This is a genomic window from Microbacterium sp. C-MGS6, from assembly GCF_058140415.1.
The window spans coordinates 2964354-3077173 of sequence record NZ_CM176934.1; the positions used below are offsets into that span (position 1 = coordinate 2964354).

Below are 112820 nucleotides of genomic sequence, written 5' to 3' on the forward strand. Positions count from 1 at the left end.
TCGCGACCGTCATCGGATTCCTGCTCATCGGCGCCTGCTCCGCGGTCGAGGTCGGCGTGGTCGCGACGTTCGAGCACGGCAGCCTCGCGGCGGGTCTCGTCCTCGCGGTCTTCTCCGCCGGCAGCCTGGCCGGCGGCCTCGCCTTCGGCCACATCCCGATCGGCCCCTGGGCGATGGCGCGCCGCCTGCTCATCGTCACGGTGGGCCTCGCCCTCACGATGGTCATGCTCAACGTCTACTGGCTGGGCGGCACGCTCATCCTCGCCGGCATCGGCATCGCCCCCGCCCTCGCGGTGCTGTTCGCCATCACCACGGCCAGCGTGAAGTTCAGCGAGACCGCCGAGGCCTTCGGCTGGGCGGGCACCGGGCAGCTCATCGGCGCCGCGGCCGGATCGGCGGTCGCCGGCTTCCTCGTCGACGTCGGCGACTGGCGCGGTGCGTACCTGGCCGCCACCATCTTCGCGGCGGTCGGACTGCTCGTCTCCATCGTGTTCGTGCGGTCCTTCCCCGATCTGCGTCACCGCGACGCCAGCCCCCATCCCGACACCGAGCCCCTGGCGGTCACCCCCTCATGAGCCCCTCCGTCCCGTCCTCCTCCCCCGCGATCGTGTGCGTCGGCGAGTCGATGGCCCTGATCACGCCGACCGGCGCCGACCTCACGACCGCCGACACCGCGTCGATCACCCACGCGGGTGCGGAGGCGAACGTCGCCGTCGGCGTCGCGGCCGCGGGCCATCGGGCTGTCTGGGCCTCTCGTCTCGGCGACGATCCTCTCGGCCGCCGCCTCTCCGCAGAGCTGGAGCAGCGTCGCGTCGAACTCTGGACCGAGGTCGACCCGGAGGCGCCGACCGGAGTGATGTTCAAGGATCCCGGCGTGGAGTCCTCGGCGGTCTACTACTATCGCCGCGGCTCGGCCGCCTCGCGCATGGCACCCGGGTTCCTGTCCCCCGCGCAGCTCGCCGGCGTCCGTATCGTGCACACCACGGGCATCACCCCGGCGCTGTCCGCGACCTGCGTGGCGATGGTCGACCAGCTCTTCGCGGACGCGCGCACCGCCGGAGCCGTCGTCTCCTTCGATGTGAACGACCGCCGGGCGCTGTGGAGCCCCGAGGAGGCGGCCGCGACCCTCGCGCGCCTGGCCGACGCCGCCGACATCGCCTTCGTCGGCCGCGACGAGGCCGAGCGCATCTGGGGCACCGCGACGGCCGCGGAGATCCGCGCGCACCTTCCGCACTGCGGTCTGCTCGTCGTCAAGGACGGCGACGTCGGCGCCACGGCCTTCGCCGGTGACGCGGACCCGGTCTTCGTGCCCGCGCCGACCGTGGACGTGGTGGAGCCCGTCGGTGCGGGGGACGCCTTCGCCTCCGGGTTCCTGGCCGCGACGCTCGACGGCGCCGACCTCGAGACCCGCCTGGCCGCAGGACACGAGGCCGCAGCGCGAGTGCTCCGCATCGCGGCCGACCTGCCGCCGCTGGAGCCGGCGCGCTGACTCCGCCCGCCGCGTCCTGGCGCGGTCGTAGGCTGGTGCCATGCCCGCTCCCGTCACCCTTCCCCGCCTGAGCTGGGGCGATCCCGCGGCGGGGCGACGCGCCCTTCTCGTGCACGGTCTCGGCTCGTCCGGCGCACTCATGTGGCGGCTCGGCGATGCTCTCGCGGCGGCCGGTTGGCACGCGACGGCGGTGGACCTGCGCGGCCACGGTGACGCCCCGCGGGCCCTCGACTACTCCGTCGCGGCGTATGCCGCGGATCTCGTCGCAACGCGGCCTGCCGGGTCGAGCGCCTGGGACGCCGTCGTCGGGCACTCGCTCGGCGGGGCGGCCGGTACGGTGGCCGCCGCCGACGACACGGGCTGGACGCACCGCCTGGTCCTCATCGACCCCGCGATCCACATCGTCCAGCGGGATGCGGCCATCGTCCGCCACAGCCAGGAACGCGCCTTCGCCGACAACCGCCTCGACGCCGTGCGGCAGGAGCATCCGCACTGGCACCCGCAGGACCAGGAGCTCAAGGTCGACGCCGTCCGGCGGGCGAGTGCGTGGGCGGTCGAGCAGACCAGCGCCCAGAATCAGCCGTGGGACGTCCGCGGACACGCGGCCCGCCTGACCGTGCCCACGCACGTGATCGGCGGCGACCCCGCCGTCTACAGCATCTTCGCCGGAGCTCTCGCCGACGAGGTGCTCGCGAGCAACCCCCGCATCTCCCTGTCGGTCGTGGCCGGCGCCGGCCACTCGGTGCATCGCGACCGCCCGGAGGAATCGATCCGACAGCTCCTGGAGGCTCTGGCATGAACGACTTCGACCCGTCGGCGTATCTCCCCGACGACCTGCTCGACCGCATCCGCGAACGCGCGCCGATCCACGACCGGGAGAACACCTTCCCCCAGGCCGACCTCGACGAGCTCCGCGCAGCCGGCTACCTGTCCATCCTCGTGCCCCGGGAGCGCGGCGGCGCGGGACTCGGCGTGGAGCAGGCGGCCGTCCTCCAGCAGCGGCTCGCCGGCGCCGCGCCCGCAACGGCCCTGGCGATCAACATGCACCTGGTCTGGACCGGCGTGGCCAAGGTCTTCTCGGATCGCGGGGTCCCCGGTCTCGAGTTCGTGCAGGACGGCGCCGTGGCCGGAGAGGTCTTCGCGTTCGGCATCAGCGAGGGCGGCAACGACCTCGTGCTGTTCGGGAGCGACACGGCGGCGGCCCCGGACGGCGACGGCGGTTACGCCTTCACCGGCACCAAGATCTTCACCTCGCTCGCCCCCGTGTGGACGAAGCTCGGGCTGCACGGCCTCGACACCACGAGCCCGGACGCGCCGAAGCTCGTGTTCGCCTTCGTCGACCGCACCTCCGCGGTCTCCACTGCGGATGACTGGGACACCCTCGGCATGCGCGGCACACAGAGCCGGACCACGCGGCTCGACGGCGCCGTCGCGGATGCGGCGCACGTGGTGCGGCGCATCGACCCGGGACCCAGCCCGGACCCGATCGTCTTCGGCATCTTCTCCGTCTTCGAGATCCTCCTCGCCTCCGTCTACACCGGCATAGCGCGCCGGGCCCTCGAGCTGGCCGTGGCGACGGCGCACCGACGTCGCTCCAAGAAGAGCGGCACCGCGTACAGCCAGGATCCGGACATCCGCTGGCGTATCGCCGACATGGCCCTCGCCTACGACGCGCTCCCGCCGCAGATCGCCGCCCTCGCCCGCGACGTGGATGAGCGCGCGGACCGCGGCGCCGGCTGGTTCCCCGCGCTCTCGGGAGTCAAGCACCGGGCGGTGACGATGGCCAAGCAGGTGGTCGACGAGGCGATGCTGGTGGCCGGTGGCGGCTCGTACTTCTCCGGCAACGAGCTCTCCCGGCTGTACCGCGACGTCCTCGCCGGGGCGTTCCACCCCTCCGACCCCGAGTCGGCGCACGCCACAGCGGCGAGCGCCTGGCTCGGCCCGATCGAGGCCTGATCGGCGCACGCGGACCCCGTTGTCCGCGATCGTCCGCAGTGCCAGGATCGCACCATGGCACCGTCGAAGAAGGACCACACCCTCGACGCGATCTCCAAGACCATCGTCGAGATGCTGCAGGAGGACGGCCGCCGCTCGTACTCCGAGATCGGCCGCATCGTGGGGCTGAGCGAGGCCGCCGTCCGCCAGCGGGTGCAGCGCCTCACGGAGTCGGGCATCATGCAGATCGTCGCGGTGACGGATCCGATGCAGCTCGGCTTCCACCGGCAGGCGATGGTGGGCGTCAAGGTCGCCGGCGACGCGCGGGGCGTGGCCGAGGCGATCGCCGACATCGACGAGGTCGACTACGTCGTGATCACGGTCGGATCGTTCGATGTGCTCGTCGAGGCGGTGTGCGAGGACGACGATCATCTGCTGGCGCTCGTCAACGACCGCATCCGTCCGATCCAGGGCGTGGTGTCGACGGAGACCTTCATCTACGCGAAGCTCCAGAAGCAGCAGTTCGCCTGGGGCACACGCTGACCGTCCCGCTCAGAGCGGCGGCGCCGTATCACGACGGCGGGCGAGCAGGGCGAGGTGCAGGGCGGCGAGGGTCTCCCCGTCGTCCAGATCCGCGCCCAGCAGGTCGCCGATGAGCGCGAGGCGCTGATAGAACACCGAGCGGGAGAGGTGGCTCGCGGCCGCCGCGGCGGAGCGGTTGCCCGGGTGCGCCACGAGAGCGGCGAGCACGGCGAGCAGATCGCCTCGGCGATCCCTGTCGTGACGCACGAGCGGATCCAGCATCTGCTCGCTGTGCGCCTGGAGTCGCCGATCGTCGCGCAGGGCGGACACGAGGCGCTCGAGCGGCCGGTCGGCGACGCGGCGGACCGCCGGCACGTCACCCCCGGACGGCCGCGCGGCGAGGTCGAGCGCGGCACGGGTCGAGGCCAGGAGTCCGAGCACGCCTTCGGCGCTCGGACCGAGGATCGCGGGCGCACCGCCGGAGAGGTGGCGGACGGCCGCATCGGACAGGGCGCCGACGCCGGTCGCGACGAGCAGCACCACGTCGGCGCCGCGCCGCGAGCCCACCGCAGCCAGACCGGCCGCACGCGCACGGGCGACCAGCCGGTCCGATACCTCGTCGGTGCGGAACACGAGCCCGGTGCCGGTGGTGCCCGCGAGATCGAGCCCGAGCCGCCGGAGCCGGACCTCGACATCCTCCTCACGGGCGAAGCGCGCGCCGAGGAGATCCTCGATGAGGCTGCGGTGCGCGAGCACGGTCCACGCGCCTTCCCCGTCGGCGAGGCAACCGAAGGCGAGGGCGGTCGCCCCCAGCTCCAAGACGGTGGCGCGACCGGCGGGATGCGGTGGACCGTCCGCCGCGATGAGCCAGCCCCAGCGCACACCGCGCGCCTGCACCGGCACACGGTCACCGCCATCCGGGCCGGGCGGACGGAGAGCCTGGCCGACCGGAACGCGGAGAGCTTCGACGGCGACGACCTCTCCTGCCAGGTTCTCGAGGTGGACGGGGACGTCGAGCGCACGGGCGACCTCCGACACGATGAGGTCGGCCGGTGCGCCACGGAGGCTGAGGGCGGTGAAGAGATCATGCAGACGTTGCCGTTTGCGGAGCGCCGCGGTCTGCGCTTCGATCAGCGCCCGGTGCACGGCCTCGGTCACGGCGACGAACTTCACCTCCACCGCGAGCGCGACGAGGGCGAGACCGGCGGCGGCGCAGGCCTCGATGACCGCGTCCGGGACGCGGGACATCCGCGGGCCGAGTTCGATCACGATGCCCGAGACCCCGATCGCCGCCAGCTCCGCCACGAGCACGCGCAGTGCTGCGGTGCCGGTCGGCCAGGCGGCGCCGGTCGTGAGCAGCAGCTCGCCGCCGTCGAGCAGGCGGGCGACGTCGGCGCTGTCCGAGACGTGGACCCACCGCACCCCGGCCTCGAGTGCCGGGCCGCCGACGAGGACGGTCGGCGCTCCCTCCTGGACCGCGGGAAGAGCGAGGACGTCCCCGACGCGCAGCGCCGACGAGCGCCGATCCGGACGGTCTGTCCGACCGAAGAAGAACTCCTGACGCTCTGCCACTCTGCGCGGGCTCCGTTCTCTGTGAGCATGGGCCGAGCCCCAGCGTAGCGACCCTCGGTCAGAGTGTGCGATACGCGACCCACTGCGAAGGAGCACCTGTGGACACCGTCCGTCATCTCATCAACGGCACCGAGACGGCCGCTGCGGCGCGCCGCGGCCCCGTCTTCGACCCGGCCACAGGAGCCGTCACGAAGGAGGTCGCCTTCGCCTCGGCCGCCGAGGTCGACGCCGCCGTCGCCGCCGCGGCTGCGGCACTCCCGGCGTGGCGGGAGACGAGCCTCATCAAACGCGCCGACGTGTTCTTCCGGCTCCGCCAGCTCCTCACGGAGCGCACGGACGAGCTGGCGGCGATCGTCACGTCCGAGCACGGCAAGGTCCTGTCCGACGCGGCCGGCGAGGTGTCCCGGGGCATCGAGAACGTCGAGTTCGCGGCCGGCCTCGTACATCTGCTCAAGGGCGAGCGCAGCGAGCAGGTCGCCCGCGGGGTCGACGTGCACTCCGTCAAGCAGCCGGTCGGGGTGGTCGCCGCCATCACCCCGTTCAACTTCCCGGTCATGGTGCCGCTGTGGATGGTCGCCTCGGCCATCGCCTGCGGCAACACCGTCGTCCTCAAGCCCAGTGAGAAGGATCCGTCCGCCGCGGTGTGGCTCGCACGGCTGTTCCACGAGGCGGGCCTGCCGGACGGCGTCCTCAACGTCGTGCACGGCGACCGGGAGGCCGTCGACGCGCTTCTCGACTCCCCGCGGGTGCACGCGGTGAGCTTCGTCGGATCGACGCCCATCGCCCGGGCGATCTACCAGCGGGCGTCTGCCGCCGGGAAGCGCGTCCAAGCGCTCGGTGGCGCGAAGAACCACATGGTCGTGATGCCCGACGCCGACATCGACGCGGCCGCCGACGCCGCCGTCTCCGCGGCCTACGGCTCCGCGGGCGAACGCTGCATGGCGGTGTCCGTGCTCGTGGCCGTGGGCGACATCGCCGACGACCTCGTCGCCGCGATCGCCCGCCGCATCGACGGCCTCTCGATCGGCCCCGGCACGGACCCGGCGAGCGCGATGGGCCCGCTCATCACCGCGGAGCACCGTGATCGCGTCGCGTCCTATGTCGCGGGAGCCCCCGGAGAGGGCGCCAGGGTCGTCGTCGACGGCACGAGCGCGGAGTTCGACGGCGACGGCTTCTTCCTCGGCGTGAGCCTGATCGACGGGGTCACCCCTGGCATGCGCGTCTATGACGACGAGATCTTCGGCCCGGTCCTGTCCGTGGTGCGCGTGGCCACCTATGCGGAGGCGGTCGCGCTGGTCAACGCGAACGCCTACGGCAACGGCACGGCGATCTTCACGCGCGACGGTGGGACGGCACGGCAGTACGAGTTCGACATCGAGGTCGGCATGGTCGGCGTCAACGTCCCGATCCCGGTGCCCGTCGGCGCGTACTCCTTCGGAGGGTGGAAGGACTCCCTCTTCGGCGACGCGCACATCTACGGCCCGGAGTCCGTGCACTTCTACACGCGGTCGAAGGTCGTGACGACGCGGTGGCCCGACCACACCCCGTCGCAGATCGACCTCGGCTTCCCGAGCAACCACTGACGAGGAGCGATCACGATGACGACCTTCACCGACCGCCACGGAGTCTCCTCTCCGCTCCCCGCCCCCGACGCCGAAGCGCAGGTGCGCGCCGACGACCGCGCCCACGTCTTCCACTCCTGGAGCGCCCAGGCGCTGATCGACCCGTTGCCGGTCGCCGCCGGCCAGGGCTCGACGTTCTGGGACTACGAGGGCACCGCCTACCTCGACTTCTCCAGCCAGCTCGTGAACCTCAACCTCGGCCATCAGCACCCGGACCTCGTCGCCGCGATCCAGCGGCAGGCCGGGCGGCTCGCGACCATCCAGCCGTCGATGGCCAATGATGTGCGGGGTGAGCTCGCGCGCCTCATCGCCGAGGTCGCCCCGGACGGCTTCGAGAAGGTGTTCTTCACGAACGGCGGCGCGGAGGCGAACGAGTACGCGGTGCGCATGGCCCGGCAGGCCACCGGTCGCCGGAAGGTGCTGTCGATGTACCGCAGCTACCACGGCTCCACCGCCACCGCGATCTCCCTCACCGGCGACCCCCGTCGCTGGGCGAACGACGTCACGGACACCGGCGCCGTGCGGTTCTTCGGCCCGTACCTGTACCGCTCCCCGTTCCACAGCGAGACGCAGGAGCAGGAGACGGAGCGCGCCCTCGCGCATCTGGAGCAGACCATCCAGCTCGAGGGCCCGCAGACGATCGCCGCGATCATCGTCGAGACGGTGGTCGGCACCAACGGCGTGCTGCTTCCGCCGCCCGGCTATCTGCCCGGGGTGCGCGCGCTGTGCGACCGCTACGGGATCGTCTTCATCGCCGACGAGGTGATGGTGGGGTTCGGCCGGCTCGGCGATTGGTTCGGCATCGACGCCTTCGAGGGGCGCCCCGATCTGATCACCTTCGCGAAGGGGGTGAACTCGGGCTACGTCCCGCTCGGCGGCGTCGTGATCTCGGACCGCATCGCCGCAGCCTTCGACACCGTTCCGTTCGCGGGCGGGCTCACGTACTCCGGGCACCCTCTCGCCTGCGCGGCCGGTGTCGCCACATTCGAGGTGTTCCGCCGCGACGGCATCCTGGAACGGGTACGCGCCCTCGGCGAGCGGATCGTCGGCCCGACGCTGCGCGCGTGGGCATCGTCGCATCCGAGCGTGGGCGAGGTGCGCGGCCGCGGCCTGTTCTGGGCGGTGGAGCTCGTGCGGGACCAGCAGACCAGGGAGCCGCTGGTGCCGTTCAACGCGACCGGTACCGATGCCGCGCCGATGACCGCGTTCGCAGCCGCCGCGAAGCGGGCAGGAATCTGGCCCTTCACGCACTTCCACCGCGTGCACATCGCCCCGCCGCTGGTGATCGAGGAGGCGGAGCTGGTGCGGGGACTGGCCGGGATCGAGGAGGCGCTGACGGTCGCCGACGGGTACGCGGTCGGCTGAGAGGCGCCCCCCGCCGGACGCTACTTGCGGTCGAAGTCGAACGCCTTGAGGAGCTCGCCGACGGCCTTGTCGCGCTCCTCGCCGCCGTCCTCGAACATGTGGGTGACGTGCGTGCGCAGGTGGTTCTCCAACAGCAGACGGTTGAGCGACTCGAGGGAGCGCTGGATCGCGCGGGACTGCGTGATGATGTCCATGCAGTACTCCTCGTTCTCGATCATCCGCGCGACACCGCGCATCTGACCCTCAAGGATGCTGGTGCGGTGCAGAGCGCGCTTCTTGATGTCTTCGATCACGTATCGAGGCTACTCGCCCCGTGAAAGGATGACGTCATGCCGCGAACACCCACGACGCTGCTCTCCGTCGCCGACCAGGAGCGTCGGCGCGCGCTGCGGCGGATGAAGGCCGTCGCGCTCGGCGCCCTCATCTTCATGGCCCTCGCCTTCATCGTCGCGTTCGCGTTCCAGGAGCGGGTCGGTGGGCTCGCCTACGTGCGAGCCGCGGCGGAGGGCGGGATGGTCGGCGCGCTGGCGGACTGGTTCGCGGTCACGGCGCTGTTCCGCCGTCCGCTCGGCCTGCCCATCCCGCACACCGCGATCATCCCGAACCGCAAGGACGAGATCGGCCGCACGCTGGGCGAGTTCGTGGAGACGAACTTCCTCGCTGCCGACGTCGTGCGCACCAAGCTGACCAGCACCGCGATCGCCCTCCGCGCCGGCGAGTGGCTCCGCGAGACCCCGCATGCCGAGCGGGTCGCTGCCGAGGGCGCGACGGTCGCGACGGCGGTGCTGAACGCGCTGAGCGACGACGACGTGCGCGACCTCCTCGCCGACCTCGCCCGCGAGCACCTCGTCGCACCGGAGTGGGGGCCGCCCGCCGGAGCGTGGCTGGAGAAGATCGTCGACGCGGAAGCGCACCACGGCGCTGTCGACCTCGCGGTGGACAGCATCGGGCGGTGGCTCGACGCGAACGCCGCGTCCTTCGCCGGACTCGTCTCCCGACGACTCCCCGGGTGGATGCCGAAGATCGCGCACCGCCTGATCGACGACACTGTGTACAACGAGGCGGTCAAGTTCGTCCGCGCCGTGCAGGCCGATCCGCGGCATCCGGCCCGCCTCGCGATCGACGGGTACCTGTCCCGCCTCGCTGACGCTCTGCAGAACGACCCCGCGACGCGCGAGAAACTGGAGAACGCCAAGGCTGCTCTCTTCGACAGCCCGCGCGTCGGCGCCCTGGCGGCGGAGGCCTGGAACACCGCCAAGAACGGACTCCTCACCTCCCTCGCCGACCCGGAGAGCGGGCTGCGGCGTCGCGCCGTGCAAGCCCTGCAGGAGGTCGGCGAGCGGCTCACGACCGACGCCGCCCTGCAGCGCCGGGTCGACACGTGGGTCTCGGACGCGGCCGTCTTCCTCGTCGACCGGTACCGGCACGACATCGCCTCGATCATCACCGACACCGTGGAGCGCTGGGATCCCGCCGAGACCACCGAGAAGATCGAGCTCATGGTCGGCCGCGACCTGCAGTACATCCGTCTGAACGGCACCGTCGTCGGCGCCCTCGCCGGCCTTGCGATCTTCACCGTCGCCCACGCCCTGATCCCGGGAGTCTGACATGGCGCTGTCCCACGATCCGTCCTGGCCGCGCGCCGGGGCCTGGCCCGCGTTCGAGGACACGGCCGATGCGGTGCTCCTCGGCGTCCCGATCTGGCGCACCTCGCTGTCCCCGACCGGAGCCCACGCGACGCCGGCCGCGATCCGCGAGGCGCTCCCCCGCTACGGCACGACGGTCCTCGGCCCGCCGACGATCGACCTGGACGAGGTGCTCCGCATCGCGGATGCCGGGGACGTGCCGGAGCCGGACGGCGACACCGGAGAGGCACGGACGATCGAGCGGGTCCGGGAGCTGGCGCGAGCGTCCGACCTCGTCATCGCTCTCGGCGGCGACAACTCCCTCACCTACCCGGTCGCCCTCGGTGCGGAGGCCACGGGCCTGATCACGTTCGACGCCCACTTCGACCTGCGCGACGGCGTCTCCAACGGCACGCCGATGCGACGACTCGTCGAAGACGCCCCGGCGGCGTCCGGCCTCCCCACCGCCCGCATCGACCCCACCCGGATCGTGCAGATCGGCCTCGCCGATTTCGCGAACTCCGCCGCCTACGCGCGCCGGGCGGCGGACTGGGGCATCCGGGTCGTCACGCTCGACGACGTGCGCCGTCGCGGGATCGCCGACGTCGTGGCCGAGGCGGTCGAGATCGCGGGGGCGGGCGACCGGCCCCGCGTGCACCTCGACATCGACGTGGACGTGTGCGACCGCGCGGTCGCCCCGGGATGCCCGGCCAGCGTCCCCGGAGGCCTGGCGGCGTGGGAGCTGCGCGCCCTCACGCGCGGTGTCGCCGCCGACCCGCGGGTCCGGAGCGCCGACATCGCCGAGGTCGATGCGACAGCGGATGCCGAGGACGGTCGCACCGTGCGACTCGCGGCCCTCTGCGTGCTCGAGCTGCTCGCCGGCCTCGCCGCGCGCTGAGCAGAGGAGCGGCCTGGGCGACGCGCCGGATCAGCGCACGACGAGCTCGGGCGTGATGAGCGCGTGCGCCGAGCCGGACTCGACCCGACGCGGCGCGACGACGTCCCCCGTCGGCCCCATCAATAGATGGAGGATCGCCTCCGCCACATCCTCCGGTCGCTGCTCGACGCTGGAGAATCCCAAGGCTTCGGCGGTGGGCGTGTTGTCGAACCCGATGACCGGGACGGTCTTCCCGGCGTCGGCGAGGCCGAGCAGGGCCCCCACGGCGAGCGAGTCGCTGGCGCAGACGATGGCGTCCGCCCGGATGCCGTCTTCCAGCGCCCGGGTGATCGCCCGACGCGCCTCGGGAACCGAGTCCTCGGCGACGACCCTGGCGCCGTGCGCCCCCGCCTCCCCGACGGCCTCGCGCCACCCGCGTTCTCGATCGTCCCCCGTGCCTGACCCCGACGGCCAGCCCAGGAAGGTCACCGCGCTCCCGTGCTCGAGCGCATACGTCGTCGCCGCCCTGGTGCCCGCCGCGCCGTCCACGTCGACCCAGAGATGCATCGGATCGGAGATGTCGTCATCCCCCCACGGCCGTCCGAAGGAGATGAACGGCAGACCGAGCGCGTCCAGCCGCGTGACGCGGGGATCGTCGCGCACGGTGCCGGTGAGGATCGCCGCATCGATCTCGGATCCGTCCCACAGTTCGGCGAGCCGGCCGAGTTCCTCCTCCGGGGTCCGTGCCGCGTACACGAGCATGCGCATGCCGCGATCACTCGACCGCTCCGTGATGGCGTGCACGAACCGATCCAGCACCACCCCCGAGATCCCGCCCAGGTACGGGTCGAGCCGGATGCCGATCGTCGAGCTCCGACGCAGGCGCAGCCGGCGGGCCGCCGCGTGCCGACGGTAGCCGAGCTCGTCGATGGAGGCGAGCACGCGCTCCCGGGTGGCCGGCCGGACGATGTCCGGGGTGTTCAGGACGTTCGACACCGTTTGGCGGGAGACGCCGGCGTGTGCCGCCACATCCTCCACCGTGGGGGCCTTGGCCATCGCACTCCTCGATCCCGGCGGCTTGACACGTCCGCACTGCCGCACCTAGCGTATTCCATGCAGAGTTTGATCGTTCAAATTCCTGCCCGCCGGCCCTCATCAAAGGAGAGAGAGACATGACACGGCAGACCACACGCGCCTGGCTCGGCGCCGGAGCGGTCCTGATCACCACCACCCTCGTGCTCACCGGGTGCGGCTCCGGGTTCTCAGGCGAGGAGCAGAGCGAGGGCGACACGGACCTCACCTCCTCCGACGACGGCCTCACGATCCTCATCGGCTCGTCGGGCGACGCCGAGACCGCCGCAGTGCAGTCGGCGCTCGACGCCTGGTCCGAGGAGTCCGGCACCGAGGTCGACCTCCAGGTGGCGAGCGACCTGGCGCAGGAGCTCTCCCAGGGCTTCGCCGCCGGGAACCCCGCCGACCTCTTCTACCTCGCACCGGAGCAGATGGCCGGGTACGCCTCGAACGGCTCCCTCCAGGCGTACGGCGACGAGCTCTCGAACAAGGACGACTTCTACCCCTCCCTCGTCGAGAACTTCACCCTCGACGGCACGTTCTACTGTGCGCCCAAGGACTTCTCCACGCTCGCGCTCGTGATCAACACACGCATGTGGGCGGAGGCGGGACTCACCGATGCCGACCTCCCGAAGAGCTGGGACGACCTCGCGGCCGTCGCGCAGAAGCTCACCACCGCCGACCACGTGGGTCTGGCCTTCGGAGCCGAGTACCAGCGCGTCGGCACGTTCATGGCGCAGGCCGGCGGCGGGCTCGTGAAGGACGGCACGGCGATCGCGGACGACCCCGCGAACGTCGAGGCGCTGGAGTACGTGCAGACCCACCTCGTCGACGGCACCTTCGCCTACGCGAAGGACGTCGGGGCCGGCTGGGGCGGCGAGGCACTCGGGAAGGAGCTGGCCGCGATGGTGATCGAAGGCAACTGGATCACCGGTGCGATGGCGAACGACTTCGGCTCCGTGGACTACACCGTCGCCGAGCTTCCCGAAGGACCGGGCGGCCAGGGCACCCTGCAGTTCACGAACTGCTGGGGCATGGCTGCCGACAGCCCCAACCAGCAGGCGGCCCTCGACCTCGTCGAGTACCTCACCAGTGCTGACAGCCAGCTCGCCTTCTCGAAGGCGTTCGGCCCGATGCCGTCGATCACCTCCGCCGCCGACCAGTGGACCGCGGACAACCCGGACCTCGCGCCCTTCCTCGCGGGAGCGGACTACGCGCAGTTCCCGCCCAACCAGGACGGCGCTGCGGACGTGATCGCCGACTTCAACGCGCAGCTCGAGTCGCTGAAGACGGGAGACCCCGCACAGATCCTCGACACCGTGCAGTCGAACCTCGAAGCGATCGTCGAGTAGCGATGGCGGGACACGCCCTGTCTCGCCGCGGGGGAGCCTCCGGACTCCGCCGCGGCGAGGCCGCAGCCGGGTGGCTCTTCACGGCGCCGGTCATCCTCATCCTCGGGGTCTTCTTGCTGGTCCCCGTGCTCATGGCGCTCTGGGTCAGCATGTCGGACTGGGCGGGGCGCGGCAGCCCCCTCTCGCCGTCGGTCTCGTTCGTGGGCACCGAGAACTACTCGGCCGTGCTGGCCGACGGCGGCCTCGCGACCAAGGACTTCGGGACCGCGCTGCGCAACAACTCCTGGTACGTGCTGCTCGTCGTGCCCCTGCAGACGGCCATCGCCCTGTTCCTCGCCGTCCTGGTGAACAGAGCGGTGCTGCGCGGCCGCGGGTTCTTCCGGACCGCGTACTACTTCCCCTCCGTCACGAGCTCGGTGGCGATCACGGTGCTCTGGCTCTTCCTGTTCTCCGCGAGCGGAGCGGTCAACAGCGTGCTCGCCTGGTTCGGCCTGAACGGTCCGAACTGGTTCAACGACCCCCGCGGCATCCTGCATCTCGCGCTCAGCGGCATCGGCATCGACACCGGACCCGCCGCGCTCACCGGCGGCGGGATGCTGGGCATCTCCTGGTGGGAGTGGCTCGCCGGTCCGTCGATCGCCATGAGCGCCTACATCCTGATGGCCATCTTCACGACCTCCGGCACCTTCATGCTGCTCTTCCTCGCCGGTCTGCAGAATCTCGGCGCGGACGTCGACGAGGCGGCCATGATGGACGGGGCGAATGGGTGGCAGCGGTTCTGGCGGGTGACCCTGCCGCAGCTGCGGCCGACGCTGTTCACGGTGCTCACCCTCGGGCTCATCGGCTGCTGGCAGGTGTTCGATCAGATCTATACCGGCACCCGTGGCGCCCCCAGCAAGACGACCCTCACCCCGGCGTACCTGTCGTACAAGACGGCGTTCACGGACCAGGAGTGGGGTCAGGGCGCGGCGATCGCCTTCATCCTCTTCGTCATCATCGTGATCTTCACGCTGCTGCAGCGCTGGGTGCTGCGCGACCGGCCGGTATCGCGGCGCCGCATCCGCGCGTACGAGGTCGCGCGCGAGGGAGGGACGTCATGAGGCTCTCGCGCACGCAGCTGACCTGGCAGATCGTGCTGTACACCGTGCTGATCGTGCTCGCCGTCATCTACATCTACCCGTTCCTGATCCAGGTGTTCACGAGTTTCAAGACGGACGAGGACGCCGCGAGCTCCGGCGTGAACCTGCTCCCGGAGTCGTGGACGTTCGCCGCCTATGAACGGCTCTTCGCCAACTCCGACTTCCCCTCGTGGTTCGTCAACAGCGCCATCGTGACGATCTTCGTCACCGCGGGGCGGGTGTTCTTCAACTCCCTCGCCGGATACGCGCTCGCGCGTCTGCGCTTCCGCGGTCGAGGAGTCGTGTTCGCGGCCCTCGTCGCCGTGATGTCGGTGCCGACCGTCGTCCTGCTCATCCCGAAGTTCCTCGTCATCAACCAGCTCGGCATATTCAACTCCTACGCCGGCATGATCCTGCCTCTGCTGGTCGACGCCGCCGGCGTCTTCATCATGAAGAACTTCTTCGAGTCGATCCCCGTCTCGGTCGAGGAGCAGGCGCGGATCGACGGAGCCGGTGCGTTCCGGACCTTCTGGTCGGTCGTGCTCCCGATGGCGACGCCCGCGCTCATCACGATCGTCATCCTGTCGTTCCAGGGGTCGTGGAACGAGCTCAGCCACTTCATCGTGTCCACGAACGACCCCGCGCTGACGACCCTCACGAAGGGTGTCGCCTCGCTCGCCAGCGGGCAGCTCAGCCAGGGCACCCAGTACCCGCTCAAGCTCGCCGCGGCGCTCATCATGACGATCCCCGTCGCCGTGATGTTCTTCATCTTCCAGCGCCGCATCATGAATTCCACCGAAGGAGCCGTCAAGGAATGACCGACCGCCACCACCTCCAGCCGCTGCTCGACGACGCCGTGGTGGTGCTCGACGCCCCCACCCAGGTCTGGTCCGACCGCGACGGCGACGTGGGCGGCGCCCCGATCCACGGGGTCTACCACGGCGACGTCCGTCACATCGCCGCGATCGGACTCGAGGTGCGGGACACCGCCCTGGAAGCCATCGCCTGCTCGGCGCCGGTCCCGCAGCGTGCGCTGTTCACCGGCCTGCTGCGCGGACTCGACGATGCCGCCGCCGATCCGAAGGTGCGCCTCGACCGGGATCGCACCGTCGAGGCGGGAAGACTGACCGAGACCCTGCGGGTGTCCTCGCACCTCATGCACGAGGTGACGGCCGAGCTCACGGTGCGCATCCGCCCGGACTTCACCCCCATGCAGCTCGTCAAGGCGGGGGTGGCCGGGGGCGAGGAGTGGTCGTGGGACGGCGAGCGCTGCCGCGCAGGGCAGGCGTCGTTCACGCTGCACGCTGTGGACGCCGCCGTGTCGATCGACGGTCGGGAGATGCTGCTCGCCTGGCGGGTGACCGTCCCTCCGCGCGGGGAGGTCGAGGTGACGTGGTCGGTCGACCTCGACGATCCGACCCTGGTCGTGACGTCGTCGCCACGGACAGCCGGCGTCCGGCCCGTCCCCACCGGAGCGGACCCTCGCGCCGCGCGCTGGCTGGAGCGCGCCTGCGCCGACCTCGATGCCCTGCGACTGGCCCTGCCGGATCAGCCGGACGAGGCGTTCTACGCCGCGGGCGCCCCCTGGTTCTTCACCCTGTTCGGACGGGACTCGATCTGGGCGGCCCGTCTCGCCCTCGCCGCCGACCGCGACATCGCCGCCTCCACCCTGCGGGTGCTCGCGCGTCTCCAGGGCACGGTGCACGACCCCGGCACCGCGGAGGCCCCGGGCAAGATCGCGCACGAGCTCCGCAGCGCGGAGCTCTCCCTCCCCGGCGAGGGCGTGCTGCTGCCTCCGCTCTACTACGGCACGGTCGACGCGACACCGCTGTGGATCTGCCTCCTCGCCGACGCGCGCGCGGCCGGCCTGACGATCACGGAGCTGAAGGACCTGGAGCCCGCGTTGCGCGCCGCAGTGACGTGGATGATCGAGCACGGCGACGCCTCCGGCAGCGGCTTCATCGACTATGCGGATGAGTCGGGCCACGGCTTGGCGAATCAGGGCTGGAAGGACTCCGGCGACTCGATCCAGTGGCGCGACGGCCGTCTCGCGGAAGGTCCGATCGCGCTCAGCGAGGTGCAGGGATACGCCTACGAGGCCGCAGTGCGCGGAGCAGCGCTCCTCGACGAGCTGGGCGCAGCCGGCGGTGACGACCTGCGTTCGTGGGCGGCGGACCTGCGGCGACGCTTCCGGGAGGCCTACTGGGTCACCACGCCGGAGGGGCGGTACCCCGCCATCGCCCTCGACGCCCACGGCGCCGCGGTCGACACGCTCACCAGCAACATCGGCCATCTCATCGGCACCGGGCTGCTCGATCCGGACGAGGAGCACGCCTGCGCGGAACTGCTCGTCGGCGAGACGATGTCGAGCGGGTACGGCGTCCGCACGATGTCCACGGAGGCCTCGGGATACTGGCCGCTGAGCTACCACGGCGGCAGCGTGTGGACCCACGACACCGCGATCGCCGTGCACGGGATGCTCCGCGCCGGCCTCACCGATCATGCCGGACGCATCGCCGCCCAGCTGCTCGATCTCGCCGAGGGCTTCGACTACCGCGTGCCGGAGCTGCACTCGGGCGAGCCTCGCGTCGACGGCGGCCGACCGGTCCCCTACCCGGCCGCCTGCCGTCCGCAGGCATGGTCCGCCGCTGCCGCCGTGGTCTGCGCCGAAGCCCTGCGATGAGGGGCGGGACGGTCAGACGACGGCCGTCCCGTCCTTCCAGACGCGCTGCACCAGCGGCACCCCCGGCCGGTACGCGAGGTGCACGCGAGAGGGGGCGTCGAGCAGCACGAGGTCGGCGCGCGCACCGGGGGCGATCCGGCCGATGTCGCCGCGCCGGAGCGCGCGCGCCCCGCCGGCCGTGGCGGCCCAGACCGCCTCCGCCGTGGTCATACCCATGTCGCGCACGGCGATGGCGATGCAGAAGGCCATCGACGACGTGAAGCTCGACCCCGGGTTCGTGTCGCACGCGAGCGCCACGGTCACCCCCGCGTCCAGCAGCCCGCGGGCGTCCGGATAGGGCTGACGCGTGGAGAACTCCACACCGGGGAGCAGCGTGAGCACCGTGCCCGACGCGGCGAGCGCGGCGACGTCCGCGTCGGTGAGGTAGGTACCGTGATCCACGGAGGCGGCCCCGAGCTCGACCGCCATCCGCACGCCATCGCCCGGGCCGAGCTGGCTCGCATGCACGCGAGGAGCGAGACCCCGGGCGATGCCCGCCTCCAGGATCCGCCGCGACTGCGTCACCGTGAAGGCGCCGGTCTCGCAGAACACGTCGATCCACCGGGAGTGCGGGGCGCAGGCGTCGAGCATCGGCCCCACGACGAGGTCGACGTAGGCATCGGGATCGTCAGCGTACTCGACCGGCACCACGTGCGCCCCGAGGAAGGTGACCTCCGGCGTCACCTCGGCGGCGAGGCGCACGAGGCGCTCCTCCTCCGCGACGGCGAGACCGTAGCCGCTCTTGATCTCGACCGTGGTGGTGCCCTGCGTCCGCAGCTCCTCGATGAAGCCACGCAGCCGGCTCCGCAGCTCGTCGTCGCTCGCCGCCCGGGTCGCCTGCACCGTCGAGCGGATGCCGCCCGCCGCGTACCGCTGCCCCGCCATGCGCGCCTCGAACTCCGCCGCGCGATCGCCTCCGAAGACGAGGTGACTGTGGCTGTCGACGAATCCGGGGATCACGGCCCTCCCCCGGGCGTCGACGACCTCGTCGGCGGCGGGGGCTCCCGCGGATGGGCCGACCCACGCGATCCGCTCGCCGTCGATCAGCACGGCGGCGTCTCTGAGCGTGCCGCTCGGATCGCCCTCGGCGGCGACGCTGGTCGTCAGTTCCCCGATCCCGGTGATGAGGGTGGTCGTCACAGCATCGGCACCTTCAGTCCGCGGTCGCGCGCGACCTCCCTGGCGTGGTCGTACCCGGCGTCCGCATGCCGCATCACGCCGGTTCCCGGGTCGTTGGTCAGCACGCGCGCGAGCTTCTCCGCGGCGAGGGCCGAACCGTCCGCCACCGTCACCTGCCCGGCATGGATCGAGCGGCCGATCCCCACCCCGCCGCCGTGGTGCAGCGACACCCATGAGGCCCCGGAGGCGGTGTTGAGGAGAGCGTTGAGCAGCGGCCAGTCGGCGATCGCGTCGGAGCCGTCCTTCATGGCCTCGGTCTCCCGGTACGGGGACGCGACGGACCCGGAGTCCAGATGATCGCGGCCGATGACGATCGGTGCGGAGAGCTCTCCCGACGCGACCATCTCGTTGAACTTCAGCCCGGCGAGGTGCCGCTCCTGGTAGCCGAGCCAGCAGATGCGCGCCGGCAGCCCCTCGAAGTGGACGGCCGACCCCGCCTTGTCGAGCCAGCGGTGCAGCGCGGCGTCCTCGGGGAAGAGCTCGGCGATCGCACGGTCCGTCTTGAAGATGTCCTCCGGGTCTCCGGAGAGCGCCACCCAGCGGAACGGTCCTCGCCCCTCCTCGAACTGCGGACGGATGTAGGCGGGGACGAAGCCCGGGAACGCGAACGCCCGGTCGAAGCCCCCGAGCTGCGCCTCCGCGCGGATCGAGTTGCCGTAGTCGAAGACCGCCGCCCCCGCGTCCTGGAAGCCGACCATCGCGGCGACGTGGGCGGCCATGGACTCCCTCGACCGCCGGGTGAACTCCTCCGGATCGCGCGCGGCCTCCGCCTTCCAGCGGGACACGTCGATGCCGATCGGCAGGTAGGCGAGCGGGTCATGGGCGCTGGTCTGGTCGGTCACGACGTCGATCGGCACGCCCCGGCGCAGGAGCTCGGGGAAGATCTCCGCGGCATTGCCCACGACGCCGACCGAGAGGGCGTGACCGGCGTCCTTCGCCGCCACGACCCGGGCCACCGCCGCGTCGAGGTCGGTGGTGTACTCGTCGAGGTACCGGTGCTCGACGCGGCGGGCCAGCCGCGTCTCGTCGACGTCCACGATCAGGACCGCGCCCTCGTTGAGGGTCACCGCGAGAGGCTGCGCCCCGCCCATACCGCCGGCGCCGGCGGTCAACGTGAGCGTGCCCCGCAGGGAATCCCGGCCCAGCGAGCGGGCCACAGCGGCGAACGTCTCGTACGTCCCCTGCAGGATGCCCTGCGTGCCGATGTAGATCCAGGAGCCGGCCGTCATCTGGCCGTACATCGTCAGCCCGAGCTCCTCCAGGCGGCGGAACTCCGGCCAGGTCGCCCAGTCACCGACGAGGTTCGAGTTGGCGATGAGCACGCGCGGTGCCCACTCATGGGTGCGGAACACCCCCACCGGCTTCCCGGACTGGACGAGGAGCGTCTCATCCGACTCCAACTCGTCGAGCGTGCGGACGATCGCCTCGTACGCCGCCCAGTTGCGCGCCGCCTTGCCCGTCCCACCGTAGACGACGAGGTCCTCCGGGTGCTCGGCGACCTCGGGATCGAGGTTGTTCATGAGCATGCGCTTGGCCGCTTCCGCGCCCCAGCTCTTCGCGGTGCGCTCGGCACCTCGGGCTGCGCGTACCGTACGCGCTGCGGTGTCCTCAGTCATGCATGTGCTCCTTTGCGACACGGGCGACGGCGCCCGACTGGACGAGGGCGGTCACGGCCTCCATCTCGGGCGAGAGGTGGCGGTCAGGTCCGGGGCCTGCGGCGACGGTGCGGACGAGGTCGCGCACGGCTCCGGTCGCCGGGCCCGCCTGCAGCGGCGCGCGCAGGTCGAGCGCACGGGCCGCGGTGAGGATCTCGATCGCGAGGACCCGCGAGAGGCCGTCGACCGCGCGCCGCAGCTTCCGCGCCGCGGCCCAGCCCATCGAGACGTGGTCCTCCTGCATCGCCGAGGACGGGATGGAGTCCACCGAGGCCGGAACCGCGAGGCGCTTGAGCTCCGAGACGATGCCGGCCGCCGCATACTGCGCGATCATCAGACCGGAGTCGACGCCGACCTCCGCCGCCAGGAACGGCGGGAGCCCGTGGCTGCGGGCCGGGTCCAGCGCCCGGTCGGTGCGGCGCTCGGACACGGAGGCGACGTCGGCGATGGAGATCGCCAGGAAGTCGAGGACAGCGGCGACCGGGGCCCCGTGGAAGTTGCCGTTGGACTCGATGCGGCCGTCGAGGGTGATGATGGGGTTGTCGATCACGCTGGAGAGCTCGCGCTCCGCGATCATCGCGGCGTGCCCGAGCGTGTCACGTGCGGCGCCGTGCACCTGCGGCGAGCAGCGCAGCGAATATGCGTCCTGGACGCGGCCGTCCTCCGGGCCCTTGTGGCTGGCGACCATGGGGGACCCGGTGAGCAGTGCACGGAGGTGGCCGGCGGAGACCGCCTGGCCCGCCTGCGGACGCAGCGCCATGAGGTCGGCGGCGAACACGGCATCGGTGCCGAGCTGCGACTCGACCGACATCGCCGCCGCCACGTCCGCCGTGAGCAGCAGCGTCTCGAGGTCGTGGAGCGCGAGCACCAGAGTGCCGAGCATGCCGTCCGTGCCGTTGATGAGGGCCAGCCCCTCCTTCTCGACGAGGGTGAGCGGAGCGATGCCGGCCGCGGCGAGGGCGTCGGCCGCGTCGACGAGACGCCCGGCGGCGTCGCGCACTTCGCCCTCCCCCATCGCCGCGAGGGCGATGTGGGCGAGCGGGGCGAGATCTCCGGAGCACCCCAGTGACCCGTACTCGCGGACCACGGGGACGATGCCCGCGTTGAGCAACGCGGCGTAGGTCTCGACCACGACAGGACGCACGCCCGTGCGCCCCGAGGCGAGCGTCTGGAGGCGCAGCAGCTGGAGCCCGCGGACCACCTCCCGCTCGACCTCGGCGCCGGTCCCCGCGGCATGGGAGCGGATGAGGCTCGCCTGCAACTGCAGTCGCCGCTCAGGAGCGATGAAAGTCGTCGCCAGCGCGCCGAAGCCGGTGGACACCCCGTAGTGCGGGTGCGGGTCCGCGGCGAGGCCGTCGATCACACGGCGGCTCTCGGCGACCCTCGCCAGCGCGGCGGGATCCACCCGGACGGGCACGTCATGCCGGACCACGCGGACGACCTCCGCCGGGGAGAGAGGGGCGGCGCCGACGATGACAGGGGCAGGATCGCTCATGTCTCGATTCCACACCCGCCGGGTCGACGCGCACGCGGCTTCGTGGCAACCTGTGTCTGTGATCCCAGACATCCCCGAGACCGATGAAGCCCAGGTGCCTGCCGCGGCGCAGACCCTGCGCATCCTCAGCTACCTGGCGGGTCGGCCGGCACCGGTCGCGGCGTCCGCGATCGCCCGCGAGCTGATGCTTCCGCGATCGACGGTCTATCACCTGCTGCGCACGCTCGCCGCCCATGGCTTCGTCCTGCACCTCCGTGAGGAGCGTCGATGGGGACTCGGCACGTCGGCCTTCGAGCTGGCAGGGGGCTATGCGCGGCAGCAACCGTTGGCACGGCTCGGCCGTCCGCTCATCGCCGCACTCTCCGACCATCTCGGGGAAAGCGCACACCTCGCGGTGATGAGCGGCGGCGATGTGCTCTACATCGTCGAGGAACGGGCGCCGCGACGCCCGGCACTGGTGACCGACGTGGGCGTGCGCCTCCCGGCGCATCTGACCGCAACGGGACGCGCGATGCTCGCCGCGCTCCCCCGCGAACAGGTGCGGGCGCTGTATCCGGATGCTTCCGCATTCTCCGACCGCACAGGGCGCGGTCCTCGCAGGCCCGGCGAACTGCGCGAACTCCTCCGCGAAGTCCGCGTCCGCGAGTATGCGACCGAGGACGGTGAGGTCGCGGACGGACTGCGCTCCGTGGGCGCAGTGGTGCGGGACGCTGCGGGATGGCCGGTCGCCGCCGTGGCGGTCACCTGGGCCGACGACGACGGCAGGGAATCTGCGCTGGCGAAAGCGGTACGCGAGACCGCGGCGACGCTCGAGGCACGCCTGGCGCGCTGAGTCCGTCCTGCGGGCCGCGGAGCGATCGCGTTAACGCAAGAAGGCCACCCAGCATTGGGTGGCCTTCTTGTCTAAAAGGAGTCCGGCGGTGTCCTACTCTCCCACAGGGTCCCCCCTGCAGTACCATCGGCGCTGTGAGGCTTAGCTTCCGGGTTCGGAATGTGACCGGGCGTTTCCCTCACGCTATGGCCGCCGAAACACTATTGATGTTTCAATCAAACCTAAAGCAATGATGAATCATTGTTGAAGGTAGTTCTCGACCGTACATCGAGAACCACTCAGTGGACGCAAGCACCAACAAACGGTGTGTTATCAAGTCATCGGCTTATTAGTACCAGTCAGCTGCACACGTTACCGTGCTTCCACATCTGGCCTATCAACCCAGTAGTCTGGCTGGGAGCCTCTCACCCGAAGGTATGGAAGTCTCATCTTGAGGCCGGCTTCCCGCTTAGATGCTTTCAGCGGTTATCCATCCCGAACGTAGCTAATCAGCGGTGCTCCTGGCGGAACAACTGACACACCAGAGGTTCGTCCAACCCGGTCCTCTCGTACTAGGGTCAGATCCTCTCAAACTTCCTACGCGCGCAGCGGATAGGGACCGAACTGTCTCACGACGTTCTAAACCCAGCTCGCGTACCGCTTTAATGGGCGAACAGCCCAACCCTTGGGACCTACTCCAGCCCCAGGATGCGACGAGCCGACATCGAGGTGCCAAACCATGCCGTCGATATGGACTCTTGGGCAAGATCAGCCTGTTATCCCCGAGGTACCTTTTATCCGTTGAGCGACAGCGCTTCCACAAGCCACTGCCGGATCACTAGTCCCGACTTTCGTCCCTGCTCGACCTGTCAGTCTCACAGTCAAGCTCCCTTGTGCACTTACACTCGCCACCTGATTGCCAACCAGGTTGAGGGAACCTTTGGGCGCCTCCGTTACTTTTTGGGAGGCAACCGCCCCAGTTAAACTACCCACCAGGCACTGTCCCTGAACCGGATTACGGTTCGAAGTTAGATATCCAGAGTGACCAGAGTGGTATTTCAACAATGACTCCACGGTAACTGGCGTCACCGCTTCAAAGTCTCCCACCTATCCTACACAAGCCACACCGAACACCAATACCAAGCTGTAGTAAAGGTCACGGGGTCTTTCCGTCCTGCTGCGCGTAACGAGCATCTTTACTCGTAATGCAATTTCGCCGAGTTCGCGGTTGAGACAGTTGGGAAGTCGTTACGCCATTCGTGCAGGTCGGAACTTACCCGACAAGGAATTTCGCTACCTTAGGATGGTTATAGTTACCACCGCCGTTTACTGGGGCTTAAATTCTCAGCTTCGCCTTGCGGCTAACCGGTCCTCTTAACCTTCCAGCACCGGGCAGGCGTCAGTCCGTATACATCGTCTTGCGACTTGGCACGGACCTGTGTTTTTAGTAAACAGTCGCTACCCACTAGTCTCTGCGGCCTCCAAACGCTTTCGGAGCAAGTCCTAATACGTCGAAGGCCCCCCTTCTCCCGAAGTTACGGGGGCATTTTGCCGAGTTCCTTAACCACGATTCTCTCGATCTCCTTGGTATTCTCTACCTGACCACCTGAGTCGGTTTGGGGTACGGGCGGCTAGAACCTCGCGTCGATGCTTTTCTCGGCAGCATAGGATCATCCACTTTTTATCCGCATCGTGTCTCAGCCTGTATGAGTCGCGGATTTGCCTACGACTCGGCCTACGCACTTGCACCAGGACAACCATCGCCTGGCTTGGACTACCTTCCTGCGTCACACCTGTTAATACGCTAACCGCACCAGCATGGGGTCACGTGCTCCCCTCCACGGTGTCACCCGAAGGTGACGATGTGAAGGCTCGGACGTTTAGCACCACTGGATTAGCTTGGGCGGTTCTTCGCCGGTACGGGAATATCAACCCGTTGTCCATCGACTACGCCTGTCGGCCTCGCCTTAGGTCCCGACTTACCCAGGGAAGATTAGCTTGACCCTGGAACCCTTGGTCTTTCGGAGGACGTGTTTCTCACACGTCATTCGCTACTCATGCCTGCATTCTCACTCGTGTAGCCTCCACGGCTGGTTTCCACCGCCGCTTCGCTGGCCACACGACGCTCTCCTACCCATCAACACGGCTGGACCACGAAGGCCTACCAATAATGTCAATGCCACAACTTCGGTGGCGTGCTTGAGCCCCGTTACATTGTCGGCGCGGAATCACTTGACCAGTGAGCTATTACGCACTCTTTCAAGGGTGGCTGCTTCTAAGCCAACCTCCTGGTTGTCAGAGCAACTCCACATCCTTTCCCACTTAGCACGCGCTTTGGGACCTTAGTTGGTGGTCTGGGTTGTTTCCCTCTCGACTATGAAGCTTATCCCCCACAGTCTCACTGCTGCGCTCTCACTTACCGGCATTCGGAGTTTGGCTGACGTCAGTAACCTTGTAGGGCCCATCGGCCATCCAGTAGCTCTACCTCCGGCAAGAAACACGCAACGCTGCACCTAAATGCATTTCGGAGAGAACCAGCTATCACGAAGTTTGATTGGCCTTTCACCCCTATCCACAGCTCATCCCCTCAGTTTTCAACCTAAGTGGGTTCGGTCCTCCACGACGTCTTACCGTCGCTTCAACCTGGCCATGGATAGATCACTTCGCTTCGGGTCTAGGACATGCGACTGAATCGCCCTATTCAGACTCGCTTTCGCTACGGCTACCCCACACGGGTTAACCTCGCCACATATCGCTAACTCGCAGGCTCATTCTTCAAAAGGCACGCTGTCACACCTACCAGGGGTGCTCCAACGGTTTGTAAGCAAACGGTTTCAGGTACTATTTCACTCCCCTCCCGGGGTACTTTTCACCTTTCCCTCACGGTACTTGTCCGCTATCGGTCATCTGGGAGTATTTAGGCTTATCAGGTGGTCCTGACAGATTCACACGGGATTTCACGGGCCCCGTGCTACTTGGGATACTCTCCACGCCAGAACACGCATTTCGACTACGGGGTTGGCACCCTCTATGACCGGCCTTTCAAGACCGTTCGTCTATACGCTTCTGTAACGTCGCCAGCTCGGCAGAACTGACTGGTGAGTCCCACAACCCCGAATATGCAACTCCTGCCGGATATCACACACACTCGGTTTAGCCTGATCCGGTTTCGCTCGCCACTACTAACGGAATCGCGGTTGCTTTCTCTTCCTGTGGGTACTGAGATGTTTCACTTCCCCACGTTCCCTCTACCCGCCCTATATATTCAGGCGGGAGTCACTAGGTCGGCACGCCGCCCAGCGGGGTTTCCCCATTCGGACACCCTCGGATCAAAACTTGCTTATCAGTTCCCCGAGGCTTATCGCAGATTGCTACGTCCTTCTTCGGCTCCAGATGCCAAGGCATCCACCGTTTGCTCTTAAAGACTTGAAATCACATGAGTTTGAATCAAAAACTCGACCCCATCCGAAGATGGAATCAGAAATTGACTAATGATCTTTAAGATCATCTTGTGCAACCAGCTCGAAAGCCGGCTGCAAGATGCTCGCGTCCACTGTGTAGTTCTCAAAGTACGGGCGGAACCCCCATCCACCTGCCCCCACAGGGACAAACAGAAAGAGGTCCAGAGGTTCAGACCAGACCCCGAAGGATCCGCATCCGGTCCCTCAGGACCCAACAGCGTGCAGGCACCGGTCCCCTCACCCAGAACCTTCCAACCACCGAAGCGGCGTACTAGTCCCGAGATCAGATCTCGATGCCATGTCAAATGTTCCACCCATGAGCTCCCAGCGAAGAACGTATGCCTTCGATCTGGGTTCTGGACGCCGAAGCGTCAGATGCTCCTTAGAAAGGAGGTGATCCAGCCGCACCTTCCGGTACGGCTACCTTGTTACGACTTAGTCCTAATTACCGATCCCACCTTCGACGGCTCCCTCCACAAGGGTTAGGCCACCGGCTTCAGGTGTTACCGACTTTCATGACTTGACGGGCGGTGTGTACAAGACCCGGGAACGTATTCACCGCAGCGTTGCTGATCTGCGATTACTAGCGACTCCGACTTCATGAGGTCGAGTTGCAGACCTCAATCCGAACTGGGACCGGCTTTTTGGGATTCGCTCCACCTCACGGTATTGCAGCCCTTTGTACCGGCCATTGTAGCATGCGTGAAGCCCAAGACATAAGGGGCATGATGATTTGACGTCATCCCCACCTTCCTCCGAGTTGACCCCGGCAGTATCCCATGAGTTCCCACCATTACGTGCTGGCAACATAGAACGAGGGTTGCGCTCGTTGCGGGACTTAACCCAACATCTCACGACACGAGCTGACGACAACCATGCACCACCTGTTTACGAGTGTCCAAAGAGTTGACCATTTCTGGCCCGTTCTCGTATATGTCAAGCCTTGGTAAGGTTCTTCGCGTTGCATCGAATTAATCCGCATGCTCCGCCGCTTGTGCGGGTCCCCGTCAATTCCTTTGAGTTTTAGCCTTGCGGCCGTACTCCCCAGGCGGGGAACTTAATGCGTTAGCTGCGTCACGGAATCCGTGGAATGGACCCCACAACTAGTTCCCAACGTTTACGGGGTGGACTACCAGGGTATCTAAGCCTGTTTGCTCCCCACCCTTTCGCTCCTCAGCGTCAGTTACGGCCCAGAGATCTGCCTTCGCCATCGGTGTTCCTCCTGATATCTGCGCATTCCACCGCTACACCAGGAATTCCAATCTCCCCTACCGCACTCTAGTCTGCCCGTACCCACTGCAGGCCCGAGGTTGAGCCTCGGGATTTCACAGCAGACGCGACAAACCGCCTACGAGCTCTTTACGCCCAATAATTCCGGATAACGCTTGCGCCCTACGTATTACCGCGGCTGCTGGCACGTAGTTAGCCGGCGCTTTTTCTGCAGGTACCGTCACTTTCGCTTCTTCCCTGCTAAAAGAGGTTTACAACCCGAAGGCCGTCATCCCTCACGCGGCGTTGCTGCATCAGGCTTTCGCCCATTGTGCAATATTCCCCACTGCTGCCTCCCGTAGGAGTCTGGGCCGTGTCTCAGTCCCAGTGTGGCCGGTCACCCTCTCAGGCCGGCTACCCGTCGACGCCTTGGTGAGCCATTACCTCACCAACAAGCTGATAGGCCGCGAGCCCATCCCCAACCGAAAAATCTTTCCAAACGCAGACCATGCGGTCACGTCACATATCCAGTATTAGACGCCGTTTCCAGCGCTTATCCCAGAGTCAGGGGCAGGTTGCTCACGTGTTACTCACCCGTTCGCCACTGATCCCACAGAGCAAGCTCCGTGTTCACCGTTCGACTTGCATGTGTTAAGCACGCCGCCAGCGTTCATCCTGAGCCAGGATCAAACTCTCCGTAAAAAGAAATTGCATACGAACCGGGGAAAAACCGGAACGCAGCGAGTTTGATGCTGACCAAAGAGATAAATCATTGCTGACTATCCGTTGCCAACCCCACAAGGAGGTTGGTCTTTGATCCAAAGGAATTCTCACCCAGCCGAAGCTAGACGAGGATAATTTGGCATTTGACAAGTGCACGCTGTTGAGTTCTCAAGGATCGGATGCTCCCACGACCCAGCCATCACGACCAGGCCCGCAGGGCAACTTCTCTATCTTACCGATCTCGTTTCCGTTGTCAAGTCCGAGTTTCTTCGGCCCGACCGTGGGAACGGATCAGCATCCTTCATCTTGTTCACTCAGTGAGTGTGTGGGATTCGGGAGGTGTTAGCTGCTTGACGGGAGCCGGTCCGAGGACCTCCGCTCAACCGTTTGGGGCGAACAGGTAATAACTTACGTGGGTTCCAGGCATCGGGCAAATCACCGCCGATTCCCGGGCGTGTCGCCTCCTCCCGCTCCGTCCGACACCCTCTCGGCCGGCGCGGTCACCGACGGACCGGACGCCTCCTCGGGCTGCAGGTCGCCGATCCGCTTCGGCGTGGCGACCACCGCGACGAGCGACACGAGGCAGGCGGCGATGACGAACAGCACCACGAGCCAGAGCCCTCCCCCGGCGGCCGCGACGAGCGCGGTGGCGATGAGCGGAGTCGGGCCGGCGACCAGCGCGCCGTTGAGCTCCCGGGCCGTCGCGACGCCGGTGAAGCGGTACCTGGTCGGGAAGAGGTTCGTGAGGAAGGTCCCGGTGGACGCCGCGGTCGCACCCACGGCGATGACGCCGAGCGCCGTCATCCCGAGAGCAGCCAGCACCGGGTCGCCGGACTGCAGGGAGAGGAAGACCGGGTACGTGAGGACGATCCCGGCGACCGAGCCGAACATCACCACGCGCTTGGCCCCGAAGCGATCGACCGCGACGCCGCCGAGGACAGGAGCGAAGGCGGTGAGCAGTGAGGACACCAGGACCGCGATCAGCGCCTCGACCCGGGGCATCCCGACCGTCAGCGTGAGGTAGCTCAGCGCGAAGGCGCTCAGCACGTAGTTCGTCACGTTGTGCCCGCAGACGCTGAAGAAGCCGATGACGAGCTCGCGGGGGCTGCGGCGGAACAGCTCCGCCAAGGGCACCTTCGTCGCGGACTGCTCCGCGTTCGTCACCGCTTCCCGGTACTCGGGCGTCTCCTCGAGGCGACGACGGATCCAGAGCGCCAGGACGAACAGGACGGCGGAGACCAGGAACGGAATGCGCCAGGCCCCGCCGAGGAGCACGTCGCCGGGCAGCATCGAGGCGAAGGTGAAGGCCAGAGTCGCGAGGAACGCTCCACCAGGGGCGCCTGAGGTGACCAGTCCGATGACCCGCCCTCGGCGGCGCTCTGGCGCGTACTCGGCGACGAGCGTGAGCGCACCGGCGAGTTCCGCACCGGCGCCGAAGCCCTGGATGAAGCGGAACAGGATCAGCAGGATCGGCGCCGCCACCCCGATCGCCTCGGCAGTCGGGAGGAGCCCGATGCCCACGGTCGCGATCCCCATGAGCACGATGGTCAGGATCATCGCGGGCTTCCGGCCGACCCGGTCGCCGAGGTGGGAGATGATGAGGCCGCCGAGCGGCCGCACCACGAACCCGACGGCGAAGGTCGCGAAGGCGAGCATCGAGGCGGAGGCGGGGATGACGTCCGGGAAGAAGAGCGGGCCGATCACGAGGCCGGCGGCGGCGCCGTAGAGCGCGTAGTCGTACCACTCGATGAGCGTGCCGAAATAGGCTGCGGCGATCGCCCGCCTCGCCTGCGGGGTCATGGTGCGCTGCTGTTCGTTGGCCATGGGGCGTCCTTTCGTCATTGAAAAGTGCTGGCGTGGTCGTGGTTATCCGGTCGGCGCGAGGACGGCGCTCCCGCGGCCGCGCAGTTCGGCGGTCGTGCGCACGCCGAGAAGCTGCATCGTCGACAGGGTCTCGTTCGCCATGAGGTCGAGCGCGCGCTCCACCCCGATCCGTCCGCCTGCCATGAGGCCGTACATGTACCCCCGGCCGAGGAAGACGAAGTCGGCTCCGCACGCGATCGCGGCCACGACGTCGAGGCCGCTGCGGATGCCGGAGTCGAGGAGGATCGGGACGTCGTCGCCGACGGCGGCGCGCACCGCACCGACGACCTCGATGGGCGCGATCGCACGGTCGAGTTGGCGACCGCCGTGGTTGGAGACCCAGATGGCGTCCGCTCCGGCGTCGATGAAGCGCTCGGCGTCGATGGCGGAGAGCACGCCCTTCACGACGATCGGCCCGTCCCAGTTCCCCCGCAGCCAGCGCACGTCGTCCAAGGACAGCGCGGGATCGAACATGCTGCTGACCACGTCGGTGACGCTTCCGGATCGGGGCCCGAAGTTCGCCATGGCCGGTGCATCGTGTGCCAGCAGATCGAGCGACCACGCGGGATGCAGCGCCGACTGCACGGCGGTGCGCAGCGTCAGACGCGGCGGCATCGAGAGTCGGTTGCGGTCGTCGCGGTAGCGCTGCCCGGGCACCCGGGTGTCGACGGTCAGCACGAGGGTGTCGAAACCCGCCGCAGCAGCCCGCTCGATGAGGGCGAGCGACGCGGCACGATCCCGCCGCAGGTAGAGCTGGAACCAACGCCGTGCAGCGGGCGCCGCGTCGGCGACGTCCTCGATGCTCCGCGTGCCCATCGTGGAGAGCACGAACGGCACATCGCGGTTCGCAGCCGCGCGGACCCCGTCGGTCTCGCCGGCCGCGCGCATGAGGGCGGTGAGGCCGATGGGGGCGATGCCGATCGGCATCGCATGCTCGCGTCCCAGCAGGCGGGTGGTGAGCGACGCTCCGGCTGCGCTCTCCGTGACGGAGGGCACGAACCTCCGGCGGGCGAAGGCCGACTCGTTGTCTCGGGCGGCTTGCTCGGTCACCGCGGCACCCTCGACGTAGTCGAAGACGAATCCGGGCACGCGACGCTTCGCGAGCCGGCGGAGGTCGCCGAGGCTACGTGCCTCCGCCACGCGCGTCGCCTCGGTGGGAACCGCCGGCGGAGCGAAGCTCAGCAGCTCGGTGAAGGTGCGGATGCGGCGTCGCAAAAGTCCTGGTTCCTCTCGGCAGCCCCGGGCCGGTCGAAGAGCCGACCGCGGTGTCGGCACCACCATAGCCACCAAATATCTCGGGCACAATAGCGATATGCGTCAGATATATCTGACACGACCAGAGGGTCGCTCCTTCGCGACGAGCGCGGGTCAGGCTTCGAGGAATGCCTGGAGGACGAACTCCCGCAGCTCCACGAGGTGGCCGCGCATGGCCTCCTCGGCAGCCTGCGGATCGCCGGTGCGGATCGCCTCCAGCACCTGCTGGTGTCCGTTGTTCTCGACGTCCGAGTGGATTCGCGCATCGATCGCCGGGATCAGGTGATGACTCCGTGTCGTCTCGTCGAACAGGCCGCTCATGAGCGTCTTAGCCCGAGCGTTGCGCGCCGCGCCGAGGATGCACTCGTGGAAAGCGCGCGCCGCATCGGTCAGCTCCGCCGTGCCGGAGCCGCTGCGCTGCGCGTCCAGGATCGAGCTGAGCTCCTCGATGAAAGCCTCGTTGCCGTAGCGCGTCGCACCCGCCGCCATCGGCGGTTCGATGATCAGGCGCAGATCGAGCACCTCGCGCACCTCGTTGATGCCCAGCGGGCGGACGACGTATCCGCGCCGGGGAAGGGCGACGACGAGCCCCTCGACGACGAGGATCTGCAGGGCCTCGCGCACGGGCGTCTTCGACACCCCGAAGCGCGCGGCCAGCTCCGGTTCGATGACGACCTCGCCCGGGGCGAGCCGGGTGCGGACGATGTCGTCCCTGAGCGCCACATACACCTTCTGCGTGCGCGACAGCACGCGATCCCCCTCGCCGAGGGCCGCGGCACGGCGCTGGCTGTCGACGGCATGCGTGTGCAGGGTCGAGCCGGATTCGCTGGGCGTCGCGTCCATGTCCTCAGCCTAGGGGCACGGAATCGAACCCCCGCCGCTGCCGAGCGGTCTCGTCGCAGCGGTCGGTCCGGCCCAGCGCTTCAACGAAAGAACCTCGCCCTGCGAGATGCGGGGCGAGGCTCTTGCGTTCTGTTCCTGTGGACCTAAGGGGATTCGAACCCCTGACCTCCTCGATGCGAACGAGGCGCGCTACCAACTGCGCCATAGGCCCGTGAACGACATCTACGTTATCACGCTCGGGATAGCCGACAGGACGAAGGCCCCGCATCTCCGTGTTTCCAGGGGAGTCGGGGCCTTCGTGGTGGCGGTGACGGTGGGATTTGAACCCACGGTAGGGGGTTACCCTACACAACTTTTCGAGAGTTGCACCTTCGGCCGCTCGGACACGTCACCGCGGATCAGTTTACGACACCGGGGCCGAGCGCGCGAATCGGCGGGTCACCAGGCGGTGGCGACCTCGGCGTGGGCGCGGAGGATGCCCTCCGTGGAGCCGGCGGGGGCGCGGCCGATGCCGCACTCCGTGGCGACGCCGAACTCCGGGGCGAATGGGACGGCGGCGGCGATCCGGCGACGCGCACCCTCCGCGCCGTCCTCCCGGTGCACGAGTCCGAGGTAGAGCTCCTCGACCGGGGTGAGCTCGGCGAGCGGAGCGAAGTAGGCCTCGTCGTCGTGACCGATCGGCACGGGAAGGTGCAGCCAGGTGAGCGGACGGTGGGCCGCGGCGATGACGGCGTTGGCGTAGCGGACGAGCGCGCCGGCGTCGGTCGGCTCGAAGAAATGCTTCTCCCCCGCGTCGCCGTAGCAGAGGTGCACGCCCACCTCGACGTCGTCCGGGACAGCATCGACGAGCGCGCCGAGCCGCGAGACGAGTCCGTCGAACGAATCGCCCGGCCACCACGCCTCCATGACGGCGCCGTAGCCGGAGGCCCCCTCGATGATGCCCATCTCGCTCGCGACGTCCCACTGCACGGCGAGGTCCCCGTGCGGGATCGCGGCGAGGGTCTCGTCGAGCTCGCGGAGTAGCGCGGCGGTGTACACGGGCTCGATCGCGGCCCGGTCGTCGCCGTGGAAGAACGAGGAGATGACGGCGAGCGGGGTGGGCAGCGACACCTGGAACCGGGTGCCCGCCGCGACGACTCCCTCCTCACGCAGCCGCGCGAAGAGCTCGTACGACTCGATCGCCGCGGAGGCGTAGCCGAGCGCAGGGAGCGCGATCGTCGCCGGGTCCACGCCCTCGGCGATCCGCAGGCCCCGGGCGTCGATGCCGGCGGGGAACGGGATGGGCTCGTCGCCGATCCGCTCGATGCCGTCCGCCTGACCGATGACGTCGGGCTGGAACATGATCCAGTGGAACCGCTTGCCGACCTCGCCGTCCGGGATGCGACGCAACCGGTCGCCGAGCAGCTCCGCCGCGGTGCGCATCGTGGTCTCGGCGTCGTCGAAGTTCACACTGCCCACGAGAAGGGCACCCTGGGGCTGCGTCATGCCCTCAGAATATCCCTCGCCGACCCACCCCCTTCCGGCCGAGCCACCCCTCTGCGTGCGGCCGGAAGGGGGTGGGACACACGCAAGGGGGTGGGTCGGCGAGGGGAGGTCGGGATTAGGATTGCCTAAGAACCCGCCGCCTCCGGGGGCAGAACGACGGGAAGGATGCAAGCAGCATGGGATTCATCACGTCTGCGGCGCTCGCCGAGACCGGATACGTGGTCCTCGACGACGAGACCACCCCGGTGGACCCGTCCGAGTGGCGTGACCTCGAGTACGTCGGCTGGCGCTCCTCCGGCATCACCCGCTTCGCACCCCTGACGAGCTACGCCGGCGACATCGACTGCAACGGCTTCTGGAACCACACACCCCCGCGCACCGACAAGGACGGCGTCTGGATCCCGGCGCAGGTCGCGGTCGCCCCGACCCTGCAGCGCCGTGCCCTGGCCCCGGGCGCCGGCATCGGCCGCTGCCGGGTCATCGAGCTCCAGCCCAACGACTACGCCGACGCGATCTACAACCTGCACCAGGACGACAACAACCGCCTGAACGAGCCGGGCACGGGCTGGGTGGTCCGCGGGTATTACAACCTCACCGACGACACCGACTCGATGCTCATCCTCCGCTCCGACCGGTTCGACCCGGCCACGGAGGTGCGGCTGCCGCTGCGCGCCGGTTCGCGGATCATCGTCGACACGCAGCGCTTCTGGCACGCCGTGTGGCACCGCGGCACGGGTCCGCGGTACGCGCTCATCACCTCCTGGACCAGTGGCCCCGAGCTCGACGCGTACATCGCCGCCCACCACGGCGACCCGCATCCGGCGACGGTCGACCTCGACCCGCGTCTCATCGACGAGGCCCAGGTCGAGATGCACCGAAGGATCGAGGAGCGCCGTCGCGCGTTCGAGGCGCAGGGCATCGTGATGGAGCCGCCCGCCGACATGAACCTCGTCGGCTGAGGCTCAGACCGTCCGGCCGCCCTCGATCCGCACGACCCGGTCGACCGTCCCCGCAGGCGGCGCCACGTGCGAGATGAGCAGCACCGACTGCTCCCCCGTCGCCCGCAGCAGGTCGCGCAGCAGAGCGTCCGAGGCCTCGGGGTCGACGCCGGCCGTCGGCTCGTCCAGCACGAGCACCGGGAAGCCGCGGAGCAGCGCGCGAGCCAGGGCGATCCGCTGCGCCTGGCCGCCGGACACCAGCGCACCGCGGTCGCCCACCCGGGCGTCGAGACCCCCGCGCTCGCGGACCCAGGCCGCGAGGCCCACACGGTCGAGCACGGCGAGGAGCTCGTCATCGGTGGCGGTGTCCCTCGCGAAGAGCAGGTTCTGCCGCACGTCCTCGTCGAACAGCTGCGGCTGCTGCTCGCACAGACCGACGATGCGCCGCAGTGCCGGTCCGGACAGGGCTGCCGCGTCGAGGTCGCCGATCCGGTACTCGCCGTCCACGCGGAGGAAACCGACCAGTGCGGCCGCCAGCGAGCTCTTGCCCGCCCCGCTCGCTCCGGAGACGAGCACCCGCTCCCCGGGCGCAAGATCGAGGTCGACGCCGGTCAGCGCCGCCGCGCCTCCGGGCCAGTGCGCCGTGGCACCGCGCAGGACGAGGGCGGGCACACCCGCGACCTCGGCATCCTGCCCCGCGTCGGGCCGCAGCTCCGGCGGCATCCGTTCGGGCAGCACGTCCACGATGCGCTCCGCACTCGCGCGCACGCTCCGCCACGAGGCCGCGGCGATCGGCACGGCGCCGAACACCTCGAACACGACCATCGGCACGAGCACCGCGACCGCGAGCCACGGCGCATCGATCGCCCCCGTGTCGAGGCCCGGAGCCGCCACGGCGAGCGCCCACACGGATGCGGCCCCGGCCATCAGCGACACCACTCCGGCCGCGACGGCCTGCGCGAGCGACGCCCGACTGACCACGCGACGCAGCGCGGCGTCCGCGACGCGGATCCGCTCCCGCGCCTGCGCCTCCGCACCGAACGCGAGGAGCACGTCGAGACTGCCGAAGTAGTCGACGAGGGCCGCGGACACCTCGGCCCGACGCGCCGACACCGCGGCCTCCGCGCGGGAGCCGAAGATCCAGCCGAGCCCGACCGCCGCGAACGCGGCGACGAGGAGGCAGACCGCGAGGGTCAGCGCGGCGGGTGGCGAGACGAAGGCGAGGAAGCCCACCGCTCCGAGGGCGACGACGCCCGAGACGGCAAGCGGCTGCACGACCCGGAGCGGGAGGTTCTGCAGGTTCTCCACATCGTCGACGAGCGCCGCGAGCACCTGCCCGCGGTCGGTGGCGCCGAGCCCCGCCGGCGAGAGCGGGATGAGGCGGCGCACCATGTCGGAGCGGGTCGTGGCGAGCTGCCGGAGCGCGGCGTCGTGACCGCTCAGCCGCTCCAGGTACCGCGTGACAGCCCGGGTCACGGCGAAGAACCGCACCCCGACGACCGCGATGGACAGCGGCACGAGGGAGTCGACGATCGACGCGCTCACGATCAGCCAGCCGCTCACCGCGAGAAGGCTCACTGCGGCGGCCGCCGACAGCACCCCCCAGATCAGCCCGGGGAGGAAGCGGCGGAACGGCGGCTGCGCGAGCCGGAGCATGTCCCGGACCCGCTCGCTGCGCGTCGTCTCGGTCATGCGCTCACCCCCAGCGCCACGATCCGGTCGGCGATGTCCCTGGCCGAGCGGCGGTGCGAGACGAGGAGGATGGTCGCGCCGGTATCCGCCCGCGCGCGCAGCGACCGCCACAGCCGCTCCTCGGTGTCGGCGTCGAGGGCGCTGGAGGGCTCATCGAGCGCGAGCATCCGCTCCGGGGCACCGTCGTGGCGATACAGCGCCCTGGCCACCGCGACGCGCTGCGCCTGCCCTCCCGACAGCCCTGCGCCCTGCACGCCCAGCACGCGGTCGGCCTCGATCCCCTCCGCGCACGCGGCGTCGAGGGCCCGGCGCACGCGGGCGAGGTCGGGAGCCGCGTCGCCCAGAGCCACGTTCTCCGCGACCGTGCCGCGCATCAGCCCCGGCGTCTGGCCGGCCCAGGCGAGCCATTCCGACGGCGCGAGCTCGACGACGTCCCGTCCGTCCCAGGTCGCGGTCCCCGTGTAGTCCACCGCTCCGCGGAGGGCGGCGAGCAGACTCGACTTCCCGGAGCCGCTCGGTCCCTCGATCAGGGTCACCGTCCCCGGCTCCGCGACGAACGACACCGGCGGCAGGTCCCTCACCCGGAGCCCCTCAACCACGAGTCCGTGTGCCACCTGCACGACTCCGGCACGGCTGCCGGACGAGTCCACGGGGTTCGGTCGTGCATCCGTGTCCGGATCGTGCCTGCGCACCCCGCCGCGGTCCCGGTCGCGCGCCGCATCCAGCACATCGAACACGTCTTCCGTGGCCGCGACGCCCTCGGCCGCGGCGTGGAACTGCACGCCGACCTGACGGATGGGGAGGAAGGCCTCCGGGGCGAGCAGCAGCACGAAGAGCCCGACCTCCAGGCTCAGGTCTCCTGACAGCAGCCGGAAGCCGACCGCGACCGCGATGAGCGCGACCGCGAGCGACGACAGCAGCTCCATCGCGAACCCCGAGAGGAACGAGAACCGGAGCACCTTCATGGTCTCGCGGCGGTACTCGTCGGCGGTCACCTCGATGCGGTCGGCCGCCCGACGGTCCCGGCCGAACAGCCGCAGCGTCGACAGCCCCTGCACCGTATCGGCGAAGCGGGCGGCGAGGTGCTGCAGCGTCTGCCATTGCTTCTTTTGCACCGTGCGGGTCGCGATGCCGATGAGGATGAGGAACAGCGGGATGAGCGGCAGGGTGATGACGGCGGTGAGCCCGCTCGGCCAGTCCTGCCACCACATGACCGCGACGAGCACGGGCGTCGCGATGACGGTGAGGACGAGTTGCGGGATGTACCGCGCGAAGTACGCGTCCAGGGCTTCCAGGCCGTGACCGGCGGTGACGGCGATCTGCGTCTGGTTCCGCTGGGCGAGCCACCCCGGCCCGAGTCGCCCGACCGCTGCGACGAGCGCCGCGCGCAGCTGCATCCCGGTGCGGGCCGCGGCCTGCGTGCCCGCCGCATCGGACGCGGCGATGAGCAGGCCCCGCAGCAGCGCCGTCGCCAGCAGCCAGAGCAGGGTCACCGTGACGTCGCGACCCGCGATGGCGCCGACCACCGCCTCGGTGAGCAGCCACGCGAAGGCGATCGTCACCGCGGTCTGGAAGACGCCGATCGCGGCCGACGCCAGGAGGAACCCCCGGGCGGCGGCCGCGTATCGGAGCAGCCTCGGATCGACGGGTTTCACGCGTGCGCCGGAGCCCCCTCGATCGACCGGCGGGTGACGCGCTTACGGAACACCCAGTAGGTCCAGGTCTGGTACGCGATGACCAGCGGGAGGGCGATCAGCGCGGTCCAGCTCATGATCTGCAGCGTATACGGAGTGCTGGACGCGTTGGCGATCGTGAGGCTGAACGCCGGGTCGATCGTCGAGGGCATCACGAACGGGAAGAGGGCGGAGAACAGCATGACGACGGCGAACATGACCGTGAGCATGCCGGCGAAGAACGCCCACCCGTCGCGGCGGACGAGCGAGAAGCCGACCGCCGTGATCAGGCTGACCGCCGCGAGCGCACCGGTTCCGATGACCAGCCACAGCAGCGGCGCCTCGCGGCCCATCGCGATCGCGACCGTCCAGACCACCGTCGCGGCTGCGACGAGGATCGTCGGGATGGCGGCCTTCTTCGCGAGCTTCCGGGCATCCTCGTGCACCTGGCCGTCCGTCTTCAGCGCGACGAACAGCACGCCGTGCAGGAAGAAGAGCAGCAGGGTCGTCACGCCGACCAGCAGCGCATACGGGTTCAGCAGCGAGAAGAAGCCGCCGACGTAGATGTGGTTCTCGTCGATCGCCACGCCCTGCACGATGTTGCCGAAAGCGACACCCCAGAGCAGCGCCGGGACGACCGAGCCGATGACGATCATCCGGTCGAAGCCCTGCTTCCACTTCCGGCTCTCGCGCTGATGGCGGTACTCGAACGAGACGCCGCGGAGGATGAGCGCGAGCAGGATGAGCAGCAGCGGCAGGTAGAACCCGCTGAACAGGGTGGCGTACCACTCGGGGAACGAGGCGAACAGCGAGGCCCCGGCCACGATGACCCACGTCTCGTTGAGGTCCCACACGGGACCGATCGTGTTGATGACCTGTCGGCGGGAGACGTCGTCCTTGCCGAGGAATGGCAGCGACATGCCGACGCCGAAGTCGAACCCGTCGAGGACGAAGTAGCCGACGAACAGGAAGGCGACCACCCAGAACCAGATCGTTGCGAGATCCATGATGCTCGTTCCTCTCAGTACACGACCGACGGCAGCTGAGCCGTCTCCTCATGGGGCTGTTCGTCGGTGTCCGGCCCCTTCTGTGCGGCCTTGACGATCAGCTTCACCTCGACGACGGCGAGCGCGGCGTAGATCGCGGTGAAGGCGATCAGCGAGATCAGGACCTCGAGCCCGCTCACGCCGGGCGAGACGCCGTCGCGGGTGGACATCAGACCGAACACGATCCACGGCTGTCGGCCCATCTCGGTGAACACCCAGCCCATGATGTTGGCGGCGAGCGCGAGCGGGAACGACCAGATCGCGACCTTCCACATCCATGGCGCGACCGGCTTGGTGGCCTTCTTGCGGGTGACCCAGAGGCCGGCGACGGCGACGAGGGCGGCGGCCATGCCGAGGCCGATCATCCAGCGGAACGACCAGTACGTGATCCACAGGACGGGGGCGAAGTCGGTGAGGCCGGTGCTCGCGTAGGTCTGGGCGTACTCGGCGTTCAGGTCGTTGATGCCGTGCACGCAGGCGTCGAGCGTGTGGGTCGACAGCAGCGACAGCAGGTACGGCACCCGGATCGAGAACAGCTCGGAGCTGCCGTCCGGCGTGCCCAGCGTGAAGATGCTGAAGGAGGCGTCGGCGCCGCAGACCGTGTTGAACGTCGCCTCGGCTGCGGCCATCTTCATCGGCTGCGCGGCGTACATCGCCAGGCCCAGCTGGTCACCGGTGAGCACGACGCCCGCGGTGGAGAAGATCATCGCCCAGAGGCCGAACTTCAGCGAGACGCGCATGGTGTCGAAGTGCTGCCCGCGGGCCAGGTGCCAGGCGGACACCGAGATCACGACACCGGCGGCGAACATGAGCGCGCCGAAGATGGTGTGCGGAAACGCGGCGAGGGCGACGGGGTTGGTCAGCAGTGCCCAGAAGTCGGTGAGCTCGGCGCGGTTGGTCACCTCGTTGTACGTGTAGCCGACCGGGTTCTGCATGAATGCGTTGGCGGCGATGATGAAGTACGCCGACAGGATGCTGCCGATCGAGACGCACCAGATGGTGGCGAGGTGGATCTTCTGCGGGAGCTTGTCCCAGCCGAAGATCCAGAGGCCGATGAAGGTCGCCTCGAAGAAGAACGCCAGCAGGCCCTCGAAGGCGAGCGGGGCGCCGAAGACGTCACCGACGAAGCGGGAGTAGTCCGACCAGTTCATCCCGAACTGGAACTCCTGCACGATGCCGGTGACGACCCCCATCGCGAAGTTGATGAGGAAGATCTTGCCGAAGAAGCGGGTGAGGTGCAGGTACTGGACCTTGGCCGTGCGCACCCACGCCGTCTGGAAGATGGCGGCGACGAGCGCCATGCCGATCGTCAGCGGGACGAAGAGGTAGTGGTAGACGGTCGTCAGCCCGAACTGCCATCGGGCCAGGGCGAGCGGATCAAGCCATTCCATGAGCGACTCCCGTTCTGTTCGACGCCTGCGCGGCGGTGTCGCGCAGCTGCACGGTGCATTCGGAGGGCAGCGCGGCCTCGCGCACGCACTCGGCTTCGAGCGGACCCCCCGCTTCTGCCAGGATGCCCTGCATCAGGCCGAGATGCACCTGGCACAGCATCGGGCGGTCCTCCGGCCGGCCGGCCGCGTGCGGGCACGGGCTCAGGTCGACGGTCAGCCCGCGGTCATCCACGACCGGCTCGAAACCGCTCTCCTCCAGGTGCTCGACGAGGGCGTCGAGCTGGTAGGTGGCGTCCCTCCCGAGGGCGCTTCCGATGCCGGGAAGGACGCTGCGGAGGAGGTCGCCGCGACGAGCGGCGGCCTTGGCCTTGTTCCGCGCGACCGGGCTGGAGGCGTCGGGGGCGCCGGTGGCGGCACGGTACAGCGTCCGAGGACGGCCCCGGGTGGTGCGGTGCTCCACGGTCGGGATCACGTAGCCGCCCTCGATGAGCCGCTGGAGGTGCTCGCGCACCGTGTTCGGGTGCAGGCCGGTGGCCTCGCACAGGTCGCCGATCGCGAGTTCTCCGGAGGCACCGGAGTGCCCGGCCTCGAAGAGGAGGTGCAGGATGCGCACCCGGGAGTAGCTGGAGATCGGCCCGCAGACGGACCCGCCGTTGGACATGTCTCAATTATCGACCGGGACCGGTGGCCGTCGGGGGAACCGGGCCGTGAATAATCGCCTGGTCGATAGGGATGTCTGATCCCGCCGATAGCCTGGGGGCATGGCCACCCGGAAACCCGCTCCCCCCGCGTACGTCTGCACCGAGTGCGGGTGGACGACGGCCAAGTGGGTCGGCCGCTGCGGGGAGTGCCAGCAGTGGGGCACGGTCCAGGAGCAGGCCGCGCAGACCGGGATCCTCCGTCGCGTGAACGCGCTCGCCCCGACCGCCGATCGCGCCGCACGACCGATCACGCAGATCACGACCCAGGACGCCCCGCGGCGCACGAGCGGCGTCGGCGAGTTCGACCGCGTGCTCGGCGGCGGCATCGTGCCGGGAGCCGCGATCCTCCTCAGCGGCGAGCCCGGCGTGGGCAAGTCGACCCTGCTGCTCGAGGTCGCCGCGCAAGCGGCGCGGAGCGGGCGACGGGTGCTGTACGCGAGCGCGGAGGAGTCGCCGGCCCAGGTGCGGCTGCGGGCGGAGCGGACGGGCGCGCTGCACGACGAGCTCTACCTCGCGAGCGAGACCGACCTCGCCACCATCCTCGGACACATCGACGAGGTGCAGCCGCAGCTCGTCATCGTCGACTCCGTGCAGACCGTGTCGTCGTCCCTCACCGACGGCGCGGCCGGTCAGCCCAGCCAGGTGCGGGAGGTCGCCGCGACCCTGATCCGGGTGGCGAAGGAGCGCGACCTGCCGATCATCATCGTCGGGCACGTGACCAAGGACGGCCAGGTCGCGGGGCCCCGGGTGCTGGAGCACCTCGTCGACGTCGTGTGTCACTTCGAGGGCGACCGGCAGACCTCGCTGCGCTTCATCCGGGCGCTGAAGAACCGCTTCGGCCCCACCGACGAGGTCGGCTGCTTCGAGATGACCGGAGACGGCATCGCCGAGGTCCCCGACCCGTCCGGTCTGTTCCTGTCGCAGGGCGCCTCCGAACCCGGGACCTGTGTGGCCATCTCCCTCGAAGGCCGTCGCGCTCTCCCGGTCGAGGTGCAGGCGCTCACCGTGCCGAGCAACGCCCCGAACCCCCGCCGCATCGTGCACGGCCTCGACTCCTCGCGGGTGGCCATGGTGCTGGCGATCCTCGAGCGCCGGGCGGGCGTGCCCACCGGCAGCCTCGACGTGTACGTGTCCACGGTCGGCGGCGTGCGGTTCACGGAGCCCGCGGCCGACCTCGCCATCGCGATCGCCGTCGCCGGATCCATCCAGATGATCTCGGTCCCGCGTACGGTCGCCGCCGTCGGCGAGCTCAGTCTCGCGGGTGAGGTGCGGCCGGTGACGCAGGCGGCGCAGCGGCGGTCCGAAGCCGCGCGACTCGGCTACGAGCAGGTCGTGGACGACCGTTCGAAGACGCTGCGTGCCGCGCTGGGAGACGTCAGGGCACGGAACAGCACCCGTCGGCCCGACCGGGACATCCCGCCGTTCTGAGCCGGAGCGCGGCTGAGGTCAGGCGTCGAGGGCCTTGAGCAGCTCCACCGGGTCGGCCTGCATCGGGTGCGGTCCTGCGATGTCGAGGAACACGGTCGTGATCGGGTGCGCGGAGAGGAACGCCCGCAGCCAGGTGGCGTCGTAGATGCCCACGCCGGGCGGCAGGTTCGCCGGCTTGTTCTTCGCGTCGCTGAACAGCAGGAGGGCGAGGTCACCCGAGTTCGGGTCGCGGTAGGTCCAGACCTCGCCGCTGTCGAGCGGGTTGTCGCGGGCGCCCGGCTTGATGAGCGGGACGACGGTGGTGCCGTGCCGCAGGGCGAGCGCGACTGCGGCGACGTCCTGCTTCTCGAGCGCGAGCGCGAGCGCTTCGGACCGGAAGTCCTCGGGGGCGGGCTTCTTCTTCGCGCTCTTCCCGGACTTCGCCTTCTTCGCTGCCATGCATCCAGCTTAGGCATCGGGGCGACGCGGCGGCGCCGGGGAAAGATTGGGGCCCTCTCGAGTCCTCCATTGGGGACTGGGGTACTCGAGAGGGCCCTCGGACTCTCGAGCGGCGGTGTCGAAGCGCTGGGGACGCTGTGATTCGACGCCACTGGGGATGGCATGTTGCCGCATATCGGGAGAGTCACCTCTATGGTATCCCAAAGAGTGAGCCCTGTCAGCACAAGTGCCGGTCACGCCCTCAGAACAAGAGGATCTGGGTGGTGGTGGCGCTGGGGAAACCGCCGATCGAGACGCCCACGTGATACGAGGCCCCACCGCCGGGAGCCCGTTGCCGGTTCTCCTGCGCGCAGGTCTCGACGCTGGAGCGCGTGCGATCCCAGACGACCGGCTCCTTGCTCACCACGGTGGATCCCGCGGTGAGTGTGGCGATCATGCTGCTGGGGTTCTCCTGGCAGTCGGTCGACCGCCACCACACGTCCGAGCCGCTGGAGACCGTGAAGACCTGGGTCGTGGAGCCGACGTCGATCGTGCAGTCCCTGGTGCCCTTGTTGGTCAGCGAGATGGAGAGCTTCGGCGAAGCGCCGTCGGCGTACGACTCGGCATCCGTCACGGCCTTCACCTCGACGTCCTTCGCCTCGCACGCGACGACGGCCGGAGTGGCGTCCGCAGAGGGCGAGGGTGAGGGCGACGGCGAGGCTGACCCGGACGGCGTCGGACCGGCGGTGGCGGAGGAGGTCGGCGCGGGTGCGGTCCCCTGGCCGTCGGCGGCCGCCCACGGTCGAGCGACGAGGAGCCAGACGGAGGCTCCGACGAGCGCGAGGACGAGGAGCAGTCCCAACAGCACCGCCAACCGCCGACGACGATAGACGGCGGCGGAGTGACGGGGCATGCCTCCAGGTTAAGCGATCCCCCTCCACGAGCCTGGGAGGCGCGAGCGGTCGTCCGGGGCTCAGAGCACCTTGAGCATCCGGGTGTTGCCGAGCGTGTTCGGCTTCACGTGCGCGAGATCGAGGAACTCCTCGACGCCGGCGTCGCCGCTGCGCAGGAGCTGCGAGTACACGTCCGGATCGACGACCTGCTCCCCGATGGGGGTGAAGCCGCGACGGCCGAAGAAATCGACCTCGAACGTGAGGCAGAACAGGCGCGTGAGCCCGAGCGCCCGCGCGTTCTCCTCGAGCTGCTCGACGATCGCCCGACCGACGCCGTGATGGAGCCAGTCGTCGCGGACGAGCAGGGTGCGCACCTCGCCGAGGTCCTCCCAGATCACGTGCAGCGCGCCGCAGCCGATCAGCTCGCCGTCGGCCTCGGCGACGACGAACTCCTGCACGGCGCCGTAGAGCACGGCGAGGTCCTTGCCGAGCAGGATGCGCTGCTCCACCATCGGCTGGAGCAGGTTCCGGATGCTGACGATGTCGGCGCTGCGGGCCGGCCGGACGATGTACGCGCTCACCCGACCAGCCTAGGACCCGCTCCTGCCGTCGGCTCTCAGACGGGGCACAGCTTCGGAGATCCCGACCGACACTCCGGCACCCAGAAGCTGCGCCCCGCGTGTCGTCTGTCATCTCCGAGGTTGTGCCAGGAGGGCGGCGGAGCGGGGACGACGAAGGGGCGGATGCTGTCGCATCCGCCCCTTCGGGTGACCGGGTCGAGGATCAGTCGTTGCCGGTGATCGCCAGGTCGGGCGTGCCGGAGATCGCGCCGCCGCCGGTGTTGACACCGACCGCGACCTTCTCGCCGCGCGGGCCGTGCTCGAACAGGAACTCCCCGTCCTTCGCGTCGACCTTCACGTGGTCGCCCGAGTCGAGCTCGCCGTGCAGGATCTTCTCCGACAGACGGTCCTCGATCTCGTGCTGCATCGCGCGACGCAGCGGACGAGCACCCAGAGCCGGGTCGAAGCCGATCTCGATCAGGCGCTCCTTGGCCGACTGCGACAGCTCGATCGTCATGTCGCGGTCGAGCAGACGCTCGCCGAGGCGCTTCGTGAACAGGTCCACGATCTGCACCAGCTCGCTCTTGCTCAGCTGCGGGAAGACGATGATGTCGTCGACGCGGTTGAGGAACTCGGGCTTGAAGTGCCGCTTGAGCTCCTCGTTGACCTTGCCCTTCATCCGCTCGTAGCTCGTGGCGTTGTTGCCCTCGATCTGGAAGCCCACGGGGCCTCCGGCGATGTCACGCGCACCGAGGTTCGTGGTCATGATGATGACCGTGTTCTTGAAGTCCACGATCCGACCCTGACCGTCGGTGAGGCGACCCTCTTCCAGGATCTGCAGCAGCGAGTTGAAGATGTCCGGGTGGGCCTTCTCGATCTCATCGAAGAGGACCACGCTGAACGGCTTGCGCCGCACCTTCTCCGTGAGCTGACCGCCCTCTTCGAAGCCGACGAACCCGGGAGGGGCACCGAACAGCCGCGAGACGGTGTGCTTCTCGCCGAACTCGCTCATGTCGAGCGAGATGAGCGCGGCCTCGTCGTCGAAGAGGAACTCCGCGAGCGCCTTGGCCAGCTCGGTCTTTCCGACGCCCGTGGGGCCGGCGAAGATGAACGAGCCGGAGGGACGCTTCGGGTCCTTGAGGCCGGCACGCTGACGACGGATGGTCTTGGAGAGGGCCGCGATGGCCTCCTCCTGGCCGATGACGCGCTGGTGCAGCGCCTTCTCCATGAAGACGAGTCGGCTGGACTCCTCCTCGGTCAGCTTGAACACGGGGATGCCGGTCGCCTGGGCGAGCACCTCGGCGATCAGACCCTCGTCGACGACCGCCTGGGTCGCGACGTCGCCCGCACGCCACTGCTTCTCCAGACGCAGGCGCTCGGCGAGGAGGCTCTTCTCCTCATCGCGCAGGGAGGCGGCCTTCTCGAAGTCCTGCTCCTCGGAGGCGATCTCCTTCTGCTCGCGCACGGCGGCGATCTTCTCGTCGAACTCACGCAGCTCGGGCGGGCTGGACAGGATCGACAGACGCAGGCGGGCGCCAGCCTCGTCGATCAGGTCGATGGCCTTGTCCGGGAGGAAGCGGTCGGAGACGTAGCGGTCGGCGAGGTTCGCCGCGGCCACGATCGCACCGTCGGTGATCTGCACCTTGTGGTGCGCCTCGTACCGGTCGCGCAGCCCCTTGAGGATGTTGATCGCGTGCGGCAGCGTCGGCTCGTTCACCTGCACCGGCTGGAAGCGGCGCTCGAGCGCGGCGTCCTTCTCGAAGTGCTTGCGGTACTCGTCGAGCGTGGTGGCGCCGATGGTCTGGAGCTCACCGCGCGCGAGCAGCGGCTTGAGGATGCTGGCCGCGTCGATCGCGCCCTCGGCGGCGCCCGCACCCACGAGGGTGTGGATCTCGTCGATGAAGACGATGATGTCGCCGCGCGTGCGGATCTCCTTGGTGACCTTCTTCAGCCGCTCCTCGAAGTCACCGCGGTAGCGGGACCCGGCGATGAGCGAGCCGAGGTCGAGCGAGTAGAGCTGCTTGTCCTTCAGCGTCTCGGGCACATCGCCCTTGACGATCGCCTGGGCGAGGCCCTCGACGACGGCGGTCTTGCCGACGCCGGGCTCGCCGATCAGGACGGGGTTGTTCTTGGAGCGGCGGGAGAGGATCTGCATGACCCGCTCCGCCTCCTTCTCGCGCCCGATGACCGGGTCGAGCTTGTTGTCGCGCGCGGCCTGCGTGAGGTTGCGACCGAACTGGTCGAGCACCTGCGAGCCGCCCTGCGCACCCGAGGGGGTGTCGTTGGACTGCGCGCCGACGGACGCGGGCTCGCGGCCCGGAGCGCCGGAGAGCAGCTGGATGACCTGCTGGCGCACCTTGTTGAGGTCGGCGCCCAGCTTGACGAGCACCTGAGCGGCCACGCCCTCACCCTCGCGGATGAGGCCGAGGAGGATGTGCTCGGTGCCGATGTAGTTGTGACCGAGCTGCAGGGCCTCGCGGAGGCTCAGCTCGAGCACCTTCTTGGCGCGCGGCGTGAACGGGATGTGGCCGGTCGGCTGCTGCTGACCCTGGCCGATGATGTCCTGCACCTGCTCGCGCACGGCGTCGAGGGAGATGCCGAGCGACTCCAGCGCCTTGGCTGCGACGCCCTCGCCCTCGTGGATGAGGCCGAGCAGGATGTGCTCGGTGCCGATGTAGTTGTGGTTGAGCATCTTCGCCTCTTCTTGGGCGAGGACGACCACTCGACGGGCTCGGTCCGTGAATCTCTCGAACATGTTGACTCCTTATTCGCACGGGGCGAAGACGCATGAAGCGCTTGTACATCGAGAGTAACGACCAGAAATGGCGGGTATGCCCGTGTTCGCCGTGGGCATAGCGAGGCCTTGACGGGTTTATCGACAGTCGTTATGTTAACGAAAGTCGATAAACACCGACCCACAGGAGGAGCACATGCTCGCCACGGAAAGACGCCCTTCGCTCGCCGACGGCATCGCGCTCGGGCTCATCGCCACCGGTGCCGTCAGCGTCGGGATCGGCGCCATCGTCGCGGTCGCCCAGGCCGCCGGCGCCCTGTTCTCCCCGTCGCCCACGGTCGCGATGCCGGTGCACGACGTCGACCTCTTCGCGCTCGACGGGGTGGGCGGGATCGAGGGCGCCGCCGTCGACTCCGCCCTCGTCACCCTCACCGCGCCACCCACGGGCGCCCGCTGGCTGCTGCTGCTGGAGACGGCGCTGCCCGCGCTCGCCACCGTGGCCCTGTGCGCGGTGGTCTGGTGGCTGGGCGTCTCCCTCATCCGCTCCCGCCCGTTCCGCGCCTCCCTCGGGTGGATGTTCGCCGTCGCCGCCTGTCTGCTGATGGCGGGCACGCTGTTCGGCCAGCTCGCCGGCGGCATCGGCCGGGCCGAGATCGTGAAGGACCTCGCCGCGACCGACCCCGCGGTCGAGGACGTCCTGTGGACGCTGCTCATGGAGTTCGATCTCGCACCCGTCGGGTGGGCGTTCGCGCTGGCTCTCGTGGCCGGCGTCTTCACCATCGGCCGCCGCCTGCAGCGCGACACGGAGGGACTGGTCTGATGGCAGCCACCGCCACCCGCTCCGAGCGGGCCGATGCGATCACCGTCATCCTCTATGCGGCGGCGGCCCTCGTGACCGTCGGCATCGCGACGGTGCTCCGCGTGGGCGGCACCTTCCGCGACGACGGGATCGCGTGGACGCTCCCCATCGACGAGCAGCCGATCTCGGCGACCACCGATTCCGGGCAGATCTCGATCGAGGGCATCGCGCAGGAGGCGATGGTCTTCGCGACGGGGGTGAACAGCGTGTCGATCGCCGCCATCGTCGCCGCCATCGCGCTGTGGGCCCTGGCCGCCGTCGCCGTGATCGGCGCGGTCACGCTCGTCGCCTGGAACTTCCTCCGCGGACGGTTCTTCGTGCCGGGCAATGCGCGCGCCTTCGACGTGATCGGCTGGACACTGGTGCTCGCACCGATGGCGATCGTGATGCTCGAGACGATGGGACGCAACGGCGTGACCGCGGCGCTCGGCCTCGGCGACGGGGAACCCGTGCACCCGATCGAGTTCTGGGCGATCGCGCCGATCTTCGCCACCGGGGTCACCGTCGGCCTCATCGCCGTCGCCTTCCGTCGCGGTATCCGGCTGCAACAGGAGAAGGTCGTGCTGGAGAAGGAGACGGAGGGACTGGTCTGATGATCTCGTTCGGTTCGGAGGCCGTCTGGCCGTCTCTGCTCAACATCGGGATCGCGCTCGCGGTCTGCGCGGCCGTCGTCGCCCTCGTGGTCTGGAACAGCCGTCGCCGTGGCAGTCGCACGGTCGCCCTCGACGCGGCGCTCACGCTGTCCGGGTGGTGGATCACGCTCTCCGCGCTAGGCGCGGTGGTCATCGTCGTCAAGGCCTTCACCGTGGACTGGGCGGAGCTGCACGGTGCGACGACGGTCTTCCTCGACTGGCCCTCCAGCCTCCCGTGCTCGGAGTACGGCGACAGCACGACGACCATGCTCACCTGCGGCGGCACGGAGCTGTCGGACTTCACGGTGGGCAACGCCTCGCTCGGGCTGCGCCTCCTCGCTGCGGCCGCACAGCTCAGCACCCTCGCCCTGACCACGATCCCCGCCGTGGTCCTCGCGCTCATCTGCTTCCACACCCTCCGCGGCCGCGCGTTCTCCCGCACCGTGACCCGCGCCCTCGTCGGGGGTGCGATCGCGTTCGGGGTGCTGGGCGTTCTCTCGGACCTCCTCAACGGCATCGCCGCCACCACCGGACTGCGGGAGGCCCTGCCGGCGGACAGCACCGGGTATCCGCAGACCTACTGGCTCACCGTGACACCGGTGCCGTTCGCCGCGGCGCTCGGCCTCCTCGCCCTCGCCGCGGTGTTCCGTCAGGGCATGCGCGTGGAGCAGGAGCGGGCCGCCCTGGAGCGCGAGACGGAGGGGCTGGTGTGAGCCCGGCGGAGAGCGACGACGAGTTCACGGGCATTCACTGCCGTCTGGACGAGCTGCTGGCGGCTCGCGGGATGACGCTGACGGAGCTGAGCGCCGCCGTGGGCGTCAGCATCGTGAACCTGTCCGTGCTGAAGAACGACCGCGCCCGCGCGATCCGCTACTCCACGTTGCGGGCCATCTGCGAGGCGCTCGACTGCGAGGTCGGCGACCTCCTCGTCCTCGCCGATCGCTGACTCCCGTCGACCCGCCCCCTTGAGCGCGCCCCGGCCTCTTGCGGACGCACGCAGGGGGCCGAGACGCACGAAGAGGGGTGGGTCGGCGGAAGGGCGAGCACGGTCACACAGTGGATTGCAAGCCCCTACTATGAGTCGGCTGTGAGTGGATACGGTCGTCCCATGATCAGCACCCGCACCCCCTCGCGTCGCGGCCTCCGCCTCCTGGCGATCGTCCCGGCCGCTGCCCTCGCCTTCTCCCTCGCCGCCTGCGCCGGAGAGAGCCGCCCCTCGGTCGACGATGTCGCCGACGGCATCCAGAAGGTCTTCGAGGGCACCGCGCAGGAAGAGGCCATGACCGACGATGCCGCCACCTGCCTGGCCGAGGCCCTGGTCGACTCCGACCTCAGTGATGAGACGCTCGGCTACATCGCCGACGGGGAGGACAAGCAGCGGGACGAGGCAGACAAGGCCCTGACGACCCAGATCATCCAGGACAACCTCCAAGACTGCGTCACGCCCTGAGGGCGGGATCGCAGCGAGGGATGACGGCCTCGGGAGGGCGGCCGTCATCCTTCGTCATATCCGCCCAGGGAATTCTCAGGCTCTCCTAGCGTTGAGCCTCATGGCGTGCACCCGGCGCGCCGCGATTCTGGAGTCCCCACCTCAATGAGCACCACCGCACGCGCCCAGAAGGCGCCAGACACCCGCGGGCCGGTCCGGAAGCTGCTGACCTCGTTCGGCTTCCAGATCATCGCCGCCCTCGTCCTCGGCATCGCCGCCGGTCTGATCGGCCGCCAGCTCGGCGCCACGGCCGAGAACCCGACCGCCCTGTCGGGCACCCTCGACACGATCGGCAGCTCCTATGTGACGCTGCTCCGCGCGGCCGTCGTCCCGCTGATCTTCACCGCGATCGTCGCCAGCATCTCGAACCTCCGTCGCGTGCAGAACGCCGCCCGCCTCGCCGGCCAGACGATCCTGTGGTTCGCGATCACCGCTTTCATCGCGGTCATCATCGGCATCGTCCTCGGCCTCGTGATCCAGCCGGGCAGCCACGCCGGCGACGGCCTGGAGCCCGGCGAGCCGTACACGGTCGGCACCTGGTGGAACTTCCTGCTCGGTCTCATCCCGCAGAACTTCCTCGGCCTGACCGTCAGCACCTCCCCCGGCGCCACCGAGGGTGCGTTCACCTCGAGCGTCGGCTTCAACATCCTCCAGGTGATCGTGGTCGCGGCCGTCGTCGGCATCGCGGCGCTCAAGGCCGGCAAGAAGGCCGAGCCGTTCCTCGTCTTCACCGAGTCGCTGCTCAAGGTCATCCAGCGCGTGCTGTGGTGGATCATCCGCATCGCGCCCCTCGGCACGTTCGGCCTCATCGGCTCCGCCGTCATCAAGTACGGCTGGGAGAAGCTCGCGTCGCTCGGCTGGTTCGCGGGCGCGGTCTACATCGGCCTCGCGCTCGTGCTCTTCGTCGTGTACCCGATCCTGGTGCGCACGCACGGCCTGTCCATCAAGCAGTACTTCTCGGGTGTGTGGCCCGCAGTGCAGCTCGCTTTCGTGAGCCGCTCCTCGATCGGCACGCTCCCCCTCACGGAGCGCGTGACCGAGCGCAACCTCGGCGTCCCCCGCTCCTACGCCTCGTTCGCGGTGCCGCTGGGCGCGACGACGAAGATGGACGGCTGCGCCGCGATCTACCCGGCCATCGCCGCGATCTTCGTGGCGCAGTTCTTCGGCATCGAGCTGAACTTCGTGCAGTACCTGCTGATCGTGATCGTCTCGGTCGTCGGTTCCGCCGCCACCGCCGGCACCACGGGCGCGGTCGTCATGCTCACGCTGACGCTGTCCACCCTGGGACTGCCGCTCGAGGGTGTCGGTCTGCTGCTCGCGATCGACCCGATCCTCGACATGGGCCGTACGGCCGTGAATGTCGCGGGTCAGGCACTCGTCCCCGCGATCGTCGCGAAGCGCGAGGGCATCCTCGACGAGGAGCTCTACAACGCACCCCGCGAGGGCCTGCCCTTCGCCGACGACTCCGGCGACGACGCCCCCGAGGCCGACGCCGCCTCCACCCCGGAGCCCGCCGGCGCGCGCTGACCCGGTCTCCTCACGAGCGCCCCACTTCCTTCCGGAGGTGGGGCGCTCTTGTCTCCCCTCCCCACCCCGTCGACCCACCCCTTTGCGTGCGTCCCGGCCCGTTGCGGGCGGTCGCAGAGGGGTGGGTCGACCGGAAGGGGGTGGGTCGAGGGGAAGGAGGGGTCAGCTGCGACTCAGGGGGCGGGTCGCGCCGCGGGTGTCGAGCGCGAGCTCCTCGGCGTCCATCGCGGCCAGCAGCTCCCGCATGACCTCCTCGTCGAGCTCCCCGGCATCGCGCTCCGCGACGAGGATCTCCCGTCGCACCTGCAGCCATCCCTTGGTCAGCGCGACGAGGTCGTCGTAGGACGGGCGGGCCACGGTGTCCTCGACCTGCTGCGCGTCGTCGGTGTCCTTCTCCACCCGGGTCATGCGCTTCGTGAACGCGTCGAACATGCCGAGGTCGACCTCGCCGTGCTTCTGCTCCCACTCCCGACGCTTCTCGGCGAGATAGGCCTTGCCCGCCTCGCGGCTCTTGGCCTTGACCGTCTCCAGCGCCGCGACGTCCTCCTCGTGCTCCTCATCCCCGGCGATCTCCAAGCGCCGGATGAGCAGCGGCAGCGTGAGCCCCTGCAGCAGGAGCGTGCCGACGGTGACGATGAAGGCGACCACGACGATGGCGTGCGCGGCCTCGGTGTCGAGGCCGGCCAGGTCGGCGGCGGCCACCGCGATCGCCAGGGTCACCACGCCGCGCATGCCCGCCCAGGAGATGACCGCGTTGTCCTTCCACGTGAGCCGCAGACCCGCCATGCGCTCCCGCACGATCTGCGTCCGCAGCTCGTCCGTGCTCTGGTCGCGCCACCGCCGGGACCGCCGACGACGCTCGTCGAACTCCCCGGACGCGATGCCACGGTCCATGCGTGCGAGCCGGCGGCGGTCCTGGAAGTTCGACCACGCGCTGATCGGGTAGATGTAGAGCGGCCGGACGACGAGCACCACGAGCAGCACGGCGCCGGAGAGCAGGAGGATGTGCCCCACCGACTCGCTGCCGAGGTCGTTGAGCACCCGCGGGAACTGGAGGCCGATGTAGGCGAACACGAAGCTCTCCAGCAGCAGGTCGGCCGACAGCCACAGCGGCGCCTCCTGCTGCCGGGTCGTGTAGTCGGTGCGCGGGGCGTTGAAGCCGACGAAGAGGCCCATGGCCACGACCGCGAGGACGCCGGAGCCGAGCAGATGCTCCGCGATGTTGTACGCACCGAACGGGGCGAGAAGACCGAAGGTGCCGATCACGACGGGGTCGCCGATGCGCATCCGGAGCTGATGCAGCACGATCCCGAAGACGAGACCGATCCCCACCCCTACGCCGACCGCGAGGAGGAACTGACCGACGCCGCCCCCGATCGACACGGTCGCCCCGGCGAGGATCGCGGCGAACACCCGGTAGAGCGTGAGCGAGGTCGCGTCGTTGATGAGGCTCTCCCCCGACAGCACCGTCATGATGCGGCGGGGCAGACCGAGACGACGACCGATCGCCGCCGCCGACACCGCGTCCGGCGGAGCGACGATGGCCCCGAGCAGCAGCGCGCCCGGCAGCGTGAGCGACGGCAGGATCCACCAGGCCACGAGTCCGACGGCGAACGCGGTGAGCAGCACCAGCCAGATCCCGAGACGGCGGATCTGCGGGAGGCTGCGCTTGAACCCGACGAACGACACGTCGAGGGCGGCGGAGTACAGCAACGGCGGCAGCACGAGGCCGAGCAGCAGATGCCCGTCGATCTCCAGTTCCGGCACGAACGGCAGGAACGACGCGGCCAGCGCGACGACGGTCACGAGCAGCGGTGCGGGCCACCCTCGCCACCGCGCGACGGCGGCCACGGCGACGGCTCCGACGAGGACGTAGAAGATCCCGGCTTCCATGCGGAAAGCGTAGCGGCGTCGTCCGCGCTCCCCGGTCCGCGGAGCATGGGCGGGGTGTCAGTCGCGGACGGGGCGCTCCCGTCCCGGCCCGTCCGCATCGAGGGCTTCGCGGAGGCCCGCGTTCTCGTCCTGCAGGTCGAGGACCCGCGCGATCCCGGCGATGTTGATGCCGTCCCCGCGGAGTTCGGCCGCGCGACGCAGGCGGGTGATGTCGTCGTCGCTGTACCGACGCGTGCCGCCGTCACTGCGAGCGGGCGCGAGAAGCCCCTTGCTCTCGAAGAGTCGGATCGTCGCCTCCGACAGGTCGACGAGCTGGGCGGCGACGGCGATGCCGTAGAGCGGGGTGCGCGAGTCGCGTGCGGTCATCCGGGTGTCCTCAGGTCGGGGTTGCGAAGAATCCTGCAAGTGTTCTATAACAAATCTATACCTGACGTGCAGATAATCTGCACACCACCTCAGCCCTTGCAGGGCCGCACGAAAGGAGAAACCTCATGGCACTGACCTTCGATCCCTTCAGCCAGCTCGACCGCTTCGCCGCGAGCGTCTTGGACTCCGTGCGCGCGCCCCGGTCGATGCCGGTGGACCTGTACCGCGACGGGGACCGCTACATCCTGCACGCCGACCTCCCCGGCGCCGACCCGGGCTCCATCGACGTCGACCTCGACGGCGGTCAGCTCACGATCCGCGCCCAGCGCACGGCCGACACCCGTGAGGGCGTGCGCTGGCTCGCCCGCGAGCGCGGGGCCGGGTCGTTCCTGCGCCAGTTCTCGCTCGGCGACGGTGTGGACCTCGACAACATCAGCGCCTCGTATGAGAGCGGTGTCCTGTCGGTCGTCATCCCCGTCAGCGAGCGGGCGAAGCCGCGCAAGATCGTCGTCGAGTCCGGCGAACAGCGCCAGGCGATCGACGCCTGATCATCCTGGGGGCGGTGCACTCGCGCCGCCCCCGCTCTTCTCCTCTTCGCACGGAAAGGACGAATCATGGCACTCTCCCCGACCCTCGACCGTTTCCTCGCCGACATGGAGTACCCGGCGACCCGCGACGATCTCCTGCGCGAAGCGGCGCGGGACGGACTGCCGGCGGAAGATCGCGCGGTGCTGCGCGACCTGCCCGAACAGAGCTACAGCGCCGCCTGGCTCATCCGCTAGCGCCTCGCCCGCACCGCTCTCGCCGACGCGCTCACCCCCGCCTCGCGACTCGCCGCCTAGGGAATGCCGGAGCGGCCGCCGAGGTTGCATCCGGAGATGAACGACGTCGCCCTCTCCGTCCTCGACCTCGTGCCGGTCCGCTCCGGCCAGACCAGCGCCGAGGCCATCTCCGCCTCCCTCTCCCTCGCCGCGACCGCCGACCGGCTCGGCTACCGCCGGTACTGGTTCGCCGAGCACCACAACATGCCCGCGGTCGCCTCGACCACGCCGCCGGTCCTCATCGCGGCCGCCGCCACGCGCACCTCCCGCATCCGTCTCGGCTCCGGCGGCGTCATGCTCCCGAACCACGCGCCCCTCATCGTGGCCGAGCAGTTCGCCGCCCTCGAAGCCATCGCGCCCGGACGCATCGACCTGGGCCTCGGCCGCGCCCCCGGCAGCGACCCCGTGATCACCCAGCTCCTCCGGGGGTCCGGGACCACCAGCGACGTGGAGCAGTTCCCCCGGCACGTGCAGGACATCGCGGCGCTCTTCACCGCCGACGGCGCCACCGTGCGCTTCACCTCCGGCGGGGAGTACACCGTGCGGGCGACCCCCGCCGCGACAGGAGTGCCCGAGGTGTGGCTGCTGGGGTCGAGCGACTACTCCGCACAGCTCGCCGCCTCCCTCGGCCTGCCGTACGTGTTCGCGAACCACTTCTCCGGACAGGGCCTGGAACGCGCCCTCGACCTCTACCGCACGAACTACCGTCCGAGCGAGGAGCATCCGGAGCCGCGGACCTTCCTCACCGTGAACGCCGTCGCGGCACCGACCGCGGAGGAGGCGGAGGCCCGCGCCCTCCCGCAGCTGCGGATGATGGCGCGACTCCGGCTCAACCAGCCGCTCGTCGCGCTGGAGACCATCGAACAGGCCCTCGCCGCAGAGCACGACGCCGCAACGGACCAGGTGGTCGAGGCCGCGCGGTCACGGTGGTTCGTCGGCACCGGGGAGTCCGTCGCCGCGGAGGTCCGCTCCTTCGCGACGACCTACGGGGTGGACGAGGTCATGCTCTCCCCCGTCGCCGGAGCCTACGACGCGGAGCCGAAGGACTCGGCTGCGGGGCGCGCCCAGACGCTGGAGCTCGTCGCGGGCGCGTGAGTCGCGTCTCGCGTCCCGGGCGCGTGAGTCACGTCGCGGGCGCGTGAGTCGCGTCGCGGGCGCGTGAGTCGCGCCGCGGGATCGTGAGTCGCGCCGCGGGATCGATAACGGTCCCCCGCGCGGTCCGGCCGGCACTCTTTTGATCCCCGGGTCCGGCCCCTTCCGAGGTGCGGGATCGATAACGGTCCCCCGCCTGCCCTGCGCGGCACCTTTTTGATCCCGCACCCTTGACACCCGCCGCCCCCTCGCTCACGCCATGTGCGCCGAGCGCCTCGGCACGCGGGACCAGAAACGTGCCTCGGACCGCCATCGGAGGGGCATCTCTGATCCCGCTCGACGGGGACGTCTCCGCCACAGGTCCACGTCGGTTCGGGTTTTCCACAGGAGTCAGACGAGTGAAAGCAGACCGTCGGAGGGCGGGCCCACCACGGACAGCATGGACGCATGCGACACCGGATCCCTCTTCCACCTGACCTCGGCCCTCACTTCGCCGTCCGTGACGCCGCTGCCATCGGGGTCGGGCGGAAGAGGTACTCCAGCCGAGACCTCTCGCGGCCGTTCGCCGGCGTGCGGTCGACGGTGGAGCCCGCCACCTTCGACGATCGAGTCGCCTCCTACCTGCCGCGCCTCCGCCAGGGCCAGGCCTTCGCCGGCCGTACGGCCCTGCGACTGTGGGGCCTTCCCACACCCGTCCGCTGGTCACCCGGCGAGCCCCTCGATGTCGCTGTGCCCACCGGGACATCACCGCCCCGGACGGCCGGTGTCCGGGGGCGCCGTATCGCGCCCGGACGGGCAGATGCGTGGCACATCAACGGAGTGCCGACGGTCGACCCGGTCAGCACACTGTTCCTGTGTGCACGGGAGTTCGCGTCGACGCCGATGGTCGTCGCGCTTGATGCCCTCCTAACGGCGTCCGATGTCTATCCGGGGCTGAGGACGGGCCGGCCTGTGGCAACCGCGGACAGCATCGAACGGCACTTGGTGCGATGGGGACGCTTCCCCGGGTGCGGCCGCATCCGAGAGGCGCTGCCGCTCGCGCGCCCGGGTGTCGAGTCCCCGAAGGAGACGGAGACCCGCCTGCTGCTCGTGAGCCTCGGACTGCCGGAGCCCGCCGTCCAGCACGTCGTCTCCCCGGGCGGACGCTTCCTCGCCAGGGTCGACCTCGCCTATCCGGAATACCGCATCGCCATCGAATACGAAGGCGACGGCCACCGGACGGACCGCGATCAGTGGCGGGCCGATATCCGGCGCCAACGCGACCTCGAAGACCACGGGTGGCTCGTGATCCGGATGACCGAGCTCGATCTGCGCGATGGCGGAACGGTTCTCGCCGCGCGCGTCCGTCGTGCGCTCGACGTTCGACGCCACCTCTGGGGTTGAGGTCCGTGTCACGGGCCGAACGAGAAGGCTTCTCCCCGGGAAGGGGCTGGCCCCGGGCCGCACTGAGGCGTAGCCTCGGCCGCAGAGAGAGGGGTTCGACGATGAGCACCAAGACACTCGCACTGTGGGTCGCCTACGGGACGAACGGTGTGGTGGGGAGCATCCGCCACGATGAGGACGGCTATGTGGTGACCATGGCGGGAGCGGACGCGGCAGCGGGCACCTATCCCAGCCTCGCCTCCGCGAAGGGCGCGCTACATGCCCGCATGCTGCCGGGCAGCGCCTGGCCGCGGTTCCAGGAGCACTGAGCACCCCACTCCACGCGTGCGGGATCGAAAAGGCGCCTCCTGCGACGGGGACAGGCGCGAATCTGACCCCGCAGTGATCGCTACCGCGGGAGCGAGGCGGTATCTCGGCGTGGGTGTGTCCGGACGCTGCCCCGCATGGCCACGAGTACGGGGATCAGACGCGCTCGTCCCGCACAGCCTCAGGTGCCGGGATCAAAAGGGTTCCTCGCCGCGCCCGGAGACGCGCATTCTCGAACCCACGTGGATGATGCGGCGCGATGCGGGATGGAGAACGTGCGCGAGTCGGGTCGGGGACGTGCGTTTTCGATCCCGCACCCGGCATCCCTGCGGGACTCCAGGACTCCGGGACTCCGGGGCTGCGGGACTGCGGGACTGCGGGACGGAATCCGCGCGTTGCCCGCGTCGGGGAGGCGCGAGATGGATCCCGCATGCGCACGGCACACGGGGGCGCGCGACGCACGGGCCGCGGCGAGACTCAGGCCTCGGGTTCGCCGGAGAGGATGCCGCGGAGCCAGTCGCGGGCCTCGATGAAGACCTCGTCCGAGTAGCGGTCGGGGTACTGCACGATCTGCCGATCGGCACGGGGATAGGACCCGAGGAACACCACGCGGGGGCTGAAGCGGCGGATCCCGAGCAGGGCGTCGGCCATCCGCTCGTGCTCGATGTGACCGTCCGCGTCGATCACGAACCGGTACCGGCCGAGCTCGTCGCCGATCGGCCGGGACTCGATGAGCGAGAGGTTGATGCCGCGCGTCGAGAACTGCTCCAGCATCTCGAGGAGCGAACCAGGGTGGTCGTGCGGGAGCTCCACGATCAACGAGGTCTTGTCGGCACCGGTCGGCGCGGGCGAACGCGTGGTCCGCGTGACGAGGACGAACCGGGTCACGGCCGCCGCGTTGTCGCCGATGCCCTCGGCGAGGACGTCCACGTCGTAGTGCTGCACGATACCCGGGGCGGCGATCGCGGCCTGCGCGGGCGAGCTGCCGTCGAGGACACCGATGGCCGAGGCGACGTTGCTCGCCGCCGGCACGTGCGAGTGGGTCGGAAGGTGTTCGCCGAGCCAGCCGTGGCACTGCGCGTAGGCGACAGGGTGCGCGGCGATGACCTCGACCTGGTCGAGAGTGGTGCCGCGCGGTGCGACGAGGACGAAGTTCACCCGCACGAGGTACTCGCCGATGATCCGGAGCCCCGGCAGAGTCGCCAGCGCATCCTGCGTGGTGGACACACCGCCCTCGATGGAGTTCTCGATCGCGATCATGGCCGCGTCGCTGCGTCCTTCGAGCACATCCGCGAGCGCCTCACCCACGTTGTGCACCGGCCGCCAGTCCTGCCCCCTGGCCTCGGCCACCTGGTCGAGCGCCGCCTCCGTGAAGGTTCCGGCTGGTCCGAGATAGCTGTAGGTGCGGCGTGCAGTCACGGCGTTCAGCCTATCCCTCGGTGACTCATCGCAATCCCGCATGTCAAGCCGGATGCGAGCATCCGCCGCACGGGGCAGACTGAGTGCATGAGCAGCCGTGCCGGCCTCCCCGCGGAGGAAAGTGACCTGATCGACGTCGACGAGCTGATCGCCGCCTACTACGACCGCGTGCCGAACCCGGACGTCCCGAGCGAACGGGTCGTGTTCGGCACCAGCGGCCACCGCGGCTCGTCGCTCACCAAGAGCTTCAACGAGAACCACATCCTCGCCACGACCCAGGCGATCGTCGACTACCGTGCGGCGCAGGGCATCACCGGCCCCCTCTTCCTGGGGCGCGACACCCACGCCCTCTCCCTCCCCGCAGAGCGGAGCGCCATCGAGGTCCTGCTCGCGAACGGAGTGGACGTGCGCGTCGACGCCCGGGACTCCTGGGTGCCGACCCCGGCGCTGAGTCACGCGATCCTCACGTACAACCGCGACCGCGCCGCCGACGACCCGGGCCGCGCGGACGGCATCGTCGTGACCCCCTCGCACAACCCGCCCCGCGACGGCGGCTTCAAGTACAACCCGCCCCACGGCGGTCCCGCCGACACGGATGCGACCGGCTGGATCGCCGACCGCGCCAACCAGCTCATCGCGGGCGGCCTGGCCGAGGTGCGCCGCGAGCGCTTCGCCGACGTGGACTGGGACGCCATCACCGGATACGACTTCCGCGACGCCTACGTGCGCGACCTCCCGTCGATCATCGACATCGAGGCGATCCGCCGCGCCGGCGTACGTATCGGCGCGGACCCGCTGGGCGGCGCCTCGGTGGAGTACTGGTCGCTGATCGCCGAGATGCACGACATCGACCTCACGGTCGTCAATCCCGAGGTCGACCCCACGTGGCGCTTCATGACCCTCGACTGGGACGAGAAGATCCGGATGGACCCGTCGTCTCCGTCGGCCATGGCGTCGCTCGTCGCGAAGAAGGGCGACTACGACATCCTCACCGGGAACGACGCGGACGCGGACCGGCACGGCATCGTCACCCCCGACGCCGGGCTCATGAACCCGAACCACTTCCTCGCCGTCGCCATCGACTACCTCTTCTCGCACCGGGAGCACTGGCCGCGCGAGGCGGCGGTCGGCAAGACGCTCGTGTCGTCGATGATCATCGACCGCGTGGCCGAGTCGCTCGGGCGGCGTCTGCTGGAGGTCCCGGTCGGCTTCAAGTGGTTCGTGCCCGGGCTGCTCGACGGTTCCGTGGCGTTCGGCGGCGAGGAGTCGGCGGGGGCCTCGTTCCTGCGGCACGACGGCTCCGTGTGGTCGACCGACAAGGACGGCATCCTCCTCTGCCTGCTCGCGGCGGAGATCCTCGCGGTGACCGGCAAGACCCCGTCGCAGCGCTACGCGGAACTCGAGGACGCCTTCGGTTCGTCCGCCTACCAGCGCGTCGACGCCCCGGCCACCCCTGAGCAGAAGGCGACGCTGGGCAAGCTGACTCCGGAATCGGTGACGGCGACCACCCTCGCCGGCGAGGACATCATCGCGAAGCTCTCACACGCTCCCGGCAACGGTGCGGCGATCGGCGGCCTGAAGGTGCAGACCCCGCACGCGTGGTTCGCCGCGCGGCCGTCCGGCACCGAGGACGTCTACAAGCTCTACGCCGAGAGCCTGCGCGGCCCCGAGCACCTCGCCGAGGTGCAGGCCGAAGCCCGCGCCGTGGTGTCCGCCGCCCTCGGCGACTGACTCCGCCCCCGCGGGATCCGCAGGTGCCGCGGGATCGAAACCGCTCCCCTCGGCCACCGCCGAGGGGAGTCTTCGATCCCGCACCCCGGTGGACACCTCGTGCGGGATCGAGAGTGCGCCTGGCACGCGCCGGAGAGGGACGTAATCGATCCCGCGACCCGGGTCGAGCGAATCCGCCGAGTGCGCGCGTACGTCCCAAGGCCGTGGCGACGAGTCCTTCCGTTGTCGCAGGTCGGCCGCCCGTCTTCCGCCCACCGCTCCCGGTCGCGGGGTCGAAAACGTCCCTGCGAGAGATCGCGGAGGAGCGGTTTCGATCCCGTCCCGCCGGCCACCCCTGTCGCGGGATCGAAAACGTCGCTCCGGAAGACCGCGGAGGAGCGGTTTCGATCCCGTCCCGCCGGCCACCCCTGTCGCGGGATCCAAAACGTCCCTGGGGGCCTTCGCGGAGGGGCGGTTTCGATCCCGGGCGGGGCGGGACGGGGTGGGGTGGGGCGGGGCGGGACGGGGTCAGTCGGCGTCGGTGGAGGAGCCGAGGAGCTCGCGGACGCGGCTGGAGACGCGGTGGAACTCCTCCGTCTCCAGAACGTCGGCGTAGCCGCGGCGGGCCGGGAGGTCGACGCGGTGCTCCTCCAGGATCCGTCCGGGGCGCGGACCCATCACGATGACGCGGCTGGCGAGGTAGACGGCCTCCGCGACCGAGTGGGTCACGAGCAGCACGGTCGTGCCGGTGGCGCTCCAGATCCGGTTGAGCTCGACGTTCATGCGCTCACGCGTAAGGGCGTCGAGGGCACCGAACGGCTCGTCCATGAGCAGCACCCGCGGCTCGTGCAGCAGCGCCCGACACAGCGACACCCGCTGCTGCATGCCGCCGGAGAGCTCGTGCGGCAGCGACTTCTCGAAGCCGGTGAGACCGGTCATCTCGATGAGCTCGTCGGCACGGGCCTGGGCCTTGCGCATGTCCATCCCGCGCATCTCGGCCTGCAGGAGGATGTTGCCGCGAACGCTGCGCCATTCCAGGAGCGCCGCCCGCTGGAACACGTAGCCGATGTCCTGCCGCGGACCCCGGACCTCGTCGCCGCGCAGGCGGATGCTGCCCCGGCTCGGCGCGGTGAGTCCGGCGACGGCCTTCAGGAGGGTCGACTTGCCGCAGCCGGAGGGCCCGGCGATGGAGAGGAACTCCCCCTCCTCGACGCGCAGGTCGACGCCCTCGAGAGCCGTGACCTGGCGCCGCTTGGAGGCGAAGGTGATCGCGAGATCCGAGACCTCGAGCGCCGGAGCGGTGCTCGTGGTCGCGGGTCCGCGCTCCTGCTGAACGTGAGTGTCCATGACGATCGGTCTCACTTCCCGGGGGTGAAGGCGTCGTCGAAGTAGGTGTCCACGTCGCCGTCGCCCGAGATGAGCCCGGCCTCGGACAGCACCTCCAGCGTGGACTCCCAGTCCTCGGTCGCGTTCGCGCCGGGAGCCTCACCCTCGGTGGCGTCGGTGTGGAGCAGCTCGATGGTCTCCTCCCACTGGTGCAGCAGGACCTCCTGCGACGGCATCTGCGGGTCCTTGCCCTCCATCGCGGCCACGGCCGCCTCGGGGTCCTCCTGCGCCGCGGCGAAGGCCTCGGAGGTCGCCGCGACCAGCGCCTCGACGAGCTCGGGGTCGCCCTCGATCGTGTCGGTCGGCGCGATGAGACCGTTGCTGAAGAAGTTCAGGCCGGCGTCAGAGTAGCGCAGGTACTCGACGTCCTTGCCGCTCTTGTCGGCGATGGTCGGACCCTGGTCGTGCGCGAAGCCGATGAGGCCGTCGACCTTGCCCGAGAGCATGGCGGCGATCTTCCCTGCGGCGTCGAGGTTCTGCTGCGTCACATCGCCCTCCTCCAGGCCCACGGCCTCGAGGTACATCGGGAAGGTCGTGGTCGGGGCGTCGCCCGCGGAGACCGCGATGGTCTTGCCCTTGAGGTCTTCGGGGCTGGAGATGCCGGAGTCGGCGAAGACCTGCACGGCCGACGGCGTGGTCTGCAGGAAGACGCCGACGCTCTTGATGCCGACGCCCTTGTCGATGTTCGCGAGGACGGCGGGGGTGTCCGCCCAGCCGAAGTCGACCTGCCCCTGCCCGACGGCCTGCGCGGTCTTCGTCGAGCCCTGGCCGGCCTTGATCGTGAGATCGATGCCGTGCTCCTCGAAGATGCCCTGGTCGACGCCGTAGTAGAACGCCGCGTGCTCCCCGTACGGGTACCAGTTGAGCATGAGGGTGACCGGCGTGAGCTCCCCGCCGTCACCGTCGCCGGAGCTCGCCGGGGTCGTCGATCCTCCGCAGCCGGAGAGGGCGAGCACCGCGGCGGACGCGAGGGCGATCGAGCTGAGGATGGTGCCTGACTTCTTCATCAGTGCCTTCTTTCGTGGGGGCGAGGGGGGTCAGAGTCGGACGGTGGCCGCGGCGACGTCGCGCTTGGAGGCGTGCCACGGGATGAGGAAGCGCTCGGCGATCTGGATGATGCCGAAGAGGATGACGCCGAGCAGCGACATGATGATGAGCGCGGCGAAGAGCATGGCGGTGTCGAGGTTGCCGTTGGCCTGCAGGATCACGTAGCCGAGGCCCTCGTTCGCGCCGACGAACTCGCCGACCACGGCACCGGTGACCGCGAGCGTCGCGGCGACCTTGAGACCGGAGAGGAGCTCGGGCAGCGCCGCGGGCAGCCGCACCTTGAGGAAGGTCTTGAAGCGGCTCGCTCCCATGGTCGACGCGAGCTGGAGGATCTCCGGGTCGACGGTGCGCAGGCCGGCGAGACCCGAGATGACGACCGGGAAGAACGCCATGAGCACGGCCACGAGGATCTTCGGCTCCGCGCCGAACCCGAGCCAGACCACGAACAGCGGAGCGATCGCGATCTTCGGGATGACCTGGGCGAAGAGGATGACCGGGTAGAGCGTCTGCTCCAGGCCCCGCGAGTACACCATGAGCACGGCGACGAGGACCCCGACGACGACCGCGATGACGAAGCCGATCACGGTCTCGTAGGTGGTGACCCAGGTGTTCTGCGCGAGGTAGGCGGCGTTGTCGGTGAAGGCGGCCCAGGTGTCGGCGGGCGACGGGATGATGAAGGCGGGCACCCACCCGAGGCTCGTGGAGACCCACCAGAGGGCGAGCACCGCGAGCACGAAGACGAGCGGGTGCCAGTGACGGCTCCACCAGCGGACGATGCCCGGAGGCTCGGGGCGGTCGGCGGCGATCGCCAGGGTCATGGTCGCGGAGGGGGCAGACGACATGGGGTCCTCGACATCTTCGTGAAGGATTCGGGAAAGCGCATTCCCGTTCGGTGTTGCGAGTCTATGCCGACCGTTCTGCCGTGTCAACGCACCGTGTCGCGCCCGCGCGGATCTCGCGCGTCGGCGCGGCCTCCGGATCGGTCACCGCGACCGGGCCAGCTCCGCGCCTGCGACCCGAAGCCAGCGCGCGGGGTCGGCCACGGCGGCGGCGGACGACCCCGCCAACGCGGTCAGCGACACGGCCCGCGTGAACAGGCCGGCGTCGGCATCGTCCGCGATCCGACCCGCGGCGAGCAGAGGACGCGCCCCCGCCTCGACGGCGAGCGCGGCGAGGAAGGACGGCACCTTCCCGTCACCCGACTGTCCGTCGTACGACCCCTCGCCGGTGATCACGGCCTCGGCGCCACGGACGGCCCCGGCCAGATCGACGAGCGCGGCCACCTCGGCCGCCCCCGGGGCGAGGATCCCGCCCCAGCGCACGAGCGCCGCCCCCGTACCGCCGGCGGCACCCGTGCCGGGGAGCTGCGGATCGACGGGAAGGAGGGCGGCGAGACCGGCGAGCGCGTCGTCGACCCGGGCGATGTCGCCGGGCTCCGTGAGCCCCTTCTGCGGACCGAACACCGCCGCCGCGCCGCGAGACCCGGTGAGCGGATTCGTGACATCGGTCAGCACGCGGACATCCGGCGCGGTGCGCAGCGCGCCGAGATCCGCCGTGGCGATGTCCGCCAGACCCCGGGCTCCCCTCGCGACCGGCCGACCGTCCCCGTTGAGGAAGCGCGCGCCGAGGGCGGCGAGCATGCCGGTGCCGCCGTCGGTCGAGGCGCTGGAGCCGATGCCGAGGATCAGTCGCGAGACGCCGTGATCGAGGGCGGCGGCGATCGCCTGCCCGAAGCCGGTCGTATCGGCATCCCAGGGCCGCAGGCCGTCGAGGAGCTCGATGCCCGAGGTCGAGGCGATGTCGACGACGCCCGTGCCGCCGGGAGCATCGGTCGTGCTCGGCAGGAGCAGCCAGGACGTCTCGACGGGAGCGCCCGCCGGGCCGTCGACGGTGACCGGCATGCGCTGTGCATCCGGTACGGCCGTCGCGAACGCCGCGACGGTCCCCTCCCCGCCGTCGGCCATCGGGCGGAGGACGATGTCCGCCGCCGGCTCGACCTCCCGCCAGCCGTCGGCGAGCGCTGCCGCGGCCTCCGCCGCCGTGATCGTGCCCTTGAAACTGTCCGGAGCGATGACGACGCGGGTCATGCCCGGAGCCCCGGGGTGCTCGCGCGCACGACCACCTCAAGCGGGAGCGTCGGCTGCTGCCAGTCCTCGTCGACGATCGCCCGGAAGGCCTGATACCCGGCATCGCTCAGCGGCACGCAGACCGTGGTGAGGGCCGGTGTCACATCGCGACTCGAGGGCACGTCGTCGAAACCGCAGACGGCGATGTCCACGCCGACCTCCCGGCCCGCCGCGCGGATGGCCGCCATCGCCCCGATGGCCACCACGTCGCTGATGCCGAACACGACGGTACCCTCGGGGACTCCGGCTGCCAGGGCGTCGGCCATCGCCGTCGCCCCCGACTCGCGGCGGAAGTCTCCGCGGACGGTCTGCGCGACCTCGCCGCCGCCCTCCGCGAATCCGGCGCGGAAGCCCGCCAGCCGGTCGTCCGAGGTGCGCACGCCCTCCGCCGCCCCGACGAGCACTGCCGAGCGATACCCGAGTTCCGCCATCCGACGGCCGAGCGCGGCGGCCCCGGCCCGGTTGTCGATCTCCACCCGGCGGTCGCCGTCGCCGTCCGCGCCGAAGGCGACGACACGGCCCCCGAGGCGGGTGAACTCGGCGAGCTCGCGGGCGGTCTCCGCCTGCCCCTCCTCCTGCGTGCGCGAGGCGGCGAGGATGAGCCCCTGCGGTCGCTGCCCGCGCAGCGCACGGACGATCCGCGCCTCCCGCGCCGGGTCGCGCTCGGTGATGGCCACGGTCACGACGAGACCCTGCTCGTCGGCACCCCGCGCGACGCCCGATGCGATGAGTCCGAAGTAGGGGTCGGCGATGTCCGCGACGAGGAGCGCGATCACCGGCGAGCGTCCGCGGGCGGTCGCCTGCGCGGAGACGTTGGCGGTGTAGCCGAGGGCCTCGGCGGCGGCCTCCACGCGTTCCCGGAAGGGCGCCGCGACCTTGCGCTCGGAACCGTTCAGCACGCGAGAGGCGGTCGCCAGCGAGACCCCGGCCTCGAGCGCGACGTCATGCAGCGTGGGCGCCGGTCCCCGGGCGTGACGGGGGCGACGCGCGGCCGGCGGCTCTGCCGGTGTGGCGGACGGGGTCATGCTCCGAGCCTACCGACGAGGACGGATCCGCTTCGAGGGACGCTCACGGCCGCCGTCCGAGGAAACCGAGCAGGGCGGCGGCCTCACCGGCGAGGAGCTCGGGGGCGTCGTCGGGCACGAACTCCAACAGGGCGTCACGCGGCGGGTGCGGGGTGGCGGCCGCTTCCGCGAAGAACCGTGTCCAGAGCGCGGACCTCGAGCGCAGCGGGTGCCGTTCGGTGCGCGGCCACCAGGAGAAGACATGAGCGGCGGAGACATGGGGGCTGAGCCGACGGAACTCCTCGAGCACCGCGGGGACGGCGGCGCCGACCGTGGGCTGCCAGTACGTCGACAGCATCGGGTGGTCGACCTCGTGCAGGAGCGCGAGGGTGGCCGGGGCGGTGTCGGCGAGCGTGCCGCCGTGGAACTCCAGGGCGAGCCCGATGCCGCGGGCAGCCGCCTCGACCGCCGCCGCGCGGAGCCGCGTCACGACGCGGGCACGCTCCTGCGCGGACACCTCCGCCGAGCCGTGACTCCCTGCCCACACCCGCACGCGGTCGGCTCCGAGGGCCGCGGCACTGTCGAGGACCGCGGTCAGCGACTCCTCCGATCCGGCGCGGAAGTACGACCCGTAGGACGCGACGGCGAGCCCGGCATCCGTGGTCATCCGCGCGACCTCCGCCGCGCGGCCGACCTCCCCCGGTGGCACATGCACGTCCCCGCCCCACTCGATCACGTCGAGACCCGCGGCGGCCGCGAGCGCGACGATCCTCTCCGGCGGCAGGGCACGGAACGTCACCGAGCACAGTCCCGCACGGATCCCCGTCATCCCGTCATCCTCTCAGTCCTCCCGATCTCCTTGGTCGGACGTCCCGGCCCGTTGACCCCCGGGCTCCTCGGTCGGACGTCCCGGCCCGTTCCGTTCCCCGTCCTCGAGTCCCACCTGCACGACCCCGTCCCGCCTGCACGACCGAAACCTAGGTCTGATCGTGCCCACGGACCCGGGTCGTGCAGGTGTCCCTCGTCGACCGACACACGACGACCGACACACGACGACGGGACTGGGACGATGGGACTGGGTCGGATACACGACCCGGGCACGTCGGGACGACCGACACCCGGGGACGGGCCGTGCATCCGGGAACGGCCCGTGCATCCGGGAACGGGTCGTGCATCCGGGACCACGCCGGGACTAAGGAGGGGCCGGAGACCGAGGGACCGGGACCAAGGAGGGACCGGGGATGGGGGTCACCGGGGCTCACAAGTGGGGGGCGACCGCCGTCGCGAAGGCCTCGGCCGTGCGCCGGACCACACGGGCCGGGTCGTCGGCCCAGACGTCGGCATGGAAGATCTCCACCTCGATGTCGCGGTCGTAGCCGGTGTCCTGCACCGCCCGCGTGAGGGTGCCGAAGTCGATCACTCCGTCCCCCGGATAGTGCCGGGAGAGCAGGGGGTCTGCGGCGAGGGGGGTCTTCCAGTCGCACACCTGATACGTGGCGATGCGGCCCTCCCGTCCGGCCCTGGCGATCTGGTCGAGCACCTGCGGATCCCACCAGATGTGGAACGTGTCGACCGCGGCACCGACCACGGCAGAGTCGAAGTCCGCGGCGATGTCGAGCGCCTGACCGAGGGTGGAGACCACGGCACGGTCGGAGGCGTACATCGGATGCAGCGGCTCGATCGCAAGGGTGACCCCGGCGGCGCGAGCGTCGTCCGCGAGGGCGCCGATGGCGTCGCGGACACGCTCACGCGCCCCGACGAGGTCACGCGACCCCTCGGGCAGACCGCCGGCGACGAGGACGAGCACCGCGGTCGAGCCCTCCGCACCGGCTGCCGCGAGGGTGGCCGTTTCCTCGATCGCTCGGCGGTTGTCGTCGAGCGCGGCGTCACGCTCCGGACCGGCCGGAAGCGTGAAGAAGCCCCCGCGGCAGTGCGTCGTGAAGCGCAGGCCGGAGTCGGTCAGCATGCGGGCGGCGACATCGAGTCCCACCGCCTGCACGGGCTCCCGCCACAGGCCGATGGCCTCGACCCCCGCCGCCGCCGTGACGCGCAGGGCCGTGGCGAGGTCCGCGTGCTTCACGGTGGCCTGGTTGATCGAGAGCCGCGGATGCGGCACGGTCCCGACGCCGGGTGTCCGGGACTCGCGCTCCGCCGCCAGGCTCCGGGGGGCGGTCATGCGTCCACCCCGTTCAGCCGGAGCAGGCCGTGCCATCGCTCCCGGGCGAGCTCCGGCCGCTCCAGGGCGAGCGCCCCGTTCGCCAGCTCGACGATGCGGCTGAGGTGCGGCAGGCTCCGCGCGGAATGCAGCCCCCCGACCATCTGGAACGCGGGCTGATGGCCGTTGAGCCAGGACAGGAAGGCGACCCCGGTCTTGTAGTAGTAGGTCGGTGCCGCGAACACCTGCCGACTCAACTCCTCCGTCGGGCCGAGGAGGTCGAGGTACCGCTCCGGGTCGTTCGCGTCGAGGGCCTGGATCGCGGCGGAGGCCACCGGGGCGAGCGCGGCGAACGCGCCGAGCAGCGCATCCGAGTGGCCGCGCGACGCGGACCCCTCGGGCGCGGCAGCCCCGGTCAGGCTGTCCCCGCCGATGAGGCCGACGTAGTGGAAGTCGTCGCCGGTGAACATGCGCACGCCCTCCGGCAGCCGCTCGCGCACCCACACCTCGGAGTCCGCGTCGAGCAGGCTCATCTTCACCCCGGCGACAGCGGCGCGGTTCTCGCCGATGATGTCGAGCAGCATCCCGGCGGCCTCCTGCCACGCGGGACCACCGCTCCCGGCGGGCGACGAGGGCGCGAAGTAGCCCGCGAGCTCCGGGTCGAACGCGGTGCCGAGCCAGTGCAGCACGACGGGGACCGACGCGCGGGAGAGCACCTCGCGGTAGACGCGGCGATAGTCGTCGGCGGTCTCCGCGACCCGAGCCAGGTGGCGCGAGGCCATGAGCACCGGCCCCGCCCCCTGCTCCCCGGCGAAGTGCAGCTGCTCGAGATAGGCGGCGATCACCTGATCGAGCGGGATGCGCTCCTCGTCGACATGATCGGTGTTGACCCCGACCACGACCGTGCCGCCCTCCTCGCGGGCGACCTCGGCGCTGCGGGCGATGAGCTCGCGCACCGCCGCCGCATCCAGCCCCATGTTGCGCTGCGCGGTGTCCATCGCGTCGGCGACGCCGAGACCCCACGAGTACACGTTGCGGCGGAACGCGAGGGTCGCATCCCAGTCGATGTCGGCCGGCTGCCCCGGGGTGTTGTCCGCGTGGACCTTCGGGACGACGTGCGCGGCGGCGTAGGCCACCCGGCTGCGGAGCGGGCCCTCCGGCCGCGTGACACCGGCGACCTCGCGGAGCTCCGTGTCGGCGGTGCGGCCGTCGGCGGCGAGCAGGCGGAGGGTGGTCATGCCTCGTCCAGGGTCAGGGGCTCGAGCACGATCTTGCGTCCCTCGGCGCTGGACGCGAGTCCGGCCTCGGCGAACTGGACCCCGCGCGCGCCGGCGAGCAGGTCGAACGGGTAGTCCGTCCCGAGGGCGAACGAGGTGAGGTATTCCTCCCACTGCTGCCGGAAGCCGTTCTGGAACACGTCGTTCGTCGGCACCTGCTGCCAGTCGGCGTCGTAGTCGTGGCTGTCCTCCAGGTCGGGGTTCCACACGGGCTTGGGCGTGGCGTTGCGGGGCTGGATCTTCGCACCGAACAGTCCGACGACCGCGGAGCCGTGCGTGCCGTCGACCTGGAACTCCACGAGCTCGTCGCGGTTCACCCGCACCGTCCACGAGGAGTTGATCTCGGCGATCGCCCCGCCGTCGAGCTCGAAGATGCCGTAGGCGGCGTCCTCGGCCGTGGCCGTATAGTGCTCGCCCTTCTCGTCCCAGCGGTCGGCGATGTGCACCGCGGCCTGCGCGTAGACGCTCTTGACCTCGCCGAACAGGTTCTCCAGGACGTAGTTCCAGTGCGGGAACATGTCGGTGATGATGCCGCCGCCGTCCTCGGTGCGGTAGTTCCAGCTCGGACGCTGCGCGGGCTGCCAGTCGCCCTCGAACACCCAGTAGCCGAACTCGCCGCGGACGGAGAGGATGCGGCCGAAGAAGCCCGAGTCGATGAGGCGCTTGAGCTTCTGCAGCCCCGGGAGGTAGAGCTTGTCGTGGACGACGCCGGTCTTCACACCGGCGTCGCGGGCGAGGCGGGCGAGCTCCAGAGCCTCGTCGAGCGACTCGGCCGTGGGCTTCTCGGTGTAGATCGCCTTGCCGGCGGCGATGGCCTTCCGGATCGCGGATGCCCGGGCCTTCGTGACGAGGAAGTCGGCGTAGATCTCCCACTGCGGGTCGGCGAGGGCCGCGTCCAGATCGGTCGTCCAGTCCTCGATGCCGTGCTTCGCCGCCAGTTCGGCCAGCTTGGCCTCGCTGCGTCCGACGAGGATCGGCCGCACGGTCACGCGGCTGCCGTCGGGGAGCTCGATCCCGCCGTCGTCACGGATCGCGAGGATCGACCGCACCAGGTGCTGCCGGTATCCCATGCGCCCGGAGACGCCGTTCATGATGATCCCGATCTCGCGGGTGGGGGCCTGTGCCATCTCGGTCCGTTCCTCTCGGTGGAAGCTGTCGGCGCTGACAGGAGAATGTTGGTAAGCGCTTTCCGAGATCATGGCATGAGACGCTCGACCTCGCAACCGCGCCTAACGCGGAGGGGCCGTGCTCGCCCGCACGTGCAGCGCCGGGGCGACCTCCACGCGCTCGGCGGGCCGGGTGGTCCCCTCGCGCAGCCGATCCCGGAGAAGCTCCACCGCGCGGCGTCCGACGTGCTGCTTGGGCGGCCGCAGCGCGGTGAGCGGAGGGGAGCCGTGCTCCGCGACCTCGTCGTCGTAGGCGATCAGGGAGAGGTCGTCGGGCAGCCGCCAGCCCGCATCCTGCAGATGCTGCTGGAGCAGGAGCGCCTGCGGGTCCGAGTGCACGAGCAGCGCGGTCGTGCCCGTGTCACGGATCTCGGCGAACACCGAGGAAACGACGTCCGCCTGCGCGGGCCCCTCCATCCGGTCCAGCGCCGCATCGCGATCCACGCCCACCGCGAGACCGAGCTCCGCGACCGCCCGCGACCAGCCCTGCCGGAGCCCGGCGGAGGTCGGCGACTGCGGCGACGTGAGGATCCCGACCCGCCGGTGTCCGAGCGCGGCGAGGTGCCCGGCGGCGAGCGCACCCCCGAACGCGTGGTCCGTCGCCACGGTCTGCATCCGGGTGAGGGCGAGCGCGGGCGGGGTCCGGCGCTCGACCAGCACGACGGGAACCGGGAGCGTGTCCAGCCACGAGAGCAGCGCGTGTCCGTCGGCGCCCTGCGTCTCGGGGGCCACGATGAGGCCGTGCACGGTTCCGGATTCCAGGAGCGCCGCGATCTGGCGACGCTGGTCCTGCGCGGCGTAACTGGCTCCGCGGAGCACGAGCTGCACCCCGGTCTCCACCCCGGCGCTCCGGGCGCCGACGACGACCTGCGGCCAGTAGTAGCTCAGCGACGGCACCACCATGCCGATGCGGAACTGCGGCCCGGGAAGGGCAGCGCGGGCGACGGTCGTGTCCAGCGCGCTCCGCAGCACTGCTCCCCCGTGCACCCTGGTCAGCAGTCCGCGGTCCGCCAGCGCGGTGATGTCGCGACGGATGGTGAGCTCGGCCACCCCGAAGTCACGGGCGAGCTCGGCGACGCGCACGGCGCCGGTACGGCGCAGCTCGTCCAGGATGCGCTCGCGGCGGGAGAGGCCGAAACGCGGGGTGGGACGCTCTTCGGTCACACGATCCTCCCGACGTGCCGCACATCTTCGAGGGTGATGCGGGGGATCAGCATCCGGCTGCCTTCCGTGTACGAGTGTGTTCGATCTGGATGGTTCCTGTTCGATCACGTTGCCTGGGCTCGAACGCACAGTCTTCACTGGAACGGCACGCTTCGGCAAGCGCATACCCGAGACCCGCGGAGACTCATGGCCCACCGACCGTTCACCATCGCCGCCCTCTCCACGGAGGCGTGGGACCTCGTGTTCGACGACGCTCGGCGCGCCCGTCTGCGGACGCTCGTGGCCCCCGGCACCCCGCTGCACACGCCCACGCTCGACGCGGCGGCCGCGGCCGACCGCGTGTCAGGGATCGAGGTGCTGGTGACGGGCTGGGGCGCCCCCCTCCTGGACGCGGCCCTGCTCGACCGGCTCCCCCGACTCCGCGCGGTGTTCCATGCGGCGGGGAGCGTGCGCGGCGTCGTGTCCGACGCCTTCTGGGAGCGCGACATCCTGCTCACGTCCGCCGCCGAGGCCAACGCGGCCCCCGTCGCCGAGTACACACTCGCGATGATCCTGCTCTCCGGCAAACGCGCCCTCCTCCCGCTCCGCGGGGACGACGCACAGCGCGACCTGCGCATCGGGCCCCGCGTCACCGGCCGCATCGGCAACCTCGACCGCACGGTGGGCATCGTCGGGTTCTCCCGCATCGGGCGCCGCGTCGTCGACCTGCTGCGGCCCTTCCCCGGACTGCAGGTGCTCGTCGCCGACCCGTACGCGGACGCCGAAGAGGTGGCCGCGGCGGGCGCACGGCTCGTCCCACTCCACGCCCTGCTCCCCGCCGTCGACCTGCTCTCCCTGCACGCACCGGCGCTGCCCGCGACGCGGGGGATGATCGGCCGCGCGCAGCTCGCGGCCCTGCACGACGGCGCCACCGTGCTCAACACCGCGCGCGGTGCCCTCCTCGATCACGACGCGCTGCTCGCGGAGTGCGCCTCCGGTCGCCTCGACGCGATCCTCGACGTCACCGATCCGGAGCCGCTTCCGCCCGACCACCCGCTGCTGCACCTGCCGAACGTCGCGGTCACCCCGCACCTCGCCGGCTCGCTCGGCACCGAGGCGCACCGGCTGGCCGACGCCGCCCTCGACGAGCTCGAGGCGTGGGTGGCCGGCCGTCCGCCTCGACACCCCGTGCACCGCGCCGACCTCGCGCACAGCGCATGACGATCCTCGCGCTGCCTCCGGAAGACCGGGCGCTCTCCCCGCACACGGGATGGACGCGCGCGCACCTGATGACGGTGGCCGATGCCATCCTCGACGGGGCCGCCCGTCATGCGAGCCCGGCGGGCGCGGGCATCCGGTACCCCGGCGCGCCTGGCGGCTTCGGCGCCGCGGTCGACGCGCTCGAGGGTTTCAGCCGCACGTTCCTGCTGGCCGCGTTCCGCATCGCCGGCGACCCACGCGGCACAGAGCCGTTGGCCGAGCGGTATGCCAGAGGGCTGGCGGCAGGTGTCGATCCGGCCGGTGCCGAACGGTGGCCGCGCCCCGACGAGGTCGACCAGGCGAAAGTCGAGGCCGCGGCGCTCGCCCTGGGTCTGCACCTCACCCGCGACACGGTGTGGGCGCGCCTGGACGACAGCGCCCGGACCCGCACCGTGGACTACCTGGCGGCCGTCGTCGGTGGGAGCCATCCGCCGAACAACTGGGCCTGGTTCCGGGTGCTCGTCGAGCAGTTCCTGGAGAGCGTCCGCGGGCCGTCCTCCGACGCGGACCGCGCAGCCGACTTCGCGCTGCTCGACGGCTTCGAGCGGGACGGCGGATGGAGCGCGGACGGCGCCGCGCGATCGTTCGACCACTACGCCGGCTGGGCGCTGTCCTTCTACCCGCTGCTCTGGGCGGACATGGTCGGCGAGGAGCCGCGCCACGCGGATCGCACCGCCCGGTATCGCCGGCGGCTGGACGCGTTCCTCGACGACGCGCTGCACCTCGTCGGCGCCGACGGAGGACCACTCATCCAGGGCCGCAGCCTCACCTACCGTTTCGCGACGGCCGCCGCGGCCGGGGTCGCGGCGTTCTCCGGCACCTCGCGGCACGACCCCGGCCTCCTGCGCCGGGCGGTGAGCGGTCAGGTCCGGCACTTCACCGACCGCGGTGCGCCGGATGCGACCGGAGTGCTGCCACTCGGCTGGCACGGCGCCTGGCGTCCGCTCGCCCAGGACTACTCCGGCCCCGGCTCTCCGTACTGGGCGGCGAAGGGTCTCCTGCCGCTCGCCCTGCCCGCGGCGCATCCGTTCTGGACGGCCGTCGAACAGCCCCTGCCGATCGATCGGGGTCCGTTCACCCGCGTCCTCATCGCCCCGGGGTGGCTCGCGACGGGTACCGCGGACGGCATCGTGCGTGTGGTCAACCACGGCACCGACCACCGGATGCCGGGTGCCCACCAGCCGGATGCGCCGTTGTACGCGAAGCTCGGGTACTCGACCGCGACCGCGCCCGTGCTCGCCGGCCCCGGAGTCCGTGATCCGCTCGACGGCACGGTCGCCGTGGTGCGTGGCGGCCGAGCGAGCCATCGCTCCGGCTTCGCGACCGGAGCGCTGCGGAAGGTCGACGACGCCGTGCTCGGCGGCTCCTCCGGCCCCGTGCACTGGCACGACGGCTTCCGCGCGGAGTTCGATGTCGGCGGAGGCGGCGCGGCCGCCGAGACCACGGTCGGCCCCATGGTCGACGTGATGTCGGCGCTCCGCGGACCGTGGGAGGTGCGGCTCGTGCGGGTCCGGGCGGGCGCGGGGACGGACGGGGTGATCCGCGACGGCGACGTCCTCCGCATCGGCGGCTGGGCGCTGTCCTCCCCGACGGTCGTCGAGACCGGCCCCGCGGCTGTCACCGCCGCCCTCGCCCTCGGCGGCGAGACGCAGAGCCGGGTCATCGGACTCCTCGGAGTCGACGGTGCGACCGCAGGGGCCCGACGGGAGCGGGACGCGACCCCGCTCGGCCCGGAGACCGCCACCCCGTGGCTCTCGGCGGCGGTGCGGCCGGACGTCTGGATGGCCGTCGGCGTGCTTCTCGGGAGTTCCCCCGGCGTGCCGCAGCTCGACCTGCAGGCAGGCGACGCGGCGGTGTCCTGGCCGGACGGTGCCACGACACGCTTCCGCCCCGAGGAGTTCCTTCCGCGGGGGTGAGCGTCAGGGGCGTGCCGTACTCGCGCGCTCGACGAGCCGAGTCGGCACCACCACGGGCGCGGCGGGATCGGTCGCCGCCGCGTCGCCCTCCACGGCGGCGATGAGCGCTGTGACCGCCCGCTGCGCGAGCGCCGGGAAGTCCTGGCGGATCGTCGTGAGCGGCGGGAGGAAGTTCGCCGCTTCCGCGATGTCGTCGAAGCCGACCACGCTGACGTCGCCGGGGACCGTGCGTCCGGATTCCGCCACCGCGCGCAGCAGCCCGAGCGCCATCTGGTCGTTGGCGCAGAACACCGCCGTCGCCTGGGCCAGGGCCGCCCCCGCGGCGAAGCCGGACTCCGCACTCCAATCCCCGCGCACGACCGCCGGAGGCGTGAGACCGGCAGCCGTCAGAGCCTCGCGCCACCCGCGCTCGCGCTCGGCGGCGGCGAACGACTCCGCCGGTCCCGCGAGGTGGTTGACGGTCTCATGCCCCGCGGCGAGCAGGTGGCGCGTGGCAGCCTCTGCTCCCGCGGCGTGATCGCTGTGCACCACGATCGCTCCGGCTCCTGCGGGAGCGTCCACGACGACAAGATGCAGCTCCGGCGGCAGAGTGGCGGCAGGGACCAGCGCCGAAGCCTCGTTCAGCACGAGGGCACCGTCGACGCCCTGGTCGGCGAGCCGGGCGAACGCCGCGTCCACGCCGTCCGCAGCCGTGACGACCGTGAGCGCATAGCCGCGTTCCGCCGCCGCCTCGGCCGTGGCCTGCAGCATCCGGGAGTTGCCGACCGTGGCCAGGGTGGTCACGACGAGACCGAGGGTGTGACTGCGACCGGTGCGCAGCGCCCGCGCGGCCCGGTGCGGCCGGTACCCCAGTTCGGTCATCGCGGCCTCGACCCGCGCCCGCGTCTGCGGGTCCACGCGCGGACTGCCGTTGACGACGCGGGAGACGGTCTGTCCGGAGACACCGGCTCGCGCCGCCACGGTCGCCATGGACACGCGAGCGGACACCGACGCCGACAGCTTCCGGGCCACGGGATCCTCCGTTCACAACTCCGTCATGTTGACGTTAGCACGCGGCCCGACCTACCATGTTGACGTGAACACGTCCAGATCTCCTGAGTTGCGCACGGAGCGTCTCGGCGCCGGTGTCGTCAAGCGCCCGACCACGCTCGCCGACGGCCGTGAGCTCATCTACTACGACGACCCGGAGACGACCCTCGGCGCGGAACGGTCGGTCGACGCCCGCACCCTTGCCCCTCGACCCGACACCGCGACCATGCGGCTCGACGTTCTCACGGGCGACTGGATCACCGTCGCCGCCAACCGCCAGAACCGCGTGATGATGCCGGGAGCCGACGCCGACCCGCTCGCGCCGCAGACGCCGGGGAATCCGTCCGAGGTGCCGTCCCGGTACGACGTGGCCGTGTTCGAGAACCGCTCCCCCGCATTCGGCCCCGCTCTCGCCGAGCCCGTCGGCACCGTCCCGGCGGCGACGAACCCCCCGCGCGGCCTCGACGACCTCGCGGCCCTCGGACTCGGGCGCACCCGCACCGCCGTCGGCCGCTGCGAGGTCGTGTGCTTCAGCCCCGAGCACTCCGGCTCCTTCGGCACCCAGACCGCGACCCGCGCCCGCACCGTGATCGAGGCCTGGGCCGACCGCACCGCCGCTCTGTCCTCCCTGCCCGGGATCCAGCAGGTCTTCCCGTTCGAGAACCGCGGCGAGGCGATCGGCGTGACCCTCCCCCACCCGCACGGGCAGATCTACGCATACCCCTATGTGACCCCGCGCACCGCCCGGGTGCTGGACGCCGTCGACCGCACCGCACCCGACCTCTTCGCCCGCATCCTCGCGGAGGAGCAGGCCTCCGAGCGGGTGGTGTTCCGCGGCGAGCACTGGACCGCGTTCGTGCCCTTCGCGGCGCGGTGGCCGCTCGAGGTGCACCTCATGCCGCATCGGCACGTGCCCGACCTCGCCGAGACCACGGCGGAGGAGCGCGACGAGCTCGCCCCGCTCTACCTCCGTCTCCTCCGCGGCGTCGACGCGCTCTACGACAGCCCCACCCCGTACATCGCCGCGTGGCACCAGGCTCCGGTCCACGTCGGCCGCGAGAGCGTGCGTCTGCACTTGCAGCTCACGAGCCCCCGCCGCGCCGCCGACAAGCTCAAGTTCCTCGCGGGCTCCGAGGCCGCGATGTGGGCCTGGGCCGCCGAGGTCGCCCCCGAGCAGGGGGCCGCCCGACTCCGCGAGGCGCTCGCTCGCGTCGACCAGGAAGCCTCCGCATGACCTCCGCACACGACGCCGCCGTCGACCTCTTCGCCGCCCTCGCCGGGCGCACGCCGGACGGCGTCTGGTCGGCCCCGGGGCGCGTGAACCTCATCGGCGAGCACACCGACTACAACGACGGCTTCGTGCTGCCGTTCGCGATCCCGCAGCGCACGGTCGCCGCCGTCGGCCGCCGTGCCGACCGGCGGCTCCGCGTCGCCTCGACCTTCGCGGACGAGCCGGTCGAGATCGCTCTCGACGACCTCGACCGTCTCTTCCCCACCCCGCCGGGCACGGCGCCCGCGGTGCCGGAGTGGGCTGCGTACCCGCTCGGCGTCGCCTGGGCGCTCCGCGCGACCGCCCCCGCGGCCACGGTCTCCGGCCTGGACATCGCGATCGCCTCCGACGTCCCGGTCGGGGCCGGGCTCTCGTCGTCCGCCGCGATCGAGGGCGCGACGGCCACGGCACTGAACGAGCTCTGGGACGCCGGCCTCGATGCCGTCGCCCTCGCCCGGATCGGACGCACGGCGGAGAACGAGGCCGTCGGCGCGCCCACCGGCATCATGGACCAGATGGCCTCGATGCTCGGGGAGCCCGACGCCGCGATCTTCCTCGACTGCCGCTCTCTCGCCGCCGACGTCGTGCCGCTGGGCATGGCCGACGCCGGCCTCGCGGTGCTCGTGATGGACACCCGCGTCACGCACGCGCACTCCACCGGCGGCTACCGGGAACGCCGCGCCGCCTGCGAACGCGGAGCCGCGATCCTCGGAGTGCCCGCGCTGCGCGACGTCGCCGTGGCCGACCTCGCCCGCGCCGAGAGCCTGATGGACGACATGACCTTCCGCCGCGTGCGCCACATCGTCACGGAGAACCAGCGCGTGCGGGACACGGTGGCGACGCTGCGCACCGCGGGCGCACGCGGCATCGGCGACCTCCTCGTCGCGTCCCACGCGTCGATGCGCGACGACTTCGAGATCTCGACGCCGGAGCTCGACGCCGCGGTGGAGACCGCCCTCACCTCGGGGGCGGTGGGTGCGCGCATGACCGGCGGCGGCTTCGGCGGTGCCGCGATCGCCCTCGTCGACCGCGGTGCCGTGCCTCACCTCGCCGACGCGGTGCGGGGGCGGTTCGCCGCCGAGGGCTTCGTCGCCCCGCACCTGTTCGAGGTCAGCCCGTCCGCAGGTCCGCGCCGCGACGCCTGACACAATGAAGGGTCGAGCCGCCACCGCCGCGGCAGGAGAGGAACGCATGTCCTGGATCGTCACCGGCGGCGCCGGCTACATCGGTGCCCACGTCGTCCGCGCTCTCGCAGAGGCCGGTCTCTCCCCCGTCGTCCTGGACGACCTCTCCAGCGGCGTCGCCTCCTTCGTGCCGGAGGGCGTGCCCTTCGTGCAGGGCAGCATCCTCGACCGCGCCCTCGTCGAGGAGACCCTGCGCACGCACGAGGCGGAGGGCGTGATCCACGTCGCGGGCTACAAGTACGCCGGCGTCTCGGTCCAGCGCCCGCTGCACACCTACGCCCAGAACGTCGAGGGGACGCGGATCATCCTCGAGGCGATGGCGGCGGCGGGCGTCGCGAACATCGTCTTCTCCTCTTCGGCGGCCGTGTTCGGAACCCCGGACGTCTCCCTCGTCGTCGAGGACACCGCCAAGAGGCCCGCGAGCCCCTACGGCGAGTCGAAGCTCATCGGCGAATGGCTGCTCCGCGACCAGGCGATCGCCACCGCCGACTCCGACCGCCCGCTGCGTCACACCTCGCTGCGGTACTTCAACGTCGTCGGCTCGGCCGACCCGTCGGTCTACGACGTCAGCCCGCACAACCTCTTCCCCATCGTCTTCGAGGCGCTGATCGAGGGCCGCACCCCGAAGATCTTCGGCGACGACTACGACACCCCTGACGGCACGAACGTGCGCGACTACGTGCACGTCGGCGACATCGCCGCCGCCCACGTCGCCGCAGCGCAGCGCCTGGCCTCCGGCGCACCGATCGAGCCCGCGTACAACCTCGGCTCCGGCGACGGCCTCAGCGTGAAGCAGATCATGGATGCGGTCGCCCGCGTCACCGGCATCGACTTCACCCCCGAGGTCGGCCCTCGCCGCCCCGGCGACCCGGATCGGATCGTGGCGACCGGTGAGCTCGCGGCCCGCGACCTCGACTGGACCATGCGCTACACCGTCGACGAGATGGTGCGCACGGGCTGGGAGGCCCGCCGCGCCGCCGGCTGACCTCAGAGGTCGCGCGTGCGGATGGGGTAGAGCCAGAAGCACAGCCACCCGACGGCGGTGAACGCCAGGGGGATGACCGCCAGCATCAGCCGGATGCCGCCGTCGACGGCCTCCGGCTGCGCGTCGCCGAGCCCGGCGTCGAAGCCCGTCGCGGTCAGCACAGCCGCGGCGACGATCGCCTGGAGGACCACGGAGCCGCGCACGACGAACCCGTTCACGCCGAAGTACGCACCCTCGCGACGGTGGCCCGTGCGATGCGCGTCGTCGTCGATGATCTGGGCGAGCACGACCTCGAGGAGCTGCAGCAGCCCGCCGACGCCGACGCCGACCGCCACCCCGACGAGAGCCGCCGCCCCCACCGAGGTCGGGACCAGGTAGCCGAGCACCGCGACCCCGAACACCGCGACGCTCCACAGCAGCGCCGTGCGCGGGGAGGTGCGCCGGACCACCGCGCTCCACAGCACGATCGACGGGATGGCCGTGAGGAAGATGGCGCCGAGCAGGAGGCTGCCCTCGCCCTCGGCCGCCCCCAGCGAGTAGCGGACGTAGAACGGGACGGCGGCGAGGATCACGGCGATCGAGGTCTGCACGCAGAGCGAGCCCAGCACGTACGGCACGAAGGCGCGGTTGCGGAACGTGTAGACGAGCTGGTCCCGCCAGCGCATGGCCTCGGAGGCGACCTCGGGCACCCGGCGCTCGATCATCCCGCCGAGGAACGACCAGGCGAGCAGCACGAGACAGACGCCGGACAGCACGAGGGCCATCCCGGGCCAGCCGATCGCGTCGTAGAGCGCGGGGGCTCCTGCCGTGCCGAGCACCATGCCGAGGATCGCGAAGATCTGCCGCGGCACGTTCCCGCGGGCGCGCTCCTCCGTGGTGCGGAAGATCTCCGGGAACAGCGCCGAGATGTTCAGCACCACCACGACGAAGGCGATGTCGTAGACCGCGACGACCACGAGGAACCACACGATGAGCCCGGCCGCCGGGAGCGCGGGCGGCATCCAGACGAGGGCGAACGCGACGACGAGCGGCACGATGCCGAGCCCGATCCACGGGATGCGGCGGCCCCACGGCGTGCGGATCCGGTCGGAGAGCGCCCCGACGACAGGGTTGAGCGCCGCGTTGAGGATGCCGTGGGCGATCATCGCCGCCGCCACCCACCCCGCGGGGACGGCGAGGTGCGAGACGTAGAAGTACACGACGAACGCCGAGAACGTCTGCGTCATCAGCTGCGTCGGGAACCCGGAGGCTCCGAAGGCGATGGTCTGGGAGCGGGTGGGAGCGGCGTCGAGACGGCGGTCGCGCAGCCGTTCGCCGAGCGCCGTCACCGGGCGTCTCCGCGCTGCAGCTCCCGCAGCGCGCGCCAGCCGACGCGGACCAGGCCCTCCTCGGCGATCGTCTGCTGCACGAGGGGATCGTCGAGCAGCCGCAGCTCGTAGCCGCGCTTGGCCGCCGCGAAGTCCACCGCGGCGCGCAGCTCCTCACCGTCGGCCATCGGGTGCAGGTAGATCTCGGTGACCCCGGGCGGGACGGCGCGCAGCACCGCGAGGAACCCGTCTCGCACCTGTTCGTACGACTCCTCATCGGCGGTGCCCTCGCCGCGCAGCTCGAACGGGTGCGTCCAGAGCCGATCGACGATCTCCACGCCGAACGCATCCGCCACCGCCGCCGCCTCGGTGAGCTTCGCCTGCAGCATCGGATCGGCGTCCGCTCCCTCCATCTCGCGGGGCAGGCGGAACGGGAGCCCGTGCCGCGCGGCGAGCTCCAAGACGGCGCGCAGGAAGTCCCGGCCGGTCAGCAGCCCGTAGACGGAGCCCATGTGGTTGTCGAGGTGGGTCACGTCGACGCCGGCATCGAGCGCCGCCTGCAACTGCGCGGCGATCTCGGCGGCGACATCCTCCTCCGACGCGTGCTGCTCCACGGTCGCGACGTCGGCGGGGAAGAAGCCGTCGGCGTCGACGAGGGTCGACGAGCCCGCGGTGAGCGGACGCCACCGGTATCGGCGCCACTCGCTCGTGAGGACGAGGTGCACGCCCACGTCGAGGTCCGGGTGCGCGGCGGCGAAGGCGAGTGCTTCCGGGGACCAGGCACAGGGCACCATCACCGTCGCCGAGTCGATCCGGTCACGCGCCAGGAGTCCGGAGATCGCCGCGTTCGCGGCATGGCACATCCCGAAGTCGTCGGCGTTGAGGATGACCGCCCTGGCACCGGACGGCAGCCCGAGTCGGTCGGCGAGAGCGGAGGAGGCGGTCATGGCGTGTCCTGTCGGGCGGTCAGCGGCCGGTGGCGGGTGCGCGGGAGGGTGTGAGGATCCGGGTGAAGACGTCGGCGCGGAGCGCGGAGGCCGCCTCACCCACAGCTCCGACGAGCGGCGCCTCCGGACCGAACGCCGAGGCGAGGAAACGGAGCGGCAGCTGCGCGGCGAACTCGTCCGCGACCCGCTCGATCGCATCCAGGAGCGCCGGGTGCACCGCCTCCCCGCCGAGGATGAAGGCCTCGGGATCGAGCACGAGGGCGACGCTGCCCGCCGCGAGGAAGAGCCGTCGTCCGATCTCCGCGACGAGGGCCTGCGCCGCCTCGTCTCCGCGTTGCGCCGCCTCCAGGTGGGCGAGGAAAGGCGCGTCGACATCCAGTCCGAGCCCGAGGGCGAGGTCGCGCACCACCGCGGCGCCCGCGACCGGGGCGCCGATGGGCACCGGCGTCTGCGGGAGGTACATCACCTCGCCCGCCACTCCCGAGAACCCGCGATGCAGCGCCCCGTCGATCACGATGCCGGCGCCGAGGTCGTCGTCGAGCAGCAGGAGCGCGAAACTCGCGAGGTCGATGCCGACGCCGGTGGTCGACTCGGCGAGCGCGGCGAGGTTGACGTCGTTCTCGACGCGGACCGGGCAGTCGAGGGCTGCCGCGAGAGCCGAGCGGAAGGCGCCGCCGTCCGGCCCCTGGTCGTCGCGGATCGCGCCGTCCGACGCGACGATGCCGGGCACTCCGACGACGGCGAGGTGGAGCGCGCCCTTCACGGATCGGCGGCAGGCCGCGACGAGGGCGGCGATGTGCGCGACCCGGTCCTCGCCCGCGGGGAAGGCGCCGTGCCGTTCGGTTCTGATGGTGCCGGTCGCGTCGACGAGGACGACGTGGGCGGCGTGATGGTCCACGTGCACGGCCGCCGCGACCCCGAGGGCGGGGTGCAGAGCGACCCGGCCCGCCGCCGGTCCGCGGGTGTCGCGGTCGACCCCGGCCGCAGTGACGGCTCCCGCGGCGTCGAGCATCCGCAGTACCTGGGTCACGGCCGTGCGGGAGAGGCCGGTCGCCGCCATGAGCTCGGCCCGGGTCTGCGGTCCGCTCCGGGCGAGGCGCTCGAGGATCGCGCGGCCGTTGAGCGTGCGGAGCAGGGTCTGCGGTCCTGCGAGGGGTCGTGACATGCGGCGGAACCTCTGGGGGGTCGATTCTCGTGCGGAGTCGGTGCCCGCCAGCCTGCCACATCGCGTCGCACCCGTCGACCCGTCCTTCCCGGCTGCGTCGCCTGCACGACCCGGGCGCGGTCGCACGACGAATCCCGGGATTCCTCCCCACAGACGCACCCGTGTCGTGCAGGTGTGACCGGGGAACCCGGAAGGACGTCGGCGGGCCCGCATAGGGTGGAGGGATGACGCCCCTGGTGATCCGAGACGCCGTCGCCGACGATGCCGAGGCCGTGGCCGGAGTGCACGTGCGGTCGTGGCAGGCGGCCTACGAGGGCCTCATCGACCAGGAGGTGCTGGACGGGCTGTCCGTCTCGGAACGGGCCGACGGGTGGCGCCGCATCTTCGCCGATCCGCTGCCCACGAGCCTCGGGACCCTGGTGGCCGAGCGTGAAGGCACCGTCGTCGGCTGGGCCTCGTTCGGCTCCGGTCGCGACCCCGACGGCCTGGACGACGCCGAGTTGTACGGCATCTACGCCGACCCGACCGCGTGGTCGACGGGGGCGGGGCATGCCCTCCTCGACGCGGCCGAGCAGCGCATGATCGATGCCGGCCACACCCGCGCCTACCTCTGGGTCCTCGACGGCAACGACCGCGCCGACGGCTTCTACGCCCGGCACGGGTGGGAGCTCGACGGGGCCACGAAGATCGATCAGCGCCCGCAGTTCACGCTCCGGGAGCACCGCCGCGTCAAGCTCCTCGCCCTGCGCTGAACGACCGCCGCGTCAGTCGAGCGCGCTCATCACGTGCTTGATCCGGGTGTAGTCGTCGAAGCCGTACTGCGACAGGTCCTTCCCGTATCCGGAGTGCTTGAACCCGCCGTGCGGCATGTCCGACACGAACGGGATGTGGGTGTTGATCCAGACGCACCCGAAGTCGAGATCTCGGGAGAAGCGCATGGCGCGGGCATGATCGTGGGTCCACACCGACGCGGCGAGCGCGTACGGCACGCCGTTCGCCATCGCGAGCGCCTCCTCCTCGGTATCGAAGGGCTGCACGGTGAGCACGGGTCCGAAGATCTCGCCCTGCACGACCTCGTCGTCCTGCTGCACGCCGGTCACGATGGTCGCCTCCCAGAAGTAACCGCGGTCGCCCTGCCGCCTCCCACCGGTGGCGATGGTCGCGTGCGCCGGAAGCCGGTCGATGAAGCCCTGCACTTGAGCGAGCTGGGCCGCGCTGCTCAGCGGCCCGTACAGCACGCCCTCTTCGTCCGGCACCCCGGTCCGCGCGTGCGTGCGGGTCCGCTCCACCAGTGCGGCGACGAGCTCGTCGTGCACCGACGCGTGCACGAGCACCCGGGTCGCCGCGGTGCAGTCCTGACCCGCGTTGAAGAAGGCCCCGGTGACGATGCCCTCGACCGCCTTCTCGATCGACGCGTCCGGGAAGACGATCGCGGGCGCCTTGCCGCCGAGCTCCAGGTGCACGCGCTTGACGTCGTCGGCCGCGGAGCGGGCCACGGCCATCCCCGCGCGCACCGAGCCGGTGATCGCCACCATCTGCGGTGTCGGATGCTCGACGAGGGCCGCTCCGGTCTCGCGGTCGCCGAGCACGACGTTGAGGGTGCCCGCGGGGGTGTGCGCGGCGACGATCTCCGCGAGCAGCAGCGTGGTGAGCGGCGTGGACTCGGCCGGCTTCAGCACGACGGTGTTGCCGGCGGCGAGCGCGGGAGCGATCTTCCACACCGCCATGTTCAGGGGGTAGTTCCACGGCGTCACCTGCCCGATCACGCCGATCGGCTCCCGGCGCACGAAGGAGGTGTGCCCGGGGAGGTACTCCGCGGCGGCTCGACCCTCGAGGCTCCGCGCGGCCCCGGCGAAGAACCGCAGCTGGTCCACCGACTGCAGGATCTCGTCGGCGACGAGCGTCGCCCGCGGCTTGCCGGTGTCCTTCGACTCGAGGTCGGCGAACTCCTCGGCCCGCGCGGCCATGTCCTCGGCGATGCGGAACAGGGCGAGCTGGCGCGCAGACGGCGGGGTGTCCCGCCAGGTCGGGAACGCCGCCGCGGCCGCGGCATACGCGGCATCCACGTCGGTGCGGTCGGAGATCGGGATCTCGCCGTAGGCTTCCTCCGTCACCGGATCGATGAGCGGCAGGCGCCCGCTCCCCGATGCGGTGACGGCGCGACCGCCGATGAAGTTCTGCAGGGGCACGGTCATCGTCGACGGTGAGGACATAGCGCCATGGTAGCCATCCGAGCGCGGAATCTGTAGCTTTTCGTCCACAGATCGACGGAATCAGTTGCGAAGGGCGGGTCAGAATGTCACGATCGGTACATGAGTCCGAAGACGCCTCCCCCCGCCCTCGACGACATCTCGAAGCGCATCGTCGAGCTGCTGCAGGAGGACGGGCGGCGTCCCTATGCGGAGATCGCCCGCGAAGTCGGGCTCAGCGAGGCCGCGGCCCGCCAGCGCGTGCAGCGCCTGACCGAATCGGGTCTGATCCAGATCGTCGCCGTGACCGACCCGCTGCAGCTCGGCTTCCACCGCATGTCGATGATCGGGATCCGGGTGTCCGGCGACCCCCGCGCGATCGCTGAGGAGCTCACGGCGATCCCCGAGCTGGCGTACGTCGTCGTCACCCTCGGGACGTTCGACATCCTCGTCGAGGCGGTGTGCGAGGACGACGACCATCTGCTCGACCTCATCGCCACCCGCATCCGCACCATCCCCGGCATCATCCAGACGGAGAGCCTGCTCTACGCCGGCCTCTACAAAGACCTCTACAACTGGGGAACGCGCTGACGCGCTCCCCTCACATCGGAGTGAACATGGGCACCACGGTCTTCGAACGCCGTCGTCCTTCGCAGTCCGTCGTCGACGACGCCCTGCGCGACACGGCCCTGTCGGTCTTCTGGCTCGACGACGTCGAGCGGCCCGCGCATCCGCCGCTGCGCGGCACCGTGCACACGGACCTCGTGGTCGTCGGCGGCGGCTACACCGGGCTCTGGACGGCCGTGCGCGCGAAGGAGCGGGATCCGGAGCGGAAGGTGGTCCTCCTGGAGGCATCCCGCGTGGCCTGGGCGGCATCCGGGCGCAACGGCGGCTTCTGCGAGTCCAGCCTCACGCACGGCCACGAGAACGGCGTGAACCGCTGGCCCGAGGAGATCGACCGCCTCGAGGAGCTGGGCCACGAGAACCTCGACGGCATCGCCGAGACCGTGCGGCGGTACGACATGGATGCCGAGTTCGAGCGGACGGGCCAGCTCGCGGTCGCCGTGGAGCCGCACCAGGTCGAGTGGCTGCGCGAGGAGGAGGGCTTCCTCGACCGGGAGGCGGTGCAGGCGGAAGTGCATTCCCCCACGTTCCTCGCCGGCGCGTGGGACCGGGAGGGCAGCGCTCTCGTGCACCCCGCGAAGCTGGGCCTGGAGCTCGCACGGGTGGCCGTCGAGCTCGGCGTGGAGATCCACGAGCACAGCCTCGTCCGGCGGATCGAGGGCGCGGACTCCGGTCCGGTGACCCTCGTCACGGAGCGCGGCCGGGTGACCGCCGACGCGGTGGCGCTCGCGACGAACGTGTTCCCTTCCCTCCTGAAGCGCAACCGCCTCATGACGGTCCCGGTGTACGACTACGTGCTGATGACGGAGCCGCTGTCGGCGGAGCAGCTCGCGTCCATCGGGTGGCGCAACCGCCAGGGGCTCGCCGACAGCGCCAACCAGTTCCACTACTACCGGCTCACCGCGGACGACCGGATCCTGTTCGGCGGCTACGACGCGGTGTACCACTTCGGCGGCAAGGTGCGCCCCGCCTACGAGGACCGGATGGAGAGCCACCGGCGCCTGGCCTCGCACTTCTTCACCACCTTCCCGCAGCTCGCCGGCCTCCGCTTCACGCACCGCTGGGCCGGCGCCATCGACTCCTCCAGCCGATTCTGCGCATTCTTCGGCACCGCCCGCGGCGGTCGGGTCGCCTACGCCACGGGGTTCACCGGCCTCGGGGTCGGCGCCGCCCGGTTCGCGGCCGATGTCATGCTCGACAAGCTCGACGGCGAGGAGACCGAACGCACGCAGCTGCGGATGGTGCGCGAGAAGCCGATCCCGTTCCCGCCGGAGCCCGCCGCGTCCGTCGGCATCAACCTCGTCCGCGCCGCGATGGACAGGGCCGACCACAACGAGGGGCGCCGCAACCTGTTCCTGAAGACGCTCGACGCCCTCGGCATGGGCTTCGACTCGTGACCACGCTCACCCCAGGAGCCGTCGTCGACGCGGGGAACCTCGCGCTGACGCACGCCCCGCTGCCCGACGAGGACGTCCGCGACGGCGCGCCGACCACGGCCTACACGGTGCTCGACGATGCCGGCGGGATCGAGATCGGCGTCTGGGAGATGACGCCGGGCACGGCGGTGGACGTCGAGGAGGACGAGGTGTTCGTCGTGCTCTCCGGTCGCGCGACCGTGGCGTTCACCGCACCCGCGCTCCCGCCCGTGGGACTCGGCCCAGGGTCAGTGATGCGGCTCACGGCCGGCATGCGGACGGTCTGGACCGTGAGCGCGACCCTGCGGAAGGTCTCGATCGGGATCTGACGGCTCGTGCCGAGCGCGTCCCACTCAGGCCCGGCGGACCTCCGCGTGCGGGATGCGTGCGGCCATGACCCGCACCGCTTCCGGGTTGTCGTCCACGAGCACCGCCTCCCGACCGAGTGCGGAGGCCACCGCTCCGGTCGTGCCGCTGCCGGCGAAGAGGTCGAGCACCCGATCGCCCGGTCGGCTGGACGCGGTCACGATGCGCCGGAGGATGCCCTCGGGCTTCTGCGTCGGATAGCCCGTCTTCTCCCGTCCGGTCGTCGGGACGATCGTGTGCCACCAGACGTCGGTCGGGAGCTTGCCTCGTGCCGCCTTCTCCGCGGTCACCAGCCCCGGAGCCATGTACGGCTCCCGGTCGACGTCGTCGGAGTTGAACACGTACGTCCGCGGGTTCTTCACGTACACCAGGATCGTGTCGTGCTTGGTGGGCCACCGCCGCCGGGATTTCGCGCCGTAGTCGTACGCCCAGATGAGCTCGTTAAGGAAGCAGTCCCGGCCGAACACCGCGTCGAGCATGACCTTCGCGTAGTGCGCCTCGCGGTAGTCCAGGTGCAGGTAGAGGGTGCCGTCGTCGGCGAGCAGCCGCCAGGCCTCCTCCAGCCGCGGCATGAGGAAGGCGCCGTAGTCGTCGAAGCTGTCGTCGTACGCGCGCAGCATGCCGCGCACCCGCTCGTACCGATGTCCGTGGAAGCCGTGCCGCACCTCCGGCCCGCCGACCGCGTGTTCAGAACTCAGGAGATCCGACGCGGTTTCGGCCGGTTGGGAGCTGCCCCCGTCCGGATCCGCCGATTCTTCCGGAGTTGTGAACGTGCGGCGGGCGGTGACCACCTGCCGCTCCCGCACTCTTCCGGTGTTGAACGGCGGGTCGAGGTAGACGAGCGTGAAGGACCCGGACGGCAGGGTCGCCGCGACGGCGAGGTTGTCCCCCTCGATCACCGACACCCGCCCCGGGACCTGGACCCCTGGGCCGTCCTCCTGGGTCCCTGAGCCTGTCGAAGGGCCTGAGCCTGTCGAAGGGCGTGAGCCTGTCGAAGGGCTTGAGCCTGTCGAAGGGCTCACGGAACGCGATGCAGCCACGCGTCGGTCGAGAACTTCGACTCCACCAGAGCCTCGGCATCGGCGTACTCGTCCGGCGTGATGCCGCCGTCCTCGGCGGAGGTGAGCGAGCGGAACGTGTCCTTGAAACGCTCGATGATCTCGGCACGTTCCAATCCGGTCTGGCTCCGCAGCGGGTCGACGCGCTTGGCGGCCGAGGTCGTGCCCTTGTCGCTGAGCTTCTCGCGGCCGATCCGCAGCACCTCGGTCATCATCTGGCCGTCGATGTCGTAGGAGAGGGTGGCGTGGTGCAGCACACCTCCGTTCGCGAGGCGCTTCTGCGCGGCGCCGCCGATCTTGCCGGTCGGGCTCGCGATGTCGTTGAGCGGCTGGTAGACGGCTTCGATGCCGAGCGAACGGAGCGCCTGCAGCACCCAGTCGTCGAGGAACGCGTAGGAGTCGGCGAAGGTCATGCCCGCGACGAGCGAGGCCGGCACGTAGAGCGAGTAGGTGATGATCTGCCCCGCGGCCATGAGCATCGCTCCGCCTCCGGAGATCCGGCGGACGACGTCGAAGCCGTGCTTCGCAGCGCCCTCGGGGTCGACCTCATTGCGATACGACTGGAAAGACCCGATGACGACGGCCGACTCGTCCCACTCCCAGATGCGCAGCGTCGGACGCCGACGCCCCTCGCCGACGCGGGAGGTGAGCACCTCGTCAAGGGCGAGGTTCATGCGCGGCGAGACCGCCTTCTCGTGGACGATCTCCCAGTCGAAGTCGCCCCAGCCGGGCGCCGTGACGAGCGCGCGGCGGACGGCGGTGCCGACCGCCTCGGGGGTGAAGCCGAGCAGCTGGGCCCCCTCGGGGAGGGCGCCGCGGACGGCCGCGGCGATGGCCGTGGCGTCGGACTCGACGGGGAGACCCTCGACAGCGGCGTTGATGTCGTCGAGCGCGGAGTCCGGTTCGAGGAAGAAGTCCCCGGCGAGCCGGAACCGCGCGATCCGGTCGTTCTCGACCTCGAGGTCGACGACGACGAGCTTGCCCCCAGGAACCTTGTATTCACCGTGCACGGATCCAGCTTAAGGCGCGCACTGCCCCCGTGGTCAGCCGCCGAGCACGACCACGCGCTCCCCTGCCCTGATCGGCGTGGAGTAGCGGTTGCCGGGCGTCGGCAGGGGGCAGACGAACTGGTCGGAGAAGGCGCACGGCGGCAGGTAGGCGCGGTTGAAGTCGATCACGGCGGAGCCGTCGGCGGCGGGTTCGTCGACGGGGAGGAACCGGAACCGATACGTCTCCAGCCCGTTCGTCCCGTCCGCGAAGACCGCGCTCAGCGCTCCGCTCCCACTGCGGGTGACGGTGAGCTCGTGCGGGGCCCCGGCGAGTTCGAACCGCAGGCGTCCGGCGATCGCGGTCTCGCGCTCCTCACCGTCGACCGAGGTGACGACGATCCGCTCGTCTGGCGCGGGTTCGAACGTCGCGGGGAGCCGCCAGCGCTCGTCCGGGGCGTAGGCGTCGATCGCCGTGAACCACTCCCGCTGCGGACGGGCCGGATTCCAGACGCGGAGGGCCAGCAGCCCGTTGCGATCGAATACCCGCAACTCCCGCCGCCCGAGGCGCAGGGTCTGGGCGCCGCGGAGGGTGACGACCGACCCCGACGGTCCGAGTTCGCTGCCGCGGATGCCGCCGTCGCCGGTGAGGGCCCAGAGTCCGGGGACGCCGTCGACCGCTGCGGGTTCGGTGATGAGCCAGTTCGTCGACTCCAGCGCGGACGGCCCGTACTCCGACCCCGCATAGCGTTCACGCGCCGCATGCCACTCATGCCAGTCCGTCAGGAAGCTCATCGCCGCGGGCCCTCCCCCTCGCTCGTGCGGATGTGCCCCGAATCTAGGACTGCCCCCACCTCCCGTGGCCTCCCTCCGTCACACGCCTTCACCGCGCGTCATCCCACGTCACACTCCCCCGCGGTCCCTCCATCCGCGTGCGGGATCAAAACCGTCCCTCGCCGCACCTTTCCCCCGCCCGTTACTGATCCCGCCGGCGCAGCCCCGCGCACATCCCGCGGGATCAAAACCGTCCCCCAGCGCGCCCTCCCCCGCCCGTTCCTGATCCCGCCACCCGTGCGCAGCCCCCGCGCACATCCCGCGAGATCAAAACCGTCCCCCAGCGCGCCCTCCCCCGCCCGTTACTGATCCCGCCACCCGTGCGCAGCCCCCGCGCACATCCCGCGGGATCGAAATCGTCCCCCAGCGCGCCCTCCCCCGCCCCTTATCGATCCCGCCACCCGGGGTCGTCCGCGGCGCGACGGAAGCCGAAGATGCGCCGCGCCTCCGCGCCCCCTATTCGCGGGGGCGCGGGTGATTCCCCACTGCCACCGGCGCGCGAATCACCGTGCGTGTTCGAAAAGGCTCCCCCGAGGTCCGTCCCGGGCACGAAAGTGATCCCGCGGCAGTGGCGGGAGGCACAACATTGATCCCGCGGGATGTCCGGAGGCACGAAGGTGATCTCGCGGGCGGTGACGGGAGGCGCGGCCTTGACCCGACAGGTCATCGCGGACGCGGACTCACCGGCGCACCCACGCACAGTGCGTGTTCGAAAACGTTCCGCTGGGGCCTGTGCCACGCGCGAAAATGATCCCGCGGGGCCGGGGGAAGGGGCGAAAGTGATCCCGGACCGTAAAGGGACCGGGACGGACCGGGACGGAACGGGACGGAACAGGCCGGGGAAGGGCCGGACCGGGATCGGACCCGAACCCGGGACGGGAGTCAGCGGGCGGGGATGTGGGCGTCGAGCCAGGCGAGGACGTCGGCGCGCACCTCGTCCTGCTGCAGCTCCTGGAAGATCTCGTGCCGGGCGTCGGGGTAGACGAGGGTCGTGACGTCGGTGAGTCCGGAGCGGCGCCGGTACTGGTCGGCGAGCTTGTGGACGCTGCGCGGACCGCCGACCGGATCGTCACGGCCGACGAGGAGGAGCATCGGGAGGTCGCGCGCGAGGTGCGTCGCCGGACGCCCGTACAGTCGCGCCGCGTCGAGCAGACCGAAGAGCTTGAGCAGAGGCACCCCCGTCGTGAGCGGGTCCTCCTCGAAGGCCTTCCACACCGCGGGGTCGCGGCTCAGCCACTCGTACCCGGTCGCGTCGTCCGCGGCCCACGCGGCGTTCAGCGGCGCCGGGTTCAGGGAGCGGGGCGTGCGCAGCGCCGAACCCGACAAGATCACCGCATCGAAGGCCTCGGCGTGCTCGTTCACCAGCATCTGCGCGAGGAACGACCCCCACGAGTGCCCGAGGAGCACGAGCGGAAGGTCCGGGTTCTCGTCGCGGATGATGCCGGTCAGCTGCCAGATCGCATCCTTGGCCGCCCGGAGACCTCCGGGCCCGAGCCGTCCGAGCCGGGCCGGATCGCCGTGCTGGCGCATGCCGGTGCGCCCGTGCCCACGGTGGTCGTCCGCGTAGACGGTGAACCCGGCTCCGGTGAGCGCGGCGATCAGCGCCGGATACCGTCCTGCGTGCTCGCCCACCCCGTGCAGGAGCTGGACGACGCCGCGGGGCGTACCCTCCGCCGGGTGGACGTCGTAGACGATGGCGATGCCGTGGCTGTCGGTGTACTCGCGGGTCTCGGTCATGGGTCGGCCCTACCGGTCGGTTCCCTCGACGGCGTCGCGGATCGCGTCCCGGATCGCGAAGGCGATGTCGCGGTCCGTCACCTCGTAGCCGCCGACCCCGTCGGAGGCGGAGCCCATGCGCACGCCGCCGTCCTCGGTCACCGCCCGCTTCGCGGAGAAGTGGAGGGCGTCGACGCCGGCCGCGGCGAGCACCGGAGCGCTCGCGACGTCGACGCCGCTGCCGGCCATGACCTCGATCTGCCCCTCGGCCGCGGCGACGAGCGCGCGCAGGGTGTCGATGCCGTCGATCGCGGCCGATGCCCCTCCGGACGTGAGCACGCGCCGGAGCCCGAGCTCCCTCGCGGCCCGCAGGGTCGCCACCGGGTCGGCGGTCACATCGATCGCGCGGTGCAGCGTCGCCGGAGCTCCCCCGGCCGCATCCCGCAGCCGCGCCATGGCATCGAGGTCGAGCCGCCCCTCGGCGTCCAGCGCGCCGATCACCACGCCCGACGCGCCTGCGTCGACCGCGTGCCGCACGTCGCGTTCGGCGACGGCCAGCTCGTCGGCGCTGTAGTGGAAGCCGCCGGCGCGCGGACGGATGAGGACGTGCACCTCGGGGCCGTTCGCCCCCGCGGCTTCGAGCGCGAGCTCCAGGGTGGCCGGCGACGGGGTGAGCCCACCCAGCGCGAGGGCCGTGGCGAGCTCGACGCGGGCGGCACCGACCTCGGCGGCGATGCGCACTCCGGCGGGATCCTGGACGGCGATTTCGAGAGCGATCGTTCGGGTCACCCCTCCATTGTGCCCGCTGCCCCGGCTTCTCCTGCCCCCGCGTCAGAAATATTAGATAGACTAACTAAGTATGTCTGCGTCCGATGATTCCCTGCACCTCACCGCCACAGACCTGCGCATGGCCACGTTCCGGCTCGCCCGCCGACTGCGCTGCGCCCGCGCCGCCGACATGATGAGCGACACGCAGCTCGCCGTTCTCGCCGAGCTGCGCATGAACGGCCGGCGCACGATCTCCACCCTCGCCGAGCGCGAGCGCGTGACCGCCCCCTCGATGACGAGCATCGTGAACGGCCTGGAGGAGCAGGGCTTCGTCGCCCGCACCCCGGACGAGGACGACCGCCGCCGCGTGCAGGTGGACATCACCGCCGCCGGCGTCGAGGTCGTCGTCGAGACCATCCGCCGCCGCGACGTGCTGCTGGCCGACATGCTCCGCGAGGTCGACTACACCGAGGAGGAACTGACGACGCTGCGAGAAGCGAGCGCCCTGATGCGGAGGGTGGTGGAGCGATGAGCGCCATGTTCCGTTCCTTCGCGAACATCAACTACCGGATCTGGTTCGCCGGCGCCCTCGTGTCGAACGTCGGCGGATGGATGCAGGCCACAGCCCAGGACTGGGTCGTGCTGACCGAGCTCACCGACAACGACGCGACCGCGATGGGCGTCACCATGGCGCTGCAGTTCGGCCCACCGCTGGTGCTGGTGAGCCTGACCGGCTGGGTCGCTGATCGCTTCGATCGGCGGAAGATCCTGCTGACCACGCAGACCGCGCTGCTCGGCCTCGCGATCGCGGTCGGATCCCTGCTGCTGGCCGGCGTGATGACCCTGCCGATGATGCTCGCGTTCGCCCTCGGGTTCGGCATCGTCAACGCGTTCGACGCACCCGCCCGGCAGGCCTTCGTGTCGGACATGGTGTCCGCCACGGAGACCTCCAACGCCGTGGCGCTCAACTCCGCCTCCTTCAACCTCGCCCGCATGATCGGCCCCGCGGTCGGCGGTCTGCTCATCGTCGCGATCGGCTCCGGTTGGGTGTTCATCGTCAACGCCGCGACCTTCCTCGCCATGATCGTCGCGCTGATGCTCATGCGCACGCACCTGCTGGCGCCGCGGCCGAAGAACCGCAGCCGCGGCGGCCTCGCGGAGGGCTTCCGGTACGTCTGGGCACGCAGCGACCTCAAGGTCGTGTTCGTGACGGTGTTCCTCATCGGCGCGTTCGGCATGAACTTCCCCATCTTCGCCTCGACCATGGCGCTGGAGTTCGGAGCCGGCGCCGACGGGTACGGGGTGCTGAGCTCGGTGCTCGCTATCGGCTCCCTGATCGGCGCCCTCCTCGCCGCGCGGCGGGACCGCGCGAGGGTGCGCGTGGTGATCCTCGCGGCGGGCGGCTTCGGGATCGCGGCCTTCGTCTCGGCCGCGATGCCCACCTACCTCTCCTACGCGGTCACGCTCACGTTCACCGGCTTCATGATCGTGACGCTGCTGACCACGGCCAACGGCTACGTGCAGATCACGACGGATCCGGCGCTCCGCGGCCGCGTCCTCGCCCTCTACATGGCCGTGATCATGGGGTCGACCCCGGTCGGCGCACCGATCGCGGGCTGGGTGGCGGACACGTTCGGCCCCCGCGCCGCCATCATGCTCGGCGGGACGGCCGGCTTCATCGCGTGCGCGATCGGGGTGACGTGGGTGCTGACGTCGGGGAGGCTGCGCCGCGAGGAGAGCAGCCGCTTCCGCCTGACCCTCGACGAGACGCGCCCGCTGCGCGTCGTGCAGCCGGTCGAGCCGGTGGACTACACGGAGAAGGCCGCGGCGACGACGCCCATCCGGCTTCCTCGACGCGACGACGAGTGAGCTGCGGGCGCGTTTGTCAACGCCTTCCTCATCACGGCCCGGCGGTCGTAGCGTCGTGTCATGGACGAGAACATGAGCACCCCGCACCCGCAGGATCCGGCCGAAGGCGCTCCCGGCGTCGACGTCCCTGACGAGAACTCCGGCCAGGGCGACGGCACCGGCGGCGCGATCCAGGGCGACAGCTCCCGCGGCGAGTCGACCGGCGGCGCCATCCAGGGCAGTTCCGGCCCCGGCCACGACGCGCCCCTGGGCGGCGACGAGAACACCGAGGACGAGCTCGCGGCCGACAACGCCGCCGAGGAGGACACCCTCCGCACGCTCGACCCCGACTCCCCGCCGGCCTGAGCCGTCGACCCACCCCTTTCGAGACGAGCCACCCCCTTGCGAACGTTCGCAAGGGGGTGGGTCGTGCAGAAGGGGGTGGGTCGGCCGCGGTCAGGCGTCGAGCACCACCTTGAGCTGCTCGACGGCCCAGTCGAGCTCGGTCGCCCGGATGACGAGCGGCGGCGCGATACGGATGGTCTGCCCGTGCGTGTCCTTCACGAGCACACCCCGGTCGAGCAGCTTCTCCGCGATCTCTCGGCCCGAACCGATCGCGGGGTCGATGTCGACGCCCGCCCACAGCCCGGCGATGCGCACGCCCGTGACACCGTGGCCGATCAGCGTCTGCAGCGCCTGCTCCAGGTGTGCGCCGAGTGCCCGCGCACGCTCCTGGAACTCGCCCGTCTGCAGCATCTCCACCACGCGCAGGCCGACGGCCGCCGCGAGCGGGTTGCCGCCGAACGTGGAGCCGTGCTCACCGGGACGGATCACGCCCAGCACATCGGTGTTCCCCACCACGGCCGAGACCGGGAGGATGCCACCGCCGAGCGCCTTGCCCAGCAGGTACAGGTCCGGCACGACACCCTCGCGGTCGCACGCGAACGTCTCGCCGACACGTCCGAGCCCGGCCTGGATCTCGTCGGCGATGAACAGCACGTTCTTCTCGTCGCAGATCTCACGGATGCGGCGGAGGTACCCCTCCGGCGGGATCACCACACCGGCCTCGCCCTGGATCGGCTCCACGAGCACGCCCGCCGTGTCCTCGGTGATCGCCGCGGCGATCGCCTCCGCGTCGCCGAACGGCACGCGGTCGAAGCCGGGCGTGTAGGGACCGAAGTCGTCGTGCGCGGTCTCGTCGTCGCTGAAGCTCACGATCGTCGTCGTACGGCCGTGGAAGTTGCCCTTCGCCACGACGATCCGCGCCTTCCCCTCGGGGATGCCCTTCACGCGGTAGCCCCACGCCCTGGCGACCTTGATGCCGGTCTCCACCGCCTCGGCGCCCGTGTTCATCGGCAGGACGAGCTCCTTGCCGCAGAGCTCGGCGAGCGCGGCCGCGAAGGGCTCCAGCATGTCGCTCTGGAACGCCCGGCTGACGAGCGTGACCCGACCGAGCTGCTCGGTCAGGGCCGCGACGAGCGCGGGGTGACGGTGCCCGAAGTTGACCGCGGAATAGGCCGCGAGCAGGTCGAGGTAGCGCTTGCCCTCGACATCGGTCACCCACGCTCCCTCGCCGCGCGCGATCATCACCGGCAGCGGGTGGTAGTTGTGCGCGACGTGCGGCTCCGCGACCGCGGTGGGTCCCTGAGCCTGTCGAAGGGTCGAAGCGCCCGCCGTCTGCTCGATCGTCACTTCGCACCCCGCAGCTCGAGCGTGCAGCACTTGATCCCGCCGCCACCGAGGAGGAGCTCGGACAGGTCGACGGTGATCGGGTTGTAGCCGCGCTCCCGGAGCTGCTGCTCGAAGCCCTTCGCCCGCGGCGAGATGATGACGTTGTAGCCGTCGCTCGAGGAGTTCAGGCCGAACACCGCGCCGTCCTCGTCCGACACGAGGATCGCGTCGGGGAAGCGCTTCTCCAGCTCGGCACGGCTGGCGTCGTCGAAGGCTCCGGGGAGGTAGGCGATGTTCGCCCGCTCCGGACCGCCGTTCTCCACGCCCTGCACGGGGTCGAGCACCGCGATCGCGGTGTCCAGGTGGTAGAAGCGGGGGTCGGTGAGGTTGAGCGACACGACCTCGCGGCCGAAGACCTCGCCGACCTCGCGGTGGCTGTCGCCGGTGGAGCGGAAGCCCGTGCCGGCGAGGATCACGTCGCCGACGAGCAGGAAGTCGCCCTCGCCCTCGTTGACCTCCTCCGGCATGACGGTGTCGTAGCCGGCGGCGCGGAACCAGTCGGCGAAGGCCGGAGCCTCCCCCTGCCGCTCCACGAACCGGAACTCCGGCACGTAGGCGCGCCCGTCGATGAGGAAGCCGCCGTTGGCCGTGTAGACCATGTCCGGGTATCCGGGGAGCGGATCGATGAGCTCGACCTCGTGGCCGAGCTCGACATACAGGTCGTAGAGCTTCTGCCACTGGGCGACGGCGTTGGCGGTGTCGGTCGGCCGCGACGGCTCCATCCACGGATTGATGGAGTAGTTCACCGTGAAGTGCTCGGGACGGCACATCAGGTAGTGGCGGCGGTGCGCGGTGCGCGTGGGGGCGGTGGTGACGGCGGTCTCCGGCGTCGACATGGATGCTCCTCGTGTGAACGGGCGCGGCGGACGCTGTCCAGGGGCCCGGCGGTCCTTCGACCCCCTGCTCGGAAGAGGCGGAGGGGAAGATGCGACTCGGGCACGCCGGTGACCATTGTGCCACCGGACCCTGGGCGCCACCAGCATCCGTCCCGTGTCGTCATCAGCCCTCGCGCTGCGTCACCACGACCTTGCCGACCGTGTGCCCGGCCTCGACGTGCGCGAGCGCCGACACGGCCTCGGCGAACGGGTAGGTGCGCTCGATCACAGGGACCAGGTGTCCTTCCTCCACGAGCTCGAGCAGCTTCGCGAGGATCTCCGGGTGCGAGGTCGCCGCGAGGGACACCACCCGGGGTCCGCGGACCGAGAGCACGGCGGCGCGGATCATCCGCGGCACAGGACCGAGTACGCGTCCGCCGTCGCCCGTCACCAGCACCACGCGACCACCCGTGCGGACGAGACGCTGCAGCTCGCGGATCGGCACACCTCCCGCGAGGTCGATGACGGCGTCGAACCGGGCGGAGGGCAGGTGCGTGAGCGGAGACGTGCGGTGGTCGAGCGTGCGCACGGCTCCGAGGCGCTCCAGCAGCAGGGCGTTCCGGGGGCGGCACGTCGCCCAGACCTCGGCCCCGCGGAGCGCCGCGAGCTGCACGGCGAAGGTCCCCACGCCGCCGGACGCCCCGATCACGAGGACCCGCTGCGCACGGTGGCGCAACCCCACCCCGGCGGCATCGAGCGCCTGCCACGCGGTGCCTCCGGCGATCGGCAGGCAGGCCGCCGCCTCGGGCGTCACATCCGGGGGCACGGGCACGACGCGGTCGGCCGCGATGCGGGCGTGGGAGGCGAGGCCGCCGCCGCCCTGCAGCTCTCCCACCACGAGTTCGCCGAGTTCGGCGTTCACGACGTCGGCGCCGACCGCCACGACGGTGCCCGCGACGTCGAGCCCCCGGACCGGGTGCTTCGGGCGCGTGAGGCCGAAGAAAGGCCGGACCAGCAGCGGATCGCCGAGGAGCAGCCGCACGTCGCCGGCGTTGATGGCGGTGGCCTGCACGCGCAGCACGACCTCTCCCCGGTGGGGCTGCGGCACGGGCACGCGGGTCAGCGTCGTCCCGGCGGCCGGGCCGTACGTCTCGCGGGTCCAGGCGGGCATCGTCTCGGTCATGCGGCACCTCCGGGGTCGGTGGGATACGCGAACAGGTCGTCGATCCCGACGCCGAAGGCCCGGGCGATCTGGAACGCGAGCTCGAGCGTCGGCGAGTACTTCTGCTGTTCGATCGCGATGAGCGTCTGCCTCGTGACCCCGATCGTGCGGGCGAGCTCGGCCTGCGTGAGTCCGGCACGCTCGCGGTGGGCGCGGATGCTGTTGGAGACGAGGGTGGGCTTGACCATCAGACCAGGCCCCGACGGTACGCGATCGCCCGGGCGACACCGCCGACGACGGCCGCCACGAGGAACCCCGCGAACATGGTGTTCGCGATCCAGAACGCGTCGGCACCGAGACCGCACAGGACGATGACCCCGAGGCCGGCGATGGCGACGAAGGCCTGCTCCACGCGCGCCCCCATCCGGCCGATGTCCCGGTCGCGGACGTCGGAGCGGCCGACGCCGTCCGGATCGGACATCCCGGCGATGATGCCCCAGAGGATGCTGAGCACGATCGTCCCGACGATGCCCCCGCCGATCGTCCACAGCATCAGCGGGAACCAGTCCGTCGCGGTGAGCGGTCCGCCGCCGGCCTGCTGCATGAGCAGCAGCACGTAGACGACCGCGACGATCGGACTGACGATGAGCCCGGCCCAGACGTTGCGCTCCTCGTAGACCATGCGCTTCTCCTCGTGTCAAAGATTCTTGACACGAGAGTACGTCCGCATCGCACCTGTGTCAAGAATCTTTTACACCCGCATTCCGTCCCGCGCAGTCTCTTCCGGGATCACAATCGCACCCCCGAGCCGCCGCTCCCGCCCGTTTCCGATCCCGCATGTCCTGCGCAGCCCGAAGCGGGATCGAAAACGCACCTGCCGGGGGCCGGGAAGGCACCTTTTCGAGCCCGCACCGCACTGGCACCGGCACCCGCACCCGCGCCGAAACGGGCGGGGGTCAGATGACGGAGGCGCTCCAGGGGTCGGGGTTTCCGTAGCGGTGGGCGGTGATCGAGACGGACTGCTCGTGCACGAACGGGAGGAGCTCGATGCGGGCCGCCGCCGTCACCTCCGCGTCGTACACCGCGAGGTCCGGGTCACCGCCGGTGGCCACCGCCAGCGCGGAGCGCAGCGCCGCCACCGACTCCCGTCCACCCACGAGCCGCACACGCCCATGCCGCGGAAGCACCGGAACACCCGCATCTCCCGCGGCCCCCGACTCCTCGGCCACCTGCATCCGCTGGAGCCACTCGTCCTCCGTCTCCAGGAACACCACGGCGTCGAGGTCACCCAGAGCATGCCGCACGCCCGCCGGAAGCCCGACCGGAGTGGACACCACGAAACCCGCCCCCGCGCGCACTCCCGCGATCACGACCCGCAGCAGGTCGTGCAGGGCGGCGTCCTCGGTGGCGCGGATCTCCACGGGTACGGGCCGATACCGGAAGAGGTTGCGCTCGATCTCCAGCCGCGAGACGTCCCGCACCCGGCCGAACTCCCGGTCCCAGGCCAACGCGTCCGACAGAGCGGATCGCCGAAGCCACTCGAACGACTCGAACGGGAGGGAGGGCTGCGCCGCCTCGATGAGCCCCGTGATCCGGGAGTCGAGCCCCCGCAGATGGAGGGTGCTCGACGCCGGGGCCCCGTGCTGGGCGCGCCACGACCCGAGTCCGATGAGGTGGTTCGGCCCGCCCGGCTTGGCACCGGCGCCGACGGAGGAGCGCTTCCACCCGCCGAACGGCTGCCGCTGCACGATCGCCCCGGTGGTGCCGCGGTTGACGTAGAGGTTCCCGGCCTGCACGCGGTCGAGCCAGAAGGAGAGGTCGTCCGGGTCCTGTGTGTGCAGACCCGCGGTGAGACCGTAGGCGACGGCGTTCTGCAGGTCGACGGCCTTGGCGAGGGTCGGCGCGTGCATGACCCCGAGGACCGGTCCGAAGAACTCCTCGGTGTGGAAGCGGGAGCCGGACTGCACGCCGACCCGCACGCCCGGGCGCCACAGCCGTCCGCTGCCGTCGTCGGCGGGGTCGAGGGCGGGTTCGATGAGCCACCGCTCGTCGCCCTCCAGCTCGGAGAGGGCCCAGGCGAGCTTCCCTTCGGGCTTCTCGATGACCGGGCCCACCTCGGCGAGCGGATCCGAGGGCCACCCGACACGCAGCGAGCGGACAGCGTCGGCGAGCTGACGGGCGAAACGCTGCGAGCGCCCCACCGGCCCGACGAGGATCGCGAGCGACGCCGCGGAGCACTTCTGCCCCGCATGCCCGAACGCGCTCTTCACGAGGTCGGCCACGGCGAGGTCGAGGTCGGCCGAGGGCGTGATGATCATGGCGTTCTTGCCGCTGGTCTCGGCGAGCAGGGGCAGGTCGGGACGCCAGGAGCGGAACAGCGCCGCGGTCTCCCACGACCCGGTGAGGATCACCCGGTCCACCGCCTCGTCCGTGATGAGGGCACGGCCGAGGTCGCCTTCCTCGATGTCGACGAGAGCGAGAGCCTCACGGGGCACGCCACCGTCCCACAGCGCCTCCACGAGCACCGCCGCACAACGCCGCGCCTGCGGGGCGGGCTTGAGGACCACGCAGGAGCCCGCGGCGAGCGCCGCCAGCACGCCACCCGCGGGGATCGCGAGGGGGAAGTTCCACGGCGGCGCGACGACGGTCACGCGGGCGGGGACGAACACGGCGCCGGAGATCGCGTCGAGCTCACGGCAGGTCGCGGCGTAGTACCGGGCGAAGTCGACGGCCTCGCTCACTTCGACATCGGCTTCGGCGAAGACCTTGCCCGTCTCCGCCGCCGCGACCTCGATCAGCTCCGCACGCCGGGACTCGAGCGCCGCCGCCGCGCGCAGCAGCACCTCGGCCCGTTCGGCCGCAGGACGCGCACCCCAGGCCGCCGCCGCACCCTGCACACCGCGCACGATGCGGCCGAGGTCGTCGGCGTCGTCGACGCGGGCCGCGGCCAGGACCTCCGTCCCGACCGTCGAGTCCGCGAGCCGCGCGCGGATCCCCGCCGCCCACTCGCGGTTGGCGGGGAGGGCGAGATCCGTATCGGCCGTGTTCGCGAAGCCCGGGGCGCCCCCGGTGTCCTCCCCGCGCTCGCGCGCCGCGTACACGGCGGTCTCGAGGAAGGCGCCGGTGTCGGCCTCGTCCGAGCCGCGCACGATGCCGAGCACGGCCTTCGTGAGATCGGCCTCCGCGACCGGGCTGACCGGCGCCGGCCGCACGGACTCGTGCACCGGCGCGAGGCGGTCCTGCGTGCGCCGCGGCCCGAGGGCGAGCGCCGGGTCGGCCGCCCGGTCGAGCGCGTCGAGGAAGCGGTCGGCTTCCCGCGCGAAGAGAGACTCGTCGTCGTGCAGGTGGAACGCCGCGGAGAGGAAGTTCTCGGACGACGCGTTCTCCTCCAGCCGCCGCACGAGGTAGCTGATGGCCACATCGAACTCGGCGGGCGCGACGACCGGCACGTACAGCAGCACCGGACCCACTTCGCGGGACACCGCCTGCACCTGCCCTTGAGCCATGCCGAGCAGCATCTCGAACTCGACCGCGTCGCGGACCCCGCGCTCCCCGGCGAGCAGCCACGCATGGGCGATGCCGAAGAGGTTGTGGCCGGCCACCCCGATCCGCACCGAGGTCGTGTGCTCGGGCTGCAGCGCCCAGTCCAGGCAGCGCAGGTAGTTGGCGTCGGTGTCGAGCTTCGTGTCGTAGGGCGCGGGCGTCCATCCGTGCAGGGTCGCCTCGACGTGCTCCATCGCGAGGTTCGCGCCCTTCACGAGGCGCACCTTGATGCGGGCCCCGCCGTGGATCACGCGATCCTGTGCCCAGGCGGTGAGCTCCTGCAACGCCGGCAGCGCGTCGGGCAGGTAGGCCTGCAGCACGATCCCGGCCTCGAGTCCGGTGAGCCGAGGGTCCTCCAGGATCCGCGTGAAGACGGCGATCGTGAGGTCGAGGTCGCGATACTCCTCCATGTCGAGGTTGATGAAGGTGCCGTCTTCCGCAGCCGTCACGTAGAGAGGGAGCAGCCGGTCGATGACCCGCTCGACGACCTCGTCGAAGCCCCACATCGAGATGCGGCTGACGATGGCGGAGACCTTGACCGACACGTGGTCGACATCCGGACGCCGGATGAGCTCGTGGATGCCGTCGAGCCGCCGCTGCGCCTCCGCCTCCCCGAGCACCGCCTCCCCGAGGAGGTTGAGGTTCAGTCGCGACCCCGACTCCCGCAGCTTCTCGATCGCGGGTCCGAGCTTCGCGGGCCGGGCGTCCACCACCAGGTGCCCCACCATCTCGCGTAGCGCCCGCCGCGCGATCGGCACGACCGGCGTCGGCAGCACCGGGGCGACCCCGCCGCCGAGCCGCACGGCGGAGCGCAGGTACCACGGCAGGAACTCCGGCACGATGGGCGCGATGCGGCGCAGCTGGGCGGCCGCAGCGGTCAGGCTCTCCGGCCGCATCACGCCGTCGACGAAACCGAGGGTGAACGGCAGGCCGTTGGCGTCGCGGAGGACGCCCGCGAGACGCTCGGCGGCGGGGTCGACGTCGGCCGCAGCCGCCTCGATCACCCAACGGCGCGCGAGTTCGACGGCCTGATCGGCGAGGGATGCGGATGCCCCCGCCTCCGCGGAGGATGACGACGACTCTGCCATGTGACCACCCTAGGTCTCCGGTCGCGGAATCCCGGGGTGCCCGACCGGGCGGGCCGCAGCCGGGTCAGTTCCAGATGCTGGGGGCGGGCGTGCGCACGGGAGGCAGGGCGGACGCGGCGGCCCAGTCATGCACCCACGCGTCGATCTCCGGCACCCCGTCGGGCTTGCCCACCGCGGCGAACAGCTCCTCGTTGCTGACCGTGCCGCCGGACCGGCGCAGCACGCGGGCCCGCACGATGGCCCTGGCGTAGACCTCGCCGGCGACCACGGCCCGGTGCTCCAGGAACAGCGCCTTCTCGTCGTGCCCGATGAAGCGCGACTGCACCTCGAACCGCTGCCAGAGCTGGAGCGACTTGCGGAAGGTGATGGTCTCGCTGGAGACCACCGCGTACCAGCCCTGCTCCTTCATCACGTCGAACAGCCCCGTGCGGATGAGGTGGTCCCAGCGGCCGAGGTCGAACAGCGACAGGTACCGGCCGTTGTTCATGTGGCGGAGGATGTCGAGGTCCGTGGGCAGGGTGGTGACGGTGACGGTGCCGACGGCGGTCGGGTCGAGGGTCTTCCCCTGCCGTACGCGACGACGCGCACCGAGGATCACGAGGAGGGTCCGCCAGATCACATTCACGAGCACTGATCGTAGCCATCCGCGCACGACGGTCGAACTTCGTTGTCCGATTCCTCCATGCGGTCGAAGGGCCTCCCACGGGCCGTCATCCCGATTTCCGATTTCCACGGACCCGCCGTAGAGTCACCGCATGAGCGCCGAAGCCCAGCCCGAAGTCATCGTCCGTCCGGTCCGTGATGTGGATGCGGAAGCCCTCGGTCGCGTGCATGCGCAGTGCTGGCACGAGACCTACGATCACCTCATCAGCAAGGCGGCGCTGGAGAAGGTCTCGCCCCGCCGTATGGCCGAGCTGTGGACGCACTGGGCCTCGCAGGGTCCCGACTTCAAGATGAACGCGGCGCTCGTCGACGGCGAGATCGTCGGCTTCGTCGGCTCGGGTCCGGCCCGCGACAAGGACGCCCCGGCGTTCCGCGAGCTGTACTTCATCTACCTGCTCGACGCGTACCACTCGACCGGCATCGGGCAGAAGCTGTTCGATGCGGCCGTCGAGAAGGACGAGCCGCTCTACCTCTGGGTCGCCGAGGACAACCCCCGCGCGCACCGCTTCTACACGCGCAACGGGTTCCACCTCGACGGCGCCGCGCACACCGAGCCGTTCCTGGGCGAGACGCTCACCGAGGTCCGCTTCGTGCGCCCCTGACCCTCGTCCTCACCGAAAGGGCCGCCCCGCGGGGCGGCCCTTTCGTCTGCGCTCAGAGGCGTTCGATGATCGTGATGTTCGCCACGCCGCCGCCCTCGCACATCGTCTGCAGGCCGTACCGTCCGCCGGTGCGCTCCAGCTCGTTGAGCAGGGTCGCGAGGATGCGGGTGCCCGTCGCGCCGATCGGATGCCCCAGTGCGATGCCGCCGCCGTTGACGTTGACCTTCTCGTGCGGCGCACCGGTCTCGCGCATCCAGGCGATCACGACCGAGGCGAACGCCTCGTTGACCTCGAACAGGTCGATGTCCTCGATCCGGAGTCCCGTACGCTCCAACGCGTGCCGGGTCGCCGGGATCGGTGCCGTGAGCATGAGCACGGGGTCGTCGCCGCGGACGGAGACGTGGTGGATGCGGGCCCGCGGCGTGAGGCCGTGCTCCTGCACCGCCCGCGCACTGGCGATGAGCACGGCACTCGACGCATCGCTGATCTGCGACGCGACGGCGGCGGTGATCCGTCCACCGGGCGCGAGCGGCTGCAATCCCGCCATGCGTTCGAGGCTGGTGTCCCGGCGCACGCCCTCGTCGTGGTCGAGCCCGGCGAGCGGCGCGATCTCCGCCGCGAACCGCCCCTCGTCCTGGGCCTGGGCCGCCCGGCGGTGGCTCTCCAGCGCGTACCTCTCCATCTCCTCCCGTGAGATGTCCCACCGCTCGGCGATGAGCTCCGCTCCGCGGAACTGCGAGATCTCCTGGTCGCCGTAGCGCTCCCGCCACCCGGGGGACTCGGCGTACGGCGTCGTGAAGCCGTACTCCCGGCCGACGGTCGCGGCCGCGGTGAGCGGGATCCGCGACATGTTCTGCAGCCCGCCGGCGATCACGAGGTCGCTGGTGCCACTGAGCACCGCCTGCGCGGCGAAGTGCACGGCCTGCTGACTCGATCCGCATTGCCGATCGATCGTGACGCCCGGCACGTGTTCCGGGAAGCCGGCGACGAGCGACGCGGTGCGCGCGACGTTCCCGGCCTGCCCGCCGATCGCATCGATGGCTCCGAGGATCACGTCGTCCACGGCGCCGGGGTCGATGCCGGCCCGGTCGACGAGGGCCCGCAGACTGTGCGCGCCGAGGTCGGCGGGGTGGATCTCCGCGAGAGCGCCGCCACGGCGTCCGACCGGCGAACGGACCGCGTCGACGATGTAGGCCTCTGCCATGATCTCCCTCTTCTCAGTCCTCCGTGCCGGCCGGCAGGAGCAGCCGGAAGCGCTCGCACAGCACCGGCATGTCGGGTTCGTAGCCGCGCGGGTTCTCGGAGTGGGTGCGCCAGTAGCGCTCGTGCACCTCGCGCCAGTGCGCCAGGGTACGATCCCCCTCCCCCTCGGCGAAGGCGTGCGCCTCGTCGACCTCGTCGAACGGAACGATGTCGATCGCCGTGGTCTCGATCACGGCGCGCGGAGCGCCGGTCCCATCGAGGATGATGCTGAGCTCGCCGACGGTCGGCAGCGGATCCCCCGACTCCTCGTAGTCCCAGAGAGAGGACGCCGTGCCCACCTTGATACCCGCGAGCACGAGCTCCAGGAGCTCGTCGGCGTGCTCCGGCGTCGCGCCGAAACCCCACGCCTCGGGAAGAGGCTCCGGCAGGTGGGGCAGCGCGATGCGGGCCTCGCGCCAGTAGTCCTCGATGGCGGTGCGATCGGTCATGGATCAGCGCCCCGAGACCTTGCCGAACGCCTTCGCGATCGGGGCGAGCACGAGCGGACGCGCAGCGACCCAGGCGACCGCGATCACGACGAGCGAGGCGATGAACACCCAGAATCCCGTCCACGTCGCGGCATCCTGCGCGGCGAACATGTGGTTGAGGTTCCGCAGGAAGCCGGTCAGCATCACGAGCGCGACGTGCGCGATGATGAACGCCACGAAGTAGAGCATCACCGGGAAGTGCAGGGCACGCGCCCACTCCACCGGGTACGCCTTCGACAGGCGCTCCGCCCTCTTGGGCCAGAGCCCCGACATGCGGAACCCGGTGACCGCGGCGAGCGGCGCCGCGAGGAAGACGGTGACGAAGTAGGCGAGCTGCTGCAGGCTGTTGTAGTTGTTCCAGCCGTTCTCGTGCGGCCAGTCGAACGAGATGTACTGGAGGGCCGCCGACAGCGCGTTCGGGAACACCTCCCAGCTCGTCGGCACGATCCGCACCCAGTGCCCGGTGACGAACAGCAGGACGACGAAGATCACGCCGTTGACCAGCCACAGGATGTCGAGCGCCTGGTGGAACCAGAGGTTCAGGCTGATCTTGCCCTTCGGGTTGTTCCGCGGGGACCAGAACACGCTCGGCCGCTTCTCGGTGCGCACCTGCAGCCCCGAGCGGATGATCAGCACGATCAGGAACATGTTGAAGAAGTGCGCCCAGTTGACCCACGGCGCGAAGCCGGGCTCGACCGGGATCGGTGGCTCGTACTCGCCAGGGAAGGCCGCCAGGAAGTCCTGCATGAACGGGAGGCTCAGCAGCGTGCGGACGAGGGCCACGGCCGCGGCCGCGAGCACGCCGAGGGCGGCGGCGCCGAACAGCGTCGCGATCGCCTGGGTCCAGGTCGGGCGCCGGCGAGCGGTCGCGGCCGCCGAGGCGGCGGCCGGGAGATGCCGCGGTGCTCGACCGTTCCAGACCGTACGGGTCCAGGGCAGCGGCGCGCTGATGTCGGCGCCGGTGGCGAGCGCGGTCCCGGGGACAGCGGCGGGCTCGGAGACGAGGGTCGCGGACGGCGCCGCCGTCTCCGGGATCGCGGAGACATCCGCCGCCACGGCCGCGGACGGAGCGGAGGTCGGACGGGCGGGCACGGTCCCTGCGGGGGGCCAGGGCTCGCCACCCGGGACTCGGGGCAGTCCGCGGCGAACGCTCTCGCCTGCGGCGGGCGTCTCGGGAGCGGGCGCCGCAGCAGGAGTCCGAGCCGGCGCGGCGGACGACCCGGCGGCAGCGGGGGAGGCAGGAGGCGCAACGGGCGCGGCGGACGCCGCGGCGGAAGGTGCGGTCTCGCCCGGCACCACGGCGGGTGCGGACGGCGCGGCCCCGACCGTAGGCGGCGGCCAGGGCTCACCGCCGGGAACGCGCGGGAGACCCCGGCGGAGCGCCCGACGCGGCGCGGCGTCCGGCGTGACCGCAGCGGGGCCGTCCTCCCCGCCCTCCGTCGTCGCAGAGACCGGCGTCGCCACCGGCGCCTCGACGGCGACGGCCGCATCGACGGTCTCGACCGTCGCATCGGCGGGCGGCCACGGCTCGCCGCCCGGCACCCGCGGAAGCCCGCGGCGCAGCACCCGCGTCGCCATGACTACTTCTTCCGCGCCTCGAGCGCGGCGATCACCTGCGGGACGATCGCGAACACGTCGCCGACGATGCCGAAGTCGGCGACGTCGAAGATGGGCGCCTCCGGGTCCTTGTTGATCGCCACGATGTTCTTCGACGTCTGCATGCCGGCGCGATGCTGGATCGCCCCGGAGATCCCGAGCGCGACATAGAGCTGCGGCGACACGGAGACCCCGGTCTGCCCGACCTGGTGGGACTGCGGGATGTAGCCCGCGTCGACCGCGGCGCGCGAGGCGCCGACGGCCGCGCCGAGAGCGTCGGCGAGCTCCTCGACGAGCACGAACTTCTCCTTCGACGCGAGGCCGCGGCCACCGGAGACGACGCGGGTCGCTCCGCGCAGCTCGGGACGGGACGAGGTGGCCTCGACGGTCTCGACGGGGCCCGCCGTCGCGGCGACCGCTCCGGACGGGGTGACCGCGAGCTGCTCGACCTGCGGGGAGGCGACCGCCTCGGCCCTGGCCTCCACCGCGCCCTGGCGCACCGTGACGACGAGCGTGCCGTACGTCGCGGCCGCATCGACGAGGTACGCCCCGCCGTAGACCGAGTGGTGGGCGACGATGCCCTCGTCGTCGCGGGAGACCCCGACGGCATCCACGGCGAGAGCGCTCTTCGATCGCACCGCGAACCGGCCGGCGACATCGCGCCCGGAGATCGAGTTCGAGATGAGGACGGCTTCGGGCTGCACCTGCGCGGCGGCGGCCTGCAGCGCGTCGACGATCGGGACCGTGAGCGCCGACGGGTCGCCCTCGGCCGTGAGCACGACCGCGGCTCCGGCCGCCGCGGCCGTGGCGACCGCGGTCTCGGAACCGCCGACGATCAGCGCCACCGGGGTGCCGATGCCCGCCGCCGCGCCGAGGAGTCCGGCGGTGCTGCTGGCGAGCTCGCCGGACGGGTCGACGTCGAGGAGCACGAGGATCGGGTTCTCGGGGTACGCCATGTCACACCAGCCTGTTCTGCACGAGGAACTCGACGAGCTTCTCGGCGGCATCGCCCTCGTCGGTGATCTTGACACCGGCCGCCCGCGGAGGCTTCTCGAAGACGGCGGTCATGATGGTGCGCGGAGCCGCCGCGGGGTCGGCCGACACGTCGAGGTCGGCGAGGGACAGCACCTCCAGCGGCTTCTTCTTCGCCGCCATGATCCCCTTGAAGTTCGGGAACCGGGCGTCAGGGAGCGCCTCGGTGATGGAGATCACGGCGGGCAGCGGCGCGGTCACCTGCTGGTTCCCCGCGTCCGCGCCCCGGGTGCCGGAGATGCCGTCGGCCGTGATCTCGACCGCGGAGAGGGCAGTGGCCTGCGCCCAGCCGAGGTGCTCGGCGAGCATCGCGGGCAGGACGCCACCGGCGCCGTCGGTGGACAGGTTGCCGGTGATGACGAGGTCGGGGGCGCCACGGCGGATCGCGGCGGCGAGGACCTCGGCGGTGAGTCCCAGGTCGGCACCGGCGAGCTGCTCGTCGACGATGTGGATCGCGGAGGCGGCGCCGATCGCGAGGGCCCGTCGCACCGACGCGGTCGCGCTCTCCGGCGCCATCGTGAGGGCCACGACCTCGGTGCCCTCGTTCTTGTCGGCGTAGGAGAGAGCGACCTCGAGGGCCCGTTCCGTGATCTCGTCGAGGACCACATCCCCGGCGCCGCTATCGGCGAGGCCGGTCTCCAGATTCAACGTGCGATCACCATAGGTGTCCGGCACCTCTTTGACCAGGACGAAGATCTTCATCGAATGCTCCTCACGACACGCTGAGTCTATCCGCCCGCTCTTCTATGTAGCCAAAGGCAGAGGGATCCGCAGGCTGCACCCGACATTTCGGTCACGAATGTATACATAGTCGACAGTTGCCGTCCTCGGCTCGCCGCTGGCGACCGGGGGCGCCCCACGCCGGTACCGTAGAGACGTGGTCCGACCCCGCCCGCTTCCCGTCGACCCGCTCGCCGAGGCGAAGCGGCAGTGGATCGCGCACGGCTGGACCGAGGCCGCAGACGGCATGACGGTCGTCACGTCGGTGATGCGGGCACAGCAGCTCCTCCTCGCCCGCGTCGACGCGGCCCTCAAACCCTTCGCGCTGAGCTTCGCGCGGTACGAGGTGCTCCGGCTGCTCGCCTTCAGCCGGGCCGGACGACTGCCGCTGTCGAGCGTCGTCGCGCGCCTGCAGGTCCACGCCACCACCATCACCAGCACCGCCGAGCGGCTCGTGCGCGACGGCCTCGTGATCCGCGAACCGCACCCCCACGACGGACGCGCCGCGATGCTCGCCCTGACCGACGCCGGGCGCGACCTCGTCGAGCGCGCCACGACCGCCCTGAACGCCGACGTCTTCGCCGACCCTGGCATGAGCGAGGCCGACGCCGCGGAGCTCGTCGCCATCGTCGCCCGCCTGCGCCGTGACGCCGGCGACTTCATCGATCCGCGCCCGCTCCCCGAACCGCTCTGATGCCCCGGTTCGTGCTCGACACCGTGATCGCGGCGCCCCGCCCGGTCGTCTTCGCCGCGGCACTGGACCCACAGCTGCATCTGCAGTCCATGGCGCGCTACGGCGAGACGATGATCGAGGAGCCTGCGGGCGGCGCGTTCACCGAGGGGTCCACTGTCACCTGGCGCGCGCGGCACTTCGGCATCCCGTTCCGCCTGCGCTCCGTGGTGTTCGACATCGACGCGCCGAATCGGTTCACGGACCGCCAGATCGCCGGACCGTTCCGCGAGCTCCGGCACGAGCATGTGTTCGAGGAGCACCCGCGTGGCACCCTCATGCGGGACACCGTCGTGTTCCGGTCGCCTTTCGGGCCCCTCGGCCGCCTCGTCGACGCCCTGGTCCTGGGGCGGTACATGGAGCGGCTGATCGCGGAGCGCAACACCGCCCTCGTCGCCGCGATCGAGGACGGCGGGCGTACTCTTCCTGCATGAGCGAACTGCGCGTGCACACCGTCCTCACCGGTCGCGGTCCCGCCGCGGCGATCCTCCTCACCGACGAACAGGTGGCCTCCTTCGGCGCGGGGAAGACCTTCCCGGTCGCGGTCACGATCGGCGGCCGCACCGCCCGCCTGCGCCTGGCCCGGATGGGAGGCGAGAACATGATCGGTATCAGCAAGGCCGCCCGCGCAGACCTCGCGGTGGAGATCGACCAGGAGGTGGACGCCGTGATCCGGCTCGACACCGCAGAGCGGACGGTCGAGGTGCCGGCCGCCCTGGCCGCCGCCCTCGACGCCGACCCCGCGGTGCGCGCGGCCTTCGACGCCCTCTCCCCCTCAGCGCGGAAGGAGCACGCCAGGGCGGTCGCCGACGCCAAGCAGGACGCGACGCGCGACCGCCGGATCGCGAAGATCGTGGAATCCCTGCGCGGCTGACCCGTTCACAACTCAGGAGAATTGCGGCCGACCGGGCCCCGACACCGCCGAACGGCGGTTCCGCGACCGATTCTCCTGAGTTGTGAACCGCGATCAGCGGTTCTGGAAGTCGGGCGTGCGCTTCTCGCGGAAGGCCGCCATGCCCTCCTTCTGGTCGTGCGTGTCGAACAGCGCCGCGAACGCCTGCTTCTCATGGGCGAGGCCGGCGGACAGCGTCGTCTCCATCGCCGCATCGAGCGCGGCCTTGGCGGCGTAGACCGACGGCAGCGACTTCGACGCGATCGTCTCCGCCAGCGTCGTCGCCTCGGCCAGGAGGTCCGTCGCCGGGACGACGCGGGACACGAGTCCGGAGCGCTCCGCTTCCTCGGCCCCCATGAAGCGGCCGGACAGCACGAGCTCCGCGGCCTTGTAGTACCCGACCGCGCGGATGAGCCGCTGCGTGCCGCCCATGCCGGGGATCACGCCGAGATTGATCTCCGGCTGTCCGAACTTCGCGGTGTCCGCGGCGAGGATGATGTCGCACATCATCGCCAGCTCGCAGCCGCCACCGAGCGCGAATCCGGAGACCGCCGCGATGACCGGGGTGCGCACGGCAGCGAAGTCGTGCCAGACGCCGAAGTGGTCGGTCTCGAGCATCTCCGCCGCGGACATGCCCTCCATCTCCTTGATGTCGGCACCGGCCGCGAAGGCCTTCTCGGAGCCGGTCAGGACGATCGCGCCGATCCCGTCATCCGCATCGAAGGCCTGCGCGGCCGCGGTGACCTCCTCGGCGAGCCGGCTGTTCAGCGCGTTGAGCGCCTCCGGACGGTGGAGGGTGATCCACCCCACGCGTCCGCGCTGCTCCACCAGGATCGTCTCGTACTCGGTCATCGCTGCCGCCTTCCTGTCGTTTGTCATCCACCCTCCCCCTCGAATCGCCCGAAGTGCTGCATTTCGGCCGGATTCGCGACCATTCAGGCGATTCGAAAGCCGGGGTCAGCCGCGGATGTCGGTGATGATGCCGGAGAAGTCGCGGGCGGCGCCGTCGCCGGCGGCGTAGGCGGCGTACAGCTCCTGCGCCAGACGACCCATCCGGGCATCCGTCGAGGTCTGCTCGATGGCCTGCAGCGCGAGACCGAGGTCCTTCGCCATGAGGGCTCCGGCGAACCCCGGCTGGTAGTCCCGGTTCGCGGGGCTCGTGGGCACCGGTCCGGGCACGGGACAGTTCGTGGTGAGCGCCCAGCACTGCCCGGACGCCTGGGACACCACGTCGAACAGGGCCTGATGCTCGAGTCCGAGCCGCTCGCCCAGCACGAACGCCTCGGCCACGGCGATCTGCGACACCGCGAGCACCATGTTGTTGCAGACCTTCGCCGCCTGTCCGAGTCCCGGTCCGCCGCAGTGCACGATGCGCTTCCCCATGATCTCCAGCAGCGGAAGCGCCGCCGCGAAGTCGTCGTCGGAGCCCCCGACCATGAACGCCAGCGTTCCGGCCTCCGCCCCGACCACACCTCCGGAGACCGGGGCGTCGATGTGCCGATGGCCCGCGGCGAGCGCGAGCGCATGGGCGGCCCGCGCCTCGTCCACCGCGATGGTCGACGACTCGATGAACAGCGTTCCGGGGCGCGCGGCCGCCAGCAGCTCCGTGCGGTAGGCCTCGATGACGTGCTTCCCCGCCGGGAACATCGTCACCACGACCTCCGCGTCCGCCACCGCCTCCGCGCCGCTCGCCGCCACGGGGATCCCGGCCGTCCCGGCCGCCTCGATCGCCGCGGGCACGAGGTCGAAGCCGCGCACCTCGTGTCCGGCGGCGACGAGGTTCTTCGCCATCGGCAGGCCCATGTGGCCCAGGCCGAGGAAGGCCACGCGGGTCATGAGGCGCTCCGCATCGACGTCGACCCCGCGGGTCGCAGCATCTCCCGCCCCACGATGAGGCGCATGATCTCGTTCGTCCCCTCGAGGATCTGATGCACGCGGAGGTCGCGGACGATCTTCTCGATGCCGTAGTCCTGCAGGTAGCCGTAGCCGCCGTGCAGCTGGAGGGCGCGGTTGGCCACCTCGAAGCCGGCGTCGGTCGCGAAGCGCTTGGCCATCGCGCAGCGCATCGTCGCGTCCGGCGCCTTCTCGTCCACTGCCTGCGCGCCGTCGCGCATCATCAGCCTCGCC

General features: G+C 70.7%; 101 protein-coding genes, 2 tRNA genes and 3 rRNA genes (2 of these 106 cut by a window edge). 44 read left to right on the forward strand and 62 right to left on the reverse strand.

Annotated features, from left to right (window positions below):
* The 5 genes in view from AC3B5L_RS14730 to AC3B5L_RS14750 are tightly spaced (at most 54 nt apart) and all read left to right on the forward strand, a layout consistent with a single transcriptional unit that may run on beyond the window.
* Positions 1–575 carry the 3' end of an MFS transporter gene (locus AC3B5L_RS14730; RefSeq protein WP_268776580.1) on the forward strand. It extends 589 nt beyond the left edge of the window, so only the last 575 of its 1164 coding nucleotides appear in the window; the start codon falls outside the window, past its left edge; it ends in the stop codon at positions 573–575.
* A complete protein-coding gene (locus tag AC3B5L_RS14735) occupies positions 572–1489 on the forward strand; it encodes a sugar kinase (RefSeq protein WP_280568669.1) in 918 nt (305 codons plus the stop codon). The genes AC3B5L_RS14730 and AC3B5L_RS14735 overlap by 4 nt, the downstream gene beginning before the upstream one ends.
* 40 nt (positions 1490–1529) lie before the next feature.
* The gene (locus tag AC3B5L_RS14740; RefSeq protein ID WP_268776578.1) at positions 1530–2288 is read left to right on the forward strand and encodes an alpha/beta fold hydrolase; all 759 of its coding nucleotides are present in this window, start codon (positions 1530–1532) and stop codon (positions 2286–2288) included.
* On the forward strand, positions 2285–3445 hold the full coding sequence (locus AC3B5L_RS14745; RefSeq protein ID WP_490095922.1) for an acyl-CoA dehydrogenase family protein: 1161 nt from the start codon (positions 2285–2287) through the stop codon (positions 3443–3445). Before AC3B5L_RS14740 ends, AC3B5L_RS14745 begins: the two co-directional genes overlap by 4 nt.
* A gap of 54 nt (positions 3446–3499) precedes the next feature.
* The gene (locus AC3B5L_RS14750; RefSeq protein ID WP_187662412.1) at positions 3500–3967 is read left to right on the forward strand and encodes an Lrp/AsnC family transcriptional regulator; all 468 of its coding nucleotides are present in this window, start codon (positions 3500–3502) and stop codon (positions 3965–3967) included.
* A 9-nt stretch (positions 3968–3976) separates the two neighbouring features.
* Here AC3B5L_RS14750 and AC3B5L_RS14755 read toward each other — a convergent pair whose 3' ends face one another.
* A complete protein-coding gene (locus tag AC3B5L_RS14755; RefSeq protein WP_490095923.1) occupies positions 3977–5518 on the reverse strand; it encodes a PucR family transcriptional regulator in 1542 nt (513 codons plus the stop codon).
* 98 nt (positions 5519–5616) lie between these two features.
* Between AC3B5L_RS14755 and AC3B5L_RS14760 the strand changes: the two genes are divergently transcribed.
* A complete protein-coding gene (locus AC3B5L_RS14760) occupies positions 5617–7101 on the forward strand; it encodes a CoA-acylating methylmalonate-semialdehyde dehydrogenase (protein WP_490095924.1) in 1485 nt (494 codons plus the stop codon).
* Between the two features lie 15 nt (positions 7102–7116).
* Positions 7117–8505, forward strand: a complete 1389-nt coding sequence (locus tag AC3B5L_RS14765) for an aspartate aminotransferase family protein (RefSeq protein ID WP_490095925.1) — start codon at positions 7117–7119, stop codon at positions 8503–8505.
* A 20-nt stretch (positions 8506–8525) separates the two neighbouring features.
* Here AC3B5L_RS14765 and AC3B5L_RS14770 read toward each other — a convergent pair whose 3' ends face one another.
* On the reverse strand, positions 8526–8798 hold the full coding sequence (locus tag AC3B5L_RS14770; protein WP_025102619.1) for a metal-sensitive transcriptional regulator: 273 nt from the start codon (positions 8796–8798) through the stop codon (positions 8526–8528).
* Between the two features lie 36 nt (positions 8799–8834).
* Between AC3B5L_RS14770 and AC3B5L_RS14775 the strand changes: the two genes are divergently transcribed.
* Positions 8835–10112: a DUF445 domain-containing protein gene (locus AC3B5L_RS14775; protein WP_187662415.1), complete on the forward strand. Its 1278-nt coding sequence runs from the start codon at positions 8835–8837 to the stop codon at positions 10110–10112.
* A 1-nt stretch (position 10113) separates the two neighbouring features.
* Entirely contained in the window at positions 10114–11028 is a 915-nt protein-coding gene (locus AC3B5L_RS14780) for an agmatinase family protein (protein ID WP_490095926.1), read from the forward strand.
* Between the two features lie 30 nt (positions 11029–11058).
* Here AC3B5L_RS14780 and AC3B5L_RS14785 read toward each other — a convergent pair whose 3' ends face one another.
* Positions 11059–12063 (reverse strand): LacI family DNA-binding transcriptional regulator, encoded by a 1005-nt coding sequence (locus AC3B5L_RS14785; RefSeq protein ID WP_490095927.1) that lies wholly within the window; start codon positions 12061–12063, stop codon positions 11059–11061.
* 116 nt (positions 12064–12179) lie between these two features.
* Here AC3B5L_RS14785 and AC3B5L_RS14790 point away from each other — a divergent pair, with 116 nt between their 5' ends.
* Genes AC3B5L_RS14790 through AC3B5L_RS14805 form a run of 4 tightly spaced genes read left to right on the forward strand, consistent with a single transcriptional unit; the run spans position 12180 to position 17231 of the window.
* Entirely contained in the window at positions 12180–13430 is a 1251-nt protein-coding gene (locus AC3B5L_RS14790; protein WP_280568692.1) for a sugar ABC transporter substrate-binding protein, read from the forward strand.
* A 2-nt stretch (positions 13431–13432) separates the two neighbouring features.
* A complete protein-coding gene (locus tag AC3B5L_RS14795; protein WP_259954072.1) occupies positions 13433–14530 on the forward strand; it encodes a carbohydrate ABC transporter permease in 1098 nt (365 codons plus the stop codon).
* Positions 14527–15366, forward strand: coding sequence for a carbohydrate ABC transporter permease (locus AC3B5L_RS14800; protein WP_268776569.1), 840 nt, complete (start codon positions 14527–14529; stop codon positions 15364–15366). The genes AC3B5L_RS14795 and AC3B5L_RS14800 overlap by 4 nt, the downstream gene beginning before the upstream one ends.
* The gene (locus tag AC3B5L_RS14805; RefSeq protein WP_268776568.1) at positions 15363–17231 is read left to right on the forward strand and encodes a glycogen debranching N-terminal domain-containing protein; all 1869 of its coding nucleotides are present in this window, start codon (positions 15363–15365) and stop codon (positions 17229–17231) included. The genes AC3B5L_RS14800 and AC3B5L_RS14805 overlap by 4 nt, the downstream gene beginning before the upstream one ends.
* 12 nt (positions 17232–17243) lie before the next feature.
* On the opposite strand, the gene hutI is transcribed toward AC3B5L_RS14805, so the two are convergent.
* The 3 genes from hutI to hutH are packed head-to-tail and all read right to left on the reverse strand — an operon-like array spanning position 17244 to position 21599.
* Positions 17244–18410 (reverse strand): imidazolonepropionase, encoded by a 1167-nt coding sequence (gene hutI, locus AC3B5L_RS14810; RefSeq protein ID WP_490095928.1) that lies wholly within the window; start codon positions 18408–18410, stop codon positions 17244–17246.
* On the reverse strand, positions 18407–20065 hold the full coding sequence (gene hutU, locus AC3B5L_RS14815) for a urocanate hydratase (RefSeq protein WP_259954078.1): 1659 nt from the start codon (positions 20063–20065) through the stop codon (positions 18407–18409). The genes hutI and hutU overlap by 4 nt, the downstream gene beginning before the upstream one ends.
* Positions 20058–21599, reverse strand: coding sequence for a histidine ammonia-lyase (hutH, locus tag AC3B5L_RS14820; protein WP_259954080.1), 1542 nt, complete (start codon positions 21597–21599; stop codon positions 20058–20060). The genes hutU and hutH overlap by 8 nt, the downstream gene beginning before the upstream one ends.
* A 94-nt stretch (positions 21600–21693) precedes the next feature.
* Here hutH and AC3B5L_RS14825 point away from each other — a divergent pair, with 94 nt between their 5' ends.
* Positions 21694–22431, forward strand: coding sequence for an IclR family transcriptional regulator (locus tag AC3B5L_RS14825; protein WP_232089255.1), 738 nt, complete (start codon positions 21694–21696; stop codon positions 22429–22431).
* Between the two features lie 80 nt (positions 22432–22511).
* Here the strand turns inward: AC3B5L_RS14825 and rrf are convergent.
* The 9 genes from rrf to AC3B5L_RS14870 all read right to left on the reverse strand — a co-directional run bounded on the left by rrf (position 22512) and on the right by AC3B5L_RS14870 (position 33248).
* A 5S ribosomal RNA gene (gene rrf / locus AC3B5L_RS14830) occupies positions 22512–22628 on the reverse strand.
* 111 nt (positions 22629–22739) lie between these two features.
* Positions 22740–25842 (reverse strand): 23S ribosomal RNA (locus AC3B5L_RS14835).
* A gap of 415 nt (positions 25843–26257) precedes the next feature.
* Positions 26258–27782 (reverse strand): 16S ribosomal RNA (locus AC3B5L_RS14840).
* Together the 16S, 23S and 5S rRNA genes form the textbook arrangement of a ribosomal RNA operon.
* A gap of 456 nt (positions 27783–28238) precedes the next feature.
* The gene (locus AC3B5L_RS14845) at positions 28239–29627 is read right to left on the reverse strand and encodes an MFS transporter (protein ID WP_259955264.1); all 1389 of its coding nucleotides are present in this window, start codon (positions 29625–29627) and stop codon (positions 28239–28241) included.
* Positions 29628–29669: 42 nt separating this feature from the next.
* Positions 29670–30881, reverse strand: coding sequence for an alpha-hydroxy acid oxidase (locus AC3B5L_RS14850; RefSeq protein ID WP_490095929.1), 1212 nt, complete (start codon positions 30879–30881; stop codon positions 29670–29672).
* 153 nt (positions 30882–31034) lie between these two features.
* Positions 31035–31763, reverse strand: coding sequence for a GntR family transcriptional regulator (locus AC3B5L_RS14855; RefSeq protein ID WP_259955266.1), 729 nt, complete (start codon positions 31761–31763; stop codon positions 31035–31037).
* A 138-nt stretch (positions 31764–31901) separates the two neighbouring features.
* Positions 31902–31974 (reverse strand) — tRNA-Ala (locus AC3B5L_RS14860).
* A 91-nt stretch (positions 31975–32065) separates the two neighbouring features.
* A tRNA-Ser gene (locus tag AC3B5L_RS14865) sits at positions 32066–32156 on the reverse strand.
* 45 nt (positions 32157–32201) lie between these two features.
* Complete coding sequence (locus AC3B5L_RS14870) at positions 32202–33248, reverse strand: hypothetical protein (RefSeq protein WP_259955267.1); 1047 nt, start codon at positions 33246–33248, stop codon at positions 32202–32204.
* A gap of 176 nt (positions 33249–33424) precedes the next feature.
* On the opposite strand from AC3B5L_RS14870, the gene AC3B5L_RS14875 reads away from it, so the two are divergent.
* Positions 33425–34207: a hypothetical protein gene (locus AC3B5L_RS14875; protein WP_259955268.1), complete on the forward strand. Its 783-nt coding sequence runs from the start codon at positions 33425–33427 to the stop codon at positions 34205–34207.
* A gap of 3 nt (positions 34208–34210) precedes the next feature.
* Here the strand turns inward: AC3B5L_RS14875 and cydC are convergent, their stop codons facing one another.
* Genes cydC through AC3B5L_RS14900 form a run of 5 tightly spaced genes read right to left on the reverse strand, consistent with a single transcriptional unit; the run spans position 34211 to position 40649 of the window.
* Positions 34211–35878: a thiol reductant ABC exporter subunit CydC gene (cydC, locus tag AC3B5L_RS14880; RefSeq protein WP_259955269.1), complete on the reverse strand. Its 1668-nt coding sequence runs from the start codon at positions 35876–35878 to the stop codon at positions 34211–34213.
* Complete coding sequence (cydD, locus tag AC3B5L_RS14885; protein WP_259955270.1) at positions 35875–37533, reverse strand: thiol reductant ABC exporter subunit CydD; 1659 nt, start codon at positions 37531–37533, stop codon at positions 35875–35877. Before cydD ends, cydC begins: the two co-directional genes overlap by 4 nt.
* Positions 37530–38558 (reverse strand): cytochrome d ubiquinol oxidase subunit II, encoded by a 1029-nt coding sequence (gene cydB, locus AC3B5L_RS14890; protein ID WP_259955271.1) that lies wholly within the window; start codon positions 38556–38558, stop codon positions 37530–37532. The genes cydD and cydB overlap by 4 nt, the downstream gene beginning before the upstream one ends.
* 14 nt (positions 38559–38572) lie before the next feature.
* Positions 38573–39988: a cytochrome ubiquinol oxidase subunit I gene (locus tag AC3B5L_RS14895; RefSeq protein WP_187662433.1), complete on the reverse strand. Its 1416-nt coding sequence runs from the start codon at positions 39986–39988 to the stop codon at positions 38573–38575.
* Complete coding sequence (locus tag AC3B5L_RS14900) at positions 39975–40649, reverse strand: helix-turn-helix transcriptional regulator (protein ID WP_259955272.1); 675 nt, start codon at positions 40647–40649, stop codon at positions 39975–39977. Before AC3B5L_RS14900 ends, AC3B5L_RS14895 begins: the two co-directional genes overlap by 14 nt.
* Before the next feature lie 100 nt (positions 40650–40749).
* Between AC3B5L_RS14900 and radA the strand changes: the two genes are divergently transcribed.
* On the forward strand, positions 40750–42117 hold the full coding sequence (gene radA, locus AC3B5L_RS14905; RefSeq protein ID WP_187662435.1) for a DNA repair protein RadA: 1368 nt from the start codon (positions 40750–40752) through the stop codon (positions 42115–42117).
* An 18-nt stretch (positions 42118–42135) separates the two neighbouring features.
* Here radA and AC3B5L_RS14910 read toward each other — a convergent pair whose 3' ends face one another.
* The 4 genes from AC3B5L_RS14910 to AC3B5L_RS14925 all read right to left on the reverse strand — a co-directional run bounded on the left by AC3B5L_RS14910 (position 42136) and on the right by AC3B5L_RS14925 (position 46742).
* Positions 42136–42555 (reverse strand): dehydrogenase, encoded by a 420-nt coding sequence (locus tag AC3B5L_RS14910; protein ID WP_187662436.1) that lies wholly within the window; start codon positions 42553–42555, stop codon positions 42136–42138.
* 241 nt (positions 42556–42796) lie between these two features.
* A complete protein-coding gene (locus AC3B5L_RS14915) occupies positions 42797–43447 on the reverse strand; it encodes a hypothetical protein (protein WP_187662437.1) in 651 nt (216 codons plus the stop codon).
* A gap of 60 nt (positions 43448–43507) precedes the next feature.
* Complete coding sequence (locus AC3B5L_RS14920) at positions 43508–44008, reverse strand: amino-acid N-acetyltransferase (RefSeq protein ID WP_259955273.1); 501 nt, start codon at positions 44006–44008, stop codon at positions 43508–43510.
* A gap of 202 nt (positions 44009–44210) precedes the next feature.
* Entirely contained in the window at positions 44211–46742 is a 2532-nt protein-coding gene (locus AC3B5L_RS14925) for an ATP-dependent Clp protease ATP-binding subunit (RefSeq protein ID WP_071329948.1), read from the reverse strand.
* A 175-nt stretch (positions 46743–46917) separates the two neighbouring features.
* On the opposite strand from AC3B5L_RS14925, the gene AC3B5L_RS14930 reads away from it, so the two are divergent.
* The 6 genes from AC3B5L_RS14930 to AC3B5L_RS14955 all read left to right on the forward strand — a co-directional run bounded on the left by AC3B5L_RS14930 (position 46918) and on the right by AC3B5L_RS14955 (position 51228).
* Positions 46918–47541 (forward strand): hypothetical protein, encoded by a 624-nt coding sequence (locus tag AC3B5L_RS14930; protein WP_490095930.1) that lies wholly within the window; start codon positions 46918–46920, stop codon positions 47539–47541.
* The gene (locus tag AC3B5L_RS14935; protein ID WP_259953416.1) at positions 47541–48173 is read left to right on the forward strand and encodes a hypothetical protein; all 633 of its coding nucleotides are present in this window, start codon (positions 47541–47543) and stop codon (positions 48171–48173) included. The genes AC3B5L_RS14930 and AC3B5L_RS14935 overlap by 1 nt, the downstream gene beginning before the upstream one ends.
* Positions 48173–48925: a hypothetical protein gene (locus AC3B5L_RS14940; protein WP_259953415.1), complete on the forward strand. Its 753-nt coding sequence runs from the start codon at positions 48173–48175 to the stop codon at positions 48923–48925. Before AC3B5L_RS14935 ends, AC3B5L_RS14940 begins: the two co-directional genes overlap by 1 nt.
* Positions 48922–49158, forward strand: a complete 237-nt coding sequence (locus AC3B5L_RS14945) for a helix-turn-helix domain-containing protein (protein ID WP_060922489.1) — start codon at positions 48922–48924, stop codon at positions 49156–49158. Before AC3B5L_RS14940 ends, AC3B5L_RS14945 begins: the two co-directional genes overlap by 4 nt.
* A 162-nt stretch (positions 49159–49320) precedes the next feature.
* Entirely contained in the window at positions 49321–49662 is a 342-nt protein-coding gene (locus AC3B5L_RS14950; RefSeq protein ID WP_259953414.1) for a hypothetical protein, read from the forward strand.
* Positions 49663–49806: 144 nt separating this feature from the next.
* Complete coding sequence (locus AC3B5L_RS14955; RefSeq protein ID WP_187662442.1) at positions 49807–51228, forward strand: dicarboxylate/amino acid:cation symporter; 1422 nt, start codon at positions 49807–49809, stop codon at positions 51226–51228.
* Between the two features lie 162 nt (positions 51229–51390).
* On the opposite strand, the gene AC3B5L_RS14960 is transcribed toward AC3B5L_RS14955, so the two are convergent.
* A complete protein-coding gene (locus tag AC3B5L_RS14960) occupies positions 51391–53121 on the reverse strand; it encodes a cation:proton antiporter (protein WP_187662443.1) in 1731 nt (576 codons plus the stop codon).
* Positions 53122–53178: 57 nt separating this feature from the next.
* A complete protein-coding gene (locus AC3B5L_RS14965; RefSeq protein ID WP_259953411.1) occupies positions 53179–53487 on the reverse strand; it encodes a MerR family transcriptional regulator in 309 nt (102 codons plus the stop codon).
* A gap of 125 nt (positions 53488–53612) precedes the next feature.
* On the opposite strand from AC3B5L_RS14965, the gene AC3B5L_RS14970 reads away from it, so the two are divergent.
* The 5 genes from AC3B5L_RS14970 to AC3B5L_RS14990 all read left to right on the forward strand — a co-directional run bounded on the left by AC3B5L_RS14970 (position 53613) and on the right by AC3B5L_RS14990 (position 57091).
* On the forward strand, positions 53613–54035 hold the full coding sequence (locus AC3B5L_RS14970; protein ID WP_025105470.1) for an Hsp20/alpha crystallin family protein: 423 nt from the start codon (positions 53613–53615) through the stop codon (positions 54033–54035).
* A gap of 66 nt (positions 54036–54101) precedes the next feature.
* Entirely contained in the window at positions 54102–54269 is a 168-nt protein-coding gene (locus AC3B5L_RS14975; protein WP_490095931.1) for a DUF2795 domain-containing protein, read from the forward strand.
* A gap of 96 nt (positions 54270–54365) precedes the next feature.
* Positions 54366–55403 carry an LLM class flavin-dependent oxidoreductase gene (locus AC3B5L_RS14980; protein ID WP_259953408.1) on the forward strand — a complete coding sequence of 346 codons (1038 nt, stop codon included), beginning with the start codon at positions 54366–54368 and terminating at the stop codon, positions 55401–55403.
* A 444-nt stretch (positions 55404–55847) separates the two neighbouring features.
* Complete coding sequence (locus AC3B5L_RS14985) at positions 55848–56783, forward strand: endonuclease domain-containing protein (protein ID WP_259953406.1); 936 nt, start codon at positions 55848–55850, stop codon at positions 56781–56783.
* Positions 56784–56884: 101 nt separating this feature from the next.
* Positions 56885–57091, forward strand: coding sequence for a methyltransferase (locus AC3B5L_RS14990; RefSeq protein WP_101848254.1), 207 nt, complete (start codon positions 56885–56887; stop codon positions 57089–57091).
* Positions 57092–57566: 475 nt separating this feature from the next.
* On the opposite strand, the gene pheA is transcribed toward AC3B5L_RS14990, so the two are convergent.
* Positions 57567–58550: a prephenate dehydratase gene (gene pheA / locus AC3B5L_RS14995; protein WP_259953402.1), complete on the reverse strand. Its 984-nt coding sequence runs from the start codon at positions 58548–58550 to the stop codon at positions 57567–57569.
* Between the two features lie 45 nt (positions 58551–58595).
* Here pheA and pgm point away from each other — a divergent pair, with 45 nt between their 5' ends.
* Positions 58596–60239, forward strand: a complete 1644-nt coding sequence (gene pgm / locus AC3B5L_RS15000; protein ID WP_187662450.1) for a phosphoglucomutase (alpha-D-glucose-1,6-bisphosphate-dependent) — start codon at positions 58596–58598, stop codon at positions 60237–60239.
* A 507-nt stretch (positions 60240–60746) separates the two neighbouring features.
* Here the strand turns inward: pgm and AC3B5L_RS15005 are convergent.
* The 10 genes from AC3B5L_RS15005 to AC3B5L_RS15050 form a co-directional block, all read right to left on the reverse strand.
* Positions 60747–61565 (reverse strand): ABC transporter ATP-binding protein, encoded by an 819-nt coding sequence (locus tag AC3B5L_RS15005; RefSeq protein WP_101848251.1) that lies wholly within the window; start codon positions 61563–61565, stop codon positions 60747–60749.
* Between the two features lie 11 nt (positions 61566–61576).
* Positions 61577–62611 (reverse strand): ABC transporter substrate-binding protein, encoded by a 1035-nt coding sequence (locus tag AC3B5L_RS15010; RefSeq protein ID WP_259953398.1) that lies wholly within the window; start codon positions 62609–62611, stop codon positions 61577–61579.
* Between the two features lie 30 nt (positions 62612–62641).
* Complete coding sequence (locus tag AC3B5L_RS15015; protein ID WP_085605959.1) at positions 62642–63493, reverse strand: ABC transporter permease; 852 nt, start codon at positions 63491–63493, stop codon at positions 62642–62644.
* A 141-nt stretch (positions 63494–63634) separates the two neighbouring features.
* On the reverse strand, positions 63635–64738 hold the full coding sequence (locus AC3B5L_RS15020; RefSeq protein WP_259953392.1) for a glycerate kinase: 1104 nt from the start codon (positions 64736–64738) through the stop codon (positions 63635–63637).
* A complete protein-coding gene (locus AC3B5L_RS15025; RefSeq protein ID WP_259953390.1) occupies positions 64735–65802 on the reverse strand; it encodes a LacI family DNA-binding transcriptional regulator in 1068 nt (355 codons plus the stop codon). The genes AC3B5L_RS15020 and AC3B5L_RS15025 overlap by 4 nt, the downstream gene beginning before the upstream one ends.
* Before the next feature lie 43 nt (positions 65803–65845).
* Positions 65846–66610 (reverse strand): sugar phosphate isomerase/epimerase family protein, encoded by a 765-nt coding sequence (locus tag AC3B5L_RS15030; RefSeq protein WP_259953388.1) that lies wholly within the window; start codon positions 66608–66610, stop codon positions 65846–65848.
* 429 nt (positions 66611–67039) lie between these two features.
* A complete protein-coding gene (locus AC3B5L_RS15035; protein WP_259953386.1) occupies positions 67040–67957 on the reverse strand; it encodes a sugar phosphate isomerase/epimerase family protein in 918 nt (305 codons plus the stop codon).
* Entirely contained in the window at positions 67954–69174 is a 1221-nt protein-coding gene (locus AC3B5L_RS15040) for a DUF993 family protein (RefSeq protein ID WP_490095932.1), read from the reverse strand. Before AC3B5L_RS15040 ends, AC3B5L_RS15035 begins: the two co-directional genes overlap by 4 nt.
* Complete coding sequence (locus AC3B5L_RS15045) at positions 69171–70340, reverse strand: Gfo/Idh/MocA family protein (protein ID WP_187662457.1); 1170 nt, start codon at positions 70338–70340, stop codon at positions 69171–69173. Before AC3B5L_RS15045 ends, AC3B5L_RS15040 begins: the two co-directional genes overlap by 4 nt.
* A gap of 102 nt (positions 70341–70442) precedes the next feature.
* Positions 70443–71543 carry a substrate-binding domain-containing protein gene (locus AC3B5L_RS15050; protein ID WP_259953381.1) on the reverse strand — a complete coding sequence of 367 codons (1101 nt, stop codon included), beginning with the start codon at positions 71541–71543 and terminating at the stop codon, positions 70443–70445.
* A gap of 186 nt (positions 71544–71729) precedes the next feature.
* Here AC3B5L_RS15050 and AC3B5L_RS15055 point away from each other — a divergent pair, with 186 nt between their 5' ends.
* On the forward strand, positions 71730–72743 hold the full coding sequence (locus AC3B5L_RS15055) for a hydroxyacid dehydrogenase (RefSeq protein WP_259953380.1): 1014 nt from the start codon (positions 71730–71732) through the stop codon (positions 72741–72743).
* Positions 72740–74698, forward strand: coding sequence for a DUF2264 domain-containing protein (locus tag AC3B5L_RS15060; protein WP_259953378.1), 1959 nt, complete (start codon positions 72740–72742; stop codon positions 74696–74698). Before AC3B5L_RS15055 ends, AC3B5L_RS15060 begins: the two co-directional genes overlap by 4 nt.
* 3 nt (positions 74699–74701) lie before the next feature.
* On the opposite strand, the gene AC3B5L_RS15065 is transcribed toward AC3B5L_RS15060, so the two are convergent.
* Entirely contained in the window at positions 74702–75667 is a 966-nt protein-coding gene (locus tag AC3B5L_RS15065; RefSeq protein ID WP_490096411.1) for a LacI family DNA-binding transcriptional regulator, read from the reverse strand.
* Positions 75668–75734: 67 nt separating this feature from the next.
* Between AC3B5L_RS15065 and galT the strand changes: the two genes are divergently transcribed.
* The 3 genes from galT to galE are packed head-to-tail and all read left to right on the forward strand — an operon-like array spanning position 75735 to position 79166.
* Positions 75735–76961, forward strand: coding sequence for a galactose-1-phosphate uridylyltransferase (gene galT / locus AC3B5L_RS15070; protein ID WP_396817757.1), 1227 nt, complete (start codon positions 75735–75737; stop codon positions 76959–76961).
* Positions 76958–78142 carry a galactokinase gene (gene galK, locus AC3B5L_RS15075; RefSeq protein ID WP_259953374.1) on the forward strand — a complete coding sequence of 395 codons (1185 nt, stop codon included), beginning with the start codon at positions 76958–76960 and terminating at the stop codon, positions 78140–78142. Before galT ends, galK begins: the two co-directional genes overlap by 4 nt.
* Before the next feature lie 46 nt (positions 78143–78188).
* Positions 78189–79166, forward strand: a complete 978-nt coding sequence (gene galE, locus AC3B5L_RS15080; RefSeq protein WP_259953372.1) for a UDP-glucose 4-epimerase GalE — start codon at positions 78189–78191, stop codon at positions 79164–79166.
* Between the two features lie 2 nt (positions 79167–79168).
* Here the strand turns inward: galE and AC3B5L_RS15085 are convergent, their stop codons facing one another.
* Genes AC3B5L_RS15085 through AC3B5L_RS15095 form a run of 3 tightly spaced genes read right to left on the reverse strand, consistent with a single transcriptional unit; the run spans position 79169 to position 82585 of the window.
* Positions 79169–80494 (reverse strand): MFS transporter, encoded by a 1326-nt coding sequence (locus tag AC3B5L_RS15085; protein ID WP_259953371.1) that lies wholly within the window; start codon positions 80492–80494, stop codon positions 79169–79171.
* Entirely contained in the window at positions 80491–81420 is a 930-nt protein-coding gene (locus AC3B5L_RS15090) for a polysaccharide deacetylase family protein (protein WP_259953369.1), read from the reverse strand. Before AC3B5L_RS15090 ends, AC3B5L_RS15085 begins: the two co-directional genes overlap by 4 nt.
* Positions 81421–81439: 19 nt before the next feature.
* A complete protein-coding gene (locus AC3B5L_RS15095) occupies positions 81440–82585 on the reverse strand; it encodes an ROK family protein (protein ID WP_259953366.1) in 1146 nt (381 codons plus the stop codon).
* A 224-nt stretch (positions 82586–82809) separates the two neighbouring features.
* On the opposite strand from AC3B5L_RS15095, the gene AC3B5L_RS15100 reads away from it, so the two are divergent.
* Positions 82810–83337, forward strand: coding sequence for a GNAT family N-acetyltransferase (locus AC3B5L_RS15100; protein WP_259953364.1), 528 nt, complete (start codon positions 82810–82812; stop codon positions 83335–83337).
* A gap of 12 nt (positions 83338–83349) precedes the next feature.
* On the opposite strand, the gene AC3B5L_RS15105 is transcribed toward AC3B5L_RS15100, so the two are convergent.
* A complete protein-coding gene (locus tag AC3B5L_RS15105) occupies positions 83350–84798 on the reverse strand; it encodes a gamma-aminobutyraldehyde dehydrogenase (protein WP_259953363.1) in 1449 nt (482 codons plus the stop codon).
* Positions 84799–84897: 99 nt separating this feature from the next.
* Between AC3B5L_RS15105 and AC3B5L_RS15110 the strand changes: the two genes are divergently transcribed.
* The 3 genes from AC3B5L_RS15110 to AC3B5L_RS15120 are packed head-to-tail and all read left to right on the forward strand — an operon-like array spanning position 84898 to position 87142.
* On the forward strand, positions 84898–85365 hold the full coding sequence (locus AC3B5L_RS15110; protein ID WP_025105441.1) for an Lrp/AsnC family transcriptional regulator: 468 nt from the start codon (positions 84898–84900) through the stop codon (positions 85363–85365).
* Positions 85366–85391: 26 nt separating this feature from the next.
* Positions 85392–86795: an NAD(P)/FAD-dependent oxidoreductase gene (locus AC3B5L_RS15115; RefSeq protein ID WP_268777079.1), complete on the forward strand. Its 1404-nt coding sequence runs from the start codon at positions 85392–85394 to the stop codon at positions 86793–86795.
* Positions 86792–87142, forward strand: coding sequence for a cupin domain-containing protein (locus tag AC3B5L_RS15120; RefSeq protein WP_280567272.1), 351 nt, complete (start codon positions 86792–86794; stop codon positions 87140–87142). Before AC3B5L_RS15115 ends, AC3B5L_RS15120 begins: the two co-directional genes overlap by 4 nt.
* 24 nt (positions 87143–87166) lie before the next feature.
* Here AC3B5L_RS15120 and AC3B5L_RS15125 read toward each other — a convergent pair whose 3' ends face one another.
* From AC3B5L_RS15125 to AC3B5L_RS15145, 5 genes are all read right to left on the reverse strand, one after another.
* Positions 87167–88084, reverse strand: coding sequence for a DNA-methyltransferase (locus AC3B5L_RS15125; protein ID WP_187664232.1), 918 nt, complete (start codon positions 88082–88084; stop codon positions 87167–87169).
* Between the two features lie 113 nt (positions 88085–88197).
* The gene (gene lplAB / locus AC3B5L_RS15130; protein ID WP_280567261.1) at positions 88198–89247 is read right to left on the reverse strand and encodes a lipoate-protein ligase LplAB; all 1050 of its coding nucleotides are present in this window, start codon (positions 89245–89247) and stop codon (positions 88198–88200) included.
* A gap of 33 nt (positions 89248–89280) precedes the next feature.
* A complete protein-coding gene (locus AC3B5L_RS15135) occupies positions 89281–90018 on the reverse strand; it encodes a DUF1684 domain-containing protein (RefSeq protein WP_259953359.1) in 738 nt (245 codons plus the stop codon).
* 921 nt (positions 90019–90939) lie between these two features.
* Positions 90940–91794 (reverse strand): alpha/beta fold hydrolase, encoded by an 855-nt coding sequence (locus tag AC3B5L_RS15140; RefSeq protein ID WP_187662471.1) that lies wholly within the window; start codon positions 91792–91794, stop codon positions 90940–90942.
* A 9-nt stretch (positions 91795–91803) separates the two neighbouring features.
* Positions 91804–92562, reverse strand: coding sequence for a copper homeostasis protein CutC (locus AC3B5L_RS15145; protein WP_280567258.1), 759 nt, complete (start codon positions 92560–92562; stop codon positions 91804–91806).
* Between the two features lie 70 nt (positions 92563–92632).
* Here AC3B5L_RS15145 and AC3B5L_RS15150 point away from each other — a divergent pair, with 70 nt between their 5' ends.
* From AC3B5L_RS15150 to AC3B5L_RS15160, 3 genes are read left to right on the forward strand one after another with little or no spacing between them, the layout of a single operon-like run.
* Positions 92633–93073, forward strand: a complete 441-nt coding sequence (locus tag AC3B5L_RS15150; RefSeq protein ID WP_187662473.1) for a MarR family winged helix-turn-helix transcriptional regulator — start codon at positions 92633–92635, stop codon at positions 93071–93073.
* Between the two features lie 5 nt (positions 93074–93078).
* Complete coding sequence (locus AC3B5L_RS15155) at positions 93079–94410, forward strand: MFS transporter (protein ID WP_280567314.1); 1332 nt, start codon at positions 93079–93081, stop codon at positions 94408–94410.
* A 60-nt stretch (positions 94411–94470) separates the two neighbouring features.
* Positions 94471–94755, forward strand: a complete 285-nt coding sequence (locus AC3B5L_RS15160) for a hypothetical protein (protein WP_025105431.1) — start codon at positions 94471–94473, stop codon at positions 94753–94755.
* Positions 94756–94845: 90 nt separating this feature from the next.
* Here the strand turns inward: AC3B5L_RS15160 and rocD are convergent, their stop codons facing one another.
* From rocD to AC3B5L_RS15195, 7 genes are all read right to left on the reverse strand, one after another.
* Positions 94846–96075 carry an ornithine--oxo-acid transaminase gene (gene rocD / locus AC3B5L_RS15165; RefSeq protein WP_490096412.1) on the reverse strand — a complete coding sequence of 410 codons (1230 nt, stop codon included), beginning with the start codon at positions 96073–96075 and terminating at the stop codon, positions 94846–94848.
* Between the two features lie 2 nt (positions 96076–96077).
* A complete protein-coding gene (gene ddaH, locus AC3B5L_RS15170) occupies positions 96078–96956 on the reverse strand; it encodes a dimethylargininase (RefSeq protein WP_187662474.1) in 879 nt (292 codons plus the stop codon).
* A 163-nt stretch (positions 96957–97119) separates the two neighbouring features.
* Positions 97120–98118 carry an NAD(P)-dependent alcohol dehydrogenase gene (locus AC3B5L_RS15175; RefSeq protein ID WP_490095933.1) on the reverse strand — a complete coding sequence of 333 codons (999 nt, stop codon included), beginning with the start codon at positions 98116–98118 and terminating at the stop codon, positions 97120–97122.
* Entirely contained in the window at positions 98115–98345 is a 231-nt protein-coding gene (locus AC3B5L_RS15180) for a helix-turn-helix transcriptional regulator (RefSeq protein WP_187662476.1), read from the reverse strand. The genes AC3B5L_RS15175 and AC3B5L_RS15180 overlap by 4 nt, the downstream gene beginning before the upstream one ends.
* The gene (locus tag AC3B5L_RS15185; protein ID WP_490095934.1) at positions 98345–98779 is read right to left on the reverse strand and encodes a hypothetical protein; all 435 of its coding nucleotides are present in this window, start codon (positions 98777–98779) and stop codon (positions 98345–98347) included. The genes AC3B5L_RS15180 and AC3B5L_RS15185 overlap by 1 nt, the downstream gene beginning before the upstream one ends.
* Positions 98780–99053: 274 nt before the next feature.
* Positions 99054–102728, reverse strand: a complete 3675-nt coding sequence (locus AC3B5L_RS15190; RefSeq protein ID WP_490095935.1) for a proline dehydrogenase family protein — start codon at positions 102726–102728, stop codon at positions 99054–99056.
* A 64-nt stretch (positions 102729–102792) separates the two neighbouring features.
* Positions 102793–103353: an acyl-CoA thioesterase gene (locus tag AC3B5L_RS15195; protein ID WP_187662479.1), complete on the reverse strand. Its 561-nt coding sequence runs from the start codon at positions 103351–103353 to the stop codon at positions 102793–102795.
* A 130-nt stretch (positions 103354–103483) separates the two neighbouring features.
* Here AC3B5L_RS15195 and AC3B5L_RS15200 point away from each other — a divergent pair, with 130 nt between their 5' ends.
* Positions 103484–103993: a GNAT family N-acetyltransferase gene (locus AC3B5L_RS15200; protein WP_060922628.1), complete on the forward strand. Its 510-nt coding sequence runs from the start codon at positions 103484–103486 to the stop codon at positions 103991–103993.
* 52 nt (positions 103994–104045) lie between these two features.
* Here the strand turns inward: AC3B5L_RS15200 and AC3B5L_RS15205 are convergent, their stop codons facing one another.
* Genes AC3B5L_RS15205 through AC3B5L_RS15225 form a run of 5 tightly spaced genes read right to left on the reverse strand, consistent with a single transcriptional unit; the run spans position 104046 to position 109053 of the window.
* A complete protein-coding gene (locus AC3B5L_RS15205; protein ID WP_490095936.1) occupies positions 104046–105197 on the reverse strand; it encodes an acetyl-CoA C-acetyltransferase in 1152 nt (383 codons plus the stop codon).
* A 13-nt stretch (positions 105198–105210) separates the two neighbouring features.
* Positions 105211–105684: an ASCH domain-containing protein gene (locus AC3B5L_RS15210; RefSeq protein ID WP_268777072.1), complete on the reverse strand. Its 474-nt coding sequence runs from the start codon at positions 105682–105684 to the stop codon at positions 105211–105213.
* A gap of 3 nt (positions 105685–105687) precedes the next feature.
* Positions 105688–107301, reverse strand: coding sequence for a cytochrome b/b6 domain-containing protein (locus AC3B5L_RS15215; protein ID WP_490095937.1), 1614 nt, complete (start codon positions 107299–107301; stop codon positions 105688–105690).
* A gap of 2 nt (positions 107302–107303) precedes the next feature.
* Positions 107304–108275: an electron transfer flavoprotein subunit alpha/FixB family protein gene (locus tag AC3B5L_RS15220; protein WP_366236980.1), complete on the reverse strand. Its 972-nt coding sequence runs from the start codon at positions 108273–108275 to the stop codon at positions 107304–107306.
* 1 nt (position 108276) lies between these two features.
* Positions 108277–109053 (reverse strand): electron transfer flavoprotein subunit beta/FixA family protein, encoded by a 777-nt coding sequence (locus tag AC3B5L_RS15225; RefSeq protein WP_490095938.1) that lies wholly within the window; start codon positions 109051–109053, stop codon positions 108277–108279.
* Positions 109054–109228: 175 nt separating this feature from the next.
* On the opposite strand from AC3B5L_RS15225, the gene AC3B5L_RS15230 reads away from it, so the two are divergent.
* Genes AC3B5L_RS15230 through AC3B5L_RS15240 form a run of 3 tightly spaced genes read left to right on the forward strand, consistent with a single transcriptional unit; the run spans position 109229 to position 110675 of the window.
* Positions 109229–109765, forward strand: a complete 537-nt coding sequence (locus AC3B5L_RS15230; protein WP_259953343.1) for a MarR family winged helix-turn-helix transcriptional regulator — start codon at positions 109229–109231, stop codon at positions 109763–109765.
* Positions 109765–110235: an SRPBCC family protein gene (locus AC3B5L_RS15235; RefSeq protein ID WP_490095939.1), complete on the forward strand. Its 471-nt coding sequence runs from the start codon at positions 109765–109767 to the stop codon at positions 110233–110235. The genes AC3B5L_RS15230 and AC3B5L_RS15235 overlap by 1 nt, the downstream gene beginning before the upstream one ends.
* Positions 110232–110675 (forward strand): YdeI/OmpD-associated family protein, encoded by a 444-nt coding sequence (locus AC3B5L_RS15240; RefSeq protein WP_490095940.1) that lies wholly within the window; start codon positions 110232–110234, stop codon positions 110673–110675. The genes AC3B5L_RS15235 and AC3B5L_RS15240 overlap by 4 nt, the downstream gene beginning before the upstream one ends.
* 93 nt (positions 110676–110768) lie before the next feature.
* On the opposite strand, the gene AC3B5L_RS15245 is transcribed toward AC3B5L_RS15240, so the two are convergent.
* The 3 genes from AC3B5L_RS15245 to AC3B5L_RS15255 form a co-directional block, all read right to left on the reverse strand.
* A complete protein-coding gene (locus AC3B5L_RS15245) occupies positions 110769–111545 on the reverse strand; it encodes an enoyl-CoA hydratase-related protein (RefSeq protein WP_363590539.1) in 777 nt (258 codons plus the stop codon).
* A gap of 105 nt (positions 111546–111650) precedes the next feature.
* Entirely contained in the window at positions 111651–112529 is an 879-nt protein-coding gene (gene mmsB / locus AC3B5L_RS15250; RefSeq protein ID WP_490095941.1) for a 3-hydroxyisobutyrate dehydrogenase, read from the reverse strand.
* On the reverse strand, positions 112526–112820 hold the final stretch of the coding sequence (locus tag AC3B5L_RS15255) for an acyl-CoA dehydrogenase family protein (RefSeq protein ID WP_268777066.1). The gene runs 887 nt beyond the window's last position; the window shows 295 of its 1182 coding nt (coding positions 888–1182); its start codon lies off the right edge, out of view; its stop codon occupies positions 112526–112528. Before AC3B5L_RS15255 ends, mmsB begins: the two co-directional genes overlap by 4 nt.

What these genes read in the sequence shown, in the direction of transcription:
- AC3B5L_RS14735 (WP_280568669.1), top strand. Translation starts at nt 572, where the DNA reads ATGAGCCCCTCCGTCCCGTCCTCCTCCCCCGCGATCGTGTGCGTCGGC.
- AC3B5L_RS14740 (WP_268776578.1), top strand. Translation starts at nt 1,530, where the DNA reads ATGCCCGCTCCCGTCACCCTTCCCCGCCTGAGCTGGGGCGATCCCGCG.
- AC3B5L_RS14745 (WP_490095922.1), top strand. Translation starts at nt 2,285, where the DNA reads ATGAACGACTTCGACCCGTCGGCGTATCTCCCCGACGACCTGCTCGAC.
- AC3B5L_RS14750 (WP_187662412.1), top strand. Translation starts at nt 3,500, where the DNA reads ATGGCACCGTCGAAGAAGGACCACACCCTCGACGCGATCTCCAAGACC.
- AC3B5L_RS14765 (WP_490095925.1), top strand. Translation starts at nt 7,117, where the DNA reads ATGACGACCTTCACCGACCGCCACGGAGTCTCCTCTCCGCTCCCCGCC.
- AC3B5L_RS14775 (WP_187662415.1), top strand. Translation starts at nt 8,835, where the DNA reads ATGCCGCGAACACCCACGACGCTGCTCTCCGTCGCCGACCAGGAGCGT.
- AC3B5L_RS14780 (WP_490095926.1), top strand. Translation starts at nt 10,114, where the DNA reads ATGGCGCTGTCCCACGATCCGTCCTGGCCGCGCGCCGGGGCCTGGCCC.
- AC3B5L_RS14785 (WP_490095927.1), bottom strand. Translation starts at nt 12,063, where the DNA reads ATGGCCAAGGCCCCCACGGTGGAGGATGTGGCGGCACACGCCGGCGTC.
- AC3B5L_RS14790 (WP_280568692.1), top strand. Translation starts at nt 12,180, where the DNA reads ATGACACGGCAGACCACACGCGCCTGGCTCGGCGCCGGAGCGGTCCTG.
- AC3B5L_RS14795 (WP_259954072.1), top strand. Translation starts at nt 13,433, where the DNA reads ATGGCGGGACACGCCCTGTCTCGCCGCGGGGGAGCCTCCGGACTCCGC.
- AC3B5L_RS14800 (WP_268776569.1), top strand. Translation starts at nt 14,527, where the DNA reads ATGAGGCTCTCGCGCACGCAGCTGACCTGGCAGATCGTGCTGTACACC.
- AC3B5L_RS14805 (WP_268776568.1), top strand. Translation starts at nt 15,363, where the DNA reads ATGACCGACCGCCACCACCTCCAGCCGCTGCTCGACGACGCCGTGGTG.
- hutU (WP_259954078.1), bottom strand. Translation starts at nt 20,065, where the DNA reads ATGACTGAGGACACCGCAGCGCGTACGGTACGCGCAGCCCGAGGTGCC.
- hutH (WP_259954080.1), bottom strand. Translation starts at nt 21,599, where the DNA reads ATGAGCGATCCTGCCCCTGTCATCGTCGGCGCCGCCCCTCTCTCCCCG.
- AC3B5L_RS14845 (WP_259955264.1), bottom strand. Translation starts at nt 29,627, where the DNA reads ATGGCCAACGAACAGCAGCGCACCATGACCCCGCAGGCGAGGCGGGCG.
- AC3B5L_RS14855 (WP_259955266.1), bottom strand. Translation starts at nt 31,763, where the DNA reads ATGGACGCGACGCCCAGCGAATCCGGCTCGACCCTGCACACGCATGCC.
- AC3B5L_RS14870 (WP_259955267.1), bottom strand. Translation starts at nt 33,248, where the DNA reads ATGACGCAGCCCCAGGGTGCCCTTCTCGTGGGCAGTGTGAACTTCGAC.
- AC3B5L_RS14875 (WP_259955268.1), top strand. Translation starts at nt 33,425, where the DNA reads ATGGGATTCATCACGTCTGCGGCGCTCGCCGAGACCGGATACGTGGTC.
- cydC (WP_259955269.1), bottom strand. Translation starts at nt 35,878, where the DNA reads ATGACCGAGACGACGCGCAGCGAGCGGGTCCGGGACATGCTCCGGCTC.
- cydB (WP_259955271.1), bottom strand. Translation starts at nt 38,558, where the DNA reads ATGGATCTCGCAACGATCTGGTTCTGGGTGGTCGCCTTCCTGTTCGTC.
- AC3B5L_RS14895 (WP_187662433.1), bottom strand. Translation starts at nt 39,988, where the DNA reads ATGGAATGGCTTGATCCGCTCGCCCTGGCCCGATGGCAGTTCGGGCTG.
- AC3B5L_RS14900 (WP_259955272.1), bottom strand. Translation starts at nt 40,649, where the DNA reads ATGTCCAACGGCGGGTCCGTCTGCGGGCCGATCTCCAGCTACTCCCGG.
- radA (WP_187662435.1), top strand. Translation starts at nt 40,750, where the DNA reads ATGGCCACCCGGAAACCCGCTCCCCCCGCGTACGTCTGCACCGAGTGC.
- AC3B5L_RS14910 (WP_187662436.1), bottom strand. Translation starts at nt 42,555, where the DNA reads ATGGCAGCGAAGAAGGCGAAGTCCGGGAAGAGCGCGAAGAAGAAGCCC.
- AC3B5L_RS14915 (WP_187662437.1), bottom strand. Translation starts at nt 43,447, where the DNA reads ATGCCCCGTCACTCCGCCGCCGTCTATCGTCGTCGGCGGTTGGCGGTG.
- AC3B5L_RS14925 (WP_071329948.1), bottom strand. Translation starts at nt 46,742, where the DNA reads ATGTTCGAGAGATTCACGGACCGAGCCCGTCGAGTGGTCGTCCTCGCC.
- AC3B5L_RS14930 (WP_490095930.1), top strand. Translation starts at nt 46,918, where the DNA reads ATGCTCGCCACGGAAAGACGCCCTTCGCTCGCCGACGGCATCGCGCTC.
- AC3B5L_RS14935 (WP_259953416.1), top strand. Translation starts at nt 47,541, where the DNA reads ATGGCAGCCACCGCCACCCGCTCCGAGCGGGCCGATGCGATCACCGTC.
- AC3B5L_RS14940 (WP_259953415.1), top strand. Translation starts at nt 48,173, where the DNA reads ATGATCTCGTTCGGTTCGGAGGCCGTCTGGCCGTCTCTGCTCAACATC.
- AC3B5L_RS14950 (WP_259953414.1), top strand. Translation starts at nt 49,321, where the DNA reads ATGATCAGCACCCGCACCCCCTCGCGTCGCGGCCTCCGCCTCCTGGCG.
- AC3B5L_RS14955 (WP_187662442.1), top strand. Translation starts at nt 49,807, where the DNA reads ATGAGCACCACCGCACGCGCCCAGAAGGCGCCAGACACCCGCGGGCCG.
- AC3B5L_RS14960 (WP_187662443.1), bottom strand. Translation starts at nt 53,121, where the DNA reads ATGGAAGCCGGGATCTTCTACGTCCTCGTCGGAGCCGTCGCCGTGGCC.
- AC3B5L_RS14965 (WP_259953411.1), bottom strand. Translation starts at nt 53,487, where the DNA reads ATGACCGCACGCGACTCGCGCACCCCGCTCTACGGCATCGCCGTCGCC.
- AC3B5L_RS14970 (WP_025105470.1), top strand. Translation starts at nt 53,613, where the DNA reads ATGGCACTGACCTTCGATCCCTTCAGCCAGCTCGACCGCTTCGCCGCG.
- AC3B5L_RS14975 (WP_490095931.1), top strand. Translation starts at nt 54,102, where the DNA reads ATGGCACTCTCCCCGACCCTCGACCGTTTCCTCGCCGACATGGAGTAC.
- AC3B5L_RS14980 (WP_259953408.1), top strand. Translation starts at nt 54,366, where the DNA reads ATGAACGACGTCGCCCTCTCCGTCCTCGACCTCGTGCCGGTCCGCTCC.
- AC3B5L_RS14985 (WP_259953406.1), top strand. Translation starts at nt 55,848, where the DNA reads ATGCGACACCGGATCCCTCTTCCACCTGACCTCGGCCCTCACTTCGCC.
- AC3B5L_RS14990 (WP_101848254.1), top strand. Translation starts at nt 56,885, where the DNA reads ATGAGCACCAAGACACTCGCACTGTGGGTCGCCTACGGGACGAACGGT.
- pheA (WP_259953402.1), bottom strand. Translation starts at nt 58,550, where the DNA reads ATGCGGGATTGCGATGAGTCACCGAGGGATAGGCTGAACGCCGTGACT.
- pgm (WP_187662450.1), top strand. Translation starts at nt 58,596, where the DNA reads ATGAGCAGCCGTGCCGGCCTCCCCGCGGAGGAAAGTGACCTGATCGAC.
- AC3B5L_RS15005 (WP_101848251.1), bottom strand. Translation starts at nt 61,565, where the DNA reads ATGGACACTCACGTTCAGCAGGAGCGCGGACCCGCGACCACGAGCACC.
- AC3B5L_RS15010 (WP_259953398.1), bottom strand. Translation starts at nt 62,611, where the DNA reads ATGAAGAAGTCAGGCACCATCCTCAGCTCGATCGCCCTCGCGTCCGCC.
- AC3B5L_RS15015 (WP_085605959.1), bottom strand. Translation starts at nt 63,493, where the DNA reads ATGTCGTCTGCCCCCTCCGCGACCATGACCCTGGCGATCGCCGCCGAC.
- AC3B5L_RS15020 (WP_259953392.1), bottom strand. Translation starts at nt 64,738, where the DNA reads ATGACCCGCGTCGTCATCGCTCCGGACAGTTTCAAGGGCACGATCACG.
- AC3B5L_RS15025 (WP_259953390.1), bottom strand. Translation starts at nt 65,802, where the DNA reads ATGACCCCGTCCGCCACACCGGCAGAGCCGCCGGCCGCGCGTCGCCCC.
- AC3B5L_RS15030 (WP_259953388.1), bottom strand. Translation starts at nt 66,610, where the DNA reads ATGACGGGGATCCGTGCGGGACTGTGCTCGGTGACGTTCCGTGCCCTG.
- AC3B5L_RS15035 (WP_259953386.1), bottom strand. Translation starts at nt 67,957, where the DNA reads ATGACCGCCCCCCGGAGCCTGGCGGCGGAGCGCGAGTCCCGGACACCC.
- AC3B5L_RS15040 (WP_490095932.1), bottom strand. Translation starts at nt 69,174, where the DNA reads ATGACCACCCTCCGCCTGCTCGCCGCCGACGGCCGCACCGCCGACACG.
- AC3B5L_RS15045 (WP_187662457.1), bottom strand. Translation starts at nt 70,340, where the DNA reads ATGGCACAGGCCCCCACCCGCGAGATCGGGATCATCATGAACGGCGTC.
- AC3B5L_RS15055 (WP_259953380.1), top strand. Translation starts at nt 71,730, where the DNA reads ATGGCCCACCGACCGTTCACCATCGCCGCCCTCTCCACGGAGGCGTGG.
- AC3B5L_RS15060 (WP_259953378.1), top strand. Translation starts at nt 72,740, where the DNA reads ATGACGATCCTCGCGCTGCCTCCGGAAGACCGGGCGCTCTCCCCGCAC.
- AC3B5L_RS15065 (WP_490096411.1), bottom strand. Translation starts at nt 75,667, where the DNA reads ATGGCGACCGTGGCGGCGCGAGCCGGTGTCTCCGGACAGACCGTCTCC.
- galT (WP_396817757.1), top strand. Translation starts at nt 75,735, where the DNA reads ATGTTGACGTTAGCACGCGGCCCGACCTACCATGTTGACGTGAACACG.
- galK (WP_259953374.1), top strand. Translation starts at nt 76,958, where the DNA reads ATGACCTCCGCACACGACGCCGCCGTCGACCTCTTCGCCGCCCTCGCC.
- galE (WP_259953372.1), top strand. Translation starts at nt 78,189, where the DNA reads ATGTCCTGGATCGTCACCGGCGGCGCCGGCTACATCGGTGCCCACGTC.
- AC3B5L_RS15090 (WP_259953369.1), bottom strand. Translation starts at nt 81,420, where the DNA reads ATGACCGCCTCCTCCGCTCTCGCCGACCGACTCGGGCTGCCGTCCGGT.
- AC3B5L_RS15095 (WP_259953366.1), bottom strand. Translation starts at nt 82,585, where the DNA reads ATGTCACGACCCCTCGCAGGACCGCAGACCCTGCTCCGCACGCTCAAC.
- AC3B5L_RS15100 (WP_259953364.1), top strand. Translation starts at nt 82,810, where the DNA reads ATGACGCCCCTGGTGATCCGAGACGCCGTCGCCGACGATGCCGAGGCC.
- AC3B5L_RS15105 (WP_259953363.1), bottom strand. Translation starts at nt 84,798, where the DNA reads ATGTCCTCACCGTCGACGATGACCGTGCCCCTGCAGAACTTCATCGGC.
- AC3B5L_RS15110 (WP_025105441.1), top strand. Translation starts at nt 84,898, where the DNA reads ATGAGTCCGAAGACGCCTCCCCCCGCCCTCGACGACATCTCGAAGCGC.
- AC3B5L_RS15115 (WP_268777079.1), top strand. Translation starts at nt 85,392, where the DNA reads ATGGGCACCACGGTCTTCGAACGCCGTCGTCCTTCGCAGTCCGTCGTC.
- AC3B5L_RS15135 (WP_259953359.1), bottom strand. Translation starts at nt 90,018, where the DNA reads ATGAGCTTCCTGACGGACTGGCATGAGTGGCATGCGGCGCGTGAACGC.
- AC3B5L_RS15140 (WP_187662471.1), bottom strand. Translation starts at nt 91,794, where the DNA reads ATGACCGAGACCCGCGAGTACACCGACAGCCACGGCATCGCCATCGTC.
- AC3B5L_RS15150 (WP_187662473.1), top strand. Translation starts at nt 92,633, where the DNA reads ATGTCTGCGTCCGATGATTCCCTGCACCTCACCGCCACAGACCTGCGC.
- AC3B5L_RS15155 (WP_280567314.1), top strand. Translation starts at nt 93,079, where the DNA reads ATGTTCCGTTCCTTCGCGAACATCAACTACCGGATCTGGTTCGCCGGC.
- AC3B5L_RS15160 (WP_025105431.1), top strand. Translation starts at nt 94,471, where the DNA reads ATGGACGAGAACATGAGCACCCCGCACCCGCAGGATCCGGCCGAAGGC.
- ddaH (WP_187662474.1), bottom strand. Translation starts at nt 96,956, where the DNA reads ATGTCGACGCCGGAGACCGCCGTCACCACCGCCCCCACGCGCACCGCG.
- AC3B5L_RS15175 (WP_490095933.1), bottom strand. Translation starts at nt 98,118, where the DNA reads ATGACCGAGACGATGCCCGCCTGGACCCGCGAGACGTACGGCCCGGCC.
- AC3B5L_RS15180 (WP_187662476.1), bottom strand. Translation starts at nt 98,345, where the DNA reads ATGGTCAAGCCCACCCTCGTCTCCAACAGCATCCGCGCCCACCGCGAG.
- AC3B5L_RS15185 (WP_490095934.1), bottom strand. Translation starts at nt 98,779, where the DNA reads ATGGTCTACGAGGAGCGCAACGTCTGGGCCGGGCTCATCGTCAGTCCG.
- AC3B5L_RS15190 (WP_490095935.1), bottom strand. Translation starts at nt 102,728, where the DNA reads ATGGCAGAGTCGTCGTCATCCTCCGCGGAGGCGGGGGCATCCGCATCC.
- AC3B5L_RS15200 (WP_060922628.1), top strand. Translation starts at nt 103,484, where the DNA reads ATGAGCGCCGAAGCCCAGCCCGAAGTCATCGTCCGTCCGGTCCGTGAT.
- AC3B5L_RS15205 (WP_490095936.1), bottom strand. Translation starts at nt 105,197, where the DNA reads ATGGCAGAGGCCTACATCGTCGACGCGGTCCGTTCGCCGGTCGGACGC.
- AC3B5L_RS15210 (WP_268777072.1), bottom strand. Translation starts at nt 105,684, where the DNA reads ATGACCGATCGCACCGCCATCGAGGACTACTGGCGCGAGGCCCGCATC.
- AC3B5L_RS15215 (WP_490095937.1), bottom strand. Translation starts at nt 107,301, where the DNA reads ATGGCGACGCGGGTGCTGCGCCGCGGGCTTCCGCGGGTGCCGGGCGGC.
- AC3B5L_RS15220 (WP_366236980.1), bottom strand. Translation starts at nt 108,275, where the DNA reads ATGGCGTACCCCGAGAACCCGATCCTCGTGCTCCTCGACGTCGACCCG.
- AC3B5L_RS15225 (WP_490095938.1), bottom strand. Translation starts at nt 109,053, where the DNA reads ATGAAGATCTTCGTCCTGGTCAAAGAGGTGCCGGACACCTATGGTGAT.
- AC3B5L_RS15235 (WP_490095939.1), top strand. Translation starts at nt 109,765, where the DNA reads ATGCCCCGGTTCGTGCTCGACACCGTGATCGCGGCGCCCCGCCCGGTC.
- AC3B5L_RS15240 (WP_490095940.1), top strand. Translation starts at nt 110,232, where the DNA reads ATGAGCGAACTGCGCGTGCACACCGTCCTCACCGGTCGCGGTCCCGCC.
- AC3B5L_RS15245 (WP_363590539.1), bottom strand. Translation starts at nt 111,545, where the DNA reads ATGACCGAGTACGAGACGATCCTGGTGGAGCAGCGCGGACGCGTGGGG.
- mmsB (WP_490095941.1), bottom strand. Translation starts at nt 112,529, where the DNA reads ATGACCCGCGTGGCCTTCCTCGGCCTGGGCCACATGGGCCTGCCGATG.